General features: G+C 70.4%; 80 protein-coding genes and 7 pseudogenes. 55 read left to right on the top strand and 32 right to left on the bottom strand.

Translation table 11 applies throughout. The features are described from left to right. The 4 genes from lnt to SSQG_RS03180 all read left to right on the top strand — a co-directional run. On the top strand, positions 1–1,602 hold a 1,602-nt coding region (gene lnt, locus SSQG_RS03195; RefSeq protein ID WP_244299031.1), incomplete at its 5' end, for an apolipoprotein N-acyltransferase. 68 nt (positions 1,603–1,670) lie between these two features. After that, a complete protein-coding gene (locus SSQG_RS03190; RefSeq protein WP_003988251.1) occupies positions 1,671–2,150 on the top strand; it encodes an NUDIX hydrolase in 480 nt (159 codons plus the stop codon). Positions 2,151–2,204: 54 nt separating this feature from the next. Continuing rightward, positions 2,205–3,005, top strand: coding sequence for a 3-hydroxybutyrate dehydrogenase (locus SSQG_RS03185; protein ID WP_003988250.1), 801 nt, complete (start codon positions 2,205–2,207; stop codon positions 3,003–3,005). A gap of 73 nt (positions 3,006–3,078) precedes the next feature. After that, the gene (locus SSQG_RS03180; RefSeq protein ID WP_003988249.1) at positions 3,079–5,025 is read left to right on the top strand and encodes a helix-turn-helix domain-containing protein; all 1,947 of its coding nucleotides are present in this window, start codon (positions 3,079–3,081) and stop codon (positions 5,023–5,025) included. Between the two features lie 45 nt (positions 5,026–5,070). Here SSQG_RS03180 and SSQG_RS03175 read toward each other — a convergent pair whose 3' ends face one another. After that, a complete protein-coding gene (locus tag SSQG_RS03175) occupies positions 5,071–6,453 on the bottom strand; it encodes an MFS transporter (protein WP_039931850.1) in 1,383 nt (460 codons plus the stop codon). Between the two features lie 255 nt (positions 6,454–6,708). Here SSQG_RS03175 and SSQG_RS03170 point away from each other — a divergent pair, with 255 nt between their 5' ends. Further along, positions 6,709–7,233 (top strand): GNAT family N-acetyltransferase, encoded by a 525-nt coding sequence (locus SSQG_RS03170; RefSeq protein ID WP_003988247.1) that lies wholly within the window; start codon positions 6,709–6,711, stop codon positions 7,231–7,233. Here the strand turns inward: SSQG_RS03170 and SSQG_RS03165 are convergent. Both SSQG_RS03165 and SSQG_RS03160 read right to left on the bottom strand, forming a co-directional pair. After that, entirely contained in the window at positions 7,220–8,338 is a 1,119-nt protein-coding gene (locus SSQG_RS03165; protein WP_003988246.1) for a fatty acid desaturase family protein, read from the bottom strand. The two genes, SSQG_RS03170 and SSQG_RS03165, sit on opposite strands and share 14 nt — an antisense overlap. A gap of 7 nt (positions 8,339–8,345) precedes the next feature. Beyond that, the gene (locus SSQG_RS03160) at positions 8,346–9,401 is read right to left on the bottom strand and encodes a ferredoxin reductase (RefSeq protein ID WP_003988245.1); all 1,056 of its coding nucleotides are present in this window, start codon (positions 9,399–9,401) and stop codon (positions 8,346–8,348) included. 87 nt (positions 9,402–9,488) lie between these two features. On the opposite strand from SSQG_RS03160, the gene SSQG_RS03155 reads away from it, so the two are divergent. Beyond that, positions 9,489–10,628, top strand: coding sequence for a PucR family transcriptional regulator (locus SSQG_RS03155; protein ID WP_003988244.1), 1,140 nt, complete (start codon positions 9,489–9,491; stop codon positions 10,626–10,628). 210 nt (positions 10,629–10,838) lie between these two features. Here SSQG_RS03155 and SSQG_RS03150 read toward each other — a convergent pair whose 3' ends face one another. Both SSQG_RS03150 and SSQG_RS03145 read right to left on the bottom strand, forming a co-directional pair. Beyond that, entirely contained in the window at positions 10,839–11,741 is a 903-nt protein-coding gene (locus tag SSQG_RS03150; protein WP_244299029.1) for a DUF5134 domain-containing protein, read from the bottom strand. Between the two features lie 389 nt (positions 11,742–12,130). After that, entirely contained in the window at positions 12,131–12,961 is an 831-nt protein-coding gene (locus SSQG_RS03145) for a DUF4394 domain-containing protein (RefSeq protein WP_003988241.1), read from the bottom strand. A gap of 333 nt (positions 12,962–13,294) precedes the next feature. Between SSQG_RS03145 and SSQG_RS03140 the strand changes: the two genes are divergently transcribed. Continuing rightward, positions 13,295–14,539: a PucR family transcriptional regulator gene (locus SSQG_RS03140; RefSeq protein ID WP_078507008.1), complete on the top strand. Its 1,245-nt coding sequence runs from the start codon at positions 13,295–13,297 to the stop codon at positions 14,537–14,539. 48 nt (positions 14,540–14,587) lie between these two features. On the opposite strand, the gene SSQG_RS03135 is transcribed toward SSQG_RS03140, so the two are convergent. The 3 genes from SSQG_RS03135 to SSQG_RS03130 form a co-directional block, all read right to left on the bottom strand. After that, positions 14,588–17,329, bottom strand: a complete 2,742-nt coding sequence (locus SSQG_RS03135; RefSeq protein ID WP_078506785.1) for a SpoIIE family protein phosphatase/ATP-binding protein — start codon at positions 17,327–17,329, stop codon at positions 14,588–14,590. A 120-nt stretch (positions 17,330–17,449) separates the two neighbouring features. Next, positions 17,450–17,605, bottom strand: coding sequence for a hypothetical protein (locus SSQG_RS43855; protein WP_158680989.1), 156 nt, complete (start codon positions 17,603–17,605; stop codon positions 17,450–17,452). Positions 17,606–17,622: 17 nt separating this feature from the next. Then, positions 17,623–20,076: a SpoIIE family protein phosphatase gene (locus tag SSQG_RS03130; protein WP_003988237.1), complete on the bottom strand. Its 2,454-nt coding sequence runs from the start codon at positions 20,074–20,076 to the stop codon at positions 17,623–17,625. A 275-nt stretch (positions 20,077–20,351) separates the two neighbouring features. Here SSQG_RS03130 and SSQG_RS03125 point away from each other — a divergent pair. Continuing rightward, positions 20,352–20,513 (top strand): annotated as a pseudogene (locus SSQG_RS03125) (twin-arginine translocation signal domain-containing protein); the annotation flags it as partial. A gap of 122 nt (positions 20,514–20,635) precedes the next feature. Here the strand turns inward: SSQG_RS03125 and SSQG_RS03120 are convergent. Together SSQG_RS03120 and SSQG_RS03115 are read right to left on the bottom strand one after the other, a co-directional pair. Continuing rightward, positions 20,636–21,601 (bottom strand): glycoside hydrolase family 6 protein, encoded by a 966-nt coding sequence (locus SSQG_RS03120; protein ID WP_039931847.1) that lies wholly within the window; start codon positions 21,599–21,601, stop codon positions 20,636–20,638. A 109-nt stretch (positions 21,602–21,710) separates the two neighbouring features. Further along, positions 21,711–23,756, bottom strand: coding sequence for a non-reducing end alpha-L-arabinofuranosidase family hydrolase (locus SSQG_RS03115; RefSeq protein ID WP_039931846.1), 2,046 nt, complete (start codon positions 23,754–23,756; stop codon positions 21,711–21,713). Between the two features lie 418 nt (positions 23,757–24,174). Here SSQG_RS03115 and SSQG_RS03110 point away from each other — a divergent pair, with 418 nt between their 5' ends. After that, the gene (locus SSQG_RS03110) at positions 24,175–25,770 is read left to right on the top strand and encodes a glycoside hydrolase family 27 protein (protein WP_003988233.1); all 1,596 of its coding nucleotides are present in this window, start codon (positions 24,175–24,177) and stop codon (positions 25,768–25,770) included. Between the two features lie 216 nt (positions 25,771–25,986). Here the strand turns inward: SSQG_RS03110 and SSQG_RS03105 are convergent, their stop codons facing one another. Next, complete coding sequence (locus SSQG_RS03105; protein ID WP_003988232.1) at positions 25,987–27,498, bottom strand: glycoside hydrolase family 43 protein; 1,512 nt, start codon at positions 27,496–27,498, stop codon at positions 25,987–25,989. Positions 27,499–27,910: 412 nt separating this feature from the next. Next, complete coding sequence (locus SSQG_RS03100; RefSeq protein WP_003988231.1) at positions 27,911–30,142, bottom strand: alpha-L-fucosidase; 2,232 nt, start codon at positions 30,140–30,142, stop codon at positions 27,911–27,913. A gap of 467 nt (positions 30,143–30,609) precedes the next feature. Between SSQG_RS03100 and SSQG_RS03095 the strand changes: the two genes are divergently transcribed. The 8 genes and pseudogenes from SSQG_RS03095 (at position 30,610) to SSQG_RS03065 (ending at position 37,399) form a co-directional block, all read left to right on the top strand. Beyond that, positions 30,610–31,671: a sugar ABC transporter substrate-binding protein gene (locus SSQG_RS03095; RefSeq protein WP_003988230.1), complete on the top strand. Its 1,062-nt coding sequence runs from the start codon at positions 30,610–30,612 to the stop codon at positions 31,669–31,671. A 51-nt stretch (positions 31,672–31,722) separates the two neighbouring features. Beyond that, on the top strand, positions 31,723–33,285 hold the full coding sequence (locus SSQG_RS03090; protein WP_003988229.1) for a sugar ABC transporter ATP-binding protein: 1,563 nt from the start codon (positions 31,723–31,725) through the stop codon (positions 33,283–33,285). Positions 33,286–33,289: 4 nt separating this feature from the next. Further along, positions 33,290–34,333 (top strand): ABC transporter permease, encoded by a 1,044-nt coding sequence (locus SSQG_RS03085; RefSeq protein WP_003988228.1) that lies wholly within the window; start codon positions 33,290–33,292, stop codon positions 34,331–34,333. Positions 34,334–34,427: 94 nt separating this feature from the next. Beyond that, complete coding sequence (locus tag SSQG_RS03080; protein ID WP_003988227.1) at positions 34,428–35,762, top strand: L-fuconate dehydratase; 1,335 nt, start codon at positions 34,428–34,430, stop codon at positions 35,760–35,762. Positions 35,763–35,807: 45 nt separating this feature from the next. Further along, the gene (locus SSQG_RS03075) at positions 35,808–36,245 is read left to right on the top strand and encodes an RbsD/FucU domain-containing protein (RefSeq protein WP_039931844.1); all 438 of its coding nucleotides are present in this window, start codon (positions 35,808–35,810) and stop codon (positions 36,243–36,245) included. Beyond that, positions 36,242–36,439: pseudogene (locus tag SSQG_RS42430) on the top strand (Zn-dependent alcohol dehydrogenase); the annotation flags it as partial. The gene SSQG_RS03075 and the pseudogene SSQG_RS42430, both read left to right, overlap by 4 nt. Further along, entirely contained in the window at positions 36,342–36,686 is a 345-nt protein-coding gene (locus tag SSQG_RS03070) for a hypothetical protein (protein ID WP_003988225.1), read from the top strand. The pseudogene SSQG_RS42430 and the gene SSQG_RS03070, both read left to right, overlap by 98 nt. Further along, positions 36,677–37,399, top strand: a complete 723-nt coding sequence (locus tag SSQG_RS03065; RefSeq protein WP_003988224.1) for a FadR/GntR family transcriptional regulator — start codon at positions 36,677–36,679, stop codon at positions 37,397–37,399. The genes SSQG_RS03070 and SSQG_RS03065 overlap by 10 nt, the downstream gene beginning before the upstream one ends. A 48-nt stretch (positions 37,400–37,447) precedes the next feature. Here the strand turns inward: SSQG_RS03065 and SSQG_RS03060 are convergent, their stop codons facing one another. The 4 genes and pseudogenes from SSQG_RS03060 to SSQG_RS03050 all read right to left on the bottom strand — a co-directional run bounded on the left by SSQG_RS03060 (position 37,448) and on the right by SSQG_RS03050 (position 40,867). Further along, on the bottom strand, positions 37,448–38,554 hold the full coding sequence (locus SSQG_RS03060; protein ID WP_039931842.1) for a ricin-type beta-trefoil lectin domain protein: 1,107 nt from the start codon (positions 38,552–38,554) through the stop codon (positions 37,448–37,450). Positions 38,555–38,604: 50 nt separating this feature from the next. Continuing rightward, positions 38,605–40,038, bottom strand: a complete 1,434-nt coding sequence (locus SSQG_RS03055) for a glycoside hydrolase family 43 protein (protein ID WP_039931839.1) — start codon at positions 40,036–40,038, stop codon at positions 38,605–38,607. 213 nt (positions 40,039–40,251) lie between these two features. After that, positions 40,252–40,407: pseudogene (locus SSQG_RS40560) on the bottom strand (AraC family transcriptional regulator ligand-binding domain-containing protein); the annotation flags it as partial. Between the two features lie 52 nt (positions 40,408–40,459). After that, positions 40,460–40,867, bottom strand: a complete 408-nt coding sequence (locus tag SSQG_RS03050; RefSeq protein ID WP_003988220.1) for a RidA family protein — start codon at positions 40,865–40,867, stop codon at positions 40,460–40,462. 263 nt (positions 40,868–41,130) lie between these two features. Here SSQG_RS03050 and SSQG_RS03045 point away from each other — a divergent pair, with 263 nt between their 5' ends. From SSQG_RS03045 to SSQG_RS03035, 3 genes are all read left to right on the top strand, one after another. Continuing rightward, positions 41,131–41,829, top strand: coding sequence for a TetR/AcrR family transcriptional regulator (locus SSQG_RS03045; protein WP_039931838.1), 699 nt, complete (start codon positions 41,131–41,133; stop codon positions 41,827–41,829). Positions 41,830–41,870: 41 nt separating this feature from the next. After that, positions 41,871–42,923, top strand: a complete 1,053-nt coding sequence (locus SSQG_RS03040) for a threonine aldolase family protein (protein WP_003988218.1) — start codon at positions 41,871–41,873, stop codon at positions 42,921–42,923. 194 nt (positions 42,924–43,117) lie between these two features. Then, positions 43,118–43,933, top strand: a complete 816-nt coding sequence (locus tag SSQG_RS03035) for a phosphotransferase (protein ID WP_039934663.1) — start codon at positions 43,118–43,120, stop codon at positions 43,931–43,933. Between the two features lie 73 nt (positions 43,934–44,006). Here SSQG_RS03035 and SSQG_RS42425 read toward each other — a convergent pair. Continuing rightward, positions 44,007–44,269, bottom strand: a pseudogene (locus SSQG_RS42425) (hypothetical protein); the annotation flags it as partial. Between the two features lie 1,403 nt (positions 44,270–45,672). Between SSQG_RS42425 and SSQG_RS03030 the strand changes: the two are divergent. Both SSQG_RS03030 and SSQG_RS03025 read left to right on the top strand, forming a co-directional pair. Then, on the top strand, positions 45,673–46,329 hold the full coding sequence (locus SSQG_RS03030; RefSeq protein ID WP_003988215.1) for a YeeE/YedE family protein: 657 nt from the start codon (positions 45,673–45,675) through the stop codon (positions 46,327–46,329). Then, a complete protein-coding gene (locus SSQG_RS03025; protein WP_039931836.1) occupies positions 46,329–46,745 on the top strand; it encodes a YeeE/YedE thiosulfate transporter family protein in 417 nt (138 codons plus the stop codon). The genes SSQG_RS03030 and SSQG_RS03025 overlap by 1 nt, the downstream gene beginning before the upstream one ends. A gap of 153 nt (positions 46,746–46,898) precedes the next feature. Here SSQG_RS03025 and SSQG_RS03020 read toward each other — a convergent pair whose 3' ends face one another. Next, on the bottom strand, positions 46,899–47,846 hold the full coding sequence (locus SSQG_RS03020; protein WP_244299026.1) for a DUF6424 family protein: 948 nt from the start codon (positions 47,844–47,846) through the stop codon (positions 46,899–46,901). A 54-nt stretch (positions 47,847–47,900) separates the two neighbouring features. On the opposite strand from SSQG_RS03020, the gene SSQG_RS43850 reads away from it, so the two are divergent. Continuing rightward, positions 47,901–48,206 (top strand): glycoside hydrolase family 97 C-terminal domain-containing protein, encoded by a 306-nt coding sequence (locus tag SSQG_RS43850; protein ID WP_003988213.1) that lies wholly within the window; start codon positions 47,901–47,903, stop codon positions 48,204–48,206. Here SSQG_RS43850 and SSQG_RS41685 read toward each other — a convergent pair. After that, positions 48,172–48,363, bottom strand: coding sequence for a hypothetical protein (locus SSQG_RS41685; RefSeq protein ID WP_039931834.1), 192 nt, complete (start codon positions 48,361–48,363; stop codon positions 48,172–48,174). The two genes, SSQG_RS43850 and SSQG_RS41685, sit on opposite strands and share 35 nt — an antisense overlap. 387 nt (positions 48,364–48,750) lie before the next feature. Here SSQG_RS41685 and SSQG_RS03010 point away from each other — a divergent pair, with 387 nt between their 5' ends. Further along, the gene (locus SSQG_RS03010; protein ID WP_244299023.1) at positions 48,751–49,296 is read left to right on the top strand and encodes a hypothetical protein; all 546 of its coding nucleotides are present in this window, start codon (positions 48,751–48,753) and stop codon (positions 49,294–49,296) included. A gap of 17 nt (positions 49,297–49,313) precedes the next feature. On the opposite strand, the gene SSQG_RS03005 is transcribed toward SSQG_RS03010, so the two are convergent. After that, complete coding sequence (locus SSQG_RS03005; RefSeq protein ID WP_003988209.1) at positions 49,314–49,736, bottom strand: DUF350 domain-containing protein; 423 nt, start codon at positions 49,734–49,736, stop codon at positions 49,314–49,316. Between the two features lie 204 nt (positions 49,737–49,940). On the opposite strand from SSQG_RS03005, the gene SSQG_RS03000 reads away from it, so the two are divergent. Continuing rightward, complete coding sequence (locus SSQG_RS03000; RefSeq protein ID WP_003988208.1) at positions 49,941–50,819, top strand: oxygenase MpaB family protein; 879 nt, start codon at positions 49,941–49,943, stop codon at positions 50,817–50,819. Between the two features lie 91 nt (positions 50,820–50,910). Then, positions 50,911–51,309: a transglycosylase family protein gene (locus tag SSQG_RS02995; RefSeq protein WP_003988207.1), complete on the top strand. Its 399-nt coding sequence runs from the start codon at positions 50,911–50,913 to the stop codon at positions 51,307–51,309. On the opposite strand, the gene SSQG_RS02990 is transcribed toward SSQG_RS02995, so the two are convergent. Next, positions 51,293–52,240, bottom strand: a complete 948-nt coding sequence (locus SSQG_RS02990; protein ID WP_003988206.1) for a methionyl-tRNA formyltransferase — start codon at positions 52,238–52,240, stop codon at positions 51,293–51,295. The genes SSQG_RS02995 and SSQG_RS02990 overlap by 17 nt on opposite strands. A 195-nt stretch (positions 52,241–52,435) precedes the next feature. On the opposite strand from SSQG_RS02990, the gene SSQG_RS02985 reads away from it, so the two are divergent. The 8 genes and pseudogenes from SSQG_RS02985 (at position 52,436) to SSQG_RS02950 (ending at position 72,471) form a co-directional block, all read left to right on the top strand. Next, positions 52,436–53,788 (top strand): lysine N(6)-hydroxylase/L-ornithine N(5)-oxygenase family protein, encoded by a 1,353-nt coding sequence (locus SSQG_RS02985; protein ID WP_003988205.1) that lies wholly within the window; start codon positions 52,436–52,438, stop codon positions 53,786–53,788. Positions 53,789–53,817: 29 nt separating this feature from the next. Then, entirely contained in the window at positions 53,818–54,876 is a 1,059-nt protein-coding gene (locus SSQG_RS02980) for a FecCD family ABC transporter permease (protein WP_052310430.1), read from the top strand. Further along, a complete protein-coding gene (locus SSQG_RS02975; RefSeq protein WP_039931830.1) occupies positions 54,873–55,955 on the top strand; it encodes a FecCD family ABC transporter permease in 1,083 nt (360 codons plus the stop codon). The genes SSQG_RS02980 and SSQG_RS02975 overlap by 4 nt, the downstream gene beginning before the upstream one ends. Before the next feature lie 38 nt (positions 55,956–55,993). Next, on the top strand, positions 55,994–56,839 hold the full coding sequence (locus tag SSQG_RS02970) for an ABC transporter ATP-binding protein (RefSeq protein ID WP_003988202.1): 846 nt from the start codon (positions 55,994–55,996) through the stop codon (positions 56,837–56,839). 112 nt (positions 56,840–56,951) lie between these two features. Next, positions 56,952–58,016 carry an iron-siderophore ABC transporter substrate-binding protein gene (locus SSQG_RS02965; RefSeq protein WP_003988200.1) on the top strand — a complete coding sequence of 355 codons (1,065 nt, stop codon included), beginning with the start codon at positions 56,952–56,954 and terminating at the stop codon, positions 58,014–58,016. Beyond that, positions 58,013–59,800 carry an ABC transporter ATP-binding protein gene (locus SSQG_RS02960; RefSeq protein ID WP_039931829.1) on the top strand — a complete coding sequence of 596 codons (1,788 nt, stop codon included), beginning with the start codon at positions 58,013–58,015 and terminating at the stop codon, positions 59,798–59,800. Before SSQG_RS02965 ends, SSQG_RS02960 begins: the two co-directional genes overlap by 4 nt. 59 nt (positions 59,801–59,859) lie before the next feature. Further along, a pseudogene (locus tag SSQG_RS02955) lies at positions 59,860–70,784 on the top strand (amino acid adenylation domain-containing protein). Then, positions 70,771–72,471: an ABC transporter ATP-binding protein gene (locus SSQG_RS02950; RefSeq protein WP_039931828.1), complete on the top strand. Its 1,701-nt coding sequence runs from the start codon at positions 70,771–70,773 to the stop codon at positions 72,469–72,471. The pseudogene SSQG_RS02955 and the gene SSQG_RS02950 overlap by 14 nt, the downstream one beginning before the upstream one ends. Before the next feature lie 195 nt (positions 72,472–72,666). Here the strand turns inward: SSQG_RS02950 and SSQG_RS02945 are convergent, their stop codons facing one another. Continuing rightward, entirely contained in the window at positions 72,667–73,767 is a 1,101-nt protein-coding gene (locus SSQG_RS02945; protein ID WP_003988195.1) for an alpha/beta hydrolase-fold protein, read from the bottom strand. Between the two features lie 94 nt (positions 73,768–73,861). On the opposite strand from SSQG_RS02945, the gene SSQG_RS02940 reads away from it, so the two are divergent. Further along, complete coding sequence (locus SSQG_RS02940; protein ID WP_003988194.1) at positions 73,862–74,062, top strand: MbtH family protein; 201 nt, start codon at positions 73,862–73,864, stop codon at positions 74,060–74,062. 1 nt (position 74,063) lies between these two features. On the opposite strand, the gene SSQG_RS02935 is transcribed toward SSQG_RS02940, so the two are convergent. Both SSQG_RS02935 and nac read right to left on the bottom strand, forming a co-directional pair. Further along, a complete protein-coding gene (locus tag SSQG_RS02935; protein WP_003988193.1) occupies positions 74,064–75,041 on the bottom strand; it encodes a 2-hydroxyacid dehydrogenase in 978 nt (325 codons plus the stop codon). A gap of 91 nt (positions 75,042–75,132) precedes the next feature. Continuing rightward, positions 75,133–76,050 carry a nitrogen assimilation transcriptional regulator NAC gene (gene nac / locus SSQG_RS02930; protein WP_003988192.1) on the bottom strand — a complete coding sequence of 306 codons (918 nt, stop codon included), beginning with the start codon at positions 76,048–76,050 and terminating at the stop codon, positions 75,133–75,135. A 254-nt stretch (positions 76,051–76,304) separates the two neighbouring features. Here nac and SSQG_RS02925 point away from each other — a divergent pair, with 254 nt between their 5' ends. From SSQG_RS02925 to SSQG_RS43375, 10 genes and pseudogenes are all read left to right on the top strand, one after another. Continuing rightward, the gene (locus SSQG_RS02925) at positions 76,305–77,087 is read left to right on the top strand and encodes a LamB/YcsF family protein (protein WP_039931827.1); all 783 of its coding nucleotides are present in this window, start codon (positions 76,305–76,307) and stop codon (positions 77,085–77,087) included. A gap of 1 nt (position 77,088) precedes the next feature. Then, positions 77,089–77,802: a 5-oxoprolinase subunit B family protein gene (locus SSQG_RS02920; protein WP_003988190.1), complete on the top strand. Its 714-nt coding sequence runs from the start codon at positions 77,089–77,091 to the stop codon at positions 77,800–77,802. Next, positions 77,795–78,784, top strand: a complete 990-nt coding sequence (locus SSQG_RS02915; protein WP_003988189.1) for a biotin-dependent carboxyltransferase family protein — start codon at positions 77,795–77,797, stop codon at positions 78,782–78,784. The genes SSQG_RS02920 and SSQG_RS02915 overlap by 8 nt, the downstream gene beginning before the upstream one ends. 77 nt (positions 78,785–78,861) lie before the next feature. Next, entirely contained in the window at positions 78,862–80,172 is a 1,311-nt protein-coding gene (locus SSQG_RS02910) for an MFS transporter (RefSeq protein ID WP_039931826.1), read from the top strand. A 35-nt stretch (positions 80,173–80,207) separates the two neighbouring features. Continuing rightward, positions 80,208–80,951 (top strand): SDR family oxidoreductase, encoded by a 744-nt coding sequence (locus SSQG_RS02905; protein WP_003988187.1) that lies wholly within the window; start codon positions 80,208–80,210, stop codon positions 80,949–80,951. Positions 80,952–80,955: 4 nt separating this feature from the next. After that, the gene (locus SSQG_RS02900) at positions 80,956–82,167 is read left to right on the top strand and encodes an aspartate transaminase (RefSeq protein WP_003988186.1); all 1,212 of its coding nucleotides are present in this window, start codon (positions 80,956–80,958) and stop codon (positions 82,165–82,167) included. Beyond that, a complete protein-coding gene (locus tag SSQG_RS02895; RefSeq protein ID WP_003988185.1) occupies positions 82,164–82,838 on the top strand; it encodes a 4-carboxy-4-hydroxy-2-oxoadipate aldolase/oxaloacetate decarboxylase in 675 nt (224 codons plus the stop codon). Before SSQG_RS02900 ends, SSQG_RS02895 begins: the two co-directional genes overlap by 4 nt. Before the next feature lie 175 nt (positions 82,839–83,013). Beyond that, positions 83,014–83,859 (top strand): LLM class flavin-dependent oxidoreductase, encoded by an 846-nt coding sequence (locus SSQG_RS02890; protein ID WP_003988184.1) that lies wholly within the window; start codon positions 83,014–83,016, stop codon positions 83,857–83,859. 134 nt (positions 83,860–83,993) lie between these two features. Beyond that, the gene (locus tag SSQG_RS02885) at positions 83,994–84,863 is read left to right on the top strand and encodes a hypothetical protein (protein ID WP_158680987.1); all 870 of its coding nucleotides are present in this window, start codon (positions 83,994–83,996) and stop codon (positions 84,861–84,863) included. Then, positions 84,857–85,870, top strand: a pseudogene (locus tag SSQG_RS43375) (PQQ-binding-like beta-propeller repeat protein); the annotation flags it as partial. The gene SSQG_RS02885 and the pseudogene SSQG_RS43375, both read left to right, overlap by 7 nt. Here the strand turns inward: SSQG_RS43375 and SSQG_RS43370 are convergent. Continuing rightward, the gene (locus tag SSQG_RS43370; protein ID WP_276327118.1) at positions 85,832–87,064 is read right to left on the bottom strand and encodes an AzlC family ABC transporter permease; all 1,233 of its coding nucleotides are present in this window, start codon (positions 87,062–87,064) and stop codon (positions 85,832–85,834) included. The pseudogene SSQG_RS43375 and the gene SSQG_RS43370 sit on opposite strands and share 39 nt — an antisense overlap. Before the next feature lie 274 nt (positions 87,065–87,338). Between SSQG_RS43370 and SSQG_RS02875 the strand changes: the two genes are divergently transcribed. Both SSQG_RS02875 and SSQG_RS02870 read left to right on the top strand, forming a co-directional pair. Further along, positions 87,339–89,660 carry a glycosyl hydrolase family 95 catalytic domain-containing protein gene (locus SSQG_RS02875; RefSeq protein WP_003988182.1) on the top strand — a complete coding sequence of 774 codons (2,322 nt, stop codon included), beginning with the start codon at positions 87,339–87,341 and terminating at the stop codon, positions 89,658–89,660. A 26-nt stretch (positions 89,661–89,686) separates the two neighbouring features. Then, positions 89,687–91,576 carry a glycoside hydrolase family 97 protein gene (locus SSQG_RS02870; RefSeq protein ID WP_003988181.1) on the top strand — a complete coding sequence of 630 codons (1,890 nt, stop codon included), beginning with the start codon at positions 89,687–89,689 and terminating at the stop codon, positions 91,574–91,576. Between the two features lie 444 nt (positions 91,577–92,020). Here SSQG_RS02870 and SSQG_RS43620 read toward each other — a convergent pair whose 3' ends face one another. The 3 genes from SSQG_RS43620 to SSQG_RS02860 all read right to left on the bottom strand — a co-directional run bounded on the left by SSQG_RS43620 (position 92,021) and on the right by SSQG_RS02860 (position 95,937). Beyond that, positions 92,021–92,185 (bottom strand): hypothetical protein, encoded by a 165-nt coding sequence (locus SSQG_RS43620; RefSeq protein ID WP_338117240.1) that lies wholly within the window; start codon positions 92,183–92,185, stop codon positions 92,021–92,023. 697 nt (positions 92,186–92,882) lie between these two features. Beyond that, on the bottom strand, positions 92,883–94,154 hold the full coding sequence (locus tag SSQG_RS02865; protein WP_039931823.1) for an alginate lyase family protein: 1,272 nt from the start codon (positions 94,152–94,154) through the stop codon (positions 92,883–92,885). A gap of 103 nt (positions 94,155–94,257) precedes the next feature. Then, positions 94,258–95,937 carry an NAD-dependent malic enzyme gene (locus SSQG_RS02860; RefSeq protein ID WP_003988178.1) on the bottom strand — a complete coding sequence of 560 codons (1,680 nt, stop codon included), beginning with the start codon at positions 95,935–95,937 and terminating at the stop codon, positions 94,258–94,260. A 159-nt stretch (positions 95,938–96,096) separates the two neighbouring features. On the opposite strand from SSQG_RS02860, the gene SSQG_RS02855 reads away from it, so the two are divergent. From SSQG_RS02855 to hypA, 8 genes are all read left to right on the top strand, one after another. Then, positions 96,097–97,683 (top strand): hypothetical protein, encoded by a 1,587-nt coding sequence (locus SSQG_RS02855; protein ID WP_003988177.1) that lies wholly within the window; start codon positions 96,097–96,099, stop codon positions 97,681–97,683. Between the two features lies 1 nt (position 97,684). Beyond that, the gene (locus tag SSQG_RS02850; protein ID WP_003988176.1) at positions 97,685–98,776 is read left to right on the top strand and encodes a hydrogenase expression protein HypE; all 1,092 of its coding nucleotides are present in this window, start codon (positions 97,685–97,687) and stop codon (positions 98,774–98,776) included. A gap of 61 nt (positions 98,777–98,837) precedes the next feature. Beyond that, positions 98,838–100,631 carry a nickel-dependent hydrogenase large subunit gene (locus SSQG_RS02845; protein ID WP_003988175.1) on the top strand — a complete coding sequence of 598 codons (1,794 nt, stop codon included), beginning with the start codon at positions 98,838–98,840 and terminating at the stop codon, positions 100,629–100,631. Continuing rightward, on the top strand, positions 100,624–101,166 hold the full coding sequence (locus tag SSQG_RS02840) for a NifU family protein (RefSeq protein ID WP_003988174.1): 543 nt from the start codon (positions 100,624–100,626) through the stop codon (positions 101,164–101,166). The genes SSQG_RS02845 and SSQG_RS02840 overlap by 8 nt, the downstream gene beginning before the upstream one ends. Further along, positions 101,163–101,759, top strand: a complete 597-nt coding sequence (locus tag SSQG_RS02835) for a DUF5947 family protein (protein WP_003988173.1) — start codon at positions 101,163–101,165, stop codon at positions 101,757–101,759. Before SSQG_RS02840 ends, SSQG_RS02835 begins: the two co-directional genes overlap by 4 nt. Positions 101,760–101,801: 42 nt before the next feature. After that, entirely contained in the window at positions 101,802–102,008 is a 207-nt protein-coding gene (locus tag SSQG_RS02830) for a hypothetical protein (RefSeq protein WP_003988172.1), read from the top strand. 22 nt (positions 102,009–102,030) lie between these two features. Then, on the top strand, positions 102,031–102,225 hold the full coding sequence (locus tag SSQG_RS41275; protein ID WP_003988171.1) for a hypothetical protein: 195 nt from the start codon (positions 102,031–102,033) through the stop codon (positions 102,223–102,225). 7 nt (positions 102,226–102,232) lie between these two features. Beyond that, positions 102,233–102,589 carry a hydrogenase maturation nickel metallochaperone HypA gene (hypA, locus tag SSQG_RS02820; protein ID WP_003988170.1) on the top strand — a complete coding sequence of 119 codons (357 nt, stop codon included), beginning with the start codon at positions 102,233–102,235 and terminating at the stop codon, positions 102,587–102,589. A gap of 50 nt (positions 102,590–102,639) precedes the next feature. On the opposite strand, the gene hypE is transcribed toward hypA, so the two are convergent. The 4 genes and pseudogenes from hypE to SSQG_RS02800 form a co-directional block, all read right to left on the bottom strand. After that, entirely contained in the window at positions 102,640–103,710 is a 1,071-nt protein-coding gene (gene hypE / locus SSQG_RS02815; protein WP_003988169.1) for a hydrogenase expression/formation protein HypE, read from the bottom strand. Continuing rightward, positions 103,703–104,845, bottom strand: a complete 1,143-nt coding sequence (hypD, locus tag SSQG_RS02810; protein ID WP_003988168.1) for a hydrogenase formation protein HypD — start codon at positions 104,843–104,845, stop codon at positions 103,703–103,705. The genes hypE and hypD overlap by 8 nt, the downstream gene beginning before the upstream one ends. Next, the gene (locus SSQG_RS02805; RefSeq protein ID WP_003988167.1) at positions 104,842–105,123 is read right to left on the bottom strand and encodes a HypC/HybG/HupF family hydrogenase formation chaperone; all 282 of its coding nucleotides are present in this window, start codon (positions 105,121–105,123) and stop codon (positions 104,842–104,844) included. The genes hypD and SSQG_RS02805 overlap by 4 nt, the downstream gene beginning before the upstream one ends. Positions 105,124–105,126: 3 nt before the next feature. Beyond that, a pseudogene (locus SSQG_RS02800) lies at positions 105,127–106,047 on the bottom strand (carbamoyltransferase HypF); the annotation flags it as partial.

The following is a 106,047-nucleotide window of genomic DNA, read 5'->3' as shown; positions in this document are numbered from 1 at the left end:
ACCTCCGTCGGCGAGTCGGACCAGCTGGAGCCGCGGGTCGCGCCCGGGGCGCGCCCCTGGGCCCGGCGGTTCCGACGCCTTGTTCCGGCCGCCGCAGCCGCGCTCTCCGGCCTGCTCCTGTATGTCAGCTTCCCGCCGCGCACCCTGTGGTGGCTGGCCCTGCCGGCCTTCGCCGTCTTCGGCTGGGTGCTGCGCGGCCGGAGCTGGAAGGCGGGGCTCGGCCTCGGCTACCTCTTCGGGCTCGGCTTCCTGCTGCCGTTGCTGGTGTGGACCGGAGTGGAGGTCGGCCCCGGGCCCTGGCTCGCCCTGGTGGCCATCGAGGCGGTCTTCGTCGCCCTGGTCGGCGCCGGTCTCACGGTCGTGTCCAAGCTGCCCGGCTCCCCGGTGTGGGCGGCCGCCGTGTGGGTCGCCGGCGAGGCGGCACGCGCGCGCGTGCCGTTCGAGGGCTTCCCCTGGGGGAAGATCGCGTTCGGGCAGGCGGACGGAGTGTTCCTGCCGCTCGCCGCGGTGGGCGGCACTCCGGTGCTCGGCTTCGCGGTCGTCCTGTGCGGCTTCGGCCTCTACGAGGTCGTGCGTCTCGGTCTGCGGAGGCGGGCCACCGGGGTCGTGCGGCCCGCCGCGGCAGCCGTCGCCGTGTTGAGCATGGGCGTCCCATTTCTGGGGGCGCTCGCCGCCCGGCCGCTGGTGAGCGCCCAGGCCGAGGACGGCAGCGTGACCGTCGCGGCGATCCAGGGCAACGTGCCCCGCGCGGGTCTCGACTTCAACTCCCAGCGGCGCGCCGTACTCGACCACCACGCCCGCGAGACCGAACGCCTCGCCGCGAAGGTCAAAGCGGGCAAGGTCGCACGGCCCGACTTCGTGCTGTGGCCGGAGAACTCCTCCGACATCGACCCCTTCGCCAACCCCGACGCCCGCGCCGTGATCGACGCGGCGGCCAAGGCGATAGGCGTACCCATCTCCGTCGGCGGTGTCGTCGAGCGGGACGGCAAGCTGTACAACGAGCAGATCCTCTGGGACCCGGCGAAGGGCCCCGTCGACACGTACGACAAGCGCCAGATCCAGCCGTTCGGCGAGTACCTGCCGCTGCGCTCGCTCATCGGTGCGATCAACGAGAACTGGACGGCGATGGTCCGCCAGGACTTCAGCCGGGGCACCGAGCCGGGTGTGTTCACCATGGACGGCGCCAAGGTCGGCCTCGTCACCTGCTACGAGGCCGCCTTCGACTGGACCGTGCGCTCCGAGGTGACCGACGGCGCCCAGATGATCTCCGTACCGAGCAACAACGCCACCTTCGACCGCAGCGAGATGACCTACCAGCAGCTCGCCATGTCCCGCGTCCGCGCCGTCGAGCACAGCCGGACCGTGACGGTGCCGGTGACCAGCGGTGTCAGCGCGATCATCATGCCGGACGGCAGGATCACCCAGAAGACCGGCATGTTCGTGGCCGACTCGCTGGTGCAGAAGGTCCCGCTGCGCTCTTCGCAGACCCCGGCCACGCACCTGGGCGTGCTGCCGGAGATCGCGCTCGTGCTGGTCGCGGCCGGCGGGCTCGGCTGGGCCGTCGCCGCCGGCCCGCGCCGGCGACGCGCCGGTGACGTGTAGCCGTACGCCGGGAGCACACTGCCCCAAACCCACCGGACCGCCGCGACCTGCCGATTAGGGTCGTCGCCATGGCTACTCCTGACTTCATCCGCACCCTGCGCGCCTCGGCCGGTCATCAGCTGCTCTGGCTCCCCGGAGTCACCGCCCTCGTCTTCGACGACGAGGGCAGAGTGCTGCTCAACCGCCGCTCCGACACGCGCAAGTGGTCCGTGATCGGAGGCATCCCGGACCCGGGTGAGCAGCCCGCGGCCTGCGCCGTGCGGGAGGTCTACGAGGAGACGGCCGTGCACTGCGTCGCCGAACGGATCGTCCTCGTCCAGTCACTCGACCCCGTCACCTACGACAACGGCGACACCTGCCAGTACATGGACATCACCATCCGCTGCCGGGCCGTCGGTGGCGAGGCACGGGTCAACGACGACGAGTCGCTGGACGTGGGCTGGTTCGACATCGACGCCCTGCCCGAGCTGGACGAGGGCGGACTGCTGCGTATCAAACAGGCGCTGTCCGACGCCCCCACATGGTTCGCCCCCACTACCTCCAGCTGAACTATGGGGTAAGACCACATGGGGCAGTGCGGGGGCGCTGCCTAGGGTCGAGACATGACCGCGCCCCGTGTCCTTCCGGCTCCCCACGCCTCTGCTCTCGACCTCGGCGGCCGCACCGCGCTCGTCACCGGCGCCGCCGGCGGCATCGGCCGCGCCTGCGCGCTGCGGCTCGCGGCGGCCGGGGCGAAGGTGAGAGCCGTCGACCGGGACGCCGCGGGTCTGGACGCGCTCGCCGAACAGGGCCGCGACCTGGCGGGCACCGTCGAGCCGCACGTCCTCGACCTCACCGACCTGGACGCCGCCGAACACGCCGCCGCGGGCACCGACGTCCTCGTCAACAACGCCGGACTCCAGATGGTGCGGCCCATCGAGGAGTTCCCGGCCGATGTCTTCCACACGGTGCTCACCGTGATGCTGGAGGCGCCGTTCCGGCTCATCCGCGGTGCCCTGCCCCACATGTACGGGCAGGGATGGGGCCGCATCGTGAACGTGTCGTCCGTCCACGGGCTGCGCGCCTCGGCCTACAAGTCGGCCTATGTGGCCGCCAAACACGGTCTGGAGGGACTGTCCAAGACCGCCGCCCTGGAGGGCGCACCCCACGGTGTCACCTCGAACTGTGTCAACCCGGCCTATGTGCGCACCCCACTGGTGGAGCAGCAGCTCGCCGACCAGGCGCGGGCGCACGGCATCTCCGAGGAGCGTGTCCTGACGGAGGTGCTGCTCAAGGACAGCGCCGTCAAACGGCTCATCGAACCGGACGAGGTCGCCGAGGCCGTGGCCTATCTGTGCGGCCCGCAGGCGTCCTTCGTGACCGGCACTTCGCTCGTGCTCGACGGCGGCTGGACCGCCCACTGAGCGGCGGCACCCACGGCCGGAAGGTTTTCCACAGGGCTGACGCGACGGCCCGGCGATGGTGAATCCTGAGAGCATGTCCAGCGATCATGTGCAGTCAGCCGAGCGCCGGGCCGACGCCGCGGAAGCGCCGCCGGCCGGCGCCGAGACGCCCTACCTCGAGCTCCTGGCCCGCGGCGCGTCCGCCGAGGCCTACGAGCAGCCGGTGCTGCTCGCGCGTGCCGAAGGACGCCCCGCGGAGTGGATCGCCGCGCTCCAGCAGGCCAAGCCGCTCGCCCTGCGCGTGCGCTCCGAGCTGGAGGGACGGCGTCGGCGCGAGGCCGAGCTGTCCGCACTGTTCGAGACCGCCCACGACCTCGCGGGGCTGCGTGACCTGGACGCCGTGCTCCAGGCGATCGTGCAGCGCGCCCGGTCGCTGCTGGGCACGGACGTCGCCTACCTCAGCCTGAACGACCCGGCCCGGGGCGACACCTACATGCGGGTCACCGAGGGCTCGGTCGCGGCCCGGTTCCAGCAGCTGCGGCTGGGCATGGGGGAGGGCCTCGGCGGTCTGGTCGCCCAGACCGCACGCCCCTACGTCACCGACGACTACTTCAAGGACGCCCGCTTCCAGCACACCCTCACCATCGACGCGGGCGTGCGGGACGAGGGGCTCGTCGCGATCCTCGGCGTGCCGCTGACGCTCGGGCACCACGTCATCGGCGTGCTGTTCGCCGCGGACCGGCGCGCCCGGGTCTTCGAGCGGGAGCAGATCGCCCTGCTCGGCTCCTTCGCGGCCCTCGCGGCGGCGGCCATCGACACCGCCAACCTGCTCGCCGAGACCCGGTCGGCCCTCGCCGGCCTGGAGCGGGCCAACGAGATCATCCAGGATCGCAGCGGCGTCATCGAGCGCGCCTCCGACGTGCACGACCGGCTCGCCGAGCTTGTGCTGCGGGGCGGCGGGGTCCACGACGTGGCCGCCGCGGTCTCCGAGGTCCTCGACGGCACGGTCGAGTTCGCCGAGGCCGCCGCGGCACCGGCCGAGGCCCTGGAGATCTCCCGCGCGGAGGGGCACGCGGTGCGGCACCAGGACGACTGGATCGCCGCCGTCGCCGCCGGTGGCGAACTGCTCGGGGCGCTCGTGCTGCGCGGCCACCCGGGGCTCGACCCCGTCGACCAGCGCACCCTGGAGCGTGCCGCCATGGTCACGTCCCTGCTGCTCCTGGCCCGCCGGTCCGCCGCCGAGGCCGAGCAGCGCGTGCGCGGCGAACTGCTGGACGACCTGCTCGACGCCCGGGACCGTGATCCGCGCCTGCTGCGCGAGCGCGCGAGCCGCCTGCACGCCGACCTCGACGCCGTCCACGTGGTGCTGACCGCGCGGCTGGAGGGCGACGCCGCCGACGCCGACCAGGAGGCGGACGCCCGCAGACGACTGGCGGCCGCCGCGTCCCACCTCGCCGCCACCCGGCGCGGCCTGGCCGCCGCGCGGGACGGCGGTACGGTCCTGCTGCTGCCGCTCGGCCCCCGCGACACCGCAACCGACCTGGCCCGCCGCGCCGCCCGGCACCTGGGCACCGCGGTCCACGCCCCGGTCACCGTCGGCGCCTCCGCACCCACCGAGGACCTCGCCGCCCACCCCGACACCGTGGCCACGGCCTACGGGGAGGCCCGGCGCTGCCTCGACGCCCTGCGGCTTCTCGGCCGCACCGGGGACGGGGCGGCCGCTGAGGACTTCGGCTTCCTGGGCCTGCTCCTGGCCGGGGACCGGGACATCCCGGGCTTCGTCGACCGCACCATCGGCGAGGTCGTCGCGTACGACGCCCGGCGCGGCACCGAACTGCTGCGCACCCTCGACGCGTACTTCGCCTGCGGTATGAGCCCTGCCCGCACCAAGGACGAACTGCACGTCCATGTGAACACCGTCGCCCAGCGCCTGGAGCGTGTCGGCCGCCTCCTCGGCGACGACTGGCAGTGTCCGGCCCGCGCCCTGGAGATACAACTCGCCCTGCGACTGCACCGGTTGTCGGTACCGGCACAGCACTGACCCCCGAACGCCTCTCGGACGCACGGGGGTCGGTGCGGGGCCGTCTCAGACGGTGCGGGCGTCTGCCGGGGCCGTCGTGCGGTCCGCGTCGTCGGCGGGGTCGACGTCGGCCAGGTCCCGGTGGCGGGTCTCCTTGGCCGCTGCCACCGCGACGACCGTGAGCACCGCGGCGCCGATGACGTACAGGGCGATCGGCGTGGAGCTGCCGTAGTCGGACAGCAGCGCGGTGGCGATCAGCGGCGCGGGCGCGCCGGCCGCGACCGAGGCGAACTGGGCGCCGATCGAGGCACCGGAGTACCGCATCCGGGTGGCGAACATCTCCGAGAAGAACGCGGCCTGGGGCGCGTACATCGCGCCGTGCAGCACCAGCCCGACCGTGACGGCGAGCAGCAGACTGCCGAAGCCGCCGGTGTCGATCAGCGAGAAGAACGGGAACATCCACAGCCCCACCCCGACTGCACCCATCAGATAGACAGGCCGACGCCCGATCCGGTCGGAGAGCGCGCCCCAGGCCGGGATGACCGCGAAGTGCACGGCCGAGGCGATCAGCACCGCGTTGAGCGCCGTCTGCTTGGAGAGGCCGGCCGAGGTGGTGGCGTAGACGAGGATGAACGCGGTGATGACGTAGTAGCTGATGTTCTCCGCCATGCGCGCCCCCATCGCGATCAGGACGTCACGCCAGTGGTGCCGCAGCACGGCGACGAGCGGCAGCTTCTCCGCGTCCCGGGACCGGTCCGCCTTGCGGGCCTCGGCCTGCGCCAACGCCTGCTTGAAGACGGGCGATTCATCGACAGACAGACGAATCCACAAACCGACGATCACCAGCACCCCGGAGAGCAGGAACGGGATCCGCCAGCCCCAGCTGCCGAACGCGGCGTCCGACAGCAGCGCCGTCAGCAGGGACAGCACACCGGTCGCCAGCAACTGCCCCGCCGGCGCGCCGGTCTGCGGCCACGAGGCCCAGAACCCGCGCCGTCGCGCGTCCCCGTGCTCCGACACCAGCAGCACGGCACCGCCCCACTCACCGCCGAGCGCGAACCCCTGGACCAGCCGGAGCACGGTGAGCAGGACCGGCGCGGCCGTGCCGATGCTCGCGTGCGTCGGCAGCAGCCCGATCGCGAAGGTCGCCCCGCCCATCATCAACAGGCTCAGCACCAGCAGTTTCTTGCGCCCGAGCCGGTCACCGTAGTGCCCGAAGACCAGCGCCCCCAGTGGCCGGGCGGCGAATCCGACCGCGTAGGTCAGGAACGACAGCAGCGTGCCGACGAGCGGGTCGGAGTCCGGGAAGAACAGCTTGTTGAACACGAGCGCGGCGGCGGAGCCGTAGAGAAAGAAGTCGTACCACTCGATGGTGGTGCCGATGAGGCTGGCGGCGACGATGCGCTTGAGGCTGGCGGGGGGTGGGGGAGCGGTCGCGGGGGAGGTCATCGGCACCACTTCCAGGCGGTTGGCGGGGACGGTTGTGTGTCGCCATACCGTAGGAAGCCGCAGGTCAGTGGCGTATGTGGTGGGACACCATAGTTCTGGGGGTGGGAGTGCGTGGGGGCACCATGACGGTGCGGGCGGAGGGGCTCACATAGGCCTGCGAGAGCACTGTCCGAGGTGCGTTGCTCGCGAGCGCTGCGGCGCGGCTTGCGACGATCCGTCGCAGGAAGGCACTCTCCGGTGCGAAATACTGGCCCGATGAGTTCACGCACTTCCCCGGTCAGCGAGCCGATCACGATACGGAGGGCCGTCGCGCGAGATGCCAAACGGCTCACGCGACTCGTGCGTGGTTCGGGCGCCTACCAGGGTAAGTACGCATCCGCGGTCGCGGGCTACCGGGTCGGTCCTGATTACATCGAGGCCCACCGCGCCTTCGTGGCCGTGGGCGCCGACGAGCATGGCGGCCGGGTCCTCGGGTTCTACTCGCTCGTCCTCGCGCCACCGGAGCTCGACCTGCTGTTCGTCGCCGACGAAGCGCAAGGACGGGGTATCGGACGACGGCTCGTCGCGCACATGCGGTCCGAGGCGCGTGCCGCCGGGATCGACCGTGTCAAGGTCGTGTCGCATCTTCCCGCCGAGGACTTCTACCATCGCGTCGGCGCAGTGCGGACCGGGACCGCGTTTGCGAACCCGCCCGCCGTGCCGTGGGACCGTCCCGAATTCGAGTTCCGTATTCCTTCGGAGGAAAGGTCTGAACCAATATCGGGAATCAGGCCGCGATGAGCTCCTGTTCGCGGTCCGGCATCTTGACCTTGGGCTTCCTGTTCGGCAGCGAGAGCCGGACGACCTTGCGCCATGCGGAGAACACCTGCTTGGGCAGCGGCCCGGTGACGTACTCCAGCTCGTACTTCTCGAACAACGCGCGCACCTTCACCGCGACCTCGGCGTACCGGTTGCTCGGCAGGTCCGGGAACAGGTGGTGCTCGATCTGGTGCGACAGGTTGCCGGTCATGAAGTGCATGGCCTTGCTGCCGCTGATGTTCGCCGAGCCCATCATCTGGCGCAGGTACCACTGGCCGCGCGTCTCGCCCTTGATCGAACGGCGCTCGAAGACCTGTACGCCCTCGGGGAAGTGTCCGCACATGATCACCGAGTGGGACCAGATGTTCCGGACCAGGTTCGCGGTGAACGTGGCGGCGAGCGTGGGGAGGAACGACGGGCCCGACAGCAGCGGGTGGACCACGTAGTCCTTGAGCACCTGCTTGCGGATCTTGCGACCCACGGCCTTGGCCCGCGCGCGGAACTCCGGGTTCTTACGGCGGCGCTTGTTCAGGTTCTTGCCGAGCTCCAGGTCGTATGCCGCGATGCCGTACTCGAAGAAGCAGGCGTTGATGAAGTTCCACAGCGGCTGGCCGAGGTGGAAGGGGTGCCACTTCTGGTCCTCGTCGACGCGCATGATGCCGTAGCCGAGGTCGTTGTCCTTGCCGATCACGTTGGTGTACGTGTGGTGCAGCTCGTTGTGCGAGTGCTTCCACTGGTCGGCCGGCGAGACGTGATCCCATTCCCAGGTGGTGGAGTGGATCTTCGGGTCCCGCATCCAGTCCCACTGACCGTGCAGGATGTTGTGGCCGATCTCCATGTTGTCCATGATCTTCGCCACGGACAGGCCGGCGGTGCCGATCAACCACGCGGGCGGGAAGAACGAGAACAGCAGCACGCCCCTGCTGACCAGCTCGAGCTTGCGCTGCGCCGAGATGACCTTACGGATGTAGGCGGCGTCCTTCTCGCCACGGCCGGCGATCACCTCGTCGCGGATCGCGTCCAGCTCGCGGCCGAGCTCCTCGATCTGCTCAGCGGTCAGGTGGGCGGTGGGGTCGATTGCGGTCAAGATGATCCTACCGTTCGATGTCGCAGGGGCCCGCCGCGGCGGACACGCAGGTCTGGATGAGGACGCCCGGCTCGGCCTCGGTGATCTCGCCGGTGCGCAGGTCGCGGACGGCGCCCGCCTTGAGCGGCGTGATGCAGCCGAAGCAGATGCCCATGCGGCACCCGGAGGGCATGAGCACGCCGGCCTCCTCGCCGACGTCGAGCAACGGCGTGGCGCCGTCCGCGTCGACACTCTTGCCGGTGGCGCTGAACGTGACCTCGCCGCCGTCGCCGGCGACGACGATGCTGGGGCGGAAGCGTTCGGTGTGCAGGCGCTCTTGTACGCCGTGCTCGCTCCAGTGCTCTTCGGCGGCGTCGAGCAGGCCAGCGGGCCCGCACGCCCAGGTCTCGCGCTCGGCCCAGTCGGGCACGAGTTCCTCGAGACGGGCGATGTCGAGCATGCCGTCCGTGTCGGTGTGCACCTCGGTGAGCTGAAGCTTCTTGTCCGCGACCAGGGCCCGCAGCTCGTCGCGGAAGATCACGTCCTGCGGCTGTGGCGCGCAGTGGACCATGACGACGTCGTCGAACTCGGTGTCGCGCAGCATGCCCATCACGGGCGTGATGCCGCTGCCGGCCGTCAGGAAGAGCACCTTGGCGGGTTTGGCCTGCGGCAGCACGAAGTCACCGGTCGCCTGGTCGAGCTGGATCAGGGTGCCCGGTTTCGCCCTGCGGACCAGGTGATTGCTGACCTTGCCGTCCGGGATCGCCTTCACGGTGATCGTGACGCGGCCGTCCTGGCGGTTCGCCGGTGAGGTGAGCGAGTAGGCACGCCACAGGCGCACCCCGTCGACGTCGACCCCGATCCGCACGTACTGACCGGCCGTGTGGCCGCGCCAGCCCCGTCCCGGCCTGATCACGACGGTCGCGGCGTCAGCCGTCTCGGGGTGCACGGCCTCGATCCGCCCACGCAGGTCAGCGCCCGCACGCAGCGGGCTGACCAGGTCGAGGTAGTCCGACGGCAGCAGCGGCGTCGTGACCATCTCCAGCAGTTTCCACGCCCTGCTGCGGAGGGCTGCACTCGTCATGACTTCAGCTTGCTGTGCCGCAGGGCGTAAAGTCCTGACCGTAGGATGTGAATCTGGCCGACTGAATTGTTCGCAGGGAACAAAAACGTGAGCCATGCAATCCGGAGGGCCAGCGAACTGGCCCTGGATGAGACGACGGTCACCGCACTTCGGGCCGCGCTGAAGAGCACCGCCGACGAGGTGGTCCAGGCGATCATCGACGAGGTCCCTCCCTACGCCAACGCCCTTTCGGGCCACATGGGCGCCACCATCCGCCGAGCCGTCCGCACCGCCCTGGGACACTACCTGGACCTCGCGAGCGGGAACGCCTCAGGCGGCGACGCCGGTGACGCTGCCTACGAGCTGGGCCGCGGCGAGGTGCGCGACGGCCGTTCGATGGACGCCCTGCTCAGCGCCTACCGTGTCGGCGCCCGCGTGGCCTGGCGATGCCTGGCAGCGGGTGCCGTACCCGCAGGTCTGCCCGCTGCCGAGGTCGCCAAGTTCGCCGAGCTGACCTTCGCCTACATCGACGAGCTCTCCGCCGCGAGCGCCGCGGGCCACGCCGACGAACTGGCCGCCCGGGGCAGGGCCCACGAGCTCCACCTGGAACACCTGGCCCGCGACCTCCTCGCCGGCGCGAGCCCGGACGTGCTGCTGGCCTCCGCTCAACGGGCCGGGTGGCAGCCTCCGGTTTCACTGACCGCGGTCCTGCTGCCCGCCGCCCAGGCCCGGCCTGCCTACCGCACGCTCGACCCGAGCACCCTCGTCCTGGACGATCTGCCGGACGCCACCGGTGTGCTGCTCGTCCCCGATGCCGACCGATCACATCTCCTGCGGCAGCTCACCGGCCGCACCGCTGTGGCCGGCCCGGCCCGGCCATGGACGCGTGCGTGCGCCTCGTACGCACGAGCCGTCCGCGCGCGCTTGCTCTCCTCCGACATCCGCGACACCGAGGACCACCTGCCCGAGCTGGTGCTGAGCGCCGACGCGGACGCGTACGCAGACCTGCGTGCCCGAGCCCTCGCACCGTTGCGGACCTTGCCTGTCGCGACCGCGCGGCGGCTGGAGGAGACGTTGCGGGAGTGGCTGCTGCACCAGGGCAGGCGGGACGAGGTGGCGGCGGCGTTGTTCGTCCACCCCCAGACGGTCCGGTACCGGATGTCGCAGCTGCGGGAGCTGTTTCCGGATCTCGCATCGCCACACCGGGTCCTTGAACTCACGCTGGCGGTCGGTCTTCGGACCCCCTGACGCGTACGTCGACCGTCCACGACCGCGTCCGCGAGCGGGTCCAGGAATCGTGCCGCGACTCCCCGGCGCCCACTGAGCGGTGTCTCCCCACGCCGGAGACTTCGCACCGGAGTCTGAATTCGGTGCGCATGTACGCCCTGCGGTGCCCCGGTAGCTCCAGGGACTGTCCGCGGGAGCTTCGGCCTGTGAGAAGCCGGGGCGACGGAGGCGTCAACCGGCCATCATGACGAGCATGGCGCACATCGTGCCGCCCATGCCGATGTGGGCCGTCAGGGCTGCGCCCGGTGACGTACCCGGCGGGCGACGGCGGCTGCCTGCTGCCGCGTGTGCCCGGCGCTTGTTCCCTCCTGGCCGGGCCTTGTCCCATACGGAAAGGGCGAGGGAGGCGACGAACACCACGATTGCGTCGGGCAGGGCGAGCAGTCGCCGTGCCCAGCGGCCCCTTCCTGCGCCGCGGCCCGCACCCGACTGCCGATCGGTGCCGCGCAGTCGTGCCCAGACGGACGCGACGATCGAGAGCAGGAAGTACACGGCCAGAGCGAACAGAACGGCCCGCCACACAGGAGCGGAGCCTCCCGCCGCAGCGCTGTGGGCGGCGCCGGTCGTCATGTCGTGCGAGGTCATCCCAGAGGAGTGCTCCATGCCCTCTGTCCCGGCGTGGCCCATCATCTCGGAGGCGTCGGACGTCCCGGCGGACCCATAGCCATGTCCGTGGCTCATGCCGGCCATCGAGTGCCCGCCCAGAGCCAGAGCCGGCGCGGAGTCGGTGCCCGGCATGGCCAGCGTCATGATCACCATCGCGGCACTGCCGATGACGTGGTGCACCCAGCGGCGACCGTGTTGCCAGCCGTGCAACCGAGCGTGGCGCACGGACAGGGCCACACCGCCGAGGCCGACGGCGGTGAAGGCCGTGACCCACCACAGGCCGTGGTCTCCGAAGCTGGCTGCAGTCGTGGGAAGGAACATCGCGGCCATGCCACCGGCCATGACGATGTCGCCGCCGGCCGCGAACCGGGCCTCTCCGCTGTCCGCCGCGGCGAGCCGGGCCGCGCTCACGACAGTCACGAGTACGGAGACGGCCGCCAGCGTCCACGTAAGAGCCGGACTTCCCATTGCTGCCCTCCGCATCGACCGGCCGTCGCGTGCGCGGTGGTCAGCGGGCGCGTCGACGTGGGTCGTCCTCTGGCTGTCATCTGTGGATGCCCTCAGTACGTAGGGGAGCCAAGAGGTGTTCAGCGAGCGGGAGTTTCCTCCCTGAGGGCGTCAGTGCGGTCAAGGGCGCACGCCGGCCAGGGTGACCGTGACCAGGCGGCGCACGGCGGCCTCGGACGGCAGGGTTCGTGCTGCTGCCAGGGCGCTCAGCGAAGACGTCCTCACCGGCCCCGAGCACGTCGTAGCCGCGCTGCGGATTACGCGCCCCGCTGGGCTTCCTCGGGTGGCGTCCCGATACCAAGGGGCTCGCCGCGGGCTGGTGTTGGCCGGGCCGCGGCGAGGGCCGGGGGTCAGGATCCGGTGAGGGAGATGGCCAGGTCCGTGATGTTCAGCGGGAACTGGCCGATGGAGGTGGCCTGGCCGGTGAAGATGTTGATGCCGTACAGCGAGGGGGTGTTGGCGCCGTAGGGGGTGAGGGAGGCGAACGCGGCGTTGTCGACCGTCTTCCCGCCGGACAGGGTGCTGTAGATGTCCATGCCGGCGTTGATTCCGGCGTCGATGCCGAGGCTGCCGGTCGGGGCGAGTGTGCCGTTGTTCGCCGGGGACTGGAGGACGACCTGGTCCGTGGTCGTGTTGATGTCGACGAGCGTGGTCGCGGTGGCCGCGTTGAGGTCGTTGTTCGTATAGGCGGCGGCCGAGACACCCTTGGTCGTGCCCTCGATCGGCGGGGTGGTGAGGTTCAGATCCTGGATGGTGCTGTGGTCGTTGAGGTTGTGCCGCAGGTTCTGGCCGTTGTCACTGATCACGCGCAGGCGGTCGGCCGCGGGGTTGAAGTCGACGCCGAAGTTCGCGCCGTGCAGCGCGTACTGGAGTTGGGACACCTTGGTGACCACCACGTCCGTGGTGGTCGGCGGGGTCTTGATCGTGTAGATGCCGCCCTTGTTGCCGACGCCGTACATGAGGCCGTCCTGCACCCGGAAGTCGATCCCGATCAGGCCTGTGTCGCCGCTGAGGCCGGTGACGGTCCTGACCCAGTCGAGGACCTGCGGCCGGTCGGTCATGAACGTGGCCATCAGGGTGCCATCACCACTGATCCCGAAGGCGCGCAGGCTGGGCGTGGCGGCGGGAGCGGCCGAGCCGGTGCCGGGTGCGCCGAGCATGAGCGTCGTCGAGGTGACCATGACCGCGACCGCCGCCATGATTCTCTTTCTCGTGTCTGCTGCCATCGGAGTTTCCCTCCCGTTGGGGTGAGCGCCATTCGCGGCGCCTGGCCGTGAATTCCGTTTGCTACTGCCGGTATTGATCACCGTGGTCATGCCGAAGGCGGTTCTCATTAAGGCCGCTTCACAGTTCCTCCACAAGCAGAAGGGGTGACTGGAACACCCCGATCCGGGAATTTTGCGCACTGTGATAAAGGCACTGTCGATACACCTGACGCCGTTTTGTGCGGAGTGATGAAGGCCGTCCGGATCTCCCCTGTCGGCCTGCTTGTCCTGAATGGCATGCTCGCGTTCATGGGGAGCCTCTTCGCCGAGCTGGCCCGGCAGGCGTCGACCAACGCCCGTCGTGAGGTCGAGACGTACACGCGTGAGATCCCGGAGTTCGGGTTCCTGGACAAGGACTCCCGGGCGCGGGCCGAGACGCTGGAACACTCGATGTGGTTCCGGCGTCGTACCGTCGAACTCTCGCCGGACAACAGTGAGTTGACCGGAGGCGATCTCGGCTACATCGCGTCGATGGGGGAGCTGCGGGCAGGTGCGGGGATGTCGCTCGGCGCGCGGCAGCGGGTGCTGCGCGTGCACACCGCCCTCATGCTGCGTGAGATCAACGAGGCGACCGAGGCCCAGCGCGGCGGCGGTGTCGACGAACTCATGCGCATGATGACCTGGTTCGCCCCCCAGGGCGAACGAGGCATCGCTTCCTACCGCCAGGGATTCGTACGCGTACTGCGCCGCCGAATGCCGTACACCGAGCAGGTCGCCCTGCTGGCCCGGTCATTGCTGAACGGAGATCCGATTTCAGCGGAACTCGCCGCAGCCGTCGGCATGGAACTCCCGGACCGCTACGCGGTGACGGTCTTTCGTATTCCGGACCGGCCCACCATCGATCGTTTCCTGGAAAACGAGATCGGGGCGCTCGTGAAGAGCCACCGTGCGCCGATCATGTGGGGGCCGGAGTGCGGCGACGGGAGCGGTGAGCTGATCACCCTGCTTCCGCTGTTCTCCGGCCCCGAGGCGGCGGGAAGCGCACCGCCGCACGCTGTTCCCGACCTCTCACCCGACCTCACCCCCGACCACCTGCCGGACCTCGTACGGGACTTCGCCCAGGCCCTCGGCCGTCCCTGCGCCGTCGGCACGTCCGTCGCACCGCTGCCGGAGCTGGCCGACGCTCTGGACCGTGCCCGCCGGATCAGCCGGGCAGCCCCGCCGCGTCGGGCATCCGTCCGGCTGCGGCCGCACACCCTGGCCGATGTCTTCGTCGAGCTCGCCGTCGGGGACGTGCCACTCGTCGACGACTGGCTTCGCTCCCTGGCTCGCCGCCTGGAGACCGGCCCTGACCTCCTCACCACCCTCGACGCGTACTACCGCCACGACATGCACCGCGGTGCCACGGCGACCTCGCTCAACGTCCACACCCGCACCTTGGACTACCGCCTGCGCCGGGTCCGTGAGCTCACGGGTATCGACCCTGGATCGACACGAGGCGTGCGCACCTTCAGTGCCGTGGTCACCCGGCGCCTGTCGGGGGCATGGCGCTGAAACGCTTCGGGCGCCGGACCGGTGACAGTCCCTGTGCAACGACCTGAATCACGGGTCGGCTGCCTCGTGGTCCAGGGGTGTGTCCGCGTCGGCGGGACTCGGGGCGGGCCGCTGTATGACCTCGGGCAGCGCCTGCTCGGCCCAGATCACCTTGCCCTGCGGGGTGTACCGGGTGCCCCAACGCTCAGCCATCTGCGACACCAGGAACAGGCCCCGGCCCCCCTCGTCCGTCGACGCGGCGTACCGCAGATGCGGTGAGGTGCTGCTGCTGTCAGCCACTTCGCAGATCAGCGTACGGTCGCGGATCAGCCGCACGTGGATCGGCCCGGAGCCGTAGCGGATGGCGTTGGTGATGAGCTCGCTCAGGATGAGCTCCATGGTGAAGCCGCACTCCGCGAGGCCCCAGGCTTCGAGCCTTTGGGACACGGCGTCGCGCATACCCGCGACGGCGGCGGGATCTGGTGGTACGTCCCAGTCGGCGATCCGGTCGGGCGGCAGTTGCCGCGTGCGGGCGACCAGCAGGGCGACGTCGTCCTTGGGGCGCCCGGGGAGCACCCTGTCCAGCACGTCCTGGCAGGTCTCCTCGGGCGGCCGGCCGGGGTGACCGGTCAGCGCATCGCGCAGGAGCCCCATTCCCACGTCCAGGTCGCGCTTGCGATCCTCGATGAGGCCGTCGGTGTACAGGACGAGCTGGGTCCCCTCGGCGAGGCACAGCTCCGCGGTCTGGAACGGCATGCCGCCGAGACCCAGGGGTGGACCGGCGGGCACGTCCGGGAAGGTGACCGTTCCGTCGGGCCCGACCAGCGCGGGCGCCAGATGCCCCGCCCGCGCCAAGACGTAGCGGCGCGTCACGGGGTCGTAGATCCCGTACAGGCAGGTGGCGCCCACGACGCCCGCTGCACTCTCCGCCGTCTCGTTCTGGTCGATGCTCCCGACCAGGTCGTCCAGGTGGCTCAGCAGCTCGTCGGGTGACAGATCGAGCGCGGAGAAGTTGTGGACCGCGGTGCGCAGCCGTCCCATCGTGGCGGCGGCGTGCAGGCCATGGCCGACCACATCGCCGACGGCCAGTGCCACCCGGCTCCCCGGCAGGGGAATCACGTCGAACCAGTCTCCGCCCACGCCCGACTGGGCGGGGAGGTAGCGGTAGGCGATGTCGAGGGCGTTCTGCTCGGGCATGGCCTGCGGCAGCAGGCTGCGCTGGAGGGTGACCGCCAGGGTGTGCTCGCGGGTGTAGCGGCGGGCATTGTCAATGCTGATCGCGGCACGGGCCACCAACTCCTCCGCCAGCGACACGTCCTCTTCGTTGAAGCGCTCATGCTGTTGCGTGCGCCAGAAGGTGGCCATTCCCAGCACGACGCCACGGGCCTGGATGGGGGCGGTGATGAGGGAGCGGATGCCGTAGTCGATGATCGCCTTGGCCCGCTCCGGGTCCTGCACGCGCCAGCCCGTGGCGGTCGGCAGATCGCTCACCAACTGGGAGTGGCCGCTGCCGTAGCCGCGTGCCTGGGGCGTGGAGGGAAGGTAGTCGAAGAGCCGGCCCTGTTCGGTGAGGGGATGGTTGTCCACGATGCCGGACACGGCCGCGCGTCGCATGTCCGTCCCCGTGGGGGCCGGCTCCTCGCCGTGCAGGACGGCGTCGGCCAGGTCCACGGTGACGAAGTCCGCGAAGCGGGGAATGGGGACCCGGGTCAACTCGTCGGCGGTGCGCAGCACGTCCAGGGTGGTACCGATGTGGAGTCCGGCGTCGTACAGCAGCCTGAGCCGCTCCCGTGCCACCTCCGCCCTGCCCGTCACCGCCTGCAGCTCGGTGGAGTCGCGCAGCGTCACCACCGTTTCCCTGGCGCCACCCTCGCGACCCGTGGGCCGCTGGTTGACCGCGATCAGCCGCTCTCCCGCGAGGTGCACCTCGTCGGTGGCCTCGCGCCCGGAGGTGAGCAGCGCCTTCATCTCGGGATCGAGTCCCGGCAGCTCCGAGACGAGCCGCCCCTCGATGTCCGGGGGAAGCTCCAGCAGCCGTCTGGCCTCGTCGTTCGCCAGCATCACCCGCCCGTCGGCGGCGACGATCAGCACCCCTTCCCGAACGGAGTGGAGCACTGTGTCGTGGTGCTGGTACATCAGGGTCATCTCGTCCGGGGCCAGGCTGTGTGTCTGCCGTCGCAACCGCCTGCCCAGCAGTGCCGTCACGCCGACGGACAACAAGAGCGCTCCGGCCCCCGCGCCCAGGATGATCGGTAGTTGCCGGGTCACCTGACTTTCGACGTTCTTGACCTTCATCCCGGCCGAGACGATCCCGACGACCTTGTTGCCGGGGTTCTTGATCGGCACCGTGGCCTGCACCTCGCGACCGAGCGGGCCGTCGACGCTCTCCACGTAGAGCTTCCCCGCCAGCGACGGTCCGATCTCGCCCACGAAGCGCTTTCCGATGCGGTCGGGCAAGGGGTGCGTGTACCGGATGCCCTTGGTGTCCATGACCACGATGAAGTCGACGTCGGCGGCCCGGCGTGCCGCTTCGGTGAGCGGCTGGAGGACCTTGGTCGGGTCCGGGGTCTGCAATGCCGCCAGGACACCCGGCGAGTGCGCGAAGGTCTGTGCCACGGCGGTGGAGCGGCGTCTTGCCTCGGCGCCGTTGTCCCGCTCCGACTGCAGAATGAGGGCGAAGACAGCGCAGGCTACGAGCAGCACCACCAGAGCGACCTGGAAAACCAACACCTGCCCGGCTACGCTCCGCGTGCTCTTGCCGATCAGCCGCTTAAACGACAGGCGTTGAAAACGGGCGAAAAGACTCGCCATGCGACCTTTTTAACACCGGTGATCCCAAGTGGCCAGGCCGCGCCCCATCCCTGTTCGGCGGGTATCGAACATGTGTACGGCGAGCCGTCCTCGCGTTCTCCACACCCAGGGAGATCGCCTTCAGGATACGGAGCACCCCGCGAGCTGCTCGACCAGCTGCACCTGGATCTGCTCCGGCACAGCGGCGGAAGGCTCGGTGACGACATCGCGGCCCTCGCGCTGAGACGCACCACAGCGCAGGATCGGGGAGCGGTCGGAGCCGGGGGCTGAAGGCACGCTGGCGGCGACGATGCTCAGTACGGTTCAAAGCGGGGGAGGGTCTGCGCGCACCAGATCGTCTTGCCGTCGGTGGTGTGCCGGGTGCCCCATCCCTGGGTGAGCTGGGCGACGAGCAACAGGCCCCGGCCGCCCTCGTCGAAGACGCGGGCCCGGCGCAGGTGGGGAGCGGTGTTGCTGGCGTCGGAGACCTCGCAGATCAGGGAGGTGTCGCGAATCAGTCGCAGCTTGATCGGCGGTTCGCCGTATCTGATGGCGTTGGTGACCAACTCGCTGACGACCAGCTCGGTGACGAAGGCGGCCTCCTCCAGACCCCAGGCGTCCACCTGGTCGACGGCGAACTTCCTGGCGTGCGGCACCTGCGCGGGGTCCGGCTCGACGTCCCAGTCGGCGACGTGCTGGGGAGCCAGCGCGTGCGTGCGAGCGAGCAGCAGGGCCGCGTCGTCCGTGCGGCGAAGGGGGAGCACCGCGTCGATCACCGTGTCGCAGAGGGCCTCCAGTGAGGTGGCCGACTGGTCCAGGACCCGACGCAGTTCGGCGATCCCCTTGTCGACATCGTGTGCGCGGCTGTCCAGCAGCCCGTCGGTGTAGAGGGCGAGCAGGCTGCCCTCGGGCAGTTCGAGCTCGGTGGCCTCGAACGGCAGCCCGCCGATGCCGAGCGGAGGTCCCGGCTGGGCGGTCACCGGGGTTCCGGTGCCGTCCGGGGAGATGATCAGCGGCAGGGGATGGCCGGCGCTCGCCAGCATGAACCGCCGGGACACCGGGTCGTAGACGGTGTACAGACAGGTGGCCCCGGTCTCGCCGGCCGGCTGGAAGTGACCGGTGGGCTGGAGGTCGCCGGCGAGGTGGAGGACCAGGTCGTCCAGGTGGGTGAGCAGTTCGTCCGGCGGCAGGTCCACGTCGGCGAGGGTGCGGACCGCCGTCCGCAGCCGGCCCATGCTGGCCGAGGCGTGCAGGCCGTGGCCGACGACGTCGCCGACGACCAGGGCGACCCGGGCGCCGGACAGCGCAATGACGTCGAACCAGTCACCGCCCACTTCCGCACCGGCCCCGCCGGGCAGGTAGCGGGATGCCACCTCGACCGCCTCATGGTTCGGCAGTCCTTGCGGCAGCAGGCTGCGTTGCAGGGTCAGCGCGGTCGTGCGCTCGCGCGAGTAGCGGCGGGCGTTGTCGATGGCGACGGCCGCCTTGGCGGTCAGCTCTTCGGCGAGGATCAGGTCGTCGGCGGTGAAGGCCTCGGGCCGGTCGAGCCGGGAGAAGGCGACGACCCCGAGCAGCGCGCCGCGCGCCCTCAGCGGCACGGTGATCCGGCCGGTCAGCCCGTCCGCGGCGATGGACCCGGCGATCACCGGGTTGCCCGGTGGCCAGTGGGCCGGGTCGGCGGCGAGCCCGGGCCCGAAGGCCCATTCGCCGCCCTGGCCGGGTTCGGCGGCGAGCTCGACCGTGGACCTGCCGGTGGCCATGCAGCGGGCGGCGACCGAACCGGGAGGGTGGCTGACCGGTGTCGTGGGCCCGGGAGCTCGGTCGGTGTCGTCCTGCGCGCTGTGCCGGGCGGCACGGCTCAGCACGATGGGCTCGCCGGAGGTGAGCGCGGACACGGAGGGTGGTTCCTCTCCGCGCAGCACCTCGTCGAAGAGATCCACGGTGACGAGGTCGGTGAATTCCGGCACCGGGGTGGTGGCCAGTTCCTGGGCGGTGCCGATCACGTCGAGTGTCCGGCCGATGCCGCCGCTGGCCTTGTTGAGGATGAGCAGGCGTTGCCGAGCCCAGTACTCGGCGCTCATGTCGAATCCCCAGTTGGCGATCGCGCGGACCCTGCCCCCGGCATCCCGGACGGGCCAGATGCTGGTGGCCCAGGCATTGGCGTAGTCACTGCCGCGAGGGCGGAAGACGGTGATGAGACGCGTGGGGTCGCCCGTCCTCGCCACTTCGGCGAGCGCGTCCGTGTAGGGCTTGTCGTCCCTCTCGGGAAACAGCGAGCGGTCGAATTCGGGAAGCACCTCGCGGTACTTCTTACCGAGCACCTGCTCCTCGGAGTGCGCGATCACCCGGCCCGAGGAGGCGTTGATCCACAGGAACCGCAGATCGGGGTCGTACACACCGAGCGCGAAGGGCGACTGCTCGAAGGCCCGGTCGGCGATCACCGGGCGTCTTCCCCAGCGCTGGACGGTCACCGCGTGACCCAGTGCCCGCCCGTCGGGGCCGGACAGCGGATGAGCCGTCACGACGGCGTCCACCGTGGAACCGTCCCGGCGGCGCAGGGGAACAGGTCCCGTGGGATCCGGGCCGGCGCCGTAGCCCTCGGGGAAGCCGGGTGGCGGGGGATCGACCAGCAGGTCGGTCACGGGGCGGCCGACGATGTCCTGCGCCGTCCAGCCCAGCAGCAGTCGACCGCCCTCGCTCCAGCCGGTCACCGTGCCTTCCGGGTCGACCACGGCAACGGCAGTGGGCTCATCCTGCTTGCCGGCCATCTCCACCGCCACGCCTCCGTCCGGACAGCCGTGCCCGTCAGGGCTGGTTTCCAGCGGCTGCTTCCAGCCTAGATGGGGCGCCGCCGCGCGGCGCTCCGGTGGGTGCGTTCGAGAAAGACGGGTCTGCGTCGTGGCGTATGTGGCCCATACATGGGATTTCATGCGATGCGGCGATGAACGCTTCCGAAGCGCTTCGACACGAAGGAAACGCCAGCACGACACCTCAGCCGACGCCCCCCGCCGGGCGTCCAGGTGCGCCATGAAGGGTTGACGCAATGACGCCGAACGTCGTCTCCATCTCCTCAGGACCTAGCCGGAGAAGCTTCCTCGCCTCCACGGCGGTCGCCACCGCGGCGGTGGCCGGCGAGATGCCGCTGCTCACCGCCTGCGGCGGATCGGACAGCGAGTCACGCGAGGGCACCGCCTCGGGCAAGGCACCATTCGTCCAGCGGCACTTCAAAAAGGGCATGCTCACCGGAGGCTGATCCGACCGCAGGGCCCAGGTCGGTACGCGTCCTTCTCAGGCGCGGTCGACCTCGGCCCGCGGAACGGTCTCGGATCAGTAGCCGTAGATCATCTTGTAGGCGACCTCCGGGAGGAACTGTCCTGCCGAGGAGCCGGTTCCCACGCCGCAGTTGCCGTCGGACTCGCCCGGAACCTTGATCCACAAGAGCATCTCGGCGCCTCCGCCCAGCCGGGTGGGGGTGCCTATGCGGCGGCCTGAAGGGTTGCACCACTGGCCGTTGGAGCCGTTTCCGTTGCGGCTGGTGTCCACGACGAACGGCTTGGTATAGCCGTACCGGGCGCTGAGTTCCCTGTTGACGGCGTCGCCGTACGCGGTGTTCTCGCCCGTGGTCAGGTAGTTGGAGACGTTGAGCGAGAAACCGTGGGCCTGTCGGACACCCGCTTCGTGGAGGCGCCGGGCCATGGTCGCCGCGCTCGCCCAGGCCGGGTTGCCGGCGTCGAGGTAGACCCAGGTGTTGGGAGCCTGACGGTTGAACTCGGTGAGCGCTCCGGTCAGCATGGCCTCGCGTTCGTCTATCTGGCCCTGGTTCATGCAGCCGTAGTCCCCGAGGGAGTCCGGTTCGAGGATGACGACGGCCGGGCGGCCGGCGATTCCGCCCGCGAACTGGGCGATCCAGTTCGCGTAGGCGGACGGCGAGGAGGCTCCGCCCGCGGAGTGCCCGCCGCAGTAGTCGCGGTTGTAGATGTTGTAGGCGACGAGGATGGGCAACTTGTCCCGGGCGTCCGCAGCACCCGCGTACGCGCCGGTGGCGGTGCCGATGGTGCCGCTCCAGGAGCCGAACCAGCGGGCCGTCGGGGTGTTGGCGATGGAGGCGTTGATCGCGGCCGCCCGGCCGTCACCGGGGTTGGCGGCGACCCACCGCTTCGCACTGGAGTCGGGGTCCGCGTAGAACCCGTTGGTCATGGTCGTCGGGTCGGCCGCGTGGGCGGCCGGGGCGGCGGCGAGCGCCAGTGGCAGTGAGCAGAGCGCTGCCACCAGGGCGAGGAGTCTGCGGCGCATGACGGTACCTCGGCTTTCTGACAGGGGTGCTTTCTGACAGGGGTGCGTCCGAAGGTCGGCGGCTAGCAGGGGAGCGCTCCCGTCGGGAGCGCTCCCATGGCACGGTCGGTCAGCAGGTCGAGTTGGTCTGGGTGAGGAGGGCGAGCCGCCAGGGGAGGAGGTTGTAGTCGCCGCTCGCGTTGGGGTTCATGCCCTGGTAGAGGTACTGGAGCCGGCAGGCGGGAATGGTCAGTGTCTGGTCGTAGCCGGCTCGGATCATCTCGCCGTGACTGATGTCCCGGGTCCAGGCGCCCGAGGGGAAGGAGACGTTGCTCGCCCGTGCGAACGGGTTGCTCTCCGATGAGGCCAGGGGTGCCCAGGAACCGGCGAGGCTGCCCGAGGTCCAGGACCGGAAGTAGCGTCGGCCGTCCGATCCGATGGCCTCGACGAGCAGCAGGTACTGGTTACTGCCCTGCACCTTGTAGACGTTGCTCGCTTCGAACATGGCGTACTTGGAGTCCTGTGCCGCGATGACGGTGTTGGTGAACCCGTTCGGGAACTGCCCGACCGTCGTCTGGGAGCGGTACAGGTGTCCGTTGTCGTCGGAGGAGAAGAGGTAGCAGTTGGCGCTGTCGCAGATCACCCACATGTCGACCCAGTAGCCGTTGCCGATGTTCTGCCGGATGATGTCCGGCATCGACGAGTAGAAGTTGCGCGGTGCGCTCCACCCGTTGGGGTTGCTGATGTCGGGGTTGGTCGAGTACGAGGCGTTGCCGGTCTGGTAGACGAGGTACCACAGGCGTTGCGGCGCGTAGTAGAAGACCTGCGGCGCGGCTCGGTAGCCGGACCCGATGGCGGTGCGGTCCAAGTAGTGGTGCGTGGCCGAGCCGGCCTGGGACCAGTCGCTGAAGTTCAGGTAGACCAGGTTGTAGCCGGAGGAACTGGCGGTGCTCGCGAACACGTGGTACTTGCCGTTGTACTGGACGACCGTCGGATCCTTGATCCCGGCGATGTTGTGGGTCGAGTCCGGCTTCGGCGAGATCAGCGGACCGCTGGAGCTCCACGAGTAACGGCTGGGCAGAGCGGCGGTGTTGGTGGCGCTGCGTGGTCCGGTGGGCGTGCCGCTGGTGACGGCGGGCGTGCTGCGGGTCGTGGGCGTACCGCCGAGCGTGGTCAGCACCGAGTTGTACGCCGGCTTCTTGTTGCCGTTGCGGTCGAACAGCAGCGGGTTCTCGCCGCTGCGCCAGGAGTCGCTGTCGCGGATGCCCCAGACCGTGATGCCGGTGCAGCGCGCGACGTTCATGCAGGCCCTGACCGTGTTCGCGTACGCGGTCGGCGACGCCTGTGCGATGTCCAGTTCGGTGATCTGGACATCCACGCCGAGGGCGGCGAAGCTCGACAGCGTCGTCTGGAAGCTGGCGGGCGGTCCTCCGGCGCCGAAGTGGGACTGGAGGCCGACGCAGTCGATGGGCACCCCGCGCGACTTGAAGTCGCGCACCATGCGGTAAACACCCTGGGTCTTGGCGTCGCTCCAGTTCTCGATGTTGTAGTCGTTGTAACAGAGCTTGGCCGCCGGGTCGGCCGACCGCGCTGTGCGGAACGCCTGCTCGATGAAGCCGGTGCCCAGCACGTCCCGGAAGACCGAGCTGCGCATCTGGCCGCTGCCGCCGTCCGCGAAGGCCTCGTTGACCACGTCCCAGGAGTGGATCCGGCTCTTGTAGCGGTTCATCACGGTGGTGATGTGGTTGTTCATCACGCCGCGCAGTGTGTTCGCGTCCCTGATGGAGCTGACCCAGCCGGGCAGTTGAGAGTGCCAGACCAGGGTGTGGCCGCGCAGGCGCTGGCCGCGGGCCTGCGCGCGGTTGGCGATCTGGTCGGCGGGGCCGAAATTGAACGAGCCGCGGGACGGTTCGGTCGTGTCCCACTTCATCTCGTTCTCGGGCGTGACCGAGTTGAACTCGCGGTCCAGGATCGAGGTGTACGTGCCGTCGCCGAGCCTTCCGGCGGCCACCGCGGTCCCGAAGTACCGTCCGGACTGGGCGGCTTGTGCGCCGAGGGTGGAGGCCCGGACGGCATCGGGTGCGGCGGTCGCGGCCACTGGCGTCACCAGGGCGGCCGTGGCCACGAGGGCCAACAGCGAGGCTCGGCGTCGGCCGGAGTGTTTCAGAGGGTTCATGGTTCTCCTCTACGGCACGCGTTGATGTGGGCATGACAGATCTGCGTGTGTCGTTCCCCTTGGATGCCCGCTGCGGCTCCATCGGGTTCGCGATTTCGAACATGGATCGGTGCGTCGGGCATTCTGGATGATAGGAGGTCGACGGACCGCGTCAATCCCTCCCGCATGATTCGCTAAAAAGACCGAAACATTCGAAGCCCCATTGGGCTGGATGTGGGCGGTCGGTCAGGGGGGTGTGTCGGATGGTGTTGACATGCTTGGGGGTCTCTCTAGGATGCGTGACGCTTTGACTTTCCGAATGGCTTTCGAAAATTGGACCCAGAGCGTCCCTCTCGAAATGTCATGCACGTGACATGAAGGAGCCTCCGTGCCCAGACGATCAGCCAGGCGACTGCTCCACCTCCTCGCGGCCGTCGTGATGACGGTCGCCGCGACCGTCACGGCCGCTGCCCACTCCACAGCTTCCGTCGCGCCCGGCAGTCCGGCGCTCACTCCACCGCTCGGATGGAACAGCTGGAACAGCTTCGGGTGCGGGATCACCGAAGCCCAGGTGCGCCAGGCCGCCGACGCCATGGTGTCCTCCGGCATGCGCGACGCCGGCTACCGGTATGTGGTGGTCGACGACTGCTGGTTCGACCCGCAGCGTGACGCGGCAGGCAACCTGCGGGCCAACCCGACGAAGTTTCCCGGCGGGATGAAGGCGCTCGGGGACTACATCCACGGCAAGGGCCTGAAGTTCGGCATCTACCAGGTGCCGGGCGAACGCACCTGCGCCCAGACCAGCGGGGCCTATCCGGGGTCGACGGGCAGCAGGGGGCACGAGGCCCAGGACGCCGCCACGTTCGCCTCGTGGGGCGTCGACTACCTCAAGTACGACTGGTGCTCCTCCAGCGGCACCCGCGACGAGCAGGTCGCGCGGTTCACGCTGATGCGCGACGCCCTGCGCGCCACCGGGCGGCCGATCGTCTACAGCATCAACCCCAACAGCTTCCACGCCATCACCGGCGACACGTACAACTGGGGCGAGGTCGCCGACCTGTGGCGGACGACCGAGGACCTGCTCGACATCTGGCAGAACGGCAACACCAACAGCTATCCGATGGGCGTGGGCAACGTCCTGGACGTCACCGCGCCGCTGGCGGCACAGTCGGGCCCGGGGCACTGGAACGACCCCGACATGCTGGTCGTCGGCCGTCCCGGCCTGTCACTGACCGAGTCCCGCTCCCACTTCGCCCTCTGGGCGCTGCTGGCAGCCCCGCTCATGGCCGGCAACGACATCCGCACCATGTCCGCCGACGTGAGCGCGATCCTGCGCAACCCGCGTCTGCTGGCGGTGAACCAGGATCCGCTGGGCGCCGGCGGACGCAGGGTGCGCGACGACGGCGGCACCGAGGTGTTCGCCAAGCCGCTGTCCGACGGCTCGGTCGCGGTCGGCCTGTTCAACCGGGGAGGCGACACGGCCACGGTCAGCGCCACGGCCGCCCAAGTCGGCCTGTCCGGCGGGCCGTTCACCCTCACCGACCTGTGGACCGGTGGCACGTCCAGTACGTCCGGGCAGATCTCGGCGAGCGTCCCCGCGCATGGCGTCGCCGTCTTCCGGGTCAGCGGTGGCAGCCCGCTCGCCGCCACCACCTCCCGGCTGCGCGGCACCGCGTCCGGCCGCTGCGTGGACGTGGACAAGGCCTCCACCGCGGCCGGGGCCACGGCACTGCTCTGGGACTGCCACACGGCCGCCAACCAGCTGTGGACCACATGGGCCGGAGGCGAGATCCGCGTCTTCGGCGACAAGTGCCTGGACGCCTACAACCAGGGCACCACCGACGGCACCCGGGTCATCACCTGGCCCTGCAACGGTCAGAACAACCAGAAGTGGACCGTCGGCTCCGACGGGTCGATCCGCAACGTCCACGCCGGGCTGTGCCTCGACGTCAACGGGGCCGGCACCGCCGGCGGAACCCCACTGGTCCTGAGGCCCTGCAACGGTCAGGCCAGCCAGAAGTGGACCCGCGCGTGAACAACCGCGGCTTCAGCAGAGGAGTTTCAGGATGACGAGGACAAGGTCCCTCTTATGCACCGCCGTGGTCGCGATGCTGGTCGCCCTGAGCATGGGAGGCACGGCACTGGGCCACGGCCGGGGCCGGCCAGACGTCCGGGGCCGTGGCCGCGATGGCGTGCGGGTTGCCGTATGTCCTTCATGCTTACCTTTCGTTCGCTCGTAGGGGCGTGGGATTCAGCCGTCGAGGGCCTCGTAGTCGAACCAGTCGAAGTGGACGGTGCCTGCCGTGGCGTACAGGCCGATGACCCGGCCGGTGAAGCCGCCGGCGACCTCCGTCGACAGGTAGCGGCCGTCGAGGGCCGCGAGCTCGGTGAACGTTCCGTCCGGGGCTTCGAACCCGAGCGAGACGACGTCGGGTCCGGTGCAGGGCCCGTGCGGTGACGGCGGGTCGGTGACGGCGACGGCAAGGGTCACCGGCCCGGCGGGCACGGACTGGGCGGCCACGACCGTGCGCAGGGATCCGACGCGCGCGATCACCCGCACCTCCGCGCCACACGCCTCGATCGCGTAGTGGTGCCGCTCGTCCAGCCGTACGGCGAGTCCGCCGCGCCCCTGCCCCGCGTCGACCAGGGTGCGCGCCCGGCACGAGAAGTGCCGCTGACGTCGGCCCGTGAACACCACATCGGGCTCGTCCAGGGAGGCGCCCCGCGCGCGGAGCGTCAGCCAGCCGGGGCGCTCCTTGGTGGTGCAGAGCTCGGCGGGGCGGTCCCGCACGGAGATCCAGGTCGGCCCGAGTTCGCTGAGCTCGAAGTCGTCGCGCCCTTCGTCGACGGGTCCGGGGGTGAGCGGCCAGGGGAGCGCGGACAGGTCCAGGGCGACCTCGCCGACGACCGGCCAGTCGTTCTCCCAGGTCACGGGCGCGAGGAAGGTCTCCCGGCCGAGCACGTGCCAGCCGGGGGTGCCGCCGCGCGGTCGTACGCCGAGGAACACCATCCACCATGAGCCGTCGGGGCCTTGGACCAGGTCCCCGTGCCCGGTGTTCTGGACCGGATGGTCGGTGCCGCGGTGGGTGAGGATCGGGTTGGCCGGATGCGGTTCGAACGGACCGGTCGGCGTACGGCCGCGGGCGATCGACACGCCGTGGCCGCGCTCCGTGCCGCCCTCGGCGATGAGCAGGTACCAGTAGTCGCCGACCCGGTACAGGTGCGGCGCCTCCGGGGCCTTCGCGCCGGGGCCGCCGGACCAGAGCCTGTGCGGTGTGCCGTACGTCTGTCCGGTGGACGGGTCGATCCGGACCTGTGACACCCCGGCGACCGTGCACCAGCACGTGCCGTCCTCGTCCCAGGCCAGATCGGGATCGATGCCGGGCACGCCCGGTGCCCGGATGGGGTCCGACCACGGCCCCGCGGGGTCGGTGGCCGTGAGGATCAGGTTGCCACCGCCCTCGCTGCAATTGGTGACGATCAGCCAGAAGCGGCCGTCGTGGTGGCGCAGCGTGGGGGCGTAGATCCCGCCGGACGACGGCATGGAGGCCGGCAGACGCAACTGCTCCGGCCGGTCCAGGGCGTTGCCGATCTGCCGCCAGTGCACCAGGTCACGGCTGTGGAAGAGGGGTACGCCGGGGAAGTACTCGAAGCTGGAGCAGGCGAGGTAGTAGTCGTCGCCGACACGGCAGATGCTCGGGTCGGGGTGGAACCCGGGGAGCACGGGGTTGGTGGCATGGGCGGGCGGGTTCTGAGCGGGCACCCTCGGTCGTCCTTTCGTCGGATGGGTGGGTGGCGGGGTCGGCGCTCAGGGAGCGTCCGGCGCCTCATGGCCCGTCGGCCGCTCACCGCGCAGAAGGCCCTTTCTCACGGAGTGTCGAAGCGCTTCACCACGACGTGGAAGTTAACGGACTCGTTTCGTGCGAAACAAGGGGAAAGACGCGAAGAAAGTTTCCTCCCCCTGGTTCATTGACAGCCTGTCAGCCGCAAGGTCAGCGTCGATGCGCTTCGACAATCACCCTGCACCCGCCATCTACGGAATGCTGGTCCCCGGCCGAGGCACCGGATCGGCACGCCAGGGTTCGGAGTCTGCGGCGGACGCGGAACAGCCCACCGCCGCCCGGTCGGCTGGAAGCGGAATCCGGGCGGCGATGGGCTGAGCAGGGGGGAAGGAATCAGAGGGCCGTGAAGGCCCACAGTAGGTTGGTGCTGCTGCCGTACGTCCACTGCTTGGTGACGGAGCCCGAATCGACGTTGCCGCCGCCGTCGAGGACCAGGCCGGTGGTGCGGTTGGCGATCGAGTAGCGGTCGCCGCCGCGGTGGACGATCTTCCACTGCTGGTTGCTGCCGCCGTTCCAGGGCGCCTGCCGGGCCGGAGAGCCGTCGGCGGTGGCGCCCCAGCCGTCGGCCACCATGCCGTTGGTGCGGTTGACCAGCCGGTAGTAGCCGCCTTCGACCGGCTCGGCGTGCCACTGCAGGTTGGAGCTGCCGTCCCAGGTCCACTGCTTGAGGTTGGACCCGGAGCCCACACTGCCGCCGCTGTCCAGGGCGAGTCCGTTGGTGGCGTTGGTGACCCGGAAATACGTCGCCGGGTTGAACTGGACCCTCAGCGAGGTGATCTGGTCATTGTTGCCGGTGGCCCGCAGGTCGGGGTTCTCGGCGGTGAACGTCCAAGACGTGCCGCTGAAGTCGTCCCCGGAGTAGCCGATCACCTGGTAGCCGGGGGCCGTCCGGAGGGAGGACAGGGTGCGCGCGCCGAGTCCGGCCGCGGTCAGGTCGGCCGCGGTGTAGTCGCCGACCGTGAACACGCCCGCCTTGCCGGTGTAGTTGACGTCCCCGAAGCCGACGGCTCCGGCGAGCGGCCGCAGCCCCGGGATCGTGCCGGAGAAGGTCAGCTTCAGGACGTAGGCGTTCGCGCTGTACGGCGTTGAGGACGGCAGGGTGACCGTCAGGCCGGAGGAGCTCTGGGACGGTGCGGGCAGGTCGATGTAGGTGCCGGCGGTGGAGCCGAGGAGCTTGACCGAGCTCAGCGACGAGAGGTTGATCCGGTCCGAGCTGAGGGTCTTGATCGTCAGTGAGCTGCCGGGCCAGCCCAGGACGGTGGCGTACAGGACGTTGCCGGCCTTGTTGCGGGTGAAGCGGATGTCCTGCGGAGTACCGGCGTGCGGGGTGGTGAACGAGCCGCCCCCCATCTTCGTCGGGCCCTCGCCGTACTCGGTCCAGGCGCGGGTCGCGTACACCGACTCGCCGAAGCGCTTCAGATGGTCGCCGATGCCGAGCAGGATGTCCTTCTGCGCCTGGGGGATGGTGCCGTCGGCCATCGGTGCGATGTTCAGCAGTACGTTGCCGTTCTTGCTGACCCGGTCGAGGAACGAGTGCAGCATCTGCTGGAGCGTGTAGTAGCCGATGCCCTGGGTGTAGCACCAGCTGCTGCTGGAGATGCTGTCGTCGGTCAGCCAGTACGGCGTGGTGATGTCGGCCGGGCCGCCGCGCTCGTAGTCGAAGACCTCGCCCTTGCCGTTCATGCCGTCCTTGTACGTGGCGACGACCTCACGTCCCCAACTGCCCGCCTGGTTGTAGTAGTAGGCCAGGAAGTTCAGGCGCTGCTGTTCGTCGACGGCGTTCAGGTTGAAGTCCTGCCACAGGATGTCGGGCTGGGCGCGGTCGATGACCTCCTTGAGCTTGTCGAACCAGAGCTGGTTCTCCGCGGCCGGGCCCAGTTGCCCGTAGAGCTTCTTGAGGCTGGGGTCCGTCTGGGCGGGGGCGTGCTCGTAGAAGCCGGTGTAGTTGTACGCGTGGTGCATGGCCACCAGCAGCTTGAGGTTCTTGGCGCGGATGGCCGTGGAGAAGAGCCGCAGCAGGTCGAGCCCCGGCCCCTTGTCCACCGAGTTCCACTCGTTGACCTGGCTGTCCCACATGGAGAAGCCGTCATGGTGCTCGGCGACCGGGCCGGCGAACCTGGCGCCGGCGTCGACGAACAGTTGCACCCACTCTTCGGGGTCGAACTTCCCGCCGGCCGACTTCAGCTTCGGCGCGAACTTCACGACGTTGCCCGCCAGGTCCCGCGCTCCGTCGATGAAGTTGTGGTACGGCCATGCCGACGGCTGACCGTAGGTCGCGATGTGGTGCTTGTTGGCGTTGCTGCCCGCCTGGTACATGTTCCGCGGGTACCACTCGTTGTCGTAGGCGGGGACGCTGAAGGCGCCCCAGTGGAAGTAGATCCCGAACTTCGCGTCCTGGAACCACTCCGGGGCGGGCGGATGCCGGTCGACCGAGTTCCAGTCGGGCGTGTAGGTGCTGGGCGCCGCATGGGCGATGCCGGAACCGAGCGCACCTGCGGCAACGGCCGCCGCGGCCACGCTGGTGGCACCGGCCAGGAAGTGGCGTCTGTTGAGCGAACTCGACATGGAGAGACATCCCTGGTGCAGGAGGGGACAGGGGGGCTGCAAGGGGACACGGGGCGGCTAGCTGCTGTGCACAGAGTGCCGCTTGTTACGCATGAAGGTCTGCCATGTCTCCCTGAAATGTCAACCAGTGTGCAGGGATGAAAAGCACCTTTCAGCTGGGCGTTTGAGGCCGTTTAGATCGTGTATGAGCCGATTCCTGACCGTCCAAACATGGCATGTCTGGCAGTGTCTCGCGGTTGCCTCGGGTCGTCGAGTGGTGAAGGTTGATGGGATGGATCTTGCCTGGGTTTCAAAAGCGCCGGCATCCGGGCGTCCGTTGAGCTGGAGCTTCGATACGGATACCGACAAGGCTCTGGACAGCCTCCGGAGGCCCGCTTATAAACATCCCATCTCTGCCGCACCGGCGATACGCAGATGTCGTCGAGGCGAAACAACTCCCGCTACGGGACCGGCGCGAGGAAGCACCGATGAGACTCAGAACCGCCCTCTGTTCCGCTGTCTCCGCCCTCTCCGCAATGGCGCTGCTCAGCGCCTGCGGCGGCTCCAGCACCTCGGCGTCATCGAGTGGCGCGCCGTTGGTCGGCGTCGACTATCCGCGCTCCGACACCGACTTCTGGAACTCCTACATCAAGTACACGCCCCAGTACGCCAAGGAGCTGAGGCTGGACCTGAAGACCACCAACTCGCAGAACGAGGTCGCCAAGCTGACCGCCAACGCGCAGACGTTCATCAGCCAGGGCGTCAAGGGCCTCGCGATGGCCCCGCAGGACACCGCGGCCATCGCGCCCACGCTCGCGCAGCTCGAGGCGAAGAAGATCCCCGTCGTCACCGTCGACACCCGCCCCGACACCGGCAGGGTGTTCATGGTCGTGCGCGCCGACAACCGCGCCTACGGCGAGAAGGCCTGCCATTACCTCGGCACCAAGCTCGGCGGCAGAGGCAAGGTCGTCATGCTCCAGGGCGACCTGTCCTCCATCAACGGCCGGGACCGCACCGAGGCGTTCAACGACTGCATGCAGAAGAAGTACCCGGACATCAAGGTGTTAGGCGAGGCCACCAACTGGGACGGTGCGGTCGCCGCCCAGAAGCTTCAGACGGACCTGACCGCCCACCCGGACATCAAGGGCATCTACATGCAGTCCAGCTTCGCCCTGTCCGGCACGCTCCAAGCCCTCAAGCAGAAGGGCCTGCTCGTCGACCCGAAGGACAAGAAGCACGTCTTCGTCGTCTCCAACGACGGCATCCCCGAGGAGCTCAGGTCCATCACCGAAGGCAAGGTCGACGCCACCGTCTCCCAGCCGGCCGACCTCTACTCCAAGTACGCCCTGTACTACCTGAGGGCCGCGATCGACGGGAAGACGTTCAAGCCCGGCAAGACCGACCACGACAGCACCATCATCCAGGTCCGCGACGGCCTGCTGGAGGACCAGCTCTCCGCCCCGCTCGTCACCGCCGACGGCGGCACCTACGGCGGCGTCCCCAGCGTCAAGAGCGACGACAAGTCGCTGTGGGGCAACAACCTCGGCTGATGCTCCAGTCCGTCCGGTACGGCAACGGCTCACCCACACAAGGCGGTTGAGATGAGCGACGGGGAGCGAACAGTCAGCCCCGCGCCCGCGCCGGTGGACGACGGACGGGTCCCCTCCGACCCGCCCGTCGTCGAGGCTACGGGCATAGTCAAACGATTTGGCCCGACGGTGGCCCTGAACGGCGCCCGGATGACCATCAGGCCCGGTGAGACCCACGCACTCGTCGGCCGCAACGGAGCAGGCAAGTCGACCCTCGTGTCGGTCCTCACCGGCCTGCAGGCGCCCGACGAGGGCACGGTCACCTTCGGCGGTGAGCCCGCTCCCCGGGTCACCGACCGGGACGCGTGGCGTCGGCGCGTGGCGTGCGTCTACCAGAAGTCGACGATCATCCCCACGCTGACCGTCGCCGAGAACCTCTTCCTGAACCGGCACGACCATGGGCGGAGCCGGCTCATCAGCTGGCAGGCCACGCGCCGCCGCGCACAGGATGTGCTGTCGACCTGGGCGGTGGACGTCGACCCGCAGGCCCCGGCCGGTGACCTGAGCGTCGAGCAGCGGCAGTTCGTCGAGATCGCCCGGGCGCTGTCCTTCGGGGCGCGGTTCATCATCCTCGACGAGCCGACCGCCCAGCTCGACGCGGCGGCCATCAACCGCCTCTTCGACCGCATCCGCGACCTGCAACGCCAGGGTGTCACCTTCCTGTTCATCAGCCACCACCTGCAGGAGATCTACGAGATCTGCGACATGGTGACGGTGTTCCGGGACGCCCGGCACATCGTGACCGCGCCGGTCGCGGAGCTCCCCCGCGCCGACCTCGTCGCCGCCATGACCGGCGAGGCGGCGGCCGACCGGCGCGGGGAACGGGCCGGCACCCTCGACCCCGGCGCCACGGCCGCACTGAGCGTCAGCGCACTGCGCGGCGACGCCTATCACGACGTCAGCTTCCGGATCGGGGCCGGCGAGATCGTCGGCCTCGCGGGCGCCGCCGGCAGCGGGCGCACCGAGGTCGCCGAGACCGTCGTAGGGCTGCGGACGGCGACGGCGGGCGAGGTGGAGATCGCCGGCCACCGGCCCCGGCCCGGCAGCGTGCCCGCGGCGCTCGCCGCAGGCGCCGGATTCGTCCCCCAGGACCGGCACCACCAGGGCTTCGTCCCCGACATGTCGATCGCGGACAACGCCACCCTGTCCGTGCCCCGCAGGCTCGGACCCAACGGGTTCCTCAGCCGCGGCCGCCGGGACCGGATCGCCCGGAGCCTGATCGAGAACCTCGCGATCAAGACCCCCGGTCCCGAACTGCCCGTCTCCGCGCTGTCCGGAGGCAACCAGCAGAAGGTCGTCATGGCCCGCGCCCTGGCCGACGACCCCCGGCTGCTGGTCCTCATCAACCCCACCGCGGGCGTGGACGTGCGCTCCAAGGAGTTCCTCCTCGGCAAGGTCCAGGAGACCGCGGAGACCGGCACCGGAGTGCTCATCGCCTCCGACGAACTCGACGACCTGCGCATGTGCGACCGGGTCCTGGTGATGTTCCAGGGCCGTGTGACATCGGAGATCGCCCGCGGCTGGCACGACCACGATCTCGTGGCCGCGATGGAAGGAGTGGACCTGCATGCCTGAGGTGATGCCTGAAACCGTCCTCGCGGACACCGCCGCCGCCAAGGCCCCGGAGACCGGGGCGAAGCGGCTCGCGCTGCTCGGCGGCCGGATACCCCTGGCTCGCCTGCGCGACCTCGCGCTCGTCCCGGCCATCGTGGTCATCGCGATCGTCGGACAGATCGTCAACCCGGTCTTCCTTCAGACCGACAACCTCATCAACGTCCTGCAGACCATGTCCGAGATGGCCCTGCTGGTCCTCGCCCAGACGATGATCCTGATCGTCAAGAAGATGGACCTGTCGCTGGAGTCCACCATGGGCCTCGCGCCCGGCGTCGCGGCCTGGCTGGTGGTGCCGACCGGCGCGGGCCACGGACTCGGACTGCTCCCCGGTGCCTGGGCCGTCCCCGTCACCCTCGTCGTGGGCGCGCTCGTCGGCGTGATCAACGCCCTGCTGATCATCCGCTTCGGCCTCAACGGCTTCATCGTCACCCTCGGCATGCTGATCGTGCTGCGGGGTGTCCTCACCGGCATCTCCGGCGGGCAGACCTTCTTCCAGCTTCCGCCGTCGATGCTCTACCTCGGCACCGCGCAGTGGTTCGGGATGCCCGCGTCGATCTGGATCTGCCTGGTGCTGTTCGCCGCCGCGATCGCGACCCTCGGCTGGACGAGCTTCGGACGCTCGCTCTACGCGATCGGCGGCAACGTCGACGCCGCGAAGGCGGCGGGCATCCGCACCGACCGGGTGCTGTGGACCGTCATCGTCACCGGCAGCGTGCTCGCCGCCCTCGCCGGACTGATGCTCTCGGGCCGTCTGGCCTCCGTCGCCTCCGCGCAGGGCAACGGCTACATCTTCACGGTCTTCGCCGCCGCCGTCATCGGCGGGATCAGCCTCAACGGCGGCAAGGGAACCATGTTCGGGGCGTTCAGCGGCATCCTTCTGCTCTTCATGATCCAGAACGTGCTCACCCTCGCCGGCGTCCCCGCCCAGTGGATCGGCGCCCTCAACGGCCTGATCATCCTGGTCGCGTTGACCCTCTCGCGCATCACGGGCGGCAAGGTCCAGGAGTGAACCGGGCGGCCGTTCCGGCCACCCCGCACCCTGCGCCGCACCCCCATCTCGCCGCAAGGGCCGCACCGCCCCCGCCATCACAGGAGTCGCCGCCATGTCATCCGCCCTGTCCGACGCACCTGCCCCTGCCCGCATCACCGCCCTGGACGTCCTGGACGTGCGTTTCCCGACGTCCGAGCACCTGGACGGGTCGGACGCGATGAACCCCGAACCCGACTACTCCGCCGCCTATGTCGTAATGCGCACCGACGCCGGCGACGGACACGAAGGCCACGCCCTGGCCTTCACCACCGGCCGCGGCAACGATGTCCAGGCCTCCGCCATCGCCGCGCTCGCCCCGCACGTGGTCGGCCGGTCGGTCGACGACGTCTGCGCCGACCTCGGCGCGTTCTCCCGTTCCCTCGTCCACGACCCCCAACTGCGCTGGCTCGGCCCGGAGAAGGGCGCCATCCACATGGCGACCGGCGCGGTCGTCAACGCCGCCTGGGACCTGGCCGCCAAACGGGCCGGCAAACCCGTATGGCGCTTCCTCGGCGAGATGTCACCCGAAGATCTGGTTGCCCAGGTCGACTTCCGCTGGCTGTCCGACGCTCTCACCCCCGAGGACGCCCTGGACATCCTGCGCCGTGCCGAGCCCGGCCGCGAACAGCGCATCGGCCGCCTCATCGAGCAGGGCTACCCCGCCTACACCACCACCCCCGGCTGGCTCGGCTACTCCGACGAGAAACTGGCCCGCCTCGCCCGCGAGGCCGTCGCCGACGGCTTCACCCAGATCAAGCTGAAGGTCGGCGCGTCCCTGGAGGACGACGTACGGCGCATGCGCACCGCCCGCGAGACCGTCGGCGACGGCATCCGCATCGCGGTGGACGCCAACCAGAGATGGGACGTCCAGCCCGCGATCGACTGGATGAGCGCCCTCGCCCCCTACCAGCCGTACTGGATCGAGGAGCCCACCTCACCCGACGACATCCTCGGCCATGCCGCCGTGCGCAAGGCCGTCAGCCCCATCAAGGTCGCCACCGGCGAGCACATCGCCAACCGCGTCGTCTTCAAGCAGCTCATCCAGGCCGGCGCGGTGGACATCGTGCAGATCGACTCCGCACGGGTCGGCGGCGTCAACGAGAACATCGCGATCCTGCTGCTCGCCGCGAAGTTCGGTGTTCCGGTCTGCCCGCACGCGGGTGGCGTGGGCCTGTGCGAGATGGTCCAGCACCTGTCGATGTTCGACTACGTCGCCGTCTCCGGCACGACCGAGGACCGCGTCATCGAGTACGTCGACCACCTGCACGAGCACTTCGTCGACCCGGTGCGCATCGTCGACGGCCACTACCTCGCGCCGACCCTGCCCGGACTCAGCGCACAGATGCACCCCGAGTCCCTCAAGGAGTACACATACCCCGACGGCCCCGTCTGGATCGCTCGTGACTGACACGCAGGCCTTCTCCCACCTGGCTCCCACGAAGAAGGGAACACCATGCTCCTGACGGAACTGCTGCACCCCGGCATCCTCGAATCCCTGGCCGGAGCAGGCCACGGCGCCCGTGTCCTGCTGGCCGACGGCCACTACCCCGCGAGCACGGCCACCGGCGAACGCGCCCGGACCGTCCACCTCAACCTGGCCCCCGGCCTGCTGGACGTCACCACCGTGCTCGACGTCCTGCTGCGCGCCCTGCCCGTCGAGGCGGCCCACGTCATGGTGCCGCCCGAGGGCGAACCGGAGCCACCCGCCATCGCCGAGTACCGCTCGATGCTGACCGGCGTCCCTGTCGACACGCTCGGCCGCTTCGAGTTCTACGACGCCGCCCGCTCGCCCGACCTGGCGCTGGCGATCGTCACCGCCGACACCCGTACCTACGCCAACCTGTTGCTGACCATCGGTGTCCGCGCCGAAGGGACCCTGACGACACGATGACACTCGCCGTCCGTTACACGTCCGCCCGCACCCTGGACACGGCTCCCGTCGAGCCCTCCCCGCCGGGACCCGGCGAGGTGGAGCTGGCGCCCGCCCATGTCGGTATCTGCGGCACCGACCTGCACATATTCCACTGCGACATGGACGCCGGACTACCAGGACGCCCCGCCGGCTCTGGTCGCCCGTGCCCGGGCGATCGCCGAGGTCGGCGCGGCACACGGGACCACCCTGCCCGTCGCCGCGGTCGCCTTCCCGCACACCCGCCCCAGTATCATCAACGTCACCCTCGGCATGCGGACTCCGGAACAGGTCGAACAAGACGTGGAACTCCATGATCAGCGCGTCCCGGAGGGCCTCTGGGACGATCTGCGCGCGCAAGGGCTGATCAGGTCGGTCGTGCTCACGGGGCACGGTGGGGGGAGGGATGTGCGGTGTCTCTGACGGACAAGGCCATCGAACAGATCCGTGAGCTGATCCGGACCGGTGCCCTGCCCCCGGGCTCGAAGCTTCCGCCGGAGCCGGACCTGGCCGCGCAGCTGGGGCTGTCCCGCAACCTCGCCCGCGAGGCGGTCAAGGCGCTGGCCGTGGCCCGGGTCCTGGAGGTCAGGCGCGGCGACGGTACGTATGTGACCAGCCTCCAGCCGAGCCTGCTGCTGGAGGGGCTCGGCGGCGCGGTGGAGCTGCTGCAGGGCGACTCGGTCGCCCTGCAGGACCTCATGGAGGTACGGCGGCTCCTCGAACCGATGGCCACGGCCCTTGCCGCCACGCGGATCTCCGACGAGCAACTGGCCGAGGTGAAGCGGCACCTGGACGCCATGCGTGAGGCCCGCGAAGACGTCGAACGGCTCAACGTCCACGACGCCGCCTTCCACCGCGCCGTGGTCGCGGCCACCGGCAACGAGACGCTCCTCGCCCTCCTGGAAGGAATCTCCGGTCGCACGCTGCGCGCGCGTATCTGGCGCGGTCTGGTCGACGACATGGCCGCAGGCCGCACCTTGGCCGAGCACGAGGCGATCTTCGACGCCCTGTCCACCCGCGACGCCACCCTCAGCCAGGCCGCGGCCCTGCTGCACGTGAACAACACCGAGCAGTGGCTGAAGGAGCACCTGCGCTCGGGCGAACCTCTGCCCTTCGGGACGACGACGGGGAAGTGACGGGCGTACGTCCGGTCAGCCGAACTGCGCCGGGGCGGGGAGCGGGGGTCATCCCGCGGCCAGAGTGGTCCACTTCTGGTTGGAGGCGCCGGTGCAGTCCCACAGGTGGAGCTGTGTGCCGTCGGCCGTGGAGAAGCCCGGAACGTCGAGGCAGCGGCCGGAGGCGGGGTTGCGGTAGCCGCCGTTGTAGGGCTGCCAGACCTGGTTGGCACCGCCGTGGCAGGACCAGAGCTGCACCTTGGTGCCGTTGGCGGTGCCCCAGCCGGACGCGTCCAGGCACTTGCCCATCGAGCGCAGCGTGCCGTCGGTGTAGGAGGACCAGAACTGGTTGGCCCTGCTGCCGCAGCTCCACGTCTGGACGGCTGTCCCGTCGGCGGTGCCGGCGCCGTTGACGTCCAGGCACTTGCCGGCGATACCGGACTGCACGCGTTCGGGGGAGGGGGCGGGGTTGCGCAGCCACCCCGCGCTGTCCGCGGCCTGGATGCCGCGGTGGAAGGCGGTGGCCATCTTCTGGTAGCCCGAGTCGTTGGGGTGCAGCGTGTCGGCCAGGTCGGCCGTGGTCAGGCTGTTCATGTCCACGTAGGCGACATGCTTGCCCGCGGCCCGTGCGTCGTTCACGATCTGGGGGACGGCCTGGTTGTAGGCGGCCCTGTACCGCTCCTCCGAGCCGCTGGTGGACACGACCAGGGAGGCCACGAGGACGGTTGCGTCGGGGGCGGCGGCGGTGACCTGGTCGACCAGCGACCTCAGCCGGGTGGTGGCGGTGGAGACCTGGTAGCTCTCGTTGAGGTCGTTGGTACCGATGTGCAGTGTCACGACGTTGGGCCGGTAGCGGGTCAGCGAGGCATCGGTGAGTGCGGCGATCTGGTGGATCTTGTATCCGGAGTGGCCTTCGTTGTCGGGGTCGGACATCGAACCGCCCCGCACCGTGCCGACGAAGTCCAGCGGATGACCGTCGGCCGCGAGCTTGTCCCACAACGGCCCCCGGTAGCCGTTGCCCGTACTGCTTCCCACGCCCCAGGTGATCGAGTCGCCCAACGGCATGACCCGCAAGGGGGTGTTGGGGGCGGCGGAGGCCGGGGCGACACCCGCGGCTGTCGCAGCGAACACGGCGGTCGCCAGCGTGATCAGAGGTAAGACCCAGGACTTTCTCATAATGCGTCCTCTTCTGTGAGCCGTTTGCGCTGAAGTGTCTTCGCGTCGGGTCAGCTCGTCACACGGAAGGTGGCGTCGCCGCGTCCCGTCGCGGTGGTGATCGGATCTAGGCGGAGTACGTACGCGTAGTGGCGGATGTACCGGTCGGGGTGGTTGTACGACTGGAAGGACGACCAGCTCGAGTCGGCGAGCCCGGCGACCTTGCGGAAGGTGGCGTCCGCGGCGAACTGGGGGGTGCCGTCGTTGTGGACCAACTGGAAGTCGTAGTCGGAGTGCCGCAGGAAGTACCCCGGGTAGTTGACCGACTCGAAGGAGACGGTGCCGGAGCCCGCGAGGCCGGGCCTCAACCGGAACCGGGAGTCGTCGGCGGGGCTGACGTTCGGGTCGATGCGCACGTCCAGGTTGGTGTGCCGTACGTACCGGTCCTGGAAGTTGAAGGACTGGAGGCGGTTGACCGCCGTGTTGGGCCAGCGGGCGAGTACACGGCTCTCCTCGGCGGCCGTCAGGTTCAGGATCCAGCCGTGGCGCTTCTTCGTGCCGCCCATGTCGTAGCTCCCCGACGCCTGCTTCTGGTAGGCCGAGGGATTGGACGGATCGGTCGTCAGGACCGGCATGTAACCGCCGTTGCCGGCGTACTGGTCGAGGTAAAGCCCCCACTTGTCGGTGCCGTTGAACTTCATCCACATCGGTCCTTCGACCTGGGAGCCGGTCAGGCCGATGCCGGAGAGGTCGCCGATCCTGGTCCACGTCCCCAGGATCGAGTTGCTGCCTTCGAGGGTGATCTGGCCGTCGCCGGAGGCCCGCACGTAGCGGAAGTCACCCACTCCGGAGGGCACCTCGATGATCTGGGTGTCGATGATGTTCTGGGTGCCGGGGCGGTCGATGTAGAGCTGCGGGGTGGTGATGGTGCGGAAGTCGCTGGTGCGGGCGTAGTAGATGCGGTGCTTCAGCACGCCGTTCAGCGTCGCGTTCGTCGCCCAGTACAGGACGTAGTCGTTGGTGGCCGGGTCCCAGATCGCCTCCGGCGCCCAGGCGTTGCGGCCGTCGGGGATCGCGCCGGCGACATTGAGCAGCCACGGCTGGGACCAGGTGACCAGGTCCTTCGACTCCCACACCACCAGGTTGCGGCTGGCGTTGTTCACAGCCTGATCCCAGTTCTGCCCGCAGCCGATACACAGGTCGGTCGCGATGATCCAGTACTTGCTTCCGTCGGGGGACCTCACGAGTGCGGGGTCGCGCACCCCCTGCGTGCCGACCGTGGAGCGCAGGACCATGCCGCCGCCGGTGAGGTCGTTCCAGTGCAGGCCGTCCGTGCTGTGCGAGAGGTACATCTGCTGACCGGTCGACCCGTCCCCGGTGAAGTGCACCATCAGGTAGCCGGGGTCGGCGGCGACAGCCCGCTGCGGCGTGGTCAGGGCTTGTCCTGTGAAGAGAAGACATGCGGCGATCACTATCGCGGACAGCCGAGCACGAAGCGCGGACATGGCAACTCCTGTCGTTCTGCGAATGCACTGCGACTCCGAGATGTTCGACTTATCGAACGCCGTTCGTAAGTTCGGGCAGACGTTAAGGGGGGCAGCGAGAGGCGTCAATACTTCCGGCAACCGGCTTGTGGTTAACCCCTTAATCACTCAACCCACTGGCCACTGGCCGACGGCCGACGGCCGACGGACCGGGCCGTCAGGTCGGACATGAGGGGCGAACCCCAGGAGACCCCAGGAGGTCAGTCGCTGCGCGGCACCCACCCGCAGGCCCAGGTGAGCGTCACCGGTGAGCTCCAGCGCACGCCGGTCGACGGCACTGCCCTGACGGTAGGAGCCCCGCGGCGCCGCCGAGCCCATCATCGGCGCGATGGTCTCCGACGTGCTGCGGCCGGTCCCCGGCGACTGCGTCGGGGCCGTCTGTTCAGTCGAGAATCGCGGTGGCTTCGATCTCGACCAGGTGGTCGGGGACGTCCAGTGCCGCAACGCCTATCAGCGTGGCCGGCGGGGCCGGGGTGATCCCCAGTTTCGCGGCTGCCCTGGAGATCCCTTCCAGGAGCGGCGTCATCTTGTCGGGGGTCCAGTCGACGACGTAGAAGGTCAGCTTCGCCACGTCGTCGAAGGTGCCGCCGACCTCCGTCAGGGCGGTCCCGACGTTGAGATAGCTCTGCTCGACCTGGGCGGCGAGGTCGCCTTCGCCGATCGTCGTCCCAGCGGCGTCCCATGCGACCTGCCCGGCGATGAAAACCAGCCTCGACCCGGATGCGATCGACACCTGCCGGTAGACATCGATCTTGGGCAACCCGCTGGGATTCACAAAGGTGATGGCCATGCTGTTTGTCTCCTCGTCCTGAGCGTCTGTGGTTTCGGGTCCACCCCGACGAGGACGCTCTGTGTCTCTCGTGGTTACTCAGGAACTGTAGGAGAGTGGCCGCTGACGTGGAAGAACGCACTTTTCGGTGACTGGAGCACCTTATGGTGACCAGGCAGCTCACAGGTTCGCCCGAGGGCGCAGGCCTGGCGCGTACGGGTTTCTGCGGCCAACCACGGGCACCCCCGAGGGCTTGCGGTACGGCGTATCGTACGATGACCCGTATGCCTCGGCACTCACCCTCACTGGACCGCGCGACCCCGGACCGCATCGCCGAAACCGCCCTCCTCCTGATCGACGAGGGCGGCCCTGAGGCGTTGACGTTCCGTGCGCTGGCGGCGCGACTGGAGATCTCCCTCGCCTCGCTCCAGCGCCGGTGCACCGACCTGGCCGGCCTGCTGGACCTGTGCATCGACCATCTGGCCGCCCGACTGCCCGAGGTCGGGCCGGACACCGACTGGGCCGCCGCCACCGAGACCCGGTTCACCGCGCTCTACCGGCTGCTGGCGGCCCATCCGGGACTCCTCGCCCTGCGCGGCACGCGGCCCTGGCTCGGCCCTCATCTGCTGGCCCGCCTGGTCGAGCCGCAGCTCGCCGGCAGCCTCACCGCCGGAATGACTCCCGAGGAGGCGATCACCGCGTACCGGCGGATGTACCTGCTCACCCTCGGCAGTGCCGGCTTCGTCGACCACCGCGATCCCAAGGCCGCACAGGCAGCCACCCGCACCGCCCTGGCCGCACTCGACCCGGAGGAGTTCCCGGCGCTGACCGGGAACCTGGGCGAGATCGTGCCCGCCGTGACCGACCACGAGGTCTACTACGGCGCCCTGCGCCAGCTCATCCGGGCAGCGGACCCCAGGGCAGCGGACCCGACGACGGCGGCAACCGGCTCCGCAGGACCGGATCCCCGCCGCGAAACCTGATCCGCCCGACGCCGAACCGACCCACAGCAAGGACCCCGAACATGAGCACCACCACTGACACGGCACGCATTTTCAGCAGTGACAACACCGCCGGCGCCTCCCCGGAGATCATCGACGCCGTGACCCGGGCGGCCGCCGGCCAGACCCTGCCGTACGGCGCTGACGGCATCACCGCCGACGTCCGGCGTCGCATGAGCGAGATCTTCGAACGCGACGTCGACGTACTGCTCGTCTCCACCGGCTCCGCGGCCAACGCCCTGAGCCTGGCGGCCCTGACCCCGCCCTGGGGAAGCGTGCTCTGCCACCGCGACAGCCACATCAACAACGACGAGTGCGGGGCGCCCGAGTTCTACACCGCCGGTGCCAAGCTCGTCCCGCTCGGGGGTGACGATGCGAAGATCGACCCCGACGAGCTGCGGGCCGCCATGCGGCACAAGGCCGGCGACGTGCACAGCGTGGAGCCTTCCGTGGTGAGCCTGACCCAGGCCACCGAGACCGGTGCCGTCTACACCCGCGACGAGATCCACACCCTCGGCCCCATCGCCAAGGAGGCGGGTCTGCGCCTGCACATGGACGGCGCCCGCTTCGCCGGAGCCGTCGCCGCGCTCGGCCGCACACCCGCTGAGCTGACCTGGCGGGCCGGGGTCGACCTGCTGTCCTTCGGCGCCACGAAGAACGGCACGATGACCGCCGACGCGATCGTCGTCTTCGACCGGTCCCTCACCGCCGAACTGGCCTTCCGTGCCAAGCGCGCCGGCCAGCTCGCCTCCAAGATGCGCTTTCACGCCGCCCAGCTCGACGCGTACCTCACGGACGACCTGTGGCTGCGCAACGCCGGCCACGCCAACGCCATGGCCGCCCGCCTTCAGGAGGGCCTCAAGGCGATACCCGAGGTCGGTCTGCTCGGCGCCGCCGACGCCAACATCCTCTTCTGCCGCCTGCCCCAGCGGGTCATCGAGGGACTCCTGGCCGACGGCTACGTCTTCTACCACGACCGCTGGGAGCCGGGCGTCGTCCGCTTCGTGACCTCCTTCGCCACCACGGAGGAGGACGTCGACCACCTCGCCCAGGCCGTCGGCCGCCACGCCACCTGACCAAGGGGTCTGGACGCGCGCCCTCGCCTGAGTGCGTTCGAGGGGGGCCAGGTCACGGGCAGCTCGTAGAGGCCGAGGACCAGGCCGTCGTACTTGAACTCAGCGTCCGGCGAATGCCCAGGTGAACGACCTGGTTCGAAGCGCATTTCGCGACCCGTCCCACACACGACCGACCTGACGATAGCGTGATCGACATGACGGCTGAGGGCGAGACGGCAGAGAGCGAAGCCCTGGTTGGCGGCATGCTGAACGCGGGCGCGGTCTTCCGCCACGGTGCTCTGGTGGAACGCCCGGCACCTCGCACCGCACGCGCCCTCCATGCCCATCTCCTCGCGCTCAAAGGGCAGGGGTTCGACGCGGCTCCGAGGCCGATCCATCTTACCGCAGACGGTCGCGAGCAGCTGACCTTCATCCCGGGCGACGTCGCTCTACCGCCGTTTCCGCGTTGGGTGATGACCGAGACCGCGTTGAGATCGGTGGGAAGCCTGTTGAGGCGCCTGCACGACGCCAGTGCGGCCATCGCGGTTGACGCATGCGCTGAGTGGCCCCGGTCCCTGGCCGACCCGGCGGGGGGAACGATGCTGTGCCACAACGATGTGTGCCCGGAAAACGTCGTCTTCCGCGACGGCCGTGCCACGGCCCTGATCGACTTCGACCTGGCGGCTCCCGGCCGAGCAGTATGGGATGTTGCCATGACCGCCCGATACTGGGTTCCCATGCTTGATCCCACGTCCGCGGCAGTTCTCTATCCCACGGGGCTGGATGCCCCGGCACGACTGCGGATCCTCGCCGACGGCTACGGTCTCTCCCCGCAGGAGCGCGGTGAATTGCCCGGCGTTATCGAGCAGGCCACCGCATCCTGCCGGGCCTTCGTCGCTGATCGAGTGGCCGACGGTGACCCCGTCTACACCCAGGCGCTGTCCGAGCACGGTGGTTGGCAGCGTTGGGACCGCATCCAGCAGTGGCTGGTAGCTCACCACGAGATGTTCACGGCTGCCCTGTTGGGATGACTGGCTAAGAGGTTGAAGAACAGGCTGATCGGCCAGGCGAGCACCATCTGTACCGCCTCACGGTGGCCGCGAGGCGGATCCGGAGGCGTCGGCAGCCGTGCAGCCACGCAAAATTCCTCTCCACGCCCCAGCCGTAGGTGCCCAGCCTGTTGCGTGCCGGGCGCCGCGGCGTGCGATCGCGGGCCACGATCGCCCGCCGTCCGACGACGTCGCCGGCGCGAGCGCTCGCCACCTCGACACCGTCGCGCCGCGAGTGCGGACCTGGTCGCGGTAGACGTCATGCCCGTAGCCGCGGTCGGTCAACAACGAGTCCGGCCTGCGGCGGGGACGGCCGACCCGGCGGCTCGGCTCTGGCGATGACGAGTGCCCGGCAGGCCGTTGGCGGCTCACCGGACGCCGCGGCCTCCATCTTCCGGGTCCGAAGGCCCTGATCTTGGATGTCCGGGAAGGCCGTGCAAGTCCACCGAGAGCGCGAGTTCGATTCTCGCCACCCGTCCAGCGAGGGCAGCGCTCCCCCCTGCTTACTTCACGCTGGACTTTTCATCCACGCGATGATCCGGGTCCACCAGCCGTCCTTCGACCGGTCCGGCGAACCGTCCATGTTCCGAGGAACGTTTGTGTGTCGCACTGCCCCGCCCGGCAGAGCCGGATCCGGCTCCGTTCGAGTCGGCTTGCCCTCCGGCGACTGACACGTACACCGCTGAGGTGTTGGCACGCCGGCGAGCACTTGCTCCACGTGTCTCCCGCAGCCCTCATAGGTCACCTTCCGGCATGAGTGGCAGACAGCACGTCGGCACATGATTCTCCTTCATCAGCTCCCTTATTGACGACCAGTAATATCAACAGTTTCGTCACGGCCGAATTCACATTTTCACCACAAGCAACCTCCATACATGCACTGTCTCCATGAACAACTGCCCCCTGCTACCAGGAAGGACAACCGCGAGGGTGCGAAATGCACCGAAATCGATCGGCGCGCCTCACTCAGCGACGGCAAGCGGTCACGGCCGGAATCCCCTGAAGTTGCTCCGGACATCAAAACAATGGTTCCATCTCGCCCGGTCGAGAAAGGAAGGCAATACTCCGCATCGTGACAGGCCATCACCGCGCCTTTTGAGATCGTCGACCCGGGCGCGGGAGGGCAAGAGACCGAGAACGGCAACCGTCCTCACGGAACGGGGTGGTGTGCGCCGGTCAGAAGGGAGCAACGTGAGTTGCTCACACGCCGCAGGATGCCCCCTTTTCCCCTTGCTCAGGGCGAGCTTGCAAGGTTGGCGCGACTACTACTGCGACAGCGAGGATCAGTGGCTCGGCTGTGCGCGCTACCAGGTGTCACTCACCGGCGAACGTGTGCCGATCAGCCTGCTGCCCAACGGAGCCCGCGCACGACACCTTGAAGACGCGGCCACCGGCCAGGACCGGTACGGCGCCGCTACCCCGGAGCAAGGACCCCAGCAGGCCCCTCCACCGCAACATAATCCCTGGCCGCCGGAGGACACGTCCTGGTCGCAGCCGGTACCGGCTTGGCCGGCAGAGCCGTCAGATGCTGGGACCGCGGCACCTGAGACCGCGGCTCGGTTCGGGGCGGCGTCTCCGACGACACCGGTCTCGCATTACCGGCCGTCACCATCGCCACCGTTTCCACAGCCTTCGGACCCCCCATCCAGACACGCGGGGCGTGGGCCCAGCCCGAAGCGCGGCTGGTGGGCTCGATTCACAGAATGGATGGGAGGCCCCGCATGAGTGGCTACTGGCCTTGGTGGGCCGGCGCTGCCGGGCTCGCTCTGATCACCATCAACTACGCCCTCACCACGGACCGGTCTTTCGGGGTGTCCTCCGCGTGGGATCGTGTGTTGCACTGGCGCAGGGAGCGCCGTCTGGAGCGGATGGACGAGGAGTTCACCGACGAGCGTGCTCTCGCTGACGCTCTTGCCGCAGCTACAGCGGAGCACTTCGCCAGCAGCCCCGCGGCGCCCACCGCGCCGGCTGCTCCGCAGGGAATGTCACAACGGCTCGAAACCGACGCCGAACCGACGGCGAGCGAGAACCTCTCGGTCACAAGCCCGCGCCCAGCCCCCCTGGTCACCCAGGCTGCCCTGCTGGTATCGATCTTCTTCGGCGGGTTGATCGCCGCGGTCACCTCCGGGCGGTTCGACCTCCGCTTCGACATGGGCCCGGGATTCCAGGACGTTGTCACCGCGAATCCGACCATCATGACCGTCCTGCTGTTCGTCGGAGGCGTGCTGGTCGGCTTCGGCACTCGGCTGGCCGGCGGGTGCAGCTCCGGCCACGGACTCAACGGCTGCGGCCGTCTACGCCCGGTCAGCCTCGTGGCGACCGCCGTATTCTTCGGCACCGCCGTCGCGGTGTCGTTCCTGTTGTGGAAGGTGATCTGATGCGTACTCGGGGCGCGATGCTGCTGGCAAACGTCATCACCGGCCTGACTCTCGGTTATACCGTCTCCAACATCGGCTTCGGCGACTACACCGAACTGAACCGCATGTTCACCTTCCAAGACCTGCGCATGCTTCTCTCGTTTGCCGGTGCCGTTGTGATCATCGTGTGCGCGTTCGCTCTGCTGCGGGTCCGCCGCACGCCGGGGCGCATCCACGCCGGCGTGATCCCCGGTGCGGTGCTGTTCGGTACGGGCTGGGCCATCTCAGGCGGTTGCCCGGCAATCCCGATCGTCCAGGTCGCCAGCGGGTACCTGCCCGCCCTGGTCACCATCGTTGGCGTCATCGTCGGCATCCGGCTGTGCCGCTGGGCCAACGCCCGCTACTTCCACCTCGACCGCGGCTCCTGCGGCCTGTGACCAAGGACGCCTGTCCGCACGCCCCGCAGAGGCAGCAACCCGCGTCCAAGCAAGCCACCATGTCGGTCTGCTCTGGCCGATCCAGCCTGTGAGTTCATCCCCACGTCCGCAGGCCGGGCCTCGTCTCCGTTACCCCATCGTCGCGCTCCTTGCCTATGCGTGCCGCCGTCCGCCGTGTCGCGGTCTTCCGTTGTGCTGTGTCCCGTCCGCCTGGGCGGTCTGCATCTCGAACGCCTCCAGCGCGACAGGGCTGTCGGACGGCAGCACGGCTATCTCCCGCAGCTCCTGCGCCTGAGCCAGGGTGCCCGCCGCCCTGCTGTCCTCCGGGGCGTGCAACAGGCGGACACGGCCGTCGCCCGAACCCCGCCTGCCCACCGGGGCCACGGCGCCATGGGTGCCGTCGGGCAGGGTCACCCACAGCTTGAAGTCGGAGTAGCGGAAGTAGTCCGCGCCCTTGACCGGCCAGGGGTAGTGATGTTCGCCAGGGGTCCGGGGCAGGACTCCCTGGTGGTCCCCGTGGTTCAGGGGCACGCACGAGTTGAAGAGGGAGTCGGTCCACGCCTCGACTCCGTCGGCGTCCGTGATCGGCCTGCGCAGCAGCTCGCGGGCCTCTTCGTATCCCAGTGCCTCGAGGGCGGGCAGGGTGAGGGGAAAGGCGTCCACGAGTTCGGCCGCGAGGAGGCGCAGCCGGTCGACCTTCTCCGGGTCCGCGCAGAACTGCATGCTCCACTCGATGCCGGCCTTGGCGCGGTACATGCGCCAGCCGTCCCGCCCCTTCACCCACAGGCTGCCGCCGTGGTGCATCTCCCAGTGCTCGGAACCGGTGGGCCGGGGGCCGTAGGGCAGGTCCTCGTCGCTCGTTTCGTCGAGGATCTTCTTCGCCGTCGCCTTCGCGGCCCGGAAGAACGACGACTCCTTGCGCCCGGGATGTTCGACCAGCTGGATTTTCCAGGGGTGGTTTCCCGTGTGGGTTCCGGCGAGCCGGATAGTGTCGGGCAACCGTGACTTGATGGCGGAAGCGATACGGGCCATGACGACCTCCTCGCACCGGTCGCGCGGGCTCGCGGCGGGCCCGCGGGCGCCGAGTGCCTCTGCTTCCATCGTCCTCCTCGGACGACGGGACGGCGAGCTCAGAAGAAGTTGACGGAGCAAAAGGTGAAGGAGCAACGAGCGGATCGGGTGAACCATCCGGCGGCGTCAGGGCTTCAACGGCTTCGCCGACACCCCGGAGGCCTACCTCGGCCAGCCCCCGAGGGGCGCGAACTGCTGAGCACCGTCCCGGTCGCCTGGGACGAGACCCGCTTCCTGGCCGCCGACTTCGGCAGCCACGTCGTCGTCGCCCGCCGCAAGGGCGGCACCTGGTACATCGCCGGCGTCAACGGCCGGACCCTGACATGCCCGCCGGCCTCGACACCTCGGCCCCCGACTACACCCCGCCCACCGGCCAGGCCCGGCGCTTGACCATCGACCCGCGCGAACTCGGCATCAAGGCCCCGACCACGCTACGGCCGTTCGCCGACACCTCCGCCACCGACGGCACCCTGCGCGGGGCGACCGTACGGGGCCGCAGCTTCACGGTGGAAGCGAAGGTGGGTGTCGTGATGAGCGTGGTCGGCATCAGTTCGCTCCGCGCGCCACGTCGAGGTGGGACGTGGCGACCTGCTGCAGGTGGACCACGTCGGCCGCGACCGAGGCGAAGGCGAAGCCCTCGGCGAGGCGGCGGGCCGCGCTCGCGCCGTCAGCGTCGTGGATGCCGGCCGCGATGCCCGCCGCCTCGGCCGCCCCGTCCGTCGGGTGATGGGCGGCGGTGCCAGGGGAACGCTCGCATGGCTGCGCGAATCGCGCAAGGGTTGTCGCGTGCTTCGCGCACTACCGGCTCGTGATCAGCCATGAGCTCTGAGGCTGATCGCAGAGGTGCCGCGCGGCGAAGACGGGTAGGGGTTCACCGTCGTGGGTCGCGGAGCGAGTGCCCGTGCGGCACCAGGGGACCGATGGGGGAGAGACTGTGGTGCTCTTGGACCAACTGCCCGCTCTGATAGGCGTCGTGGTCGGTTCGCTCGGCTCGTACGCGGTGCAGAGCCTGACCGAGCGCCGACGGTGGAAGCGGCAGCGGGAGGAGCGGTGGGACGAGAAACGCTTCGAGACGTACGGCAGTTATGCCAACGCGCTCAAGGCGCAGCTGCGCGTCGCCCAGCGCATCGGCGCCGCCCTGGGGTTCGCGGACGTGGCCGATCCGCTGTCGCCGGCCGAAGGGCTGCCTCTCCTCGCCGACGCCGAGTCCCTCCGTGCGACGGAGTGGGAGTCCGTCCTGCTCGTCGGGGACGCGGCGACGATCGCGGCGGCGCGGCGCTGGCACGAGGCGGTCTGGACCGTCGAGTTGCTCGTGCGGGAGGGGCCAGTGGACGCCGGCCTGTGGACCAGGGCCCATCAGCTGGCGAGTGCGGCACGTGACGCCTTCTACGAGAGCGCGCGGCGTGACCTCGGCATCGCGGGAGATCCGCCGCCGTCGGGGGAGTGGCCTCGGATGTGGCGGGCCGAACTCTCCGGGTGAGGCGACCCTCCGGACGCCTAGGCGATGGACGCCGAGAGGATGGCCGACACGGCGAGGTTGCAGGACGCCGTCACCCAGACCGCCGGGTGCGGCTCCGGCTCGACCAGGGCCGCGCCCAGGCGCCCCGGCGTGATCAGGTCCACCACCAGGAACGCCACGGCCATCATCACCAGACCCAGCAGACCGAACGCCGCGGTCGAGACCAGCCCCTTGCCGAAGTCCTCGTACGTCGTCCAGATGGACGTGAACACGATGCCACCGATGCCGAGCAGCGCGGAGCTGAGCACCATGGCGGCGTTGCGGTTGCGCTCCTCCCATATCTGCCGGCCGAGCTTTCCGGGCGTCAGCACGTCGACCAGGACGATGCCGAGGACCAGCAGGACCAGACCGAGCCCGCCGTAAGCGGTGGCCCTGCCGAGCCCGTTGACGATGTCGCTCATGGGTGCGCGGCTCCGTAGCGTGAGAGATCGTGAATGATCGCGGTCAAGGAGAAGCAAAATGTAACGCACCTGTTCGGCGCCCTGACCAGCCCCCTGGCAGCCCGGGACAACCGATGTGCGTCGGAATGCCTCCATGAGGGGAACCGGGGCAGAAGTAGTCATAGGCGGACCGAACCCCACCGTCGCCCAGGTCAGGAGGGCGCGATGTCCAGGAGACTCGTCCCGGAAGGCGGCCCCTCGCTGCGTGACTGGCTCGGCAACGAGATCTTCTCCCGCGTGGCGGGCCCGGAAGGCACGGAGAACCGCACGCGGATCCACGGCACACCCGGCCCGCGCTGGTTCGGCCCCGAGCGGCCCGTCAGGAGGGTGCACGGGGATGCCGCGATGTTCATCGGCGGCCTGTCGGCCCTGTTGCTCCAGTCGCTCCATCCACTGGCCATGGCCGCCGTGGCAGGACACTCGGGCTTCCGTGGAGATCCGTGGGGACGGCTCCAGCGGACCAGTACCTTCCTGGCCATCACCACCTACGGTCCCGCCCGGAACGCCGAGGAGGCCTGCGAGCGGGTGCGGGCCGTCCACGCGACGGTCCGCGGCACGACCGCAGACGGCCAGGCCTACTCGGCCGCGGACCCGCACCTGCTGTGCTGGGTGCACGTCGCCGAGACCGACAGCTTCCTGCGCGCCCATCAGCGCTACGGCGCGCATCCCCTCGACGACGAGCAATGCGACGCCTATGTGGCCGACATGGCGCGCGTCGCCACGGCGCTCGGCGTCCCGGACCCGCCGACGGACGTCGCCGAACTCACCGCGCGCCTGGCCGCCTACCGTGGTGAGCTGCGCGCCACCGACGAAGCGCGCAGCTCGGCCCGTTTCCTGCTGCTGAATCCGCCCGTTCCGCTCCTCGCCCGTCTTCCGTACGGCGTCATCGCCGCCAACGCCGTCTCCCTCCTGCCGCTCTGGGCCTCGCGTGCGCTGTGGCTGCCACGGCTTCCCGCCCTGGAGGGCCCGTGCGTCCGCCCGCTCGGCACGGCGGTGACCGCGGGGATCCGCTGGGCCCTGAAACCGTCGCGTGACGCGGCATAGTGCCGTTGGCCGCCTCGGCGGTGCAGCCTTTTGGCGTAGGAGTCCTCGCTCTCAAATCGCCACTGGCGCAACGCGGTGCAACGGTCTATCTATGATTTCGTCACAGAACGCCGAAACGATCAGTACGCGCGACGGTCGCCGCCACAGGCTGAGTCCGGCACTCGTGCTGCTGGTGACCGCCGCGATATTGGGTGTTGCCACCAGGGCGGAGGCTCTGCCGCCTGCTCCGTCCGGGACCGACTGGGACGCCATCGCCGCCTGCGAGTCCGGCGGCAACTGGAAGGCGAACACCGGCAACGGCCATTACGGCGGACTGCAGTTCAAACAGTCCAGCTGGGTCGCCGCCGGTGGACTGAAGTACGCCCCGCGTGCCGACCTGGCCACCCGCAAGGAACAGATCGCCGTGGCCAGGCGCCTCGCCGCCCTGCAGGGCATGTCCGCGTGGTCCTGCGCGCGAGTGCGCGCCGACGCGCTCAGGGATGACTGGTGAGATAACCGCCCATGGACGTGAAGTACTCCGTCGCGCCCAACTCCCGGCCGTCCTCCGTCCGTACGCGTGTGATGGCCAGCCCGTGGTTGCGGCCGGTGCGGGCGTCGGCTCCCGCGACGACGACCACGCCGTCGCCCTCGCGATAGAAGATGCGGCCGGGCGTACCGCCGTAGCGGCCCTCGGAGACCACGGCGGCGAGGACCTCGAGTCGCTTGCCCTTGTGGAAGGCGTAGGCGCTGGGGTAGGGCTCGGACTGGGCGCGGACCAGGCGCTGGAGGTCCTCCGCCGGCCAGGTCCAGTCGATGCGGCTGTCCTCGAGGGACCGCTTGTGGAAGAAGCTGGCCTGTGAGCGGTCCTGCTCGGTGAACTCCGTCTGCCCCGCGGCGATGAGGGCGAGCGCGCCGATGGTGACCGGGGCGATGAGGTCGACGGTCTTGTGGAAGAGGTCGGTGGCGGTGTCCGCCGGCCCGACCGGCACCGCCTCCTGCCGGACGATGTCGCCGGCGTCGAGTTCGTCGTTCATCATGTGCGCCGTGACGCCCACTTCGGACTCGCCGTTGATCAAGGCCCAGATCAGCGGGGAGAACCCGGCGTACTTCGGCAGCAGCGAGTCGTGCACGTTCAGGGTGCCGTGGCGCGGGAGGCCGAAGATGCGCGGCGGGATCCAGGTGCGCCAGTTGTTCGCCACGATGATGTCCGGGTCGGCCTCCTTGAGGCGCTGGAACAACTCGTCGTCGTCCGGGCGGTTGCGGATCACCACCGGAACGCCGTGCTCCTCCGCGAGGTCGGCCACGGAGTCGTTCCAGATCTTCTCGTACGCGTGCTCGCTCTTGGGGTGTGTCACCACGAGGACCACGTCGTGTTCGGAGTCCAGTAGGGCTTGCAGGGTGCGGTGCCCCCAGGTCTGGTAGCCGAACATGACGACCCGCATGGGCTTCCTCCTCGAGGCAGGGATGGACCGGGGGCAAGTAAAGCAAGGCTAGCCTAAGTGCACAACAGGCCCTTGTGGCCGCGCACTTGAGAGCTTAGGCTCACCTAAGTTCTCGGTTTGCCGCTCCGTCGGCGTGCCCGCTCCTCGTACTTTCCCCACGCCTGACAGGCGACCGCCCCGCACGATGGGAGAGACATGTCACGGGTTCTTCCTGGTGACGCAACACCGGTACACGACCTCATCGGCATCGGCTTCGGGCCGTCCAATGTGGCCATGGCGATCGCGATCGGCGAGCACAACGCACAGGCCGGAGACCAGGAGGTGATCACCGCCCGCTTCTTCGAGCAGCAGCCCTCCTTCGGCTGGCACCGCGGCATGCTCATCGACGACGCGACCATGCAGGTCTCCTTCCTCAAGGACCTGGTGACGCTCCGGAACCCGGCCAGCGAGTTCAGCTTCCTCTGCTACCTGAAGAGCAAGGGACGGCTGATCGACTTCATCAACCACAAGAACCTCTTCCCCCTGCGGGTGGAGTTCCACGACTACTTCGAGTGGGCCGCGGCCCAGGTCGGGGACATGGTCTCCTACGGTCACGAGGTCGTCGGCGTCACGCCGGCAGTCCGGGACGGAGCGGTGGAGCACCTGGAGGTGACGGTCCGGTCGGGGGAGGGGCTCATCGTCCACCGGGCCCGCAACCTCGTCATCGGCACCGGACTGCGTCCCCTCATGCCGGAGGGCGTGGAGCGCGGCGACCGCGTCTGGCACAACTCCGAGCTACTGGCGAGGGTCGACGAGCTGGAGGGCACCGCGCCCTCGCGGTTCGTCGTCGTGGGCGCGGGCCAGAGCGCCGCCGAGAACGTCGCCTACCTGCACCGCCGCTTCCCCGAGGCCGAGATCTGCGCCGTCTTCTCCCGCTACGGCTACAGCCCCGCCGACGACAGCAGCTTCGCCAACCGGATCTTCGACCCCGGCGCGGTCGACGAGTACTTCGCGGCGCCCGAGAACGTCAAGCGCCGGCTCATGGACTACCACGGCAACACGAACTACTCCGTGGTGGACATCGACCTGATCGACGACCTGTACCGGCAGATGTACCGGGAGCAGGTCCTCGGCACCGAGCGGCTTCGCTTCCTCAACGTGTCACGGCTCACCGACGTCAAGGAGACGCCGGCCAAGGTCCGTGCCACCGTGACGTCCCTCGTCACGGGCGACGAGACACCGCTCGACGCGGACGTCGTGGTCTTCGCCACCGGCTACAGCCCCGCCGACCCGCTCGGTCTCCTCGGTGAGGTCGCCGACCACTGCCTCCGCGACGACGCCGGCCGCGTCCGCGTCGAGCGCGACTACCGCGTCGCGACCGACCCCCGCCTGCGCTGCGGCATCTATCTGCAGGGCGGCACGGAGCACACCCACGGCATCACGTCGTCCCTGCTGTCCAACACCGCCGTCAGGGTCGGCGAGATCCTCGACTCGCTGCTCGACCGGGGCCTGAGGTCCGCCGCCGGGGCCCGGACGGTCGCCGACGGGACCGGCAGCGCCGCCCGTTAGTCCGCGGCCAGAGGATGACGTACGTCGACATGAGCACGACCGCAGTCGAGCGCCCCGCGCTCAGGGGAACAACACCGGCCCGCCGGCGACGGGTCGTGGGTCTGTGCACGCTGGTGGTGGTCCTCGTGATCGCGGGAGCGGTCTCGCTGGCCGTCGGTGCGCGCGCGTTGAGTCCCGCCGAGGTGTGGCACGGGCTCTTCGCGGCGCCCGACTCCGACCAGCGGCACACCGAGATCAGGCTCATCGTCCAGACCGTACGGGTGCCCCGGACGGTGCTCGCGATCGTGGCGGGCATCGCCCTGGGGGTCGGCGGTGCGCTGATCCAGGGGTACACGCGCAACCCGATCGCCGACACGGGCCTGCTGGGGGTGAACACCGGGGCCTCGTTCGCCGTGGTGTCGGTGATCGCGCTGTTCGGGCTCACCGACCCGTTCCAGTACGTCTGGTTCGCCTTCCTGGGGGCCGCGGCGGCCGGCGTCGTCGTGTTCGGGCTCGCGAGCGTCGGCCGGGGAGCCGGCAACCCGCTGACGCTCGCCCTGGCCGGGCAAGGGGTCGCGGTGTTCCTCGCGGCGATGACCACGGCGGTCGCGCTGTCGGACCAGGAGTCCCTGAACGCGCTGCGGTTCTGGAACGCGGGCTCGGTGGCCGGCGTCGGCTTCGACGTCATCTGGCCGGTGACCGGATTCATCGCGGCCGGGCTGGTGTTGGCGCTGACCACGCTGCCCGCCATCAACCTGCTGAACCTGGGTGACGATGTGGCCCGGGGTCTCGGGGTCAACATCGCGCTCAGCCGGACCGTCGGCATCACCGCCATCACGTTGCTGGCGGGCGCGGCGACGGCGGCCTGCGGTCCCATCGCGTTCCTCGGGCTCATGGTCGCCCACGTGGCCCGCCATCTGACAGGGCCGGACTATCGCTGGCTGGTGCCCTACGCCGGTCTGCTCGGCGCCGTCGTCCTGCTGGTCTGCGACCTCGTGGGCCGGCTGGTGGTGCGGCCGGGCGAGTTGGACGCGGGTGTCCTCGTCGCTCTCCTCGGTGCCCCGTTCTTCGCGGGGCTGGTGTGGCGCGGAAAGTTCAAGAACGCATGAACGGAACGGGTGTGCAGCCGAACGGGGCGGATGTGAAGGCATCGGTGGTGCCGGGCGTGCGGTTCGCAGGGGTGTCCTTCGTCTGGCGCCCCTGGGTCGTGCTCGTCACCCTGCTGCTGGCGGCGGTGGCCTTCCTGGTCTTCTGCCTGTCCATCGGCGTCGGTGACTTCCCCATCGGACTGCCCCAGGTGATCGCCACACTGCTCGGCCGGGGTGAGCGGGTCGACGAGTTCGTCATCATGGACCTGCGGATGCCGCGCGCCCTGGCCGGGCTCGTGGTGGGGATCGCGCTGGGGGTGTCAGGAGCGATCACACAGTCCGTCGCACGCAATCCGCTGGCCAGCCCGGACATTCTGGGGATCACCGGGGGCGCCGGTGCGGTCGCCGTGTTCCTGGTGACGGTGTCGGGCGGGGCCGCCTCGGCGGTCATCGACTCCGTCGGCCTGTCCGCGGCGGCGCTCGCGGGCGGACTGGGCACGGGGCTGCTGGTGTACTTCCTGGCGTGGCGGCGCGGGATCGACGGTTTCCGGCTCATCCTCATCGGCATCTCGGTGAGCGCCGTGATGGAGGCGATCACGACCTGGCTGCTGGCCACGGCCGACATCAGGGACGTGGCCCGGGCCCAGGCGTGGCTGGTCGGTTCGCTGGACGACCGGTCCTGGGGCGAGGTCCGCGTCGCGATCTGGGGCGCGGTCGTCCTCCTCGTCGTCGTGGCGTGTGCCGCCTTCCAGTTCAAGCCGATGCACCTCGGGGACGACGTCGCGGCGGGTCTGGGCGTCCGGTATTCGCGGGTGCGTGCGGTCCTGTTGCTGTGCGCGGTGCTGCTGGCCGGTGTGGCGGTGAGCGCGGCCGGGCCGGTCCCGTTCGTCGCCTTGGTGGCGCCGCAGGTGGCCATGCGGCTGGCCAGGTGCCCGACGCCGCCGATGGTGGCGTCCGGGGTGGTGGGAGCCCTGCTGCTGACCGGCGCGGATCTGGTCGCGCGCACGGCACTGCCGATCAGCCTCCCGGTCGGTGTGGTCACCGCAGCGATCGGCGGCCCCTTCCTCGTGTATCTGCTGGTTCGGGCGAACCTCAGATAGCCGGTAAAAGGTCAGGAAGCGTGAACGGAGGGGGACTTGTGGGCGCTCAGCACACAACGACAACCGAGATCGAGTCCGGAGTCGTCGACGCCGCACGGCTGGCGGCCGAGGGCGTCACGGTCGGGTACGGCGCCCGGACGGTCATCGAGGATCTCGACGTGGCCATCCCGTCAGGGGTCGTCACCACGATCATCGGTCCCAACGGCTGTGGGAAGTCGACCCTGTTGCGGACCCTGTCCCGGCTGCTCAAGCCGGCCAGGGGCACGGTCGTCCTGGACGGCGACGACATCGGCAGGCTCCGGACCAGGGACGTGGCGAAGAAGCTCGGCCTGCTGCCGCAGGCGCCGGTCGCGCCGGACGGGCTGACGGTGTCCGACCTGGTCGCCAGGGGCCGTCATCCGCACCAGAGCTGGCTGCGGCAGTGGTCGTCGGACGACGCCGCCGTCGTGGAGCGCGCGCTGGCCATGACCGGGGTGTCCGACCTGGCCGATCGCCCGGTGGATTCCCTGTCCGGGGGACAGCGCCAACGCGTCTGGATCTCCATGACGTTGGCCCAGGGGACCGACCTGCTCCTGCTGGACGAGCCGACCACCTACCTGGATCTGGCACACGCCATCGACGTGCTCGACCTGGTCGACGACCTGCACGAGTCGGGGTGCACCGTGGTCATGGTGCTGCACGACCTCAACCTGGCCGTGCGCTACAGCGACAACCTCGTGGTGATGAGGGACGGTTCGATCCTGGCGCAGGGGCACCCACGTGACGTGATCACCGCAGAGCTGCTGCACGAGGCGTTCGGACTGCGCGCCAAGGTGATCGACGACCCGGTCGGTGACCGGCCGCTCATCGTGCCCATCGGCCGCGCCCACGTTCAACTGCCCTAGATCATACGCATGTTGGAGAAGTTAGGCTAGGCTAACCTCATCCGCTCACGCTAAGGTGTGCCTGCCCTTAGACGGGAGTGCAGCGGACAGCGCGAAAGCAAGGGGAAAGCGGATGCTCCTCACCAGAACGACGCGGACGAAGCCCTGGCGGCGATGGGCGGCCGTCCTGTCCGCCGCCACGCTCGGCGTCGGCCTCCTCGCGGGATGCGGCTCAGACTCGTCCGACTCCGCGGACAAAGCGAGCAGCGGCAACTCGGCCGCCGCCGGCGGCGCGTTCCCGGTCACGGTGGAGCACGCGTTCGGATCCACAAAGATCACCAAGGCCCCCGAACGGGTCGTCACCGTCGGCTACACGGACGACCAGACCGTCCTGGCGTTCGGCACCAAGCCGGTCGGCATGGTCGACCAGTACCCGAACCCGGCGGGCAAGAGTCCCGACATCAACACCCAGTGGCCCTGGGTGAAGGACAAGTGGGGCAGCACCCGGCCCGAGGTCGTCATGAAGAACGGCGACTCCGGCCCCAACTACGAGAAGATCGCCGCCCTGCGCCCCGACCTCATCATCGCGGTCTACTCCGAGGTCGACCGGGCCGCCTACGACAAGCTCTCCAGGATCGCTCCGACCGTCGGCCGCACCAAGGGGGAGAAGGAGCCCTTCAGCGCACCCTGGCAGGACAACGCCCTGCAGATCGCCAAGGCCCTCGGCAGGGCCGAGGAGGGCGAGAAGATGATCGCGGACGTGCAGGACCAGCTCGCCGCGGCCAAGAAGGCACACCCCGAGTTCGCCAGGGAAACCGCCGTCGCGCTGTCCTGGTACGAGAACTCGGTGGCGCCGTTCACCTCCACCGACGTGCGCGGACGCCTGGTGTCGGGCATCGGCTTCCCGTACCGGACCGAGATCGACAAGGTCGCGGACGGCAGCTTCTACACCAAGCTCTCGCCCGAACGCATCGACCTGGTCGACGTCGACCGCATTTTCGTCATCAACGACACGGCGGACACGGCGGCGCTGAAGAAGTTCAAGCTGTTCACCAACCTGGACGCGGTCAAGAACGGCAAGGTGTCCTACCTGCCGGACAGTGAGGGCTCGGCCGTCGGCGCGGCCATCTCGCAAGGCACCCTGCTCTCCATGCCGTACGCGATCGACGAGCTCGTCAAGTCGGCCGGCCAGGTGTGAGCACCACCGACACGCGCGTCGCCCCGGCGGCCCTGCGCACGGCGACCGGACGCGACGCCGGCCGATGGGTCGCGGCGCACTGCCGCGAGGCGCCCTGGCTGACGGCCGCCACCGTCCTCACCACGGTGGCCGGGGCGGCGCTCCAGGTCCTCCCCGTGCTCCTGCTCGGCCGTGTGGTCGACGGGGTCGTCGAGGGCGCGTCCCGCTCCGTCCTGGTCACGATCGGGGCGCTGATGGTGGCCGCGGCCCTGCTCGGCGCGGCCGCCACCGCGGTCTCGACCTACCTGATCGGGCGGCTCGGCGCGGAGCTGCTCGCGCGGCTGCGCGAAGGCGCCGTCCGGGCGGTGCTCGGGATGCCGAGCGCACGAGTCGAGCAGGTCGGCCGGGGAGACGTCCTCTCCCGGGTCGGTGACGACGTGGCCGTCATCTCCAAGGGCATCCGTTCGGCCGTCCCCACGGTGTTCTCGGCGGGCGTGCTGGTCGTCATCGCCACGGTCGGCATGTTCGGGCTGGACTGGCGGCTCGGCCTGGCCGGCGCCGGCGCGCTGCCCGCGTACGCCCTGGCCCTGCGCTGGTACCTCCCCCGTTCCGCCCCGCTCTACCGGAAGCAGCGGGCCGCCCAGGCCGACCGGGCACAGGCCCTGATCAGCGGCCTCAACGGTATCGACACGGTCCGGGCCTACCGCCTCGAAGGCGCCTTCCGCGAGAAGGTCACCGAGGAGTCGTGGCGGGTGCGCGACCTCGGCATCGAGGTGTTCCGGTTCTTCGGCCGATTCGTCGGCAGGGAGAACCGCGCCGAGTTCATCGGGCTCGTCCTGATCCTCGTGGTGGGATACGCCCTGCTGGAGGCCGATGCCGCCAGCCTGGGCGAGGTGTCGGCGGCCCCGCTGCTGTTCCACCGGCTGTTCTTCCCGCTCGGCGCCATCATGTTCACCTTCGACGAGGCCCAGAAGTCGGGCGCCGGCCTGACCCGGCTCGTCGGCGTGCTGGAGGAGCCCACCGAGGACCGGCTGGTCGGCGACACGAGCGTCGAGTGGCCGGACGCCGGGCCGTACCCGGTGACGGTGGAGGGCCTGACGTTCCGCTATCCCGGCGGCGCGGAGCCGGTGCTGCGGGACGTCAGCCTGACGATCCCGGCCGGCGGTTCGCTCGCGCTGGTGGGGGCGACGGGCGCGGGCAAGACGACCCTGGCCGCGCTGATCGCGGGCATCGGGACCCCGGAGGCCGGGTCGGTGCGCGTCGGGTCGACCGACCTCGCCGGTCTGGACGAGGCCGGGGCACGCGCCTTGGTCAGCATCCTGACGCAGGAGACCCACGTCTTCTCCGGCCCGCTCGCCGACGACCTGCGGCTGGCCGCACCGGAGGCGACCGACGCCGACCTGCGGGACGCACTGCGCACGGTCGGCGCCGACGGCTGGGTCGAGGCGCTCCCCGACGGGCTGAACACCCCGGTCGGCGAGGGCGGGGAGCGCCTGGACGTCACCAAGGTCGCCCAGATCGCTCTGGCCCGCTTGGTGCTGGGCCGCGCGCCGGTCGTGGTGCTCGACGAGTCGACGGCGGAGGCGGGCAGCGAAGGAGCAGCCGAGCTGGAGCGGGCCGTGCTGGCCGCGTGCTCGGGCCGCACCACGTTGTTCGTGGCGCACCGGCTGACCCAGGCCATGGCGGCGGACCGGATCGCGGTGCTGGACGCGGGACGTGTGGTGGAGCAGGGAACGCACGAGGAACTGGTGGCTCTGGGCGGCCGGTACGCACGACTGTGGCGGGCCTGGCGCGAGGGCAGTTGAGCAACCCCTGAAGTGAGTCGGTCCGACTTTCCCACGGTGGAAGGAACGCGGAGTCTTCGATGAAGGAACCGAGCGCTCGTCACGTACTGCTGTCCCCCGGACAACTGGCCGCCGTACGCCGGCGCATCGGCGACCATCCCGACCGGATCATCGCCGAGGCGTCCGCCATCGGACTGTCCTACTGGGCGACCGGTCTCGGTCCCGACGGCATCGACCTCACGCCCGGCACACTCTTCACCGAGGTCCTCGGGTGGGTGGACAACGGCGGCGACGGGCCCGGAGGCTGGGAGGTCGGCCCGGACGGCCGGAGCATCGCCGTGCCGGACGGGGTCGCGCTCGCAGACGCGCAACTCGCACTGGACGACCTGGCAAACTTCCCGGACCGGCCCCTCGGGACCATCGGCCCGTCGAGCGCGGCGGCGAGGCTCACGGCCCTGGCCGAGTGGAACGACACCCGGGCCGACCGGATCCGCCCGACCATCGTGGAGATGTTCCGCGAGCAGGCGCGGGCCAGACCCGACGCCATCGCCGTCGTCGACGAACGCCGCTCACTGACCTATCGCCAGACAGCGGAACTCTCCGGACAGTTGGCCCACCACCTGATCGAACGAGGACTCACCACCGAACAGGTCGTCGGCATCTCGCTCGGCCGTTCCGCCGAGATGGTGATCGGCCTGCTCGCCGTGCTCCAGGCGGGCTGTGCGTTCGTGCCGCTCGATCCCCAGTGGCCCGCAGCGCGCCGGGCCGTCGTCATCGAGGACGCCCGGGTCGTGGTGCAGCTCGACGACTCGGGCGAGCCCCACCCGGACGAACCGGAAGCCGTGGCCGTCGACCTGGACGACTGGAGGTTCGGTTCCTACCCCACCGAGGGCCCCGACGTCACCGTCCACGGCGACTCCCTGGCGTACGTCATCTTCACGTCCGGGTCGACCGGGCGGCCCAAGGGGGCGATGATCCGGCACGCGGCCATCAGCGAACGCCTGCTGTGGCAGGTCGACGAGATCCTCGGCTTCGGCCACGACGACGCGTCCCTGTTCAAGGCACCGCTGTCCTTCGACATCTCCATCAACGAGATCTTCCTGCCGCTGGTGAGCGGCGCCCGCCTGGTGGTGTTGCGGCCCGGCGGCGAACGGGACCCGCACCACCTGCTGAGCGTGATCGCCGAACAGCGCGTCACCTTCACGTACCTGGTCTCGTCCATGCTGGACGTACTGCTGGAGATCGCCGGCGACTCCGGGAAGCTGGACAGCCTGCGGCACGTGTGGTGCGGCGGCGAGGTGCTGACCCCGGAGCTGTACGAGCGGTTCCGCACCAAGCTCGACATTCCCATGTACCACGGCTACGGCCCGGCCGAGACGACGATCGGCGTCTCGCACGTCATCTACCGGGGCGCGGCGGAACGCCTGTCCACGTCGATCGGCAAGGCCAACCCCAACACCCAGCTGTACGTGCTGGACGACGAGCTGCGCCCCGTCCCGGTCGGAGTCGGCGGCGAACTCTACGTCGGCGGATTCCTCCTGGGGCGCGGCTACGTGGGCGCCCCAGGCCTGACGGCCTCCAGGTTCGTCGCGAACCCCTTCGCCGACGACGGCTCCCGGCTGTACCGCACCGGTGACCTCGCGCGGTTCGCCCCGGACGGTTCGCTGGACTTCCTCGGACGGGCCGACAACCAGATCAAGATCCGTGGCATGCGGCTGGAGATCGAGGACGTCGAGGTCGGTCTCGCGGAGCACCCCGGCGTACGGCACACCTGCGTCGTCGCGAAGAAGAACACGGTGGGCGGCACCTACCTCGTGGGGTACGTCATCCCGGCCGCCGGGCAGGAGGACCTGCGCGCGCAGGAGGTCAAGGCGTGGGCCGCCCAGCACATGGTCGAGTACATGGTGCCCGCCCACATCGTCGTCATGACGGAGTTCCCGCTCACCGCGAACGGCAAGCTCGACCGGAACGCCCTGCCCGAGCCCACCACCGGAACGGGCGAGCTGATCCGGCCCACGACCGAGAACGAGCGCGCGGTGGCAGCCGCGGTCGCGGCGGTGCTGCGACTCGAAGAGGTCGGTGTCGACCAGGACTTCTTCCAGCTCGGCGGAGACAGCATCCTGGCGATCTCGCTGCTGGGCGCGCTGCGCGACACCGGCCTGCACGTCACGGCACGGCAGATCTTCACCCACGGCACCGTGGGGGCCCTGGCGGCGGTGGCGAGCCGTGAGGACAGCGCCACGGTGGACCACCGCGACGTCGCCACCGGCCCCGTCGTCGGCTCACCTGTCGTGCAGTGGCTGGGCGAGACCACGGACGCGATCGACGGCTTCGTCCAGTCCGTCGTGCTGAACACCCCGGCAGGCCTCACCGCCGACGCCCTCGACGCGATCCTCACCGCGCTGCTCCGCCGGCACGACATGCTGCGGGCCAGGCTGGTGCGCGGCGACCGCTTCGGCTTCGACATACCGGAGGCCGGCCCGGCCGTCGCGCCGTGGCAGGAGTGCGACCTGCCGCTCGACGAGTGCGTCGCGCACGCCACCGCCGGGCTCGACCCGACGGGCGGCGTGATGCTGCGTGCCGTCTGGCGCCGCGCGGCACGGCAGCTGGTCCTGGTCGCCCACCACGTGGTGATGGACGGCGTGTCCTGGCGGATCCTGATCGAGGACCTGGCCACGGCATGGCGGCAGTTCACCTCGGGCACACCGGTCGAACTGCCCCCGGCGGGCACGTCGTTCCGGCGCTGGACACAGCTGCTGGAACGTGCGGCGTTCGACGCGGACAGCTCCTACTACCGGCGTCCCCTGCCAGGTGCCGACGAACCGGTCGGCAGACGTGCCCTGTCGGCGGCCGACACCGTCGCACGGGAACGGACACGCACCGTCTCGGTCGGCCCGGACGTCACGGCCGCCCTGCTGGGCGAGATCCCCGCCAAGTTCCACGCCGGAGTCAACGACGTCCTGCTGACCGCGCTCGCCGTCGCCCTCGCCCGCCGGCGCCGAGACCTCGGGCAGACGCAGACCTTCGCGCACATCGAACTCGAAGGACACGGCCGCGAGGGACAGTTCGTGGCGGACTCCGCCGGGTTCGAACCGGAACTGTCCAGGACCGTCGGCTGGTTCACCACCCTGTTCCCCGTCATCGTGGACCCCGGTGCGGCGGCCGACCTCACGGCACCCGAGTACCTGGCCGCCGCGCTCAAGAGGGTCAAGGAAAACCTCGCCGAGGTACCGGACAACGGCGTCTCCTACGGCGCCCTGCGCTACCTCACCCACACCGAGTTCGACGCGCCGGCCCCGCAGGTCCTCTTCAACTACCTGGGCCGCTTCGACGCGGGCGCCCCGGGGGACTGGCAACTCGCCCGCATCACCGGCCAGCTGGGCGAGAAGCGCGACCCGCGCATGCGCCTGCCGCGCCCCCTGGAGTTCAACGCCATCGCCGAACCAGCCGACACCGGCGCGTACGAACTGGTCACCACCCTCTCCTGGCCCGACGGCATGTTCACCGACGAGGGCCTCGCGGCCCTCGCCGGCTACTTCCGGGCGGCCCTGACCGGGCTGGCCGCGCTCGACCGGGGCGGCCACTCGCCCAGCGACTTCCCCCTGGTGCCGCTCACCCAGGCCGACGTCGACGACCTGGACGGCCCGGCACTGCGGGACGTCCTGCCGTTGACCCCGCTGCAGGAGGGCCTCTACTTCCACTCGGTCTTCGACGACGACTCCACGGGCGCCTACGTCGAGCAGCAACTCCTCACCCTGGACGGCGACGTGGACGCCGACCGGCTCGCGGCCGCGGCCACCCGCCTGCTCACCCTGTACCCGAACCTGGCCGCGCGGTTCGTGGCGCTCGCAGACGGCCGCGTGGTCTCCGTGCTGGAGAGCGGTGTCGAGGCGCCCTTCACCACGCTGGACCGCCCCGGCATCACCGACACCGAGCTGCGCTACCTCGCAGAGCGGGACCGCCGCGCGGGATTCGACCTGGCCACCGGCCCGCTGATGCGATACACGCTCATCCGCAGGGGCTCCGGCCGCCACGTCCTCGTGCAGACCGTGCACCACATCATCGCCGACGGCTGGTCGGTGCCGCCGATGCTCCGCGCGCTGCTGGCCGAGTATCACGCGCCGGGAACCTTGTACCCGGCCGGCGGCTTCTGCGACTACGTCCACTGGCTCGCTGGACGGGACGACGACGAGAGCGATCGCGTCTGGCGCGAGCAACTCGCCGGCCTGCCCGGCCCTTCCCTGGTCGCCGAAGGACACACCCCGTCCGACCGGTTGACCGAGACCGCCGCGCTGCCGGAGGACGACATCGACGCCGCCGCCCGGTCGGCCGGCGTACCGCTGAGCGTCGCCGTGCACAGCGCCTGGGCGGTGACACTGGGCGGCATCCTGCACAGCACCGACGTGGTCTTCGGCTCGACCGTGTCCGGACGCGACGCCGATGTGCCCGGCATCGAGGACATGGTGGGGCTGTTCATCAACACGATCCCCGTGCGGGCCGGCTGGACCGGTACGACCACGGCGGACGATCTGCTCGCCTCGGTACGCGAACACCAGAACGCGGTGCTCCCGCACCAGCACGTCTCGCTGGCGAGGATCGGCCGCCAGGCCGACGCCGGCTCCCTGTTCGACACCCTGGTGGTGTTCGACGTCACGACCGACACCGGCACTCTGCGGCGTCCGGGCGACACCCTCGTCATCACCGGAATCGTGAACGAGGGCGCCCCCCACTACCCGTTGACGCTGGTGGTGGAACGCACACGCGACGGCCGTCCGCGCTTCAACCTGATCTACGACGGTGAGCTGCTGCGCGAGGCGACCGCCCGGGCACTCCTGCGTACGTTCTCCTCGACCCTCACCGCCCTGCTCACCCGGCCGGACACCCTGGTCGACGAGCTGGCGCCCGAGAAGGGGAGGCTGCCCGCGCCGACCACTCCGACCACCCTGGGCGCACTGTTCGACGCCTGCGCACAGCGTGCCCCGGCGTCCACCGCTGTCACGCAGTGCGATCTCGACGGTGGCACCCGGTCAATGTCGTACGGCGAACTGGCCGACGCGAAGGGCGACTTGGCCTCGGCCCTGCGTACGGCCGGTGTGGGCCCGGGCCGGCGGGTCGCCGTCGCCGTCCCGCGCTCGCTGGAGCAGGTCGTCGCCCTGGTCGCCGTCGTCAGCGCCGGCGGCGCTACGTGCCGCTGGACCTGGCCTACCCGGACGAACGGCTGGAGTACATCCTCGCCGACTCCGCTCCACAGGTCGTCCTCGTCGCCCCCGACCAGCGGGACCGTTTCACGGAACTGCTGGCCAGAGCGGGTGTGTCGGCACGCGTACTCGTCCAGGGAGACAATCCGCCGGTGGGGGCGACCACTGAGACGGAAGTGAGCCCGCACGACCCCGCCTACGTGATCTACACCTCCGGATCCACCGGACGGCCCAAGGGCGTCGTCGTCCCGCACTCCAGCGTGGTGACCCTGCTCGCCAACACCCAGCCCGACATGGACTTCGGCCCGCACGACGTGTGGGTCCAGTTCCACTCCTTCTCCTTCGACTTCGCGGTCTGGGAGCTGTGGGGCGCCCTGGCGTACGGCGGTGAACTGCTGGTGCCCGAGTACGGGCTGACCCGCTCCCCGGTCGACTTCCACCAGCTGGTCCGAGAACGCGGGGTGACCGTGCTCAACCAGACGCCCTCGGCGTTCTACCAGTTCATCGAGGCCGACCGGCACGCCGGCGAGCCGCTCCCCGCCCTGCGCCGGATCATCTTCGGCGGTGAGGCCCTGGACCTCGGGCGGTTGCGCACCTGGACAGAGCGGCACGGCACCGCCTCGCCCGAGCTGGTCAACATGTACGGCATCACCGAAACCACCGTCCACGTCACCCACCGGGTGCTGACCGACGAGGACTTCGCACGCGGCAGGGACGTCAGCCCGATCGGCGGCCCGATCCCCGGCCTGGTCACCTACCTGCTCGACGACCGGCTCCGCCCCGTGCCGCCGGGCCGGGTGGGTGCCATCTACGTCGCCGGCGACCAGGTGTCGCTCGGCTACCTCGGCAGGCCGGGGCTCACGGCGGGACGGTTCGTCGCGGACCCGTTCGCCGGGGACGGCTCCCGCATGTACCACACGGGCGACCTCGCCCGCCGGAACCTCGACGGCGATCTGGAGTTCATCGGCCGGGCCGACGACCAGGTGCAGTTGAAGGGCTTCCGCGTCGAACTGGGCGAGGTGGAGTCCGCGGTGCGGGAACTCGACGGTGTGGTCGATGCGGCTGTCACGGTGGCGCACAGCGGCGATCACCTCGTCGCCCATGTGGTGGGCCGGGTGCCGGAAGATTTCGCGGCCCGGCTGTCGGAAAAGCTGCCGGTGCACATGGTCCCGGGCCGAGTGCTGCCGGTCGAGGCCCTGCCCCTGACGGTCAACGGCAAGCTGGACCAGAACGCCCTGGCCGAGCACGCCCGCAGGGGCGCGGGACCGTATCGGAACGCGGCTCCGCCGCGGGGCGCGACCAGCCACGACGCGCCCGCAGGTGAAGACGCGACGCTTGCCACGCTGATCGGAATCTTCGCTCAGACGCTGCCCGACTCCTCAGCGCACGCCGACACCGACTTCTTTCGCGCCGGAGGCGACAGCATCATCGCCATCACGGTCGTGAACAGGGCCCGAACACTCGGCCTGCCGATCTCGCCCCGGGACGTGTTCCTGTTCAAGACCCCCCGTGCACTCGCCGAGCACCTGAGGACACAGGCCCCCCAAGCCGAGATCGCCCCCACCGTTCGCGATGAGGGCCCGCTCCCCCCGACCCCGATCATCCTGCGCCAGCGCGAACTGGGTGGCTCACTCGCTCGATTCGCCCAGGCCAGGGCAGTGAGCGCCCCCGAGGGCACCGGCTTCACGGATGCCCAGCGCGCCGCGAACGCCCTCGTCGCCACGCACCCGGCCCTGCGGCTGAGGCTCCGCACCGACCACGGCGTATGGACCCTGCGCACCGAACCCGTCCGCCCGATCACCGTCGTACGGCCGGACACGACCGACCCCACGACGGCGGCGAACGAGGCCGCCGGACGCCTCGACCCCGAGTCCGGGGACATCGTCGCGTTCTCCTGGCTGGAGTCGACCCGGACCCTCGTCGTCACCGTGCACCACCTCGCCGTCGACTCGGTGTCCTGGCTGATCCTGCTGGACGACCTGGCCACCGGCCTGCGCGGGGAGCCCCTGCCGCCACCGACCACGTCCTACGCCGAGTACGCCGAAGCGCTGACGCTCAGGTCCGCCCACGCGATCGACGACCTCGGACAGTGGGTCAGCACCCTCCGGGCCCCCGCGCTGCTGCCCGCCGTCGACGCTCTGCGCGAGACCACGGTCGTCCTCGCCCCCGACGTGAGCGACCGCGTGACCCGCACCGCGCCCGCCGCACTCGGCATCGGTCTCACCGAGTTGCTCTGCGGCGCCCTGCGCAGCGCGCTGACCCGCGTCCAGCCGACCCCCACCGACCTCGCGATCGAGCTGGAGCGACACGGCCGGGTCCCGCTCCTCGGACACCACGACTACACCCGCACGGTTGGCTGGTTCACCGCCATCGCGCCCGTACGGCTCACCGTGCACACCGACCCCGTCGCCGCCGCCCGCGAGCTCGCCGAACGCCGGCCGGACGAGACCGCGCACGTCGCGTACGGCCTGCTCCGGTACCTCGACCCGCAGACGGCACCGCTGCTCACCGCCCGCCCGCAGGTCCTGTTCAACTACCTCGGCAGGGGCAGCGAGTCCCAGGCGCTGCACATCACCGGTGGCGACCAGGGCAGCCCGTACGCCGTCGAGGTCAACGCGTGGCTCGACGAGGACACCGGAAGCCTGCACGCGGCCTTCACCCTCGCCGAGGGCGTCCCCGACGAGATCACCGAGCACTGGCTCGGCGCCCTGCACGGCATCGCGGACGCCTCCGCGACCGCCGAGCGCACGGCCCCGGTCACCCCGCTCCAGCGAGGCCTGTTCTTCCAGGCGCAGATGACGGGTCCGGCCGGGCACTACGTCGCGCAGAGCTGGTTCACGTTCGACCGGCGCCTGGACACCGACGCCCTGGCCGAGGCGATGGCGTACGTCATCGCCCGGCACCCGGTCGTGGGTGCCGGCTTCACCACCGACGACGACGGAAACCCGGTCCAGGTCCTCGCGCCCGGCCGCCGCGTCGACGTCCGTAAGATCGCCCTGTCCACGGAGGCGGAAGTCGACGCCCTGCGGGTCCGCGACCGGGACACGGGATTCGACCCGGCCGAGCCGCCGCTGATCAGGATGACCGTGGTGCGGCTGCCCGACGACCGTGACGGCCTGCTGCTGAGCTACCACCTGCTGCTGTGGGACGGCTGGTCCCGCGAGATCGTGCTGCGGGACCTGTTCGACGCCTATCGAGCCGTCCTCGCGGGCGAGCCGCCGGTGCCGACCCCGGCCACGCCGAGCTTCGAGGACCACGCGCGGGCGCTCCACGCCAAGGACCCGGCCGTGTCGGAACGCTTCTGGGCCGAGCACCTGGCAGGGCTTCCCGGCCCGACGCTGCTCGCGGGACCGGCACCGGCCCTCTCCGACGACCTGCCGCGCGCCCTCGTGCACACCCTGTCCGCCGAGCGATCGGAGCTGCTGCGGGAAGCGGCGAGGGCGCACGGCGTCACGCTCAACGCGGTGCTGACCGGTGCGTTCGGCCTGCTGCTGGGAGCTCGCACGGGCCGCGGCGACGCCGTGTTCGGCGTGACCGTCTCCGGCCGGGAGGGCGAGGGGCTGTCCGGCATCGTCGGCGTGCTGCTCAACACCGTGCCCACGTGGACGCGGGCCCGGCCGGACGACACGGTCCGGGAGTACCTGTCGGCCGTACAGGCGGCCAGGGTCGAGGCGATGGAGCACGAGCACCTCGGGCTCGGCGAGATCCAGCGGGCCGGCGGGCACGACACCCTCTTCGACAACCTGTTCGTGCTCCAGAACTTCCTGGACGTGGACGCCTTCGCCGAGATGAACGCCAGGCACGGCATCACCTCGGTGCGGGCCGACGACTCCACCCACTATCCGTTCACCTGGGTCGTCACACCCGGCGACCGGCTCACCGTCAAGCTGGAGTACCGCGACGAGGACGACGAGAACGCCCGGCGCCTCCTCGACGACTACCTGCGCGTCCTCGAAGACCTGGCGCGGGCGACCGGACCCGTCGGCGCCTTGCCGGGGCTGGGGCCCTGGCCCCGGCCGGGTGAACGGACGGACATCGGCACGGACACCGTCGTCGACCGGTTCGACCGGGCCGCCGACCGTGACCCGCGACGGGTGGCGCTCGTCGCCCACGGCTCTACCATGACCTTCGCCGAACTGCGCGACCGCAGCCGCGCGGTGGCGGGTGTGCTCGCACAGCGTGGCATCGGCCCGGAGACGACCGTGGGACTCGCGGTCCCACGCTCCCTCGACTCGATCGTGGCACTGTTCGCCGTACTGCGTGTCGGTGCCGCGTACGTGCCGCTGGAGCTGGACCACCCGGACGAGCGGATCGCCGCGATCGTCGAGGACGCCCGCCCGGACGTGATCCTCACGGTGCGCGCGGTGTCGCCACGGCTGACCGGCGATCTGCTCGAACTGGACCGGCCCCTCCCCGCGGCCGAGCCGTTCGTGACGTTCGCGCCGGACGACCCCGACCGGCTCCGGCACCCCGCGTACACGATCTACACCTCCGGCTCGACCGGGAGGCCCAAGGGCGTGGTGACCGAGTACGCCGGTCTCACCAACATGCTGATCAACCATCAGCGCCGTATCTTCGAACCTGTGCTGGCCGAGCACGGGCACCGGGTCTTCCGTGTCGCGCACACCGTGTCGTTCGCGTTCGACATGTCATGGGAGGAACTGCTGTGGCTGGCCGACGGGCACGAAGTGCACATCTGTGACGAGGAGTTGCGCCGTGACGCGCCCCGCCTCGTCGAGTACTGCCTGGAGCACGGCATCGACGTCGTCAACGTGACGCCGACGTACGCGCAGCAACTCGTCGCCGAGGGGCTGCTCGACAACCCGGAGCGGCGGCCGGCGCTGGTACTCCTCGGCGGTGAGGCCGTCACACCGGCGCTGTGGCAGCGCCTCGCCGAGACCGAGGGGACGGTGGGCTACAACCTGTACGGCCCCACCGAGTACACCATCAACACCCTCGGCGTCGGCACCTTCGAGTGCCAGGACCCGGTGGTGGGGGTGGCGATCGACAACACGGACGTGTACGTGCTGGACCCGTGGCTGCGGCCGCTGCCGGACGGTGTACCCGGAGAGCTGTACGTGTCGGGCGTCGGCATCGCGCGCGGCTACCTCGGGCAGCCGGCGCAGACCGCCCACCGGTTCGTGGCCTGCCCGTTCGGCGCCCCGGGCGAGCGCATGTACCGCACGGGGGACCTGGTGGCCCGCAGGCCCGACGGGAACCTGATGTACCTGGGCCGCACCGACCAGCAGGTCAAGATCCGCGGTCACCGGGTCGAACTCGGCGAGGTCGAGGCGGCGTTCGCCGCGCATCCCGCGGTGCGGTTCGCCGCCGCGGTCGCCCAGCCCGCCCCGCAGGTCGACGGGGCGTACCGGCTGGCCGCCTACCTCGTGCTGGACGGCGCGGAGCCGGCGACGGTCGCCGCCGAAGTGGGCGCCGCGCTCCCTGACTTCCTGCGCCCGACGCACTACGCCCAGGTCGACGGCATCCCGCTCACGGTGAACGGGAAGGCTGACACGAAGGCGTTGCCGGAGGCCAAGCCGTTGGGCGCGCTGACCACGGCGGGGGAGCGGGGCCCGAGGACCGAGACCGAGGCCGTGGTGTGCGAGTTCTTCGCCGAGGCCCTGGACCTGGACGACGACGAGGTGAGCGCGGTGAGCGACTTCGTGTCCCTGGGGGGACACTCCATGCTGGCGGTACGACTCATCGGACTGCTCCGCCGCGAGTACGGACCGGTGATCACGATCCGAGACCTGTTGACCCTGCGCACCCCGGAAGCGATTGCCCACCACCTCGATGACCAGTCCTGACACGCAGCGGCCCCGCCCGGGGTCCGACATCCTCCGCACCGCTCTGCGCCGCAACCTCGGCGCCATGGTCTGGGGCACCGTCCTCATGGGTCTGTACCAGGCCGGTGAGACCGCCTTCCCGATCGCGCTCGGCCTGATCGTCGAACACACCATGCGGGACCGGAACCTCGGCTCGCTGGGCCTGTCGATCGCCGCGCTGGCCGTGATCATCACGACCGTGTCGCTGTCGTGGCGGTTCGGGATGCGCATCCTGCAGAAGGCCAACACGACCGAGGCGCACCGCTGGCGGGTGCGGGTCGCCGCCTGCGGACTCCAGCCGGTGGCCCGGGACGTCGACCTCAAGTCCGGTGAGGTGCTGACCATCGCCACGGAGGACGCCGACCAGACCGCCGACATCATCGAGGTGGTGCCGCTGCTGATCAGTTCGCTGGTCGCGGTGGTCGTCGCGGCGCTCGCGCTGGGCCTGGCCGACGTCCGGCTCGGCCTGCTGGTGATCGTGGGAACCGTGGCGATCCTGTCGATCCTGAGCGTGCTGTCCAGGCGGATCGGCTCCAGCACCCAGGAACAGCAGGCCCGTGTGGCGCGGGCGGGCGCGAAGGTCGCCGACCTGATCACCGGCCTGCGTCCGCTGCACGGCTTCGGCGGCAACCACGCCGCGTTCCGGTCCTACCGGAAGGTCAGCACGGAGGCGAAGCTCCAGGCGATCACCGTCGCCAAGGTGAACGGCGCGTACGCGGGCGCCGCACTGGCCCTCAACGCGGTCCTCGCCGGTGCCGTGACCCTGACGGCCGGCTGGCTGGCGTTCGACGGACAGATCGGCATCGGCGAACTCGTCATGGCCGTGGGACTCGCGCAGTTCATCATGGAACCGCTCAGGCTGTTCTCCGAGATGCCGAAGTACGTGATGATCGCGCGCGCCTCCGCCGCGCGGATGGCTCTGGTCCTGACCGCGCCGCCGGTCAGCACCCCGGGACCGGAACGCCCCGCCGCGGGCGGGAACCTGGAGCTCGACGGCGTCCGGTACGGAACCCTGCGCGATCTCAAGTTCCAGGTCTCCGCAGGGGAGTTCGTGGCGATCGCCGCCTACCGGCCGCGCGAGGCGGCGGACCTCGCGTCGGTCCTGGCCGGGCACGTCCCGCCCGGCGCGTACGAGGGAGCGGTACGGGTCGGCGGGCGGGAACTCGCGGACCTGTCGATCGAGGCGGTCCGCGAGCACATGCTGGTGAACCCGTACGACGGCGAGATCTTCGCGGGCACCCTCCGCACGAACATCGACCCGTCGGGCACCAGCCGGACCGTCCCCGAGGCCGTGGAGGCGTCCATGCTGACGGATGTCGTCGCCCTCCACCGGGACGGACTCGACCACGGTGTCCGCGACCGCGGCGCCAACCTCTCCGGCGGGCAACGCCAACGGCTCTCCCTGGCACGGGCGTTGGCGGCCGACATGGACATCCTCGTACTGCACGACCCGACGACGGCCGTCGACGCGGTCACCGAACAGCTCATCGCGCGCAACGTCGCGAAGCTGCGCCGGGGCCGCACCACCGTCGTGATCACCAGCAGCCCGGCGCTGCTGGACGCGGCCGACCGGGTCCTCGTCCTCGACGACGGGGCGGTCACGGCCGAGGACACGCATCGCAACCTCCTCGCCACCGACGAGGACTACTGTCTGGCGGTGGCGCGGTGACCCGGCCCGCTAGGGCCTGTCGTTTGGATCAGGTCGGCCGAGAGCGACTGCGCCTCTCGGCCGACCCGAGCGGGGCGTGGTGCGTGCAGATGCAAGGCGGAGGAGGGCGGCGACGCGGAGCGTCGACAACCGACGACAACGCGGCAGATGTGCGTGCCACGCCCCGCGACGCCGGCATGATCCAAACGACAGGCCCTAGGCGAGGGCCCAGGCGACATCCCTGAGCAGGGCGTGCCGCCAGCCCGCCCGGTCGTGACCCGCGGCCGATCGCGAGACCCGTACGGTCGCGCCGGCCCGCTGCGTCAGGGACTCGGTCAGTTCGCAGTGGGGCAGCATCGCCGTCTCGTGTTCCCCGACGTCGAACGCGATCCGCAGACCGGGCAGCCCGGGATGCCCCCGCAGGCGGGCGGCGATGGCGCCGCCGACCGGGCCGCCCAAGGGGTCCGGCAGGTCCATGGCCTCGGGCGTCCACCAGAACGACCCCGACTGGCAGGCGACACGGGACACCAGGTCCGGGAACTCCAGTGCCGCGTACATCGCACTCAGCCCGCCGAGGCTCTGCCCGGCGACCACCAGCCGGTCCGGGTCGGCGGGTACGCCGGACTCCGCGACCAGCGGCAGCAGTTCGTCCCGCACCGCCTCCCACAGCTCGGGCCTGCACGTGAACTCGGCCGCCCTGTCCCTGGCCGGCAGGAAGACGAGAGTGACCGGGGGCATCTCGCCACTGGCGACAGCGGATTCGAACGCGGTCATGGCCGGATGCAGGTACAGCCAGTCGTCCCCGTCGAGCAGCAGGACCACCGGCCCGCCGCCGCCCACCGGGTGCAGGCGTACGGTGCGCCGCCCGCCGAGCCGTTCACCGGCCCAGCGGATCCGCGTGCGGGGGAGGGGCAGTACGACATCGGCGCCGACGACCGGCCAGTGCGGCTGGGCCGGGGCGTCCGGGGTCGCGGCGATGGACCGGTCGCCGCCCGCACCCGCCGGGTTGAACGGGTCGGCGTACGCCCCGTCGCCGGTGAGGAACCGGTACGTCACCCGCAGCCGGGCGGGCATGCGCACCTCGGCGTACCAGCAGTCCGTGTCGCCCCAGCGGCGCAGCGGAACCGGCCCCGACCAGCTCTCGAAGTCGATGCTCGCCGCCGACCCGCGCCACAGGAACAGGGTCACCCAGCCGCCGCGCCCGTCGGGGACCGACACGGGAGCCCGCACCGCCGCCCAGAAGTCGTCGGTGCCGGGTGTGCCGGGCAGCCCGAACCCGGTGAAGGCGCTCTCCATGTCGGCCGTGACCGGGCGCATGAACGTCTCCTTGTGAGAGGGGAGGGACGACGGCTAAGCTCCTGTCAATTAGGCCAGGCTAACCTAAGGTTGACGTTCCGAGGAGGCACTCAGTATGAGCACCAACCCCTTCGACGACACCGAAGGCCGGTTCCTGGTTCTGGTGAACGACGAGGGCCAGCACTCCCTCTGGCCGTCCTTCGCCGAGGTGCCCGGGGGCTGGACGGTCGCCTTCGACGAGAACACCCGGGAGGCGTGCCTGGAGTACGTCGAGGCCCACTGGACCGATCTGCGGCCCCGCTCCCTCTCCGCGTAGCTCAGACGTGTGCCGCCGGGGTGCCGGGCAGCGGGGTGCGGGCCGGACGTTCGGCGAGGACGTCGAGGATGTTGCCGACCGCCAGGTCGACCATGGCGGCCCGGGTGTTCTCGGTGGCCGACCCGATGTGCGGCAAGGTGACGATGTGCGGCTCCGCCACCAGCGGTGACAGCTCCTTCCCCATCGGCTCGCGCTCGAAGACGTCGAGTCCGGCGGAGTGCAGTCGGCCCTCGCGCACCGCGGCCAGCAGGGCCTCCTCGTCCACGACACCACCGCGCGAGGTGCTGACGAGCGTGGCCGTGGGCTTCATGGCGGCCAGTTCGCGCACCGAGACGAGGTGCCGGGTCTCCTCGGTGAGCGGTACGTGCAGCGACACGATGTCGGACTCGGCCAGGAGCGTGGCCAGACCGACCGACGCCGACAGGTCGTCGTCGGGCGCGTAGGGGTCGTGGTGGAGGACGCGCATGCCGAACCCCCGGGCCCGGCGCGCCACCGCGCGGCCGATCTGGCCGTAACCGATCAGGCCGAGCGTGGCTCCGTGGATGTCCAAGCCGAGGTAGTCGTGCATCCGGAACAGGCCCCAGGAGCCTTCCGCGAGACTCGCGCCGGCGGCGCCGATCCGGCGGCGGGCGGCGAGGATCAGGGCGAACGTGAGGTCGGCGGTGGTCTCCGCGAGCACCCCCGGGGTGTGGGTGACGACGATGCCGCGCTCCGCGGCGGCCGCGCGGTCGACGTTGTCGAAGCCCATGCTCGCCAGCGCGACGACCCGCAGCGAGGGTCCGGCGGCGTCCATCAGCGCTCCGTCCACCGGGTCGTTGCCCAGGGCGAGGACGCCGCTCACTCCGGGTGCCAGCGCGGCGAGGTCCGAGAGGCCGGGCTTGCCGTCGCCGGGCCAGGCCACCACCTCGGCCGCCTCGGACAGACGGGCGAGACCAAGGCCGGGCAGATTCTCACGGGTGGCGAGCACACGCTTCTTCATTCATGTCTCCAGGGCAGCGAATTTCGCAGAAAACTAGCCGCGACCGCCATCGGAAACAAATAGATATTTCGTGTGACGCTATTGCCGTTCCTTATTCTTCATGCGGTGTCCCGTCGAAGGCCGTGATGAGTTCGAGGAACAGGTCGTGCACCGCCAGAGCGGGTTCGGAGAGGGGCTGGTTGTCCGAGGTCACCAACGACAGCTTGACCTGGATCACGGGATTCACGATGCGGCGCACGGACAGGGAACGGACGTCGAGGATGGCGCGCGCCGCCGACCAGGGCAGGACGGTGGCGCCGAGACCCGCGTCGACGGCGTTGACGAGCGTCAGCGCTGACTCCACCTCGCCCACCACGTTCGGCAGCAGGGACGCCTGCTGGAAGGCGGCGTCCACCACCTGCCGGATCGTGTGGATGCGACTGGGGAGCAGCAGAGGCACGCCCTTGAGCTCGTCCAGGTCGACCTCGCCCGCCCCGTGCGGCGCCGTCCCGTCGGGGGCGCCGATCAGGAAGAGATCCTCGGTCCGCAACGGCTCGAACTGCACGCCCCGCAGCGGACCGGCCCCGTAGATGAACGCCATGTCCATCCGGCCGGTCATGATCGCCTCACTGATCACGCCGCCGAAGTTCTCGTTGATGTGCAGCAGGATCTCCGGGTAGCGCTCGCGCACGCTCTTGAGCAGCGGCAGCGCCAGAGCCGCGCCCAGGCTGTACGGCGCGAGCCCCACGGACACGCTGCCGGCGGGCGCCCGCCCGGAGACGGAGACCGCGGCGTGCGCGAGGTCCACCTGCCGCAGGATCAGCTGGGCGTGCCGGTACAGCGCCCGGCCGGCCTCGGTCGGGGCGACGCCGCGTTTGCTGCGGATCAGCAACTGCTGCCCGAACTGCGCCTCCAGCGCGGACAGCTGCTGGCTCAGCGCCGGCTGCGCGATGTGCAGGATGTCGGCCGCACGCGTGATGCTCCCCGCGTCGATGATCTTGATGAACGAGTACAGACGCCTGGTGTCCATGCGAGGCCTTCCACGGGAGCGGAGCCTCATCGTAGGGAGGCCCACCCCGAAGCGCAGCCCCGAAGAGGGCCCGGGAGGTGAGGCAGGTCATAACCGTTCGCGATAACGCCAGATCGAACACATATTGGCGGTCAAGGGAGCAGGGGATTAAGTTGAGCGGAACATCCAGCCAGGATTCTTCTCGGGATATCGCCGGAACGTGATGGCATTCCCTTTCTCGTATTGTCCTTCCCCATATTCCTCCGGAGGACGTCATGACGCCCATGGTTGATCTCGTCGCCGATCTCGGCGAGGGATTCGGTGCCTACACGATGGGCGACGACGCGGCCCTCCTGGACATGCTGACGTCCGCCAATGTCGCCTGCGGATTCCACGCCGGCGATCCGCGCATCATGGACACCACCGTCCGGCACTGTGTGGAGAGGCGGGTGGCCGTGGGCGCCCACCCGAGCTTCCCGGACCTGGTCGGCTTCGGCCGCCGGGCGATGGACCTCACGCCGGAGGAGGTCCGTACCGACGTGCTGTACCAGGTCGGTGCCCTCCAGGCGTTCGCCGTCGCGCACGGCACCCGGGTACGGCACGTCGCTCCGCACGGACGCCTGGGCAACCTGGTCGCGGTACGCGCCGACTACGCCCGTGCCGTCGTGGACGCCGTCGCCGCCCTGGACGAGTCACTGATCGTCCTCGCGCAGGACGGTGAACTGGCCGACGCCGCCCGCGCTCGCGGACTGCGCGTGGGCATCGTCGGAATCGCCGACCGTGCCTACCGCGACGACGCGACCCTCGTCCCCCGCTCCGAACCGGGAGCGGTGATCCACGACCCGGACGAGATCGCCCGGCGCACCCTGCGCATGGTCACCGAGGGCGTTATCCAAAGCACCGGCGGCAAGGACCTCCCGATCGGCTGCGACACCGTCCTGCTGCACGGCGACACCCCCGGAGCCATCGCGCTGGCCGGCCGGATCCGCGAACAACTCCTCGCCGCCGGCGTCCGGATCACCTCCCTCGACGACGTACTGAGCGGCAAGGGCGCCTGACATGAACGGCAACCTCACGATCACGGACTGCGGTGACTCCGCCCTGGTCGCCAAGGCCGTGGGCCTGGGCACCGAGGACGCCTGGCGACTCGTCCACGCCCTGGCCGACGCCCTGGACGCCGTCCGGCTCACCGGAGTCCAGGGCGTCGTGCCCACCTACGACGCCCTGCTCGTGGAGCTCGACTGCGCCGACACCGACCACGAGACCGTCCGACGCGTCCTGTGGCACGAAGCCGCCCGGCTCGGGCCGACACCCGGTCCGACGACAGCGCCCCGGCACTTCGTCGTCCCCGTCGTCTACGGCGGCGAACACGGACCCGATCTGCCCGAGGTCGCCGCCCGACTCGGCCTGACCGAGAGCGAGCTCGTCGACCTGCACTGCGGATCCGACCTCACCGTGCGCTGCCTCGGCGCACCCGCCGGCGCGCCGATGATGGACGGGCCCCCCTTCCCCGCGCCCGTGCCGCGGCTGGCCTCGCCCCGCACCCGCGTCGAGCCCGGCGTGGTCGCCGTCGCCGGCCGGCAGGCGGTCATCTGCCCGATGCCCTCTCCCGGCGGCTGGCCACTCCTCGGACGCACCCCGCTGCGCGTCCTCGACCTGCACGACGACCCGATCACCCCCTACCGGCCCGGCGACACCTTCCGCTTCGTCCCCATCACCCCGGACCGGTGGAACGACTACGCCGACGCCCCATTGGCGGCCTGCCGTGGCTGACACCCTCACCGTCCGCACCGCGGGCATCACCACCGTGCAGGACCTCGGCCGCGTCGGCCGCTCCCGCTACGGCCTGCCCGTGGGCGGAGCCGCCGACCAGCACTCGGCACGCGTCGCCAACGTCCTGTGCGGAAACGACGAACACGCGCCGCTGCTGGAGATCACGGCCCTCGACTTCGCCTGCGTCCCCTCCGCCGACATCCTCGTCGCCGTGACCGGAGCCCCGGCCGACGTGAGCGTCGAGGGGGCCGCACGCCCGATGTGGGAGCCGGTCCCCGTGCGCGCCGGCGACACCCTGCGCGTCACCGGCATCCGCCAGGGGCTGCGCGTCTACCTGGCCGTACTCGGCTCGTTCACAGCGGACTACCTCCAGGGAAGCTGCGCTCCCGACACCATCCTGGGGTTCGGCCCCGCCCTGCGCGACGGCGCCGAGCTCAGCCTCCGCAGGACCTGCCCGGCCTTCGACCACCCCTACTCACGGATACCGCTCTTCCGCCTGCACGCCCCCGTCCCCGCGTTCCCCTCCACCTGGACCATCGACGTCACCGACGGCCCCGACCGGGCCGAGTTCGCAGACACGGCGCCCCGCCTGTTCGACGCTCCCTTCACGGTCAGCCCGCAGAGCAACCACATCGGCCTGCGGCTGCGCGGCGAGCGCCTGCCCCGCCGCGTCACCGAGGGCGAGGTCCTCTCCCGCGGCGTCCCGATCGGAGCCGTCGAAGTACCGGCCGGGGACGAACTCCTCGTGCTGCACCGCGGTCGCGGCGTCACGGCCGGCTACCCCGTCCTCGCCGTCGTCACCGCCACCGGCCTGTCCGCACTCGGGCAGGTACGCCCCGGGCAGACCATCCGGTTCCGCCACCGCACCCTCGAACAGGCCGTCACCGCCCACCGCGCGCAGCGAGGAGCCGTCGACGCACTGAGAACCCGCGTCCGTACGGCCTTCGACGCCCTGCGCATCCGCGCCCCCGACGGCGACTGAAACCCCCTCCCCGCTCACCCGCCCCCACCCCGCACGCACGTCCTCCACCCCATGTCCTGCACCAGACAGGAGACGCCATGAGCACCGTGGCCGCTCGACCCGTCCCCAACACCGTCGACTCCAGAACCGCCCGGAAGATCACCCTCGCAGGGTGCGTCGGGATCTTCGCCGAGCTCTACGACAACGGCATCTTCGGCTTCATGGCCGGCACCCTCGCCGCCGTCTTCTTCCCCGGCTCCGACGCCGCCATCCAGCTGGTCTTCCTCGGCTACGCCGTCTCCTTCTTCTTCCGTCCCCTCGGCGGAATCATCTGCGGCCACCTGGGCGACCGCATCGGACGCCAGCGGATGCTGGTCTTCGTCATCCTGCTCATCAGCGTCGCCACCGCGGCCATCGGGCTGCTGCCCACCTACGCGAGCATCGGCGTCGCCGCGCCCACCCTGCTGATCCTGCTGCGCGTCGCCCAGGGCTTCTCCGTCGGCGGCGAGGCGTCCGGCGCCATGAGCTTCCTCGCCGAACACGCCCCCGAGGGCAAGCGGGGCCTCTACACCAGCTACGCGCAGATCGCCTCCTTCCTCTCCCTGCTCACCGGCACGCTGATAGCCGCCGCGATGACCAGCGGGCTCGGCGCCGAACGCATGGAGTCCTGGGGCTGGCGCATCCCCTTCCTGCTCGCCGTGCCGCTCGGCATCACCGGCATCTACATCCGCAAGCGCATCAGTGACACGCCCAACTTCAACCGTCTGAAGGAAGAGGGCGGCCTGGCCAAGAACCCCCTCAAGGAGGCCTTCACCTCCGCCGAGCACCGCCGCGCCATGCTGCTGGCCCTGTTCATCCCCCTGATGAACGGCTCCGGCTACTACGTCCTGTTCAGCTACATGCCCACCTTCATGACCAACGAGCTGCACTTCGGCCAGGTCCAGGGGCTCCTCGTCACCGCCTCCAGCCTGGTCGCGATCTGTATCGCCATCCCCTACATGGGCCGGCTGTCCGACCGGGTCGGCCGCAAGAAGGTCATCGCCGGTGCCGCGATCGCCATGGCCCTGGTGGGCGTGCCCTGTTACCTGCTGATCGGCACCGGGAACGTCGCCCTCGCCCTCGTCGGCGCGTGTCTCATGGCCGTCGTGTTCGCCGGGCACACCGGCGTCATCCACATCCTGCTCGTCGAGCTCTTCCCGACCCGCGTGCGCTACTCCGCCTACGGTCTCGGCTACAACGTCTCCGCCGCGCTCTTCGGCGGCACGGCCCCGCTGCTGATGACCTACCTCATCGACCGCACCGGCGACGTCCACATGCCGGCCTACTACGCCGTCCTCACCGCCCTGGGCACCCTCGTCGCCGTCTCCCGGGTCGAGGACCGCGCCCATCTGCCCCTGCGCGACGCCTGACCGCCCCCCCACCCCCCAGCAAGGAGCACACCCGCATGCCCATCTCCGACTACCGCACCGCTCTCGTCACCGGAGCGTCGACCGGCATCGGAGCCGTAGCGGTCGAGCGACTCACCAAGCGCGGACTGGAAGTCCACGCCGTGGCACGCAACGCGGAACGCCTCGAAGCCCTCGCCGACGCCACCGGCTGCGTCCCGCACGCCGTCGACATCACCGACACCGACGCGCTGACCGCCGCCCTGGACGGCCTGGAGATCGACGTCCTCGTCAACAACGCCGGCGTCTCGCGCACCGGCAACATCCTCACCGCCGACGAGTTCGCCGTCGACGAGCAGGTCGCCGTCAACATCCAGGCCGTCCTGCACCTGGTGCGCCTGCTCATGCCCGGCATGGTGGAGCGCGACCTCGGCCACATCGTCAACATCAGCTCCATCGCCGGCGTCTACAACTTCGGCGGCAACACGATCTACCACGCCACCAAGGCGGCGGTGCACACCCTCTCCCGCCAACTGCGGGTCGACGGCTACGGCCGCCGGGTCCGCGTCACCGAGATCTGCCCGGGCCGCGTGGAGACCGAGATCTTCGGCCGTCTGCTCGGCGACATGGAGGAGGCCCAGCGGCGCTTCTACGACGGCTACGAGTCCCTCAAGCCCGAGGACATCGCCGACGCCATCGAGTTCGCCGTCGACACGCCCCGGCACGTCAACATCGGCCACATCGAGATCCTGCCCACGTTCCAGGTCCCCGGCGGCCTGAACTTCGAACGCCGGGAGGGCTGAGCACATGGACACGGCAGAGCGGGTACGCCGCATCAAGCCCTCGCCCAGCACCGCGGCGGCGCAGCGCGTGCGCGAACTCAAGGGCCAGGGCCTGACCATCCTCGACCTGACCGTCGGCGAGCCCGACTTCGACACCCCCGACCACGTCAAGGCCGCCGCGATCCGGGCGATCGAGGCGGGCGAGACCAAGTACACCCCCGTGAACGGCACACCACGGCTGCGCGCCGCGATCGCCGGGAAACTCCGGCAGCGGCACGGTCTGGAGTACACCGACCGCCAGATCACCGTCGGCGGCGGAGCCAAGCAGGTCATCTTCCTCGCCCTGGCGGCCACCCTGGACGCGGGGGACGAGGTCGTCGTCCCGGCCCCGTACTGGGTGTCCTATCCGGACATGGTCCTCGCCAACGACGGCACCCCCGTCATCGTCGACTGCCCGGAGGCGGACGGCTTCAAGCTGACGCCCGGCCGCCTCCGCTCCTCACTCACCGAACGCACCCGCTGGGTCGTCCTCAACACCCCCGGCAACCCGACCGGCGCCGCCTACACCCCGGGCGAACTCCAGGCCCTCGCCGAGGTGTTGCTGGACCACCCGCACGTCCGCGTCCTCACCGACGAGATCTACGACGAGATCTGGTACGACGACGGGGACAACCCGTCTCTGGCGGCTGTCGAACCCCGCCTGTCCGACCGGGTCTTCCTCACCAACGGCGTGTCCAAGACGTACGCGATGACCGGGTGGCGCATCGGCTACGGAGCGGGCCCGGCGGACCTGGTGACCGCGATCAACACGCTCCAGTCGCAGAGCTCCTCGTGCCCGTCCTCGGTGAGTCAGGCGGCGGCCGCCGCGGCGCTGACGGGGCCGCAGGACTTCGTACGGGAGACCGTCGACCTCTACCGGGCGCGGCGCGACACCACGGTCAAGCTCATCGCCGACACACCGGGGCTGAGCTGCACCACGCCCAGCGGCGGCTTCTACCTCCTGGTCGACTGCCGGCCGTACATCGGCAAGTTCACCCCCGCGGGCGTCCGGATCGAGAACGACGAGGACTTCGCACGCCATCTCCTGGAGAGCCGGCAGGTGGCGGTGATCCACGGAGCCGCGTACGGCGCCCCCGGCTACTTCCGTATCTCGTTCGCCACCTCCACGGACATCCTCACCGAAGCCTGCGCACGCATCACAGCCGCCTGCGCCAGCCTGTCCGAAAGGCCGTCATGATCCGCGTCAGCACCAAGTTCGACCGCCCCGACCCGGAACTCGTCGAGCGTCTCGGCGCCTACTCCTCGGCGACCATCCACGAGGCGCAGGGCAGGCTCGGGGCGCTGGACTCGTCCATCAAACCGGTCGACCACCGCATGTCCCTGTGCGGCCCCGCCTTCACGGTCCAGTGCGCGCCCCGTGACAACCTGATGCTCCAGACCGCCATCGCCTACGCCCGCCCTGGCGACGTCGTCGTGGTGTCCGGCGGCGCCTACACCGAGGCCGGTTCCTTCGGTGACGTCCTCGCCAACGCCTGCCAGTCCAAAGGGCTCGCGGGACTCGTCACCGACACGGGAGTCCGGGACACCGAGGACCTCCGGGCACTCGGCTTCCCGGTGTTCTCGCACAGCGTCTGCATCAAGGGCACCGTCAAGGAGACCGTCGGGCCGATGTGCGAGCCGATCACCGTCGGCGGACAGCTCGTCCGCCCCGGCGACGTGATCCGTGCCGACGCCGACGGCGTGGTCGTCGTCCGCCGGGAGGACGCCGCGGAGGTGGCGACCGCGTCCCAGGAACGGGTCGACGCCGAGACCGGCTACATCGCCGCGTACCGGGCGGGCCGGACCGTCATCGACATCTGCAACCTCGAACCGCTGCTCGCGGCGAAGGGCCTGGTGATCGAGGACTAGCGAGCCGCCGCCGGCGAAATCGGGTTGTCCCGTGAACTCGGGCCGCCCTAGGGTGAGATGACTTCGACGAGACGCTCCCCCGAAGTTCGCCGCAGAGCGGGAGCGTCCCACCTCGCTGAGGTGCCGAAGGGGCGGCAGCCGTCCTTGTCGACCCTTCCCTTCGGAGGTCTCTCCCATGAACGTCGGTATCGGCCTGCCCATCAGCGACCCCGCCACCCTGCTCACCTGGGCCCGGCGCGCCGACGCCGGGCCCTTCAGCACGCTCGGCCTGCTCGACCGGCTCGTCTACGACAACCCCGAACCCCTGGTCGCGCTCGCCGTCCTGGCCGGCGCCACCTCCCGTATCCGCGTCCAGACCGAGGTGCTGCTCGCCCCGCTGCGCGACACCGCCCTGCTCGCCAAGCAGGCCGCCACCCTGGACCGGATGACCGGCGGCCGCCTCGTCCTCGGCCTGGGCATCGGCGGCCGGGACGACGACCACCAGGTCGCGGGCGTCGATCTGGGCACCCGGGGCCGGCGCCTCGACCAGCAGATGGCGGTGATGCGCCGCCTCTGGTCCGGTGAGGCCTACGGCGACGGCGTCGGCCCGATCGGTCCCGCGCCCGCCCGGCCCGACGGCCCGCAGGTGCTCTTCGGCGGATTCAAGCCCGCAGCGATCGAACGCGTGGCGCGCTGGGGCGACGGCTTCCTCGCCGCCGCCGCGCCCTCCTGGGCAGGCGGCCTGTTCGACACCGCGCGCCGGTTCTGGAAGGAGTACGGCCGCGACGGCGCACCCCGCCTCGTCGCGCAGGTCAACGTCGCCCTCGGCCCCGAGGACGTGGTCGCCGAAGCCCGGGCCAACATGCACGCGTACTACACCTTCACCGGCATGGCCGATCGCATGGTGGCCGGAATGCTCACCACGCCGGCCCAGGTCCGCGACGCGATCACCGCCTTCGCCGACCTCGGCGCGGACGAGGTCATGCTCTACTGCTACGGCCCCGACCCGGACCAGGTGGACCGCCTCGCCGACGTCCTGTGACGACGCGAGGTCCGTGACCGGCCCTGGTGCCAAGCCGGGCCGGCTCCTCCTATGATCCTGCTCTCGACTGCAGCTGACTCGCGGTCAGGACGGACTCGTCGCTCACTGGGGGAGAGTTGAGGAACCGGACCACGTTGCGCGCACGTACCCGGCCTCGTACGCAGCGGCAGAAGCCGCCCGACACTCCTGAGCCGTGGTGGAAGAGGCACACCAGGTTGCTCTGGCTCGGCGCGGGCATCCCTGTGATCGGCGCGGTGCTGACCGCGCTCGTCCTGCAGTCGCTCGGTCTGAGCGGCGAGTCCGAGCCGAGCCCCGCGCCGGGCGGGGCAGGCGCGTCCTCGGGCGGCCCTGCGGCGGCGCCGTTCCTCGTGACCGCCCGGCAGGAGAGCGAGGCGGGTTGCACGGCTCTGCCGCGCCGGGTGTCCTCGCCCCGGGACCGGGCGGAACTCGTGGCCGGTGGCGACGCGCAAGCCGTCATCCGGCGCAACCAGGGCGCGCGGGCAGACGAACTGACTGTCGGTCTCACGATCGAGGGGGGTGCGAGTTCGCTGACGATCACATCCATCGACATCGAGCCGAAGTCACCTCGCGCGGCCGCTCCGCTCGCCGGAACGCTGGTGTGCGAGCCGAACGCCGGGGGAGAGTCGAAGATCCAGCTGTTCGCGGACATGGACACTCCGGCGCCCGTCTTCCGCACCGGGAAGAACTCCACGAAGAGGTACTTCAAGGAGAAGGTCATCACGCTGGAACCGGGAGAGCAGGTCAACCTGTCGGCGACGTTCCATGCCGAGCGGGGCTCCCGCGCCTTCGGCCTGTCCGTCCGTTACGTGCGGGACGCAAAAGACGGCACGGTTCCCGTTCCCGCCCCACGAGGGGGACGGTACGCGGTGACCGGCTACGCCGCGCGCTACGGGGCTGTCTACACGGGATCCCCCGGTGGCGTCTACCGCCAGGTCGAGGACCCCCGGCCCTGCCCGTGGCATCCCGAGACACAAGGATGCTGACCGATCGCGAGAAACGGGGGAGCGGAATGGTCTCGACGAGTGCTCGCAGAGTCCGGCACGCCGGCTGCGGAGTCCTGCTCGGTGTCAGCCTCCTGGCCCTCGCGGCCGGGGACGGCGGAACGTCCGGAAGACCGCTTGAACGCCCCAACACGCTGCAAGTGGCCTGGTCCTTCCAGACCCCCGTCAGGGCACTGGACGTCTCGGACCTTCCCGCAGTGCTGAACGACAGGATGCTGGCGATCCCGCAGGGCAAGACGGTGAGTGTCGTGGACACCCGCAACGGCCGTCTCCTCTCCACCCTGCACAGCTCCGCCCGGACGTTCACACCAGGGGGTTTCTCCGACGGTGTGCTGCTCGCCGTGGAACAAGGGCACGACATGCGGAACTCGGTGTCGGCCTACGACCTGGCGACCGGACGGAGACTGTGGCACAGGACCCCGAGCCCGGCCGCACGGCAGGGAAAGGGCGACGCCTGGCTGGCGACAGCTCCGCTCCGGCTGGATTCCGGAGCTGTCTTCTGGGCCGGCGACGGCCGCCTCGTGGGCCTCGCGCCGCGGACCGGAGCGGTCCGCTGGACCAAACGGATCCCCGCGCTCACACCCTGCGAGAAGTCCGAGCCCGACAACTCCGCTTCGCCCAACGCCGCCGCAACGGCGGACCGCGTCGTCCTGCTCGAACGCTGCCCGGGCCGGCCCGCGGAACTCCAGGTGATGGACCCCGAGACCGGAGAGCTCGTCTGGAAGAAGAAGCTGGGGCGCTGGCGGGAGTCCGTCCGGCTCAGCGCGGTCCGCGACGCGATCGGTGTGACCGTCGACGACGAGCTTCGGGTCTTCACGGAATCGGGTGAGGAACTCCTGCGCCGGAAGGAAGGCCGGACGTCCGAACTGTGGCCTGTGGGGGAGGACGGCGGGGTGGTGTACCTCTCGGAACTCCGCTACGGCTCCAAGTCGGACCCCGGATCGCTCCGTTCACGCACCTTGCACGCGGTACGGGCGGACACCGGGAAGACCTTGTGGACGCGCTCCCAGGGCCTCGTGGGCAACGACGAACCGGCCGGTGACGTGCTCGCCGCCGAAGCGGACGCCGACGGCGGGTATGGCGGGAACCTTCGCTGGTCCGTCGGGGACGCGCGTCTTCAGGGACCGGGTGCGAGCAGCCTGACGGATGCCGCGGGCAGGCGAAGCACCCGCGTCCCCTGGCCGGTGGCCGGGACGTTCGTCGGCCTGAGCGGACAACTGATCGTCGTCCGCAGCGAGGAGAGGGACGGCACCCGCTACACCGCTCTGCGGCCCGGCCACCGCGCCGTGGACGAGGAGAGGCCCGCCGCGCTCGGGGGAGCGGGGCGGAGGGACTGGCCGGACGCCTGCCGGCTCGTCGGGGCCCGGCTCCTGTCGGAACTGGGCCGGGACTACGTCGAACTGCCCGTGGCATCGAGCCGTACCGTGCTGGGCGCCCGACTGCCCCACCCGAGCGTGTGCCGCTTCGCCGGCAAGTCCGGATCCGTGGACGACGTCTTCTCCGTCACCGTCCGATGGGTGGCGCCCGACCCGGAGGCCGCGCGGACCTACACGGCGAGCGTCATTCCCTGGGGGTGCAATCCCTGGCTGGGAGGCGGGTGCACGACGGCCGAGATCACGCAGCCGCGGCACGGTGTCTATCTGTACACCTACAGGGTCAACTTGAAACAGGACCGTGTCGCCCACGCGACCGTGGTCTCCGGCCGATACGTCTTCGGCGTCAGCGCGGGCAACGACAAGGCGGAGACGAGACGGCTGGTCCGCCGCGTGGCGATGCATCTGTCCCGGTGACGGAGACCGGGTCGGTGACCGACCGGACGGTGAGGATCTGGGCGTGTCCGACGGGGCCGGCGAGCGGGCTGAAGCGCTGCTCGTCCGGGTCCCAGGCGCCGCTCGCATGGTCAGCGCGTAGGCCTCGTCGGTGAGCGCGAAGGTGCTGTACGTCTTGGCGAGCCGGCCGCGCACCCGGTGCAGGGGGAAGGAGAGCGCGTAGAAGACGTGGCGGGCCTGCACCAGGAAGGCGGCCACGGCGATGGACGCCGGCGGTGCCACCGCGGTGACCATGCCGATGAGCAGGAACTCGAACGAGCCCCCGTAGATCAGCGCCGCAGACAGCCCGGCCCACCACCAGTCGAGCCCCGACCGGACGACGAGTGCCCCGAAGGCCAGACCGAGCGGGAGCATGCCGAGGCCGACGGAGGCACAGTCCTGAAAGGCGGCCCGCGCCGCGGACGGCTCGTGGGGCAGGGGAGCGACGGCCGGCTGACGCGTGCCGACGGACGCAGGGCTTATTCGTGCGATGCGGCCGGGGACGGAGCCCACAGAGCCGCCACCCCGGCGATACATCGGATGGTTGAGTAACTCCGGTCGCCCACTGAGGCATTGACAGCCCGACAGACCCTGCTACGTTCCCCGATACACCCGATGTATCGGGGATCTGTCAGCTCTGGAGGACAAGATGACCTCACAGCCGGAGCACCATTCGACCGTCGCCCGCAGAGCCGTGCTCGGCACCGCGCTGGGCGGCGCGGCAGCGGCGGCCCTGCCCGGGACGGCAAGCGCCGAGGAACTCGCACGGAAGGCGCCGTCCGCCGTCGACGCGGAGCGCGCACGCCCCTGGAAGCTCCGCTCCACCATGACCACCGACGACGCCTGGGAGACGTTCCTGCGCCGACAGGACCTGCTGTGGACCAGACTGCCGACCCGCTGGTACGAGGGCCCGTTCCTCGGTGACGGGCTGCTCGGCAGCATGATCTACCAGGAACCCGGCGCCAACCGGATCCGCTTCACCGTCCAGCACGGACGGGTCCAGGACCACCGCCCCGAGTTCGGCAGCGGCTGGGGCACCTGCCGCCTGCCGGTCGGGCACCTCACCCTCGAACCGGTCGGCACCATCACCGCCGTCGACTGGCGGCTCAGCCTGTGGAACGCCGAACTCACCGGCACCGTCACGACCAGCGCCGGCACCCTCACCCTCTCCGCCCTCATCCACGACGAGGTACTCGCCGTCAAGGTGCGGGCCTCCGGCGACGAGCGCGCCGTGTGGACCTTCCACCCCGAAGAAGCCGTCAGCCCCCGGAAGATCCAGGAAGGCCCGCCCGAGGGCTACACCCCCAACCCGCCCTGGACCACCCGGACCACCTCCGACGGCACCGAACAGGTACTCCAGCCGCTCACCGGCGGCCAGACCGCCACCGCCTACCGGCGCGACGGCGAGGAACTGCTGCTCAGCGTCGGACACAGCGCGCCCTCCACGACCGCGGCCGAGGCCGACTCACTGCGCACCCTGCGGCGCGCCGGGTCGTACAGCACCCTCCGGAAGCGGCACACCCGCTGGTGGCACGCCTTCTACCAGAAGAGCTTCGTCTCCTTCCCCGACCAACGGCTGCAGAGCTTCCACTGGATCCAGCTGTACAAGGTCGCCTCCGCCAGCCGCGCCGGCGGCCCCGTGATGGCCACCTCCGGGCCCTGGCTGGAGCCCACCCCCTGGCCCGCCGTCTGGTGGAACCTCAACGTCCAGCTGGAGTACTGGCTCATCCACGGCTCCAACCACCTGGAACTGGACTCGCTCGCCACGACCTTGCGCCAGAACCAGGAACAGCTCATCGCCAACGTCCCCGCCGCCTACCGCGGGGACAGCTCCGGCGTCGGCCGCAGCTCCGACATGTTCGCCAACCGGAGCGTGGGCCGCCCCGGCACCGGCGCCGAGGTCGGCGACCTCACCTGGGCCCTGCACAACGTGTGGCTGTCCTACCGGCACTCCATGGACAAGGCCCTGCTGCGCGACACCGTCTTCCCGGTGCTGCGCCGGGCGATCAACTACTACCTGCACTTCCTCACACCGGGCAGCGACGGCAAGCTCCACCTGCCCAGCACGCTCTCGCCCGAGTACCCCGTCGTGCCACCGCAGGACACCAACTACGACCTGGCGCTGATCCGCTGGGGCTGCCGGACCCTCATCGAGTCCGCCGAACTGCTGGGCATCGAGGACGAGTCGAAGCCGCGCTGGCAGGAGGTGCTGGCCAAGCTGACCCCGTACCCGGTCGACGACAACGGCTTCATGATCGGCGCCGACACGCCCTACGCGCAGTCCCACCGCCACTACTCGCACCTGCTGATGGTCTACCCGCTGTACCTGGTCAACTGGGACCAGCCCGAGAGCCGCGACCTGATCAGCAAGTCGATCGTCCACTGGCACGCGCTGACCGGCGCCCACCGTGGCTACAGCTACACCGGAGCCGCCTCGATGTACGCCATGACCGGTGACGGCGACACCGCGATCAGCTATCTGCGGAAGTTCTTCGACCCCTCCACCCGCTACCCCTGCCAGGCCAACACCCACTACACCGAGGCCGGTCCGGTCATCGAGACGCCGCTGTCCGCCTCGCAGTCCCTGCACGACATGTTCTGCCAGAGCTGGGGCGGCGTGATCCGCGTCTTCCCGGCCGTCCCCACCGCGTGGGCGGACGTCACCCTGCACGACTTCCGCACCCAGGGCGCCTTCCTGGTCAGTGCCGTCCGCAAGGGTGGGACCACCCGGTTCATTCGCGTCAGGAGCCTGGCGGGCGAGCCCCTGAAGCTGAGGCACGGTCTCGGCGGGCGGCTCACCGTACTGCTCGACGACGGCACACCGGCCCGCACCCGGGACCTGGGCGACGGCACGCTCGCCATCGATCTGCCCAAGGGGCGTGAAGTGCTCGTCCATTCCGGCTCTCGCCCCGACCTCGTCATCGCGCCCGTCACCGTCAGCGAACCCGGCCCTGCCTGGGGACTGCCGTAACGACCACACACCTCGGAGGGTTCTTCATGGCTTTTCCGATCAGAAGCGCGGTCGCCGCGCTGTGCGCCGGACTGGCGGCCACACTCCTCACCACCGCCCCCGCCCGAGCGGAGAAGCAGGAGCACGCCTGGACGGTGTCCGCCGGTGCACACGCGCCCCGCGCGCGGATCACCCTGGACGACAGCACCGGCACGCTGAACCTGTCGGTGACCCGTGACGGCCGTACGGTCATCGAGCCGTCACCCGTCGGCATCGTCACCGAACAGGCCGACACCAGCCGGGAATTACGCTTCCTGCACCGCAAGAACCGGACGGTCGAGGAGCGGTACCGCACCAAGTCCGGCAAACGACTGGACAGACGGGTCCGCATGCACGAGACCCGGCTGTCGTTCGCCACCCCCGCCGGCGCCCGGCTCGATCTGCTCGTCCGGGCCTCCGCCGACGGAGTCGCCTACCGTTACGTGCTGCCCGCCGGGCACGGTGACGTGCTCGGCGAGACCTCCGCGTTCAACCTGCCGCCGGACGCACGCGCCTGGTTGGGCACCTACCGGGCCGACAACGAGGGCCAGTTCACCGAGTACACCGCCGCCACGGCCCCCACCGGCGAGTATTCGGACCAGGCCCTGTTCGAGACGGCCGGCGGATACACCCTGCTCGCCGAGTCCGACCTCACCGGCACCTACTCCGGCGCCCGGCTCGCCCACGACAACGGCAGCGGCACCTACCGCGTCAAACTGGCCGACGCCCGGGTGAAGACCGACGGGCCCCTCACCACCCCCTGGCGGGCCATGGTCACCGGCGACCTGGCCACCGTCACCCGCTCGACTTTCACCGACGACCTGGCGCCGGCCTCCAAGGTCGCCGACACGTCCTGGATCAAGCCCGGCACCGTGCTGTGGACCTGGCTCGCCGGCGGCCGCCCGGCCGGCCAGAGCCTCGCCGCGCAGAAGGCGTACGTCGACTACGCCGCCGAGCGGAACTGGCCCTACGAGGCCGTCGACGCGGGCTGGTACTTCAAGACCGACGCGTGGGACACCACCGACCCGGACTGGCAGACCGACAGCTGGATGCCCGAACTCACCGCGTACGCCCGCGCCAAGGGCGTCGGCATCATCGTCTGGATCCACCAGCGGGAACTCGACACACCCGAGGAACGCGCACAGTGGCTGCCCACCCTGGAGCGGTGGGGCGTCAAGGGCGTCAAGATCGACTTCATGGACTCCGAGGCGCAACCGACCCTGAAGTGGTACGACGCCGTCCTCGCGGACACCGCCGCCCACCACCTCATGGTCGACTTCCACGGCTCCACGATCCCCAAGGGCATCCAGCGCACCTGGCCCCATGTCATGACCCTCGAGGGCGTCGCCGGTGAGGAGAAGCGGAACAACACCGCGGCCCACCTCACCACCCTGCCCTTCACCCGCAACGTCATCGGCTCCATGGACTTCACCCCCGGCGCCTTCCAGCGCGTCGGACTGCGCCCCAACTCCGACGCGGCCGAGGCCGGACTCGCCGTCGCCTACGAGTCGGGCCTGCAGATGTTCGCCGGCACCCCCGAGTCGTACGACGCCCGCCCGCTCGCCCGGGACTTCCTCGACCAGCTCCCGGCCGCCTGGGACGACACCCGGCTGCTCGCCGGCCGGCCCGGGCAGGAAGCCGTGCTCGCCCGCCGCAGCGGTGACCGCTGGTTCCTGGGCGGGGTGTACGCCGGCGCCGCCCGCACGGCCGAGGTCCCGCTGACCATCGGTTCGGGACGGTGGCTGGTCGAGACGATCGAGGACGGCACCGGCGGACTCGTGCGGAACCGGAAGGTACTGCGGGGCGGCGACACCCTCACCGTGGACGTGGTCGCGGGCGGCGGCTTCGCCGGGATCGCCTGTCCCTGGCGCCCGGGCGTCACCACCTGTCATCGCTGACGATCGCTCATCCCCTCATCCCCTCATCCCCTCATCCCCTCATCTGGAAAGGACCGACATGAGTGTTTCCCGGCGCACTGTGCTGGCCACGGCGGCCGGCGCCGCGGCGACAGGCGCCTCGTCCACCCCGGCCGCGGTCGCGTACGCGGTTTCCGGCCGGGCACCGGCATCCGCCCTGAGCAAGCTCCGCGCGGCGGCCGACTACGCCGTCGAGAAGATCGGCGCCGTCGCGCCGGCCGTGACCGCCTTCCCCGTGGGCACGAAGTTCGAGAAGTGGGTCTACTCGCAGGACGGCGGCTGGGTCGGCGGGTTCTGGCCGGGCACGTTGTGGATGGCCTGGCTCCACAGCGGTGACGACGCCTTCCGCACGCAGGCGCTGGCCTCGGCGCGGAAGCTGGCTCCTCGTCAGTCCGACACCGGCACGCACGACCTCGGATTCCTCTTCTACCCGTCCTGGGTCACCGCCTGGCGGCTCACGGGTGACGAGGCGTGGCGGACCGGCGCCCTGCGGGCGGCCGACTCGCTGAGCCGGCGGTACAACCCGCGCGGGCGCTTCATCAGGGCGTGGGGAGCGCTGGACGACCCGAAGAACGCCGGCCGGGTCATCATCGACACGATGATGAACCTCGACCTGCTGGCCTTCGCGACCGCTCAGACCGGCGACGAGAGGTACCTGGACATCGCCGTGCAGCACGCGAGGACCGCACAGCGCGTCTTCCCGCGCCCGGACGGATCCACCCCGCACGTCTACGACTTCGACCCGGGGAGCGGCGCACCGCTCGGCCCGGGCACCGTGCAGGGATACAGCCCCACGTCGTGCTGGTCGCGCGGGCAGGCGTGGGGACTGTACGGGTTCACCACCATGTACCGGCGGACCGGCGATGGGGAATTCCTGGCCACCGCCCGCAGACTCGCGGACTACGCGGTCGCGGCGCTGACCCCGGACCACGTCCCGGTGTGGGACTACCGCGCGCCGCAGCAGCCCCACGACATCAAGGACGCGTCGGCCGGGGCGATCATGGCCTGCGGGCTCCTCGACCTGTCCGCCGCGACCGGTCGACAGGCCTACCGCGATGTGGCCCTGCGGCTGCTCACCGCACTGGCCGAGACGTGCCTGACGAGGAACTCGGCCCGGGCGGAGGCGGTGGTGGCCCGCTGCACCCGCAACCGCCCGGCCGAGGACGGCATCGAGAATCTCCCTTCCGTACGCCGACTACTACCTGCTGGAGGGAATCCTGCGCGTGCTGCGGCCGCGGGATGTCGACCGGGCGATCGACCTGTCCACGGGCTGACCGGCCGGGTCCGGTCAGCCCGCGATGGAGTCCAGTTGTTCCGCCGCCGGGCGCAGCACCCACAGGTCGCCGCCCGGTGGCTCCTCCAGCGAGGGCACGGCCTTCCGCGCCCGCCCGTCTCCGGCGTCGGCGGCCGCGTGGACGACATCGGTCGCCGCGTACCGGTCGAACTCGAGCTCAGGATGCGGCCAGGCGGCGGCACCCGTGGCGGCGGGCAGGAGGTAGTCGACCGCCTTGAACAGACTCTGGGCCTCAGGGCCTCGATAGGCCCACAGGTCCACTCCGACGTGCCGGCCGATGGCCGCCAGCCGGGCGTGGGCGACCAGAGTGAAGGCCGAATAGTGCCAGCTCCTGGTCCGGGTCAGCTCCTGGGGCTGGCTGCCGTCGGACGCGATCTGCGGCGCGATGCGCTGGTGCCGGGCGTCGAGGACCGTGCGGCGGGCCAGTTCCCTGTCGCCGGTCGCGTAGGCGAGTCCGGCGAGCAGCAGGTCGTAGAAGGTGCCGTGGTTGTTGGTGGCCGCGGCCTCCTGTTTGCCGAAGTCGCTCGTCCTGAGCCAGTCGCGGAAGGCGGTGTTCCACCTCTTCATGCCCGTGCGGTCCTTCGCGGTCCAGCCCGGGGCGCCGGTCTCCAGAAGCGCGAGCGCGTCGAGGACGCTGGTGTACGACTGGGAGAAGTCGATGATGCCGATGGCGCGGCCGTCGTACTTGCACGGGATGAACTGCGCGTGGTTCAGATTCGGGTTCATCCTCGTGGCCGGGTCGAGGAACCAGGTGCGCAGGACCTGCCCCGCCTTCTCGGCGTACCGCCTCTCGCCCGTGTAGTACCACGCGAGAGAGAGGTCGTACGCGGAGTCGAAGGTCTTCTCGACGTCCTGCCGGTCGGTGCCGGAGTCGACCTCGGGGTTGCGCTCGCCGTCGCGTTGCACGTAGGGGCAGCCCCACGGGTTGTCCGAGGTCGGTGTCTTCGAGGGCCACCAGTACGGCGCCTGGCTGAGGTAGTCGTGGACGTCACCGCCGGGAGCGGGCCTGGGTTTGTCGACGACGGTCCAGGGCCCCTGGCCCAGCCATCTGTCGGCGCGGGTCCGCAACGTCCCGACGGCCCGCCGGAGTCGCGGATCGCCGTGGTCCAGGCGGATCTTCGTTCGTTGCAGACGCGTGCCGTCCAGCACGGCGGTGTCCGGGATCCGGTGGTGCGCCTCCGTCCGAGCCGAGGCGACCGGTGCGGCTCCCGTGACGAGCGCCGTGAGAGCCAGTACGAGGGCGCCTAATCGTGCTCCTGCGCTCATGATCCACTCCTGTTCATGTCAGTGAACAATGTTCAGGTTTGTGGCGGCATGAGCATGGCACGATTCGAGGGAGCCGAAAAGGGCCCCACGGGGACGGCCCTGTCTACTCGCCGTAACGCGGTGTCCACTGCGCCTGCGCGATCGCCGTGCGCAGTTCCTCCTTCGTCTGCTGCGGGGCGACCCCGTCCTCCACGGCGGCGAGCGCCGTGGCCAGGGCGATCTCGCGGGCGGACTCGCGCATCCCGCTCAGGGGCGGCAGCAGCGGCACGGGCATGTCGTCGCCGTCCGCCGCGCGCACCGCGCAGCGTGCGACGGCGCGGGCGGCGGCGACCAGCATGCGGTCGGTGACGCGGGTCGCGCGGCTCGCGGTCACCGCGAGGCCCATGGCCGGGAAGACGTACACGTTGTTCGACTGGGCGACCGGCACCTCGCGCCCGTCCACCGTGAGCGGCGGGAACGGCGAACCGGTGGCGATCAGCGCCCGGCCGTCGGTCCAGCGGGTGAGGTCCGCCGGATCGGCCTCGGAGTGCGAGGTGGGGTTGGAGAGCGGGAAGACCACGGGCCGTTCGCAGGTGGCGGCCATCTGCCGCACGATCTCCTCGGTGAACGCGCCGTGGGCCGTCGACAGCCCGATCAGCGCCGTCGGCTCGACCCGGCGCACCGCTTCGGCGAGTCCGGTGCCGTCCCAGTCGGACACCTCGCTGTCGTCCCGCGCGAACATCCGCTGCTGCGGCGTCAGTTCATCGCGCGAGCGCACCAGGAGGCCGTCCACGTCCAGGATCCAGAACCGTGCCGTGGCCTCGTCCTCCGGCAGCCCTTCGTCGATCATGGCCGTCCGGATCATGTCGGCGACCCCGATGGCGGCCGACCCCGCCCCCAGGATGACCAGGCGCTGTTCGGTCAGCGGGGTTCCGGCCACGTCCGCCGCGGTGGACAGGGCGCCGAGCGCGACGGCCGCGGTGCCCTGGATGTCGTCGTTGAACGTGAGCAGCCGGTCCCGGTAGCGCGCCAGGATCGGATGGGCGTGGGCCGTGGCGAAGTCCTCCCACTGGAGCAGCGTTCCGGGCAGTTCCGCCTCGACCGCCGACACGAAGGCCTCGATCATCTCGTCGTATTCGGCACCGGTCAGCCTGCGGTCACGCCGGCCCAGATAGCGCGGATTGCCGAGCAGGTCCTCGTTGTCGGTGCCGACGTCCAGCAGGATCGGCAGGGTGCGGGCGGGATGGATGCCGCCGATCGCCGTGTAGAGGCTGAGCTTGCCGATGGGGATGCCCATGCCGCCGACGCCCTGGTCGCCCAGGCCGAGGATGCGCTGCCCGTCGGTGACGACGATGACGTCCACGTCCTGCCGGCCGTGCGGGCGGTTGCGCAGGATGTCCCGGAAACGGTGCCGGTCCTCCCACGTCAGGAACAGGCCGCGGGGCCGCCGGTAGATCTCGCTGAAACGCCGGCACGCCTCACCCACCGTCGGCGTGTAGACGACGGGCAGCAGCTCCTCCAGGTGCTCGGTGACCAGACGGTAGAACAGCACCTCGTTCGTGTCCTGCAACTGGCGCAGGTAGATGTGCCGGTTCAGGGGCTTGTCGTAGCCGTGGAACGCCTCGTAGGCGCGGGCGGCCTGCTCGTCCAGCGTCTCCACGGCGGGCGGCAGCAGACCGTCGAGTCCGAGCTCCTCGCGCTCCTGCCGACTGAAGGCGGTGCCCTTGTTGACCAGCGGGTCGGCCAAGGTCGTGACGGCGGGGCTGTCGGTCGTCCGGGGGCGGTGGGTCTTCGGCTGGTACATGGTGTGACGTCTTCCCTCGACCGGCCGGTTCGTGCGCCCCGTTTCACCTCGCGTCAGACCCGAACGGCCCAAGGACACTGCGCCCAAGGAGGCGACAGGTGATGAGCGGTGTGACCGTGGTGGAAGGGATGCGCGTGCACACCCGGACGAGGAGGCACGATGGCGGAGGGACTGGCCGAGGGCGGCACGACGTGCGCTGCCCCGAGGGACGGCGCGGAGCGCGTCGCCCCGAGAGGTGGCACGGGTCTGCCCCAGCACCGGCCCCCGGACGCCTTCGAGCAGGTGAGCGCCGTCGCCGACGCCGTCCTCTACGAGGGCTACCTCCTCTACCCCTACCGCCGGTCCTCCGCCAAGAACCGTGTCCGTTGGCAGTTCGGGGTGCTGTTCCCGCGGGACTGGGTGGAGTCCGACGGCCCTGTCGTCCCCGGCGTGTCCGGCTCCGCCGACTCCTGGTACCAGCAGACCGAGTGCCTGCTGCGGACCGGCCACCCCGATGGCGCGTCCGTACGGGTGCGGGTCCGCTACCTCCAGATGCAGCACAAACAGGTGGAGGAGACCGGCCCGGACGGCCGGCACCACGCCGTCGTGTCGCTGCGCACCGACGACGGCACGACGCATCTGACCTTCGACGAGGCCCTGCCCCGTGAAGGCGAGGTCGACGTCCCGCTCGACGAGCTCCTCCAGGGCGGACGCACCGTTCCCGTGGGCGCGCCGGCAGGCGAGGACGTCGAGCCGCTGCCCGCGGGCGCGGGGCGGATCGTCCGGCGCCGCGACGAGGTACGGGCCGACACCACCGTCACCGCCGAACGACTCCGGGACGACCTCTTCCGGCTGCGGGTGCGCACCACGAACAGCGGTCCCGCACCGGACTCGACGACCTCGCGCGACGAGGCACTGCGCCGGGCCCTCATCGCCACCCACACCCTGGTCGGCGGCGACGGGGTGGAGTTCGTCTCGCTGATCGATCCGCCGGACGCCCTGGGTGCGCTCGCCCGCTCGTGCCGGAACGAGTTCACCTTCCCGGTCCTCGGCGGGCAGGCCGACGACGACGCGCGGGTCGTGCTGTCCGCCCCGATCATCCTGCCCGACCACCCCCAGGTGGCCCCCGAGAGTCCGGGCGACCTCCACGACGCCGCCGAGATCGACGAGATCCTCACACTGCGCACGATGCTGCTGACCGACGAGGAGAAACGCGAGGCACGGGCCACCGACCCGAGGGCTGCCGCGATCCTCGACCGGGTCGACACCATGCCGCAGGAGGTCTTCGAACGACTGCACGGCGCCGTCCGGTCGCTGGCACCGGTCGCCCCGGCAGCCCCGGCCGGGGCGCCGCCGGCCGACCCACGCGCCGCCTGGTGGCAGGAGGGCGCCGACGACGGGCTGTCCCCGGCCACCGACACGGTGCTCGTCGACGGCGTGCCCCTCGGCGGCGGCAGCCGCGTCAGGCTCCGCCCCCGAGGCCGGGGCGCCGACGCCCAGGACATGTTCCTGTCCGGCCGCACCGCCCGGGTCGCCGCCGTCTTCCACGACGTGGACGGCAGCGTGCACCTCGCCGTCACCCTGGACGACGACCCCGCAGCCGAACTGCACACCTGGTACGGCCGCTTCCACTACTTCCGGCCCGACGAGCTCGAACCGCTCGAGCCCGCCGGAGACCCGGACGAGCCGTCGGCACCGGCTCCCGCCGCAGCCGAGGAGGCGCGGCACACGACCGACTCCGATACCCCCGCAGCGGAGGCCGAGTGACATGACAACGAACAGCAGTACCGCCGAGGTCAGCAAGGAACCCAGTCGCGCAGAGGAGCGACAGGGCTTCGACGAGATCACGATCCTCTGGATCTCCGAAGGCATGAGCTGCGACGGGGACACCGTCTCCCTGACCGCAGCCGACCAGCCCTCCATCGAGGACCTGGTGCTCGGCCTGATCCCGGGCCTGCCGAAGGTGAACCTTGTCAACAAGGTGCTCTCCCCGAGCCTGGGCGGCGAGGACTTCCTCGCCCCCTACCGGGCGGCCGCACGCGGCGACCTGGAGCCGTTCATCCTCGTCATCGAGGGCTCGATCCCGAACCAGAACATCATCGAGGGCGACGGCTACTGGACGTCGTTCGGCAACGACCCCGAGACCGGCGAGCCGCAGACCCTGAACTGGTGGATCGACCAACTGGCCCCCAAGGCCTGGGCGGTGGTGGCCGCAGGCACCTGCGCCACCTTCGGCGGCATCCACGCCATGTCCGGCAACCCGACCGGCTGCATGGGCCTCGCCGACTACCTGGGCTGGGACTACACCTCCCAGGGCGGGCTGCCCGTCGTCAACGTGCCCGGCTGCCCGATCCAGCCCGAGAACTTCATGGAGACCCTGGTCTGGGTCCTCTACCACGCGGCCGGTTCCGCGCCCCCGCCCCCGCTGGACCACATGCTGCGCCCGCAGTGGCTGTTCGGGAAGACGGTCCACGAAGGCTGCGACCGCGGCTCCTACTACGAGCAGGCCAGCTTCGCGAAGGACTACAACTCGCCCAAGTGCCTGGTCAAGACGGGCTGTTGGGGCCCGGTCGTGAACTGCAACGTGCCCAAGCGCGGCTGGATGGCCGGCATCGGCGGCTGCCCGAACGTCGGCGGCATCTGCATCGGCTGCACGATGCCCGGTTTCCCCGACGCGTTCATGCCGTTCATGGACGAGCCCCCCGGCGGCACCCTGTCGTCCCTGGCCATCAAGCCCTACGGCGCGGTCATCCGCCGCCTGCGCGGCATGACCAACGAGCTGGTCAACCACGAGCCCAGGTGGCGCCACAACAAGCGCAAGCTGACCAGCGGCTACGACCCACACTGGCGGGCCCGATGACGTCCCGCACGCACCGCACGACCCACCGACCGAACACCGACAGCGAGGGACAGTACCGCAGATGACCACAACCGAGGCCCGGCCCACGGAGCGCAAGACGCCACAACTCGTGGACATGTCCTGGGACCCGATCACCCGGATCATCGGGAACCTGGGCATCTACACGAAGATCGACTTCGCCAACCGGGAAGTCGTCGAATGCCACAGCACCTCGTCGCTGTTCCGCGGCTACTCGGTGTTCATGAAGGGCAAGGACCCGCGCGACGCGGGCTTCATCACGTCCCGGATCTGCGGCATCTGCGGCGACAACCACACCACCTGCTCCGACTACGCGCAGCAGATGGCCTACGGCGTCAAACCGCCCCCGCTGGCCGACTACATCGTCAACCTCGGCGAAGCGGCGGAGTACATCTTCGACCACACGATCTTCCAGGACAACCTGGTCTTCGTGGACTTCTGCGAGGCGATGGTCAAGTCCACCAACCCCAGCCTCCTGTCCCGCGCCGAGCGCACCGACGCACCCCGCGGCGAGATCCACGGCTACCGCACCATCGCCGAGATCATGCGGGCCTTCAACCCCTTCGAGGGCGAGGTCTACAAGGAGGCCCTGAAGGTCAGCCGCATCACCCGCGAGATGTTCTGCCTGATGGAGGGGCGGCACGTCCACCCGTCGACGCTGTACCCGGGCGGTGTCGGCACGATGCCGCAGCCGACCGCCTTCACCGACTACCTCAGCCGGCTCATGCGGGTCATCGACTTCGTGAAGAAGGCCGTCGCCATGAACGACGACGTCTTCGACTTCTTCTACGAGGCGCTGCCCGGCTACGAGGAGGTCGGCCGCCGCCGCACCCTGCTGGGCTGCTGGGGCGCCTTCCAGGACCCCAGGACCGTCGACTACCGCTACGAGACGATGAACACCTGGGGCAAGCAGATGTACGTCACCCCGGGCGTCATCGTCGACGGCGAACTCGTCACCAACAACCTCGTCGACATCAACCTCGGCCTGCGCATCCTGCTGGGCAGCTCCTACTACGAGGACTGGGTCAACGAGCAGCCGTTCGTCACCCACGACCCGCTCGGCAACCCCGTCGACATGCGGCACCCGTGGAACCAGACCACCGTCCCGGTGCCGCAGAAGCGCGACTTCGACGACAAGTACAGCTGGGTGATGAGCCCCCGCTGGCTCGACCCCCGTACCGGGGACCACCTCGCCCTCGACACCGGCGGCGGCCCGCTCGCCCGGCTGTGGTCGACCGCCCTGAGCGGCCTCGTCGACACCCCGTACGTCAAGTCCACCGGGCACAGCGTGCGCATCTCCCTGCCCAAGGGCGAGTCGCTCCCGGAGACGACCCTGGAGTGGCGCATCCCGAAGTGGAGCAACACCATCGAACGCGACCGCGCGAGGCCGTACTTCGTCGCCTACGCGGCCGCGATGGCCCTCCAGTTCCTGGAGGAGGCCATGGGGCTCGTGCGCGCGGGCGAGACCAAGGTGTTCGAGAACTACGAGGTGCCCGACGAGGCGATCGGCTGCGGCTTCCACGAGGCCGTGCGCGGTGTCCTCTCCCACCACCTGGTGATCAAGGACAAGAAGATCGCCAACTACCACCCCTACCCGCCCACCCCGTGGAACGCCAGCCCCCGCGACATGTACGGCACCCCGGGCCCGTACGAGGACGCCGTCCAGGGCCAGCCCATCTTCGAGGAGAACGGGCCGGACGACTTCAAGGGCGTCGACATCATGCGCACCGTCCGCAGCTTCGACCCCTGTCTGCCGTGCGGTGTGCACATGTACGTCGGCAAGGGCAAGACGCTCACCACCCTGCACTCGCCGACCTACGGGGCGAACCATGGCTGAGGCCGCCGCCCCGGAACGGCTGGCGGACCCGGACGTCGAGGCCCGGCTCGCCCGGCTCGACGAGGTGCTGGACGGGCTCGAGCCCGTCCCCGGCCCCGCCACGGAGGCGGTACGGCTGCTCACCGAGGTCTACGGCGAGGCCCTGGCCCGCGTCCTGGACCACGCCGGCGAGCAACTGGCCGGCAGCCTCGCCGAGGACGAGCTGCTGGGGCACCTGCTGGTGCTGCACGACATCCACCCCGAGCCCGCCGAACGCCGGGCGGCCCGCGCGGTCGAACGTCTGCGTCCCGCCGTACAGGAGCGGGGCGCGGACGTGGAGTGGGCCGGAGTGGAAGGGGAGGTCGGCCGGGTGCGCCTGAAGACGGGCGGCGGGTGCGGGTCCGGCTGCGGTGACGGAGCCACCCAGGTCACCGACGCGGTCCGCGAGGCCGTCCTCGCCGTGGCGCCGGAACTGACGGCGGTGGAGCCACTGCCGACGACGCCGGCTCCCGCGTTCGTACCGCTGACCACGCTGACGCACCGGGGCGCACGGTGACCACCGACGGGGCCCTGGCCCGCCTCATCCGCTCCTCGGCCGACCGCACCGCGGCGGCCCGGACGGAGGTGTGCGACCTGTGCGCCGCGCCCGTCGCCGACGAACACGCCCACCTCTACGACACCGGGCAGGACGAGGTGCGCTGCGTGTGCGGCCCCTGCTCGGTGCTGTTCGCGGGAGCCGGGGCGGGGGCCGGTCAGTACCGGCTCGTGCCCCGGCGCCGGGTCCGGCTGCCCGCCGTCGACACGGCGGCGCTGGGCGTACCGGTGGGCCTGGTCTTCTTCGTGCCCCGGGCGGACGGCACGGTCACCGCCCAGGGCCCGAGCCCCGCGGGCGCCATGCGGTGGGAGGTGGACGCGGCGGCCTGGAAGGAGCTGGCGCGGACGTGTCCGCAGCTCGCCACCGTGGAACCCGAGGTGGAGGCGCTGCTGGTGAACACCGTCCACGGCCTCGACCACCACTGGATCGCGCCGATCGACGACTGCTACCGGATGATCGCCGTCGTCCGCCGGGAGTGGCGCGGCCTGTCCGGCGGCGGCCGGATCTGGCCGGCCGTCGAGCGGTTCTTCGAGGACCTCACCGAGCGGTCTTGAGCACGTACTCCGCAGGTCGGAGGCGAGGAAGGAGAACACCCCATGGGCAGCATCAGAGTGGGCCGCCCCCAGGCGAAGCCCGACACCCCCGGGCATGTCACCGGCATGCATCAGGGCAACAGGGGTCGGTACGAGGAGCAGAAGGGGCACCACGCGGACGGCACCGCCGACGCGCGCCGCTCCACGGGGATCCACTGGAAGCGGCATGACGCCCTCGTGGAGGCCATGCCGAACATCCCGCCGGGATGACGGAGAGCAGGGAGTCGCCGCAATGAAGGTCCAACGAGTACGCAGACGCGTCGCCCACAGACGGGGCAGGAGCGGACAGCGGGTGCTGATGGCCGAGGCCGCCCTGATGGGCGGTGCGGTCCTGGCGCTGCTGGCCTGGGAGCTGCCCAGCCTGAGGCGCGAGGTGCGGATCTGGCGGATGGCCGGCGGTTTCCGCGCGGGCCACCGCTATCCCTGAGCAGCCCGTGCACGAGCTGTCGATCGCGACCGCGATCATCGAGCGGGCCGACGAGCTGGCCCGGGCGGACGGGACCGAGGCGGTCTCGGCCGTGACCGTCCGGGTCGGCGAGCTGGCGGGCGTCGTCCCCGACGCCCTGGGCTTCGCCTTCGAGGTGGCCCGTGACGGCACCGCCCTCGCCGGGGCCCGGCTCGTGGTCGAGCAGGTCCCCGCGCAGGCCTGGTGCGGCCCGTGCGCCGAGGAGTTCCCGGTGGGCATGCCCCCGTTCTTCTGGTGCCCGCGCTGTGACCAGCCCTCCAGCGACCTGCGCAGCGGCCGGGAACTGGAGATCGCCGGGATCGAGCCGTCACCGGCCCCGGCATAGCGCGAGGGGGCCCCGCCGGCACGCCGGGGGGGCCCCCTTCGCACGCCCGGTCAGCAGATGCGCGGCAGCTGCTCGCCGAGCGGCAGATCCACCACCCGCGTGCCGCCGAGACCGGTGGCGACCACCACCATGCCGGGATGCTCGGCGACGCACTCGCCGATCAGCGTGGCCCCGGCACCCTGCGGATGAGCACGCATCGCGGCCAGCACCTGCTCCGCATCCGAGGGGGGCACGAAGGCGACCAGCCGCCCCTCGTTGGCGACGTACAGCGGCTCGAGCCCGAGGAACCCGCAGGCGTTCGCCACCGCGTCCGGAACCGGGATGGCACGTTCCTGAAGCCGCACGCCGGTCCCGGAAGCCCGGGCGATCTCGTTCAGGGACGCCGCAAGACCGCCCCGGGTGGGGTCGCGCAGCACATGGATGTCGGGAGTGACGGCCAGCATCGCCGCCACCAGGTCCGCCAGCGGTGCGGTGTCACTCGCGACCTCGACCCCGAACTCCAGCCCCTCCCGCACGCTCATGATCGCCACCCCGTGCAGGCCGATCGGCCCGCTGACGATCACGGCGTCCCCGGGCCGGGCCCGCTGCGGCCGGATGTCCACCCCGTCCGGGACGAGCCCGACACCGGCGGTGGTGACGTACACACCGTCGCCGTGCCCGGACTCCACCACCTTGGTGTCGCCCGTGGCGACGGTGACCCCGGCGGCCTCGGCCGCCGCGCCCATGGCGCGCGCGACCCGTTCCACGACCGTCAGCTCCACGCCCTCCTCCAGCACGAAGGCGGCGGAGAGGTACGCCGGTCTCGCACCGCTCATCGCCAGGTCGTTCACGGTCCCGTTGACCGCCAGGTCGCCCAGGCTGCCGCCGGGGAAGAACAGCGGCCGGACGACGTAGGAGTCGGTGGAGAACGCCAGCCGCGCGCCGCCCAGTTCGAGGACGGCGGAGTCGGCGAGAGCGGCCAGGGTGGGGTTGCCGTAGGCGGGCGTGAAGACCTGCTCGATCAGCTCGGCCGACAGCGCGCCACCACCGCCGTGTCCCATCACCACGACCGGCTGGTCGCGCAGGGGGGCGGGGCAGGTCCAGCCGGCCGGGTCGACCACATCGGCGAGTTGCTCAGGCAACGGGGTTCATCTCCTCCCGCGCGGCCCCTTCGGCCTGCGGTGTCGGGGCGTTCATCCGGCGGTACAGGTAGTACGCGGCACAGGCACCCTCGCTGGACACCATGGTGGCGCCGAGCGGCGTGCGCGGGGTACAGGTGGTGCCGAACGCGGCGCACTCGGTCGGCTTGATCAGCCCCTGCAGCACTTCGCCGCTGCGGCACTCGGCCGGCTCCTCGGTACGGATCCCGGTGACGTCGAAGCGGTGCTCGGCGTCGAACGCGCGGAAGGCGTCACTCAGCCGCCAGCCACTGGCCGGGATCCGCCCGATACCGCGCCAGGCCCGGTCGGTGACCTCGAACACCTCCTCGATCATGCGCACGGCGGCCGGATTGCCCTCCTCGCGCACGGCACGCGGGTACGCGTTCTCCACCCGGTGCTCGCCACGCTCCAGCTGACGGACCGCCCGGCGGATGCCCTCCAGGATGTCCAGCGGCTCGAACCCGGTCACCACCATCGGCACCTTGAACCGCTCGGTCAGCTCCGGGTACTCCGCCGTGCCCATCACGCTGCACACGTGCCCCGCGGCGAGGAAGCCCTGCACCCGGCACTCCGGCGCCGTCATGATCGCCTCGACCGCCGGGGGCACCCGCACATGCGACACGAGCAGGCTGAAGTTGCTCAGCCCCAGGCGGCGCCCTTGGTGCACGGCCATGGCGTTGGCCGGGGCCGTGGTCTCGAAGCCGATCGCGAAGAACACCACCTCCCGGTCCGGGTGGCGGCGGGCCAGCTCCAGGGCGTCCAGCGGCGAGTACACCACACGCACGTCACCGCCCTCGCCCTTGACCCGGAACAGGTCACGGCCGGTGCCGGGCACCCGCAGCATGTCCCCGAAGGAGCAGAAGATCACCTCGGGCCGCGAGGCGATCTCCAGCGCCTTGTCGATGACCTCCAGCGGCGTGACACAGACGGGGCAGCCGGGCCCGTGGATCAACTCCACCTGTTCGGGCAGCAGTTGGTCGATGCCGTGCCGGATGATCGAGTGCGTCTGCCCGCCGCACACCTCCATCAGGGCCCACGGCCGGGTCGCGGTGGCACGGATCTCGTCCAGCAGCCGCCGGGCCAGATCCGGGTCGTTGAACTCGTCGATGTACTTCACGCCGTTCCCGCCTCCTTCGCCGCCTGCTCCCAGGCGTCCCCGAACTCCTCCTCCAGCAGCCCCAGTTCCTCGAACAGTTTCAGCGAGGCCAGGGCCGACTCCTCGTCGAGACGCTGGAGCGCGAAGCCGACGTGCACGATGACGTACTCACCCACCCGCACATCGGGCACGTACTCCAGGCACGCCTGTTTCTGCACTCCGCCGAAGTCGATCAGCCCGGTGAGCGGGTCCGCGCCGTCCTCGATGGCCACGACCTTGCCGGGCACTGCCAAACACATGGGTCACTCCTCCTGTCGTAGGTGCGCCGCGACCACCAGCTGGCCGAGGGCCAATCCGCCGTCGTTCGGCGGGACTTCGCCGTGGCGGAGCACCGCGAAGCCGTCCTCCGACAGCAGCCGCGCGCACTCCTCCTCCAGCAGCGCGTTGGCGAACACCCCGCCGCTGAGCGCGACGGTGGCGAGGCCGGTGTTCTGGCGCGTTCGCCGGCAGGCCTGTGCGACGGCCCGCGCCACGGCGCGGTGGAAGCGGGCGGCGAGCACGGCGGCCGGGGTGCCACGCCGCAGGTCGGCGACGAGCGCGCCGAGCACGGGCGCCGGGTCGAACACGCCGCGGGCGAAGCCGAAGGCGTACGCCGAGGTGCCGGCCTCCCAGGCCGAAGCGGCGGCGGCCTCCAGCTCCAGGGCGGCCTGCGCCTCGTACCCCGCGCGATGGCACACGCCCACGAGGGACGACACGGCGTCGAAGAGCCGGCCCATGCTGGAGGTCGGGGCGCAGGCCACGTCTCGTTTCAACTGCCCTTCGAGCAGTGTCAGTTCATCGGGTGCGCAAGCGGCGACGGCGGGCAGGTCCGGGTCCCACGGCAGGCCCGCCGCCCACAGCCGCGCCAGGGCCAGCCGGCACGGGTTGGCGACGCCCGCGTCTGCGCCGGGCAGCGGGGCGGGGGCGAGGTGGGCCAGGCGCCGGAAACCGGTGTAGCCGGCGAGGAGGATCTCGCCGCCCCAGACGGTGCCGTCGTCGCCGTAACCCGTGCCGTCGAAGGCGACGCCGATCACGCGTGCGGCGCCGTCGAGGCCGTGTTCGGCCATCGCCGAGGCGATGTGCGCGTGGTGGTGCTGGACCAGCACGGGGACCTGTCCGGCCGTCCGGGCGGCCCATCGCGTCGAGTGGTACCCCGGGTGCCGGTCGGCGGCGACGACCTCGGG

Source organism: Streptomyces viridochromogenes DSM 40736 (assembly GCF_000158955.1).
In the GTDB taxonomy this organism is placed as follows: domain Bacteria; phylum Actinomycetota; class Actinomycetes; order Streptomycetales; family Streptomycetaceae; genus Streptomyces; species Streptomyces venetus.
This window is presented reverse-complemented; position numbering and strand designations above follow the sequence as displayed.

What these genes read in the sequence shown, in the direction of transcription:
- SSQG_RS43370 (WP_276327118.1), bottom strand. Translation starts at nt 87,064, where the DNA reads ATGCTCCCGCTCGGTCTGGCCTTCGGGGCACTCGTCGTCCGGTCGGGG.
- SSQG_RS03080 (WP_003988227.1), top strand. Translation starts at nt 34,428, where the DNA reads ATGTCATCCGCCCTGTCCGACGCACCTGCCCCTGCCCGCATCACCGCC.
- SSQG_RS02855 (WP_003988177.1), top strand. Translation starts at nt 96,097, where the DNA reads ATGGCGGAGGGACTGGCCGAGGGCGGCACGACGTGCGCTGCCCCGAGG.
- SSQG_RS03130 (WP_003988237.1), bottom strand. Translation starts at nt 20,076, where the DNA reads ATGGCCGGCAAGCAGGATGAGCCCACTGCCGTTGCCGTGGTCGACCCG.
- SSQG_RS03050 (WP_003988220.1), bottom strand. Translation starts at nt 40,867, where the DNA reads ATGGCCATCACCTTTGTGAATCCCAGCGGGTTGCCCAAGATCGATGTC.
- SSQG_RS03060 (WP_039931842.1), bottom strand. Translation starts at nt 38,554, where the DNA reads ATGAGAAAGTCCTGGGTCTTACCTCTGATCACGCTGGCGACCGCCGTG.
- SSQG_RS03185 (WP_003988250.1), top strand. Translation starts at nt 2,205, where the DNA reads ATGACCGCGCCCCGTGTCCTTCCGGCTCCCCACGCCTCTGCTCTCGAC.
- SSQG_RS02985 (WP_003988205.1), top strand. Translation starts at nt 52,436, where the DNA reads ATGTCACGGGTTCTTCCTGGTGACGCAACACCGGTACACGACCTCATC.
- SSQG_RS03110 (WP_003988233.1), top strand. Translation starts at nt 24,175, where the DNA reads ATGACGGTCGCCGCGACCGTCACGGCCGCTGCCCACTCCACAGCTTCC.
- SSQG_RS03115 (WP_039931846.1), bottom strand. Translation starts at nt 23,756, where the DNA reads ATGAACCCTCTGAAACACTCCGGCCGACGCCGAGCCTCGCTGTTGGCC.
- SSQG_RS02975 (WP_039931830.1), top strand. Translation starts at nt 54,873, where the DNA reads ATGAACGGAACGGGTGTGCAGCCGAACGGGGCGGATGTGAAGGCATCG.
- SSQG_RS03160 (WP_003988245.1), bottom strand. Translation starts at nt 9,401, where the DNA reads ATGACGAGTGCAGCCCTCCGCAGCAGGGCGTGGAAACTGCTGGAGATG.
- SSQG_RS02980 (WP_052310430.1), top strand. Translation starts at nt 53,818, where the DNA reads ATGAGCACGACCGCAGTCGAGCGCCCCGCGCTCAGGGGAACAACACCG.
- SSQG_RS03025 (WP_039931836.1), top strand. Translation starts at nt 46,329, where the DNA reads ATGCGTACTCGGGGCGCGATGCTGCTGGCAAACGTCATCACCGGCCTG.
- SSQG_RS02860 (WP_003988178.1), bottom strand. Translation starts at nt 95,937, where the DNA reads ATGTACCAGCCGAAGACCCACCGCCCCCGGACGACCGACAGCCCCGCC.
- SSQG_RS03090 (WP_003988229.1), top strand. Translation starts at nt 31,723, where the DNA reads ATGAGCGACGGGGAGCGAACAGTCAGCCCCGCGCCCGCGCCGGTGGAC.
- SSQG_RS03095 (WP_003988230.1), top strand. Translation starts at nt 30,610, where the DNA reads ATGAGACTCAGAACCGCCCTCTGTTCCGCTGTCTCCGCCCTCTCCGCA.
- SSQG_RS02875 (WP_003988182.1), top strand. Translation starts at nt 87,339, where the DNA reads ATGACCTCACAGCCGGAGCACCATTCGACCGTCGCCCGCAGAGCCGTG.
- SSQG_RS02990 (WP_003988206.1), bottom strand. Translation starts at nt 52,240, where the DNA reads ATGCGGGTCGTCATGTTCGGCTACCAGACCTGGGGGCACCGCACCCTG.
- SSQG_RS03190 (WP_003988251.1), top strand. Translation starts at nt 1,671, where the DNA reads ATGGCTACTCCTGACTTCATCCGCACCCTGCGCGCCTCGGCCGGTCAT.
- SSQG_RS02935 (WP_003988193.1), bottom strand. Translation starts at nt 75,041, where the DNA reads ATGAAGAAGCGTGTGCTCGCCACCCGTGAGAATCTGCCCGGCCTTGGT.
- SSQG_RS41275 (WP_003988171.1), top strand. Translation starts at nt 102,031, where the DNA reads ATGAAGGTCCAACGAGTACGCAGACGCGTCGCCCACAGACGGGGCAGG.
- SSQG_RS41685 (WP_039931834.1), bottom strand. Translation starts at nt 48,363, where the DNA reads ATGCCGACCACGCTCATCACGACACCCACCTTCGCTTCCACCGTGAAG.
- SSQG_RS02845 (WP_003988175.1), top strand. Translation starts at nt 98,838, where the DNA reads ATGACCACAACCGAGGCCCGGCCCACGGAGCGCAAGACGCCACAACTC.
- SSQG_RS03140 (WP_078507008.1), top strand. Translation starts at nt 13,295, where the DNA reads ATGGGGAGCCTCTTCGCCGAGCTGGCCCGGCAGGCGTCGACCAACGCC.
- SSQG_RS02830 (WP_003988172.1), top strand. Translation starts at nt 101,802, where the DNA reads ATGGGCAGCATCAGAGTGGGCCGCCCCCAGGCGAAGCCCGACACCCCC.
- SSQG_RS03085 (WP_003988228.1), top strand. Translation starts at nt 33,290, where the DNA reads ATGCCTGAAACCGTCCTCGCGGACACCGCCGCCGCCAAGGCCCCGGAG.
- SSQG_RS03020 (WP_244299026.1), bottom strand. Translation starts at nt 47,846, where the DNA reads ATGGAAGCAGAGGCACTCGGCGCCCGCGGGCCCGCCGCGAGCCCGCGC.
- SSQG_RS03150 (WP_244299029.1), bottom strand. Translation starts at nt 11,741, where the DNA reads ATGGGAAGTCCGGCTCTTACGTGGACGCTGGCGGCCGTCTCCGTACTC.
- SSQG_RS02870 (WP_003988181.1), top strand. Translation starts at nt 89,687, where the DNA reads ATGGCTTTTCCGATCAGAAGCGCGGTCGCCGCGCTGTGCGCCGGACTG.
- SSQG_RS02950 (WP_039931828.1), top strand. Translation starts at nt 70,771, where the DNA reads ATGACCAGTCCTGACACGCAGCGGCCCCGCCCGGGGTCCGACATCCTC.
- SSQG_RS02940 (WP_003988194.1), top strand. Translation starts at nt 73,862, where the DNA reads ATGAGCACCAACCCCTTCGACGACACCGAAGGCCGGTTCCTGGTTCTG.
- SSQG_RS03000 (WP_003988208.1), top strand. Translation starts at nt 49,941, where the DNA reads ATGTCCAGGAGACTCGTCCCGGAAGGCGGCCCCTCGCTGCGTGACTGG.
- SSQG_RS03135 (WP_078506785.1), bottom strand. Translation starts at nt 17,329, where the DNA reads ATGGCGAGTCTTTTCGCCCGTTTTCAACGCCTGTCGTTTAAGCGGCTG.
- SSQG_RS03120 (WP_039931847.1), bottom strand. Translation starts at nt 21,601, where the DNA reads ATGCGCCGCAGACTCCTCGCCCTGGTGGCAGCGCTCTGCTCACTGCCA.
- SSQG_RS02840 (WP_003988174.1), top strand. Translation starts at nt 100,624, where the DNA reads ATGGCTGAGGCCGCCGCCCCGGAACGGCTGGCGGACCCGGACGTCGAG.
- SSQG_RS02900 (WP_003988186.1), top strand. Translation starts at nt 80,956, where the DNA reads ATGGACACGGCAGAGCGGGTACGCCGCATCAAGCCCTCGCCCAGCACC.
- SSQG_RS02910 (WP_039931826.1), top strand. Translation starts at nt 78,862, where the DNA reads ATGAGCACCGTGGCCGCTCGACCCGTCCCCAACACCGTCGACTCCAGA.
- SSQG_RS03030 (WP_003988215.1), top strand. Translation starts at nt 45,673, where the DNA reads ATGAGTGGCTACTGGCCTTGGTGGGCCGGCGCTGCCGGGCTCGCTCTG.
- SSQG_RS03040 (WP_003988218.1), top strand. Translation starts at nt 41,871, where the DNA reads ATGAGCACCACCACTGACACGGCACGCATTTTCAGCAGTGACAACACC.
- SSQG_RS02920 (WP_003988190.1), top strand. Translation starts at nt 77,089, where the DNA reads ATGAACGGCAACCTCACGATCACGGACTGCGGTGACTCCGCCCTGGTC.
- SSQG_RS03180 (WP_003988249.1), top strand. Translation starts at nt 3,079, where the DNA reads ATGTCCAGCGATCATGTGCAGTCAGCCGAGCGCCGGGCCGACGCCGCG.
- nac (WP_003988192.1), bottom strand. Translation starts at nt 76,050, where the DNA reads ATGGACACCAGGCGTCTGTACTCGTTCATCAAGATCATCGACGCGGGG.
- SSQG_RS43620 (WP_338117240.1), bottom strand. Translation starts at nt 92,185, where the DNA reads ATGATGACCCGGCCGGCGTTCTTCGGGTCGTCCAGCGCTCCCCACGCC.
- SSQG_RS02925 (WP_039931827.1), top strand. Translation starts at nt 76,305, where the DNA reads ATGACGCCCATGGTTGATCTCGTCGCCGATCTCGGCGAGGGATTCGGT.
- SSQG_RS03175 (WP_039931850.1), bottom strand. Translation starts at nt 6,453, where the DNA reads ATGACCTCCCCCGCGACCGCTCCCCCACCCCCCGCCAGCCTCAAGCGC.
- SSQG_RS03055 (WP_039931839.1), bottom strand. Translation starts at nt 40,038, where the DNA reads ATGTCCGCGCTTCGTGCTCGGCTGTCCGCGATAGTGATCGCCGCATGT.
- SSQG_RS03070 (WP_003988225.1), top strand. Translation starts at nt 36,342, where the DNA reads ATGTCGGTATCTGCGGCACCGACCTGCACATATTCCACTGCGACATGG.
- SSQG_RS03045 (WP_039931838.1), top strand. Translation starts at nt 41,131, where the DNA reads ATGCCTCGGCACTCACCCTCACTGGACCGCGCGACCCCGGACCGCATC.
- SSQG_RS03170 (WP_003988247.1), top strand. Translation starts at nt 6,709, where the DNA reads ATGAGTTCACGCACTTCCCCGGTCAGCGAGCCGATCACGATACGGAGG.
- SSQG_RS02890 (WP_003988184.1), top strand. Translation starts at nt 83,014, where the DNA reads ATGAACGTCGGTATCGGCCTGCCCATCAGCGACCCCGCCACCCTGCTC.
- SSQG_RS03035 (WP_039934663.1), top strand. Translation starts at nt 43,118, where the DNA reads ATGACGGCTGAGGGCGAGACGGCAGAGAGCGAAGCCCTGGTTGGCGGC.
- SSQG_RS03100 (WP_003988231.1), bottom strand. Translation starts at nt 30,142, where the DNA reads ATGTCGAGTTCGCTCAACAGACGCCACTTCCTGGCCGGTGCCACCAGC.
- SSQG_RS03075 (WP_039931844.1), top strand. Translation starts at nt 35,808, where the DNA reads ATGCTCCTGACGGAACTGCTGCACCCCGGCATCCTCGAATCCCTGGCC.
- SSQG_RS02995 (WP_003988207.1), top strand. Translation starts at nt 50,911, where the DNA reads ATGATTTCGTCACAGAACGCCGAAACGATCAGTACGCGCGACGGTCGC.
- SSQG_RS02805 (WP_003988167.1), bottom strand. Translation starts at nt 105,123, where the DNA reads ATGTGTTTGGCAGTGCCCGGCAAGGTCGTGGCCATCGAGGACGGCGCG.
- SSQG_RS02945 (WP_003988195.1), bottom strand. Translation starts at nt 73,767, where the DNA reads ATGCGCCCGGTCACGGCCGACATGGAGAGCGCCTTCACCGGGTTCGGG.
- SSQG_RS02865 (WP_039931823.1), bottom strand. Translation starts at nt 94,154, where the DNA reads ATGAGCGCAGGAGCACGATTAGGCGCCCTCGTACTGGCTCTCACGGCG.
- SSQG_RS03145 (WP_003988241.1), bottom strand. Translation starts at nt 12,961, where the DNA reads ATGGTCACCTCGACGACGCTCATGCTCGGCGCACCCGGCACCGGCTCG.
- SSQG_RS02905 (WP_003988187.1), top strand. Translation starts at nt 80,208, where the DNA reads ATGCCCATCTCCGACTACCGCACCGCTCTCGTCACCGGAGCGTCGACC.
- SSQG_RS02895 (WP_003988185.1), top strand. Translation starts at nt 82,164, where the DNA reads ATGATCCGCGTCAGCACCAAGTTCGACCGCCCCGACCCGGAACTCGTC.
- SSQG_RS03005 (WP_003988209.1), bottom strand. Translation starts at nt 49,736, where the DNA reads ATGAGCGACATCGTCAACGGGCTCGGCAGGGCCACCGCTTACGGCGGG.
- SSQG_RS02965 (WP_003988200.1), top strand. Translation starts at nt 56,952, where the DNA reads ATGCTCCTCACCAGAACGACGCGGACGAAGCCCTGGCGGCGATGGGCG.
- SSQG_RS02850 (WP_003988176.1), top strand. Translation starts at nt 97,685, where the DNA reads ATGACAACGAACAGCAGTACCGCCGAGGTCAGCAAGGAACCCAGTCGC.